This window comes from Candidatus Marinarcus aquaticus, assembly GCF_004116335.1.
Lineage (GTDB): Bacteria > Campylobacterota > Campylobacteria > Campylobacterales > Arcobacteraceae > Marinarcus > Marinarcus aquaticus.
Genome location: NZ_PDKN01000003.1, coordinates 173,015 through 288,053, shown reverse-complemented (window position 1 = coordinate 288,053; position 115,039 = coordinate 173,015). Strand labels below are relative to the sequence as shown.

Annotated in this window: 124 protein-coding genes and 1 other RNA gene (1 of these 125 only partly in view); 50 read left to right on the top strand and 75 right to left on the bottom strand. The window is 36.3% G+C overall.

Annotated elements, in window-relative coordinates; all coding sequences use genetic code 11:
- Positions 1 to 6: 6 nt before the first annotated feature.
- The 6 genes from gyrB to CRV04_RS06340 all read left to right on the top strand — a co-directional run bounded on the left by gyrB (position 7) and on the right by CRV04_RS06340 (position 7,551).
- On the top strand, positions 7 to 2,328 hold the full coding sequence (gene gyrB, locus CRV04_RS06365) for a DNA topoisomerase (ATP-hydrolyzing) subunit B (RefSeq protein ID WP_128995989.1): 2,322 nt from the start codon (positions 7 to 9) through the stop codon (positions 2,326 to 2,328).
- 218 nt (positions 2,329 to 2,546) lie between these two features.
- Entirely contained in the window at positions 2,547 to 3,713 is a 1,167-nt protein-coding gene (locus CRV04_RS06360) for a hypothetical protein (RefSeq protein WP_128995988.1), read from the top strand.
- 106 nt (positions 3,714 to 3,819) lie between these two features.
- Positions 3,820 to 5,553 (top strand): ATP-binding cassette domain-containing protein, encoded by a 1,734-nt coding sequence (locus CRV04_RS06355; protein ID WP_128995987.1) that lies wholly within the window; start codon positions 3,820 to 3,822, stop codon positions 5,551 to 5,553.
- Between the two features lie 187 nt (positions 5,554 to 5,740).
- Positions 5,741 to 6,136: a DUF3010 family protein gene (locus CRV04_RS06350; RefSeq protein ID WP_128995986.1), complete on the top strand. Its 396-nt coding sequence runs from the start codon at positions 5,741 to 5,743 to the stop codon at positions 6,134 to 6,136.
- Between the two features lie 30 nt (positions 6,137 to 6,166).
- The gene (locus CRV04_RS06345) at positions 6,167 to 6,559 is read left to right on the top strand and encodes a VOC family protein (protein ID WP_128995985.1); all 393 of its coding nucleotides are present in this window, start codon (positions 6,167 to 6,169) and stop codon (positions 6,557 to 6,559) included.
- Positions 6,560 to 6,645: 86 nt separating this feature from the next.
- Positions 6,646 to 7,551 (top strand): surface lipoprotein assembly modifier, encoded by a 906-nt coding sequence (locus CRV04_RS06340; protein WP_128995984.1) that lies wholly within the window; start codon positions 6,646 to 6,648, stop codon positions 7,549 to 7,551.
- 17 nt (positions 7,552 to 7,568) lie between these two features.
- Here the strand turns inward: CRV04_RS06340 and CRV04_RS06335 are convergent, their stop codons facing one another.
- The 6 genes from CRV04_RS06335 to CRV04_RS06310 form a co-directional block, all read right to left on the bottom strand.
- On the bottom strand, positions 7,569 to 9,296 hold the full coding sequence (locus CRV04_RS06335) for a sensor histidine kinase (RefSeq protein ID WP_128995983.1): 1,728 nt from the start codon (positions 9,294 to 9,296) through the stop codon (positions 7,569 to 7,571).
- Positions 9,283 to 9,957, bottom strand: coding sequence for a response regulator transcription factor (locus CRV04_RS06330; RefSeq protein ID WP_128995982.1), 675 nt, complete (start codon positions 9,955 to 9,957; stop codon positions 9,283 to 9,285). The genes CRV04_RS06335 and CRV04_RS06330 overlap by 14 nt, the downstream gene beginning before the upstream one ends.
- 123 nt (positions 9,958 to 10,080) lie before the next feature.
- A complete protein-coding gene (locus tag CRV04_RS06325; protein WP_128995981.1) occupies positions 10,081 to 10,929 on the bottom strand; it encodes an NAD(P)-dependent oxidoreductase in 849 nt (282 codons plus the stop codon).
- Between the two features lie 76 nt (positions 10,930 to 11,005).
- The gene (locus tag CRV04_RS06320; RefSeq protein ID WP_128995980.1) at positions 11,006 to 13,105 is read right to left on the bottom strand and encodes a TRAP transporter permease; all 2,100 of its coding nucleotides are present in this window, start codon (positions 13,103 to 13,105) and stop codon (positions 11,006 to 11,008) included.
- A 93-nt stretch (positions 13,106 to 13,198) separates the two neighbouring features.
- Positions 13,199 to 14,173 carry a TAXI family TRAP transporter solute-binding subunit gene (locus CRV04_RS06315; RefSeq protein ID WP_128995979.1) on the bottom strand — a complete coding sequence of 325 codons (975 nt, stop codon included), beginning with the start codon at positions 14,171 to 14,173 and terminating at the stop codon, positions 13,199 to 13,201.
- 146 nt (positions 14,174 to 14,319) lie between these two features.
- Complete coding sequence (locus tag CRV04_RS06310) at positions 14,320 to 15,354, bottom strand: NAD(P)-binding domain-containing protein (RefSeq protein ID WP_128995978.1); 1,035 nt, start codon at positions 15,352 to 15,354, stop codon at positions 14,320 to 14,322.
- Positions 15,355 to 15,530: 176 nt separating this feature from the next.
- Here CRV04_RS06310 and queF point away from each other — a divergent pair, with 176 nt between their 5' ends.
- The 6 genes from queF to CRV04_RS06280 all read left to right on the top strand — a co-directional run bounded on the left by queF (position 15,531) and on the right by CRV04_RS06280 (position 19,191).
- Positions 15,531 to 15,908: a preQ(1) synthase gene (gene queF / locus CRV04_RS06305; protein WP_128995977.1), complete on the top strand. Its 378-nt coding sequence runs from the start codon at positions 15,531 to 15,533 to the stop codon at positions 15,906 to 15,908.
- Between the two features lie 9 nt (positions 15,909 to 15,917).
- Positions 15,918 to 16,538 (top strand): helix-turn-helix domain-containing protein, encoded by a 621-nt coding sequence (locus CRV04_RS06300; protein WP_128995976.1) that lies wholly within the window; start codon positions 15,918 to 15,920, stop codon positions 16,536 to 16,538.
- An 85-nt stretch (positions 16,539 to 16,623) separates the two neighbouring features.
- Complete coding sequence (locus CRV04_RS06295) at positions 16,624 to 17,076, top strand: MarR family winged helix-turn-helix transcriptional regulator (RefSeq protein ID WP_128995975.1); 453 nt, start codon at positions 16,624 to 16,626, stop codon at positions 17,074 to 17,076.
- Positions 17,077 to 17,119: 43 nt separating this feature from the next.
- Positions 17,120 to 17,686: a YceI family protein gene (locus CRV04_RS06290; RefSeq protein ID WP_128995974.1), complete on the top strand. Its 567-nt coding sequence runs from the start codon at positions 17,120 to 17,122 to the stop codon at positions 17,684 to 17,686.
- 29 nt (positions 17,687 to 17,715) lie between these two features.
- Positions 17,716 to 18,474 (top strand): DODA-type extradiol aromatic ring-opening family dioxygenase, encoded by a 759-nt coding sequence (locus CRV04_RS06285; RefSeq protein WP_128995973.1) that lies wholly within the window; start codon positions 17,716 to 17,718, stop codon positions 18,472 to 18,474.
- Between the two features lie 9 nt (positions 18,475 to 18,483).
- Positions 18,484 to 19,191, top strand: a complete 708-nt coding sequence (locus CRV04_RS06280) for a pirin family protein (RefSeq protein ID WP_128995972.1) — start codon at positions 18,484 to 18,486, stop codon at positions 19,189 to 19,191.
- A 36-nt stretch (positions 19,192 to 19,227) separates the two neighbouring features.
- Here CRV04_RS06280 and ffs read toward each other — a convergent pair.
- Positions 19,228 to 19,324: signal recognition particle sRNA small type (ffs, locus tag CRV04_RS06275), an RNA gene on the bottom strand.
- 123 nt (positions 19,325 to 19,447) lie between these two features.
- On the opposite strand from ffs, the gene CRV04_RS06270 reads away from it, so the two are divergent.
- Positions 19,448 to 19,858 carry a YqaA family protein gene (locus CRV04_RS06270; RefSeq protein ID WP_128995971.1) on the top strand — a complete coding sequence of 137 codons (411 nt, stop codon included), beginning with the start codon at positions 19,448 to 19,450 and terminating at the stop codon, positions 19,856 to 19,858.
- Here CRV04_RS06270 and CRV04_RS06265 read toward each other — a convergent pair.
- The 35 genes from CRV04_RS06265 to nifN form a co-directional block, all read right to left on the bottom strand.
- Positions 19,855 to 20,628: a TOBE domain-containing protein gene (locus tag CRV04_RS06265; RefSeq protein ID WP_128995970.1), complete on the bottom strand. Its 774-nt coding sequence runs from the start codon at positions 20,626 to 20,628 to the stop codon at positions 19,855 to 19,857. The genes CRV04_RS06270 and CRV04_RS06265 overlap by 4 nt on opposite strands.
- Positions 20,629 to 20,676: 48 nt before the next feature.
- Positions 20,677 to 21,063 carry a 4Fe-4S dicluster domain-containing protein gene (locus CRV04_RS06260; protein ID WP_128995969.1) on the bottom strand — a complete coding sequence of 129 codons (387 nt, stop codon included), beginning with the start codon at positions 21,061 to 21,063 and terminating at the stop codon, positions 20,677 to 20,679.
- A 42-nt stretch (positions 21,064 to 21,105) separates the two neighbouring features.
- The gene (locus CRV04_RS06255) at positions 21,106 to 21,567 is read right to left on the bottom strand and encodes a GNAT family N-acetyltransferase (protein WP_128995968.1); all 462 of its coding nucleotides are present in this window, start codon (positions 21,565 to 21,567) and stop codon (positions 21,106 to 21,108) included.
- The gene (gene clpX / locus CRV04_RS06250; RefSeq protein WP_128995967.1) at positions 21,551 to 22,804 is read right to left on the bottom strand and encodes an ATP-dependent Clp protease ATP-binding subunit ClpX; all 1,254 of its coding nucleotides are present in this window, start codon (positions 22,802 to 22,804) and stop codon (positions 21,551 to 21,553) included. Before clpX ends, CRV04_RS06255 begins: the two co-directional genes overlap by 17 nt.
- Before the next feature lies 1 nt (position 22,805).
- A complete protein-coding gene (locus CRV04_RS06245) occupies positions 22,806 to 23,621 on the bottom strand; it encodes an SIR2 family protein (protein ID WP_128995966.1) in 816 nt (271 codons plus the stop codon).
- Positions 23,614 to 24,138 carry a hypothetical protein gene (locus tag CRV04_RS06240; protein ID WP_164969131.1) on the bottom strand — a complete coding sequence of 175 codons (525 nt, stop codon included), beginning with the start codon at positions 24,136 to 24,138 and terminating at the stop codon, positions 23,614 to 23,616. Before CRV04_RS06240 ends, CRV04_RS06245 begins: the two co-directional genes overlap by 8 nt.
- A complete protein-coding gene (locus CRV04_RS06235) occupies positions 24,128 to 25,675 on the bottom strand; it encodes a sigma 54-interacting transcriptional regulator (protein WP_128995965.1) in 1,548 nt (515 codons plus the stop codon). The genes CRV04_RS06240 and CRV04_RS06235 overlap by 11 nt, the downstream gene beginning before the upstream one ends.
- Positions 25,676 to 25,756: 81 nt before the next feature.
- On the bottom strand, positions 25,757 to 25,966 hold the full coding sequence (gene nifT / locus CRV04_RS06230) for a putative nitrogen fixation protein NifT (protein ID WP_128995964.1): 210 nt from the start codon (positions 25,964 to 25,966) through the stop codon (positions 25,757 to 25,759).
- An 18-nt stretch (positions 25,967 to 25,984) separates the two neighbouring features.
- Complete coding sequence (locus CRV04_RS06225; RefSeq protein WP_128995963.1) at positions 25,985 to 27,631, bottom strand: L-aspartate oxidase; 1,647 nt, start codon at positions 27,629 to 27,631, stop codon at positions 25,985 to 25,987.
- 1 nt (position 27,632) lies between these two features.
- Positions 27,633 to 28,745, bottom strand: a complete 1,113-nt coding sequence (locus CRV04_RS06220) for an aldo/keto reductase (RefSeq protein WP_128995962.1) — start codon at positions 28,743 to 28,745, stop codon at positions 27,633 to 27,635.
- Positions 28,746 to 28,996: 251 nt separating this feature from the next.
- Entirely contained in the window at positions 28,997 to 29,845 is an 849-nt protein-coding gene (gene modD, locus CRV04_RS06215) for a ModD protein (protein ID WP_128995961.1), read from the bottom strand.
- A gap of 76 nt (positions 29,846 to 29,921) precedes the next feature.
- Positions 29,922 to 30,602: a molybdate ABC transporter permease subunit gene (gene modB, locus CRV04_RS06210; protein ID WP_128995960.1), complete on the bottom strand. Its 681-nt coding sequence runs from the start codon at positions 30,600 to 30,602 to the stop codon at positions 29,922 to 29,924.
- Complete coding sequence (gene modA, locus CRV04_RS06205) at positions 30,603 to 31,310, bottom strand: molybdate ABC transporter substrate-binding protein (RefSeq protein WP_128995959.1); 708 nt, start codon at positions 31,308 to 31,310, stop codon at positions 30,603 to 30,605.
- A gap of 3 nt (positions 31,311 to 31,313) precedes the next feature.
- Positions 31,314 to 32,174 (bottom strand): ABC transporter ATP-binding protein, encoded by an 861-nt coding sequence (locus CRV04_RS06200; RefSeq protein ID WP_128995958.1) that lies wholly within the window; start codon positions 32,172 to 32,174, stop codon positions 31,314 to 31,316.
- Positions 32,171 to 32,872 (bottom strand): molybdate ABC transporter permease subunit, encoded by a 702-nt coding sequence (modB, locus tag CRV04_RS06195; RefSeq protein WP_128995957.1) that lies wholly within the window; start codon positions 32,870 to 32,872, stop codon positions 32,171 to 32,173. Before modB (CRV04_RS06195) ends, CRV04_RS06200 begins: the two co-directional genes overlap by 4 nt.
- Positions 32,865 to 33,263: a TOBE domain-containing protein gene (locus CRV04_RS06190; protein WP_128995956.1), complete on the bottom strand. Its 399-nt coding sequence runs from the start codon at positions 33,261 to 33,263 to the stop codon at positions 32,865 to 32,867. Before CRV04_RS06190 ends, modB (CRV04_RS06195) begins: the two co-directional genes overlap by 8 nt.
- Positions 33,260 to 34,006, bottom strand: a complete 747-nt coding sequence (modA, locus tag CRV04_RS06185; RefSeq protein ID WP_128995955.1) for a molybdate ABC transporter substrate-binding protein — start codon at positions 34,004 to 34,006, stop codon at positions 33,260 to 33,262. The genes CRV04_RS06190 and modA (CRV04_RS06185) overlap by 4 nt, the downstream gene beginning before the upstream one ends.
- A gap of 10 nt (positions 34,007 to 34,016) precedes the next feature.
- Positions 34,017 to 34,436 (bottom strand): TOBE domain-containing protein, encoded by a 420-nt coding sequence (locus CRV04_RS06180; protein ID WP_228126493.1) that lies wholly within the window; start codon positions 34,434 to 34,436, stop codon positions 34,017 to 34,019.
- A 133-nt stretch (positions 34,437 to 34,569) separates the two neighbouring features.
- The gene (gene nifK / locus CRV04_RS06175) at positions 34,570 to 36,117 is read right to left on the bottom strand and encodes a nitrogenase molybdenum-iron protein subunit beta (RefSeq protein ID WP_128995953.1); all 1,548 of its coding nucleotides are present in this window, start codon (positions 36,115 to 36,117) and stop codon (positions 34,570 to 34,572) included.
- A gap of 11 nt (positions 36,118 to 36,128) precedes the next feature.
- A complete protein-coding gene (gene nifD / locus CRV04_RS06170; protein ID WP_128995952.1) occupies positions 36,129 to 37,586 on the bottom strand; it encodes a nitrogenase molybdenum-iron protein alpha chain in 1,458 nt (485 codons plus the stop codon).
- A 30-nt stretch (positions 37,587 to 37,616) separates the two neighbouring features.
- Entirely contained in the window at positions 37,617 to 37,976 is a 360-nt protein-coding gene (locus CRV04_RS06165) for a hypothetical protein (RefSeq protein WP_128995951.1), read from the bottom strand.
- A 39-nt stretch (positions 37,977 to 38,015) separates the two neighbouring features.
- Complete coding sequence (nifH, locus tag CRV04_RS06160; protein WP_128995950.1) at positions 38,016 to 38,930, bottom strand: nitrogenase iron protein; 915 nt, start codon at positions 38,928 to 38,930, stop codon at positions 38,016 to 38,018.
- Positions 38,931 to 39,523: 593 nt separating this feature from the next.
- Complete coding sequence (locus tag CRV04_RS06155) at positions 39,524 to 40,771, bottom strand: RNA polymerase factor sigma-54 (RefSeq protein ID WP_128995949.1); 1,248 nt, start codon at positions 40,769 to 40,771, stop codon at positions 39,524 to 39,526.
- A gap of 53 nt (positions 40,772 to 40,824) precedes the next feature.
- Positions 40,825 to 41,121: a 2Fe-2S iron-sulfur cluster-binding protein gene (locus CRV04_RS06150; protein ID WP_128995948.1), complete on the bottom strand. Its 297-nt coding sequence runs from the start codon at positions 41,119 to 41,121 to the stop codon at positions 40,825 to 40,827.
- A gap of 10 nt (positions 41,122 to 41,131) precedes the next feature.
- Positions 41,132 to 41,485: a hypothetical protein gene (locus CRV04_RS06145; RefSeq protein ID WP_128995947.1), complete on the bottom strand. Its 354-nt coding sequence runs from the start codon at positions 41,483 to 41,485 to the stop codon at positions 41,132 to 41,134.
- A 103-nt stretch (positions 41,486 to 41,588) separates the two neighbouring features.
- Complete coding sequence (locus CRV04_RS06140; RefSeq protein ID WP_128995946.1) at positions 41,589 to 41,984, bottom strand: nitrogen fixation protein NifZ; 396 nt, start codon at positions 41,982 to 41,984, stop codon at positions 41,589 to 41,591.
- On the bottom strand, positions 41,974 to 42,306 hold the full coding sequence (locus CRV04_RS06135) for a nitrogenase-stabilizing/protective protein NifW (protein ID WP_128995945.1): 333 nt from the start codon (positions 42,304 to 42,306) through the stop codon (positions 41,974 to 41,976). Before CRV04_RS06135 ends, CRV04_RS06140 begins: the two co-directional genes overlap by 11 nt.
- 11 nt (positions 42,307 to 42,317) lie before the next feature.
- Positions 42,318 to 42,842 carry a flavodoxin gene (locus CRV04_RS06130; protein WP_128995944.1) on the bottom strand — a complete coding sequence of 175 codons (525 nt, stop codon included), beginning with the start codon at positions 42,840 to 42,842 and terminating at the stop codon, positions 42,318 to 42,320.
- A gap of 20 nt (positions 42,843 to 42,862) precedes the next feature.
- A complete protein-coding gene (locus tag CRV04_RS06125; RefSeq protein ID WP_128995943.1) occupies positions 42,863 to 43,294 on the bottom strand; it encodes a NifX-associated nitrogen fixation protein in 432 nt (143 codons plus the stop codon).
- Positions 43,294 to 43,689 (bottom strand): NifB/NifX family molybdenum-iron cluster-binding protein, encoded by a 396-nt coding sequence (locus CRV04_RS06120; protein ID WP_128995942.1) that lies wholly within the window; start codon positions 43,687 to 43,689, stop codon positions 43,294 to 43,296. Before CRV04_RS06120 ends, CRV04_RS06125 begins: the two co-directional genes overlap by 1 nt.
- Positions 43,690 to 43,756: 67 nt before the next feature.
- Positions 43,757 to 45,001 carry a SagB family peptide dehydrogenase gene (locus CRV04_RS06115; RefSeq protein ID WP_128995941.1) on the bottom strand — a complete coding sequence of 415 codons (1,245 nt, stop codon included), beginning with the start codon at positions 44,999 to 45,001 and terminating at the stop codon, positions 43,757 to 43,759.
- A complete protein-coding gene (locus CRV04_RS06110) occupies positions 44,985 to 45,437 on the bottom strand; it encodes an ankyrin repeat domain-containing protein (protein ID WP_164969130.1) in 453 nt (150 codons plus the stop codon). Before CRV04_RS06110 ends, CRV04_RS06115 begins: the two co-directional genes overlap by 17 nt.
- A complete protein-coding gene (locus CRV04_RS06105; RefSeq protein WP_128995940.1) occupies positions 45,434 to 45,955 on the bottom strand; it encodes a thioredoxin domain-containing protein in 522 nt (173 codons plus the stop codon). The genes CRV04_RS06110 and CRV04_RS06105 overlap by 4 nt, the downstream gene beginning before the upstream one ends.
- Positions 45,955 to 46,332 (bottom strand): hypothetical protein, encoded by a 378-nt coding sequence (locus CRV04_RS06100; RefSeq protein ID WP_128995939.1) that lies wholly within the window; start codon positions 46,330 to 46,332, stop codon positions 45,955 to 45,957. The genes CRV04_RS06105 and CRV04_RS06100 overlap by 1 nt, the downstream gene beginning before the upstream one ends.
- Positions 46,322 to 47,605 carry a nitrogenase iron-molybdenum cofactor biosynthesis protein NifN gene (nifN, locus tag CRV04_RS06095; protein WP_228126492.1) on the bottom strand — a complete coding sequence of 428 codons (1,284 nt, stop codon included), beginning with the start codon at positions 47,603 to 47,605 and terminating at the stop codon, positions 46,322 to 46,324. The genes CRV04_RS06100 and nifN overlap by 11 nt, the downstream gene beginning before the upstream one ends.
- Positions 47,606 to 47,756: 151 nt before the next feature.
- Between nifN and CRV04_RS06090 the strand changes: the two genes are divergently transcribed.
- Both CRV04_RS06090 and CRV04_RS06085 read left to right on the top strand, forming a co-directional pair.
- Positions 47,757 to 49,253, top strand: a complete 1,497-nt coding sequence (locus CRV04_RS06090) for a SulP family inorganic anion transporter (protein WP_128995937.1) — start codon at positions 47,757 to 47,759, stop codon at positions 49,251 to 49,253.
- Positions 49,253 to 50,113: a universal stress protein gene (locus CRV04_RS06085; protein WP_128995936.1), complete on the top strand. Its 861-nt coding sequence runs from the start codon at positions 49,253 to 49,255 to the stop codon at positions 50,111 to 50,113. Before CRV04_RS06090 ends, CRV04_RS06085 begins: the two co-directional genes overlap by 1 nt.
- On the opposite strand, the gene CRV04_RS06080 is transcribed toward CRV04_RS06085, so the two are convergent.
- The 5 genes from CRV04_RS06080 to CRV04_RS06060 all read right to left on the bottom strand — a co-directional run bounded on the left by CRV04_RS06080 (position 50,099) and on the right by CRV04_RS06060 (position 56,751).
- Entirely contained in the window at positions 50,099 to 50,698 is a 600-nt protein-coding gene (locus CRV04_RS06080; RefSeq protein WP_128995935.1) for a hypothetical protein, read from the bottom strand. The two genes, CRV04_RS06085 and CRV04_RS06080, sit on opposite strands and share 15 nt — an antisense overlap.
- Before the next feature lie 112 nt (positions 50,699 to 50,810).
- The gene (locus CRV04_RS06075) at positions 50,811 to 52,280 is read right to left on the bottom strand and encodes a hypothetical protein (protein ID WP_128995934.1); all 1,470 of its coding nucleotides are present in this window, start codon (positions 52,278 to 52,280) and stop codon (positions 50,811 to 50,813) included.
- Between the two features lie 144 nt (positions 52,281 to 52,424).
- Entirely contained in the window at positions 52,425 to 53,771 is a 1,347-nt protein-coding gene (locus tag CRV04_RS06070; RefSeq protein WP_228126491.1) for a nitrogenase component 1, read from the bottom strand.
- A 49-nt stretch (positions 53,772 to 53,820) separates the two neighbouring features.
- The gene (locus CRV04_RS06065) at positions 53,821 to 54,825 is read right to left on the bottom strand and encodes a sensor histidine kinase (protein WP_128995933.1); all 1,005 of its coding nucleotides are present in this window, start codon (positions 54,823 to 54,825) and stop codon (positions 53,821 to 53,823) included.
- Positions 54,826 to 56,751 carry a methyl-accepting chemotaxis protein gene (locus CRV04_RS06060; RefSeq protein WP_128995932.1) on the bottom strand — a complete coding sequence of 642 codons (1,926 nt, stop codon included), beginning with the start codon at positions 56,749 to 56,751 and terminating at the stop codon, positions 54,826 to 54,828.
- Between the two features lie 341 nt (positions 56,752 to 57,092).
- On the opposite strand from CRV04_RS06060, the gene CRV04_RS13060 reads away from it, so the two are divergent.
- From CRV04_RS13060 to CRV04_RS06030, 6 genes are all read left to right on the top strand, one after another.
- Positions 57,093 to 57,257 (top strand): hypothetical protein, encoded by a 165-nt coding sequence (locus CRV04_RS13060; RefSeq protein WP_228126490.1) that lies wholly within the window; start codon positions 57,093 to 57,095, stop codon positions 57,255 to 57,257.
- A 94-nt stretch (positions 57,258 to 57,351) separates the two neighbouring features.
- Complete coding sequence (locus tag CRV04_RS06050; protein ID WP_128995930.1) at positions 57,352 to 57,729, top strand: NifB/NifX family molybdenum-iron cluster-binding protein; 378 nt, start codon at positions 57,352 to 57,354, stop codon at positions 57,727 to 57,729.
- A 9-nt stretch (positions 57,730 to 57,738) separates the two neighbouring features.
- Positions 57,739 to 58,119 (top strand): 4Fe-4S dicluster domain-containing protein, encoded by a 381-nt coding sequence (locus CRV04_RS06045; RefSeq protein WP_128995929.1) that lies wholly within the window; start codon positions 57,739 to 57,741, stop codon positions 58,117 to 58,119.
- A 9-nt stretch (positions 58,120 to 58,128) separates the two neighbouring features.
- Complete coding sequence (locus CRV04_RS06040; RefSeq protein ID WP_128995928.1) at positions 58,129 to 59,100, top strand: NifU family protein; 972 nt, start codon at positions 58,129 to 58,131, stop codon at positions 59,098 to 59,100.
- On the top strand, positions 59,097 to 59,462 hold the full coding sequence (locus CRV04_RS06035) for a NifB/NifX family molybdenum-iron cluster-binding protein (RefSeq protein ID WP_128995927.1): 366 nt from the start codon (positions 59,097 to 59,099) through the stop codon (positions 59,460 to 59,462). The genes CRV04_RS06040 and CRV04_RS06035 overlap by 4 nt, the downstream gene beginning before the upstream one ends.
- The gene (locus CRV04_RS06030; RefSeq protein WP_128995926.1) at positions 59,452 to 60,687 is read left to right on the top strand and encodes an FprA family A-type flavoprotein; all 1,236 of its coding nucleotides are present in this window, start codon (positions 59,452 to 59,454) and stop codon (positions 60,685 to 60,687) included. Before CRV04_RS06035 ends, CRV04_RS06030 begins: the two co-directional genes overlap by 11 nt.
- A gap of 78 nt (positions 60,688 to 60,765) precedes the next feature.
- Here the strand turns inward: CRV04_RS06030 and CRV04_RS06025 are convergent, their stop codons facing one another.
- A complete protein-coding gene (locus tag CRV04_RS06025) occupies positions 60,766 to 60,951 on the bottom strand; it encodes a hypothetical protein (protein WP_128995925.1) in 186 nt (61 codons plus the stop codon).
- 106 nt (positions 60,952 to 61,057) lie between these two features.
- Here CRV04_RS06025 and nifB point away from each other — a divergent pair, with 106 nt between their 5' ends.
- The 8 genes from nifB to CRV04_RS05985 are packed head-to-tail and all read left to right on the top strand — an operon-like array spanning position 61,058 to position 66,547.
- On the top strand, positions 61,058 to 62,494 hold the full coding sequence (gene nifB / locus CRV04_RS06020; RefSeq protein WP_128995924.1) for a nitrogenase cofactor biosynthesis protein NifB: 1,437 nt from the start codon (positions 61,058 to 61,060) through the stop codon (positions 62,492 to 62,494).
- An 8-nt stretch (positions 62,495 to 62,502) separates the two neighbouring features.
- Positions 62,503 to 62,784 (top strand): hypothetical protein, encoded by a 282-nt coding sequence (locus tag CRV04_RS06015; RefSeq protein ID WP_128995923.1) that lies wholly within the window; start codon positions 62,503 to 62,505, stop codon positions 62,782 to 62,784.
- A gap of 52 nt (positions 62,785 to 62,836) precedes the next feature.
- On the top strand, positions 62,837 to 63,952 hold the full coding sequence (gene nifV / locus CRV04_RS06010; protein WP_128995922.1) for a homocitrate synthase: 1,116 nt from the start codon (positions 62,837 to 62,839) through the stop codon (positions 63,950 to 63,952).
- Complete coding sequence (locus tag CRV04_RS06005; protein ID WP_128995921.1) at positions 63,934 to 64,737, top strand: hypothetical protein; 804 nt, start codon at positions 63,934 to 63,936, stop codon at positions 64,735 to 64,737. The genes nifV and CRV04_RS06005 overlap by 19 nt, the downstream gene beginning before the upstream one ends.
- A 20-nt stretch (positions 64,738 to 64,757) precedes the next feature.
- Positions 64,758 to 64,967 carry a CCE_0567 family metalloprotein gene (locus CRV04_RS06000; RefSeq protein WP_128995920.1) on the top strand — a complete coding sequence of 70 codons (210 nt, stop codon included), beginning with the start codon at positions 64,758 to 64,760 and terminating at the stop codon, positions 64,965 to 64,967.
- A 9-nt stretch (positions 64,968 to 64,976) separates the two neighbouring features.
- Positions 64,977 to 65,210 carry a hypothetical protein gene (locus tag CRV04_RS05995; protein WP_128995919.1) on the top strand — a complete coding sequence of 78 codons (234 nt, stop codon included), beginning with the start codon at positions 64,977 to 64,979 and terminating at the stop codon, positions 65,208 to 65,210.
- A 9-nt stretch (positions 65,211 to 65,219) separates the two neighbouring features.
- Positions 65,220 to 66,215: a leucine-rich repeat domain-containing protein gene (locus tag CRV04_RS05990; RefSeq protein WP_128995918.1), complete on the top strand. Its 996-nt coding sequence runs from the start codon at positions 65,220 to 65,222 to the stop codon at positions 66,213 to 66,215.
- An 11-nt stretch (positions 66,216 to 66,226) separates the two neighbouring features.
- Positions 66,227 to 66,547: a nitrogen fixation protein NifQ gene (locus tag CRV04_RS05985; RefSeq protein WP_128995917.1), complete on the top strand. Its 321-nt coding sequence runs from the start codon at positions 66,227 to 66,229 to the stop codon at positions 66,545 to 66,547.
- Between the two features lie 297 nt (positions 66,548 to 66,844).
- Here CRV04_RS05985 and CRV04_RS05980 read toward each other — a convergent pair whose 3' ends face one another.
- Positions 66,845 to 67,744, bottom strand: a complete 900-nt coding sequence (locus tag CRV04_RS05980; protein ID WP_128995916.1) for an RluA family pseudouridine synthase — start codon at positions 67,742 to 67,744, stop codon at positions 66,845 to 66,847.
- Between the two features lie 125 nt (positions 67,745 to 67,869).
- On the opposite strand from CRV04_RS05980, the gene purB reads away from it, so the two are divergent.
- From purB to CRV04_RS05945, 7 genes are all read left to right on the top strand, one after another.
- Positions 67,870 to 69,198, top strand: coding sequence for an adenylosuccinate lyase (gene purB, locus CRV04_RS05975; protein WP_128995915.1), 1,329 nt, complete (start codon positions 67,870 to 67,872; stop codon positions 69,196 to 69,198).
- Positions 69,199 to 69,241: 43 nt separating this feature from the next.
- Positions 69,242 to 71,626 (top strand): ribonucleoside-diphosphate reductase subunit alpha, encoded by a 2,385-nt coding sequence (locus tag CRV04_RS05970; protein ID WP_128995914.1) that lies wholly within the window; start codon positions 69,242 to 69,244, stop codon positions 71,624 to 71,626.
- A 41-nt stretch (positions 71,627 to 71,667) separates the two neighbouring features.
- Positions 71,668 to 72,687 (top strand): ribonucleotide-diphosphate reductase subunit beta, encoded by a 1,020-nt coding sequence (locus CRV04_RS05965; RefSeq protein ID WP_128995913.1) that lies wholly within the window; start codon positions 71,668 to 71,670, stop codon positions 72,685 to 72,687.
- Positions 72,688 to 72,839: 152 nt separating this feature from the next.
- A complete protein-coding gene (locus CRV04_RS05960; protein ID WP_128995912.1) occupies positions 72,840 to 73,748 on the top strand; it encodes a hypothetical protein in 909 nt (302 codons plus the stop codon).
- A 49-nt stretch (positions 73,749 to 73,797) separates the two neighbouring features.
- Entirely contained in the window at positions 73,798 to 74,001 is a 204-nt protein-coding gene (locus CRV04_RS05955) for a hypothetical protein (protein ID WP_128995911.1), read from the top strand.
- 651 nt (positions 74,002 to 74,652) lie between these two features.
- Positions 74,653 to 75,393: an OmpA family protein gene (locus CRV04_RS05950; RefSeq protein WP_128995910.1), complete on the top strand. Its 741-nt coding sequence runs from the start codon at positions 74,653 to 74,655 to the stop codon at positions 75,391 to 75,393.
- Between the two features lie 3 nt (positions 75,394 to 75,396).
- Positions 75,397 to 75,795 (top strand): hypothetical protein, encoded by a 399-nt coding sequence (locus CRV04_RS05945; RefSeq protein ID WP_128995909.1) that lies wholly within the window; start codon positions 75,397 to 75,399, stop codon positions 75,793 to 75,795.
- Here CRV04_RS05945 and CRV04_RS05940 read toward each other — a convergent pair whose 3' ends face one another.
- Positions 75,796 to 76,302, bottom strand: a complete 507-nt coding sequence (locus tag CRV04_RS05940) for a transglycosylase SLT domain-containing protein (protein ID WP_228126489.1) — start codon at positions 76,300 to 76,302, stop codon at positions 75,796 to 75,798.
- 139 nt (positions 76,303 to 76,441) lie between these two features.
- Between CRV04_RS05940 and CRV04_RS05935 the strand changes: the two genes are divergently transcribed.
- Positions 76,442 to 76,723 (top strand): hypothetical protein, encoded by a 282-nt coding sequence (locus CRV04_RS05935; protein ID WP_128995907.1) that lies wholly within the window; start codon positions 76,442 to 76,444, stop codon positions 76,721 to 76,723.
- A 6-nt stretch (positions 76,724 to 76,729) separates the two neighbouring features.
- Here CRV04_RS05935 and CRV04_RS05930 read toward each other — a convergent pair whose 3' ends face one another.
- The 3 genes from CRV04_RS05930 to CRV04_RS05920 are packed head-to-tail and all read right to left on the bottom strand — an operon-like array spanning position 76,730 to position 79,261.
- Complete coding sequence (locus CRV04_RS05930; RefSeq protein WP_128995906.1) at positions 76,730 to 77,170, bottom strand: low molecular weight protein-tyrosine-phosphatase; 441 nt, start codon at positions 77,168 to 77,170, stop codon at positions 76,730 to 76,732.
- Positions 77,167 to 77,886: a carbon-nitrogen hydrolase family protein gene (locus tag CRV04_RS05925; protein WP_128995905.1), complete on the bottom strand. Its 720-nt coding sequence runs from the start codon at positions 77,884 to 77,886 to the stop codon at positions 77,167 to 77,169. Before CRV04_RS05925 ends, CRV04_RS05930 begins: the two co-directional genes overlap by 4 nt.
- Entirely contained in the window at positions 77,861 to 79,261 is a 1,401-nt protein-coding gene (locus tag CRV04_RS05920) for a phosphomannomutase/phosphoglucomutase (protein ID WP_128995904.1), read from the bottom strand. Before CRV04_RS05920 ends, CRV04_RS05925 begins: the two co-directional genes overlap by 26 nt.
- A 62-nt stretch (positions 79,262 to 79,323) precedes the next feature.
- Here CRV04_RS05920 and CRV04_RS05915 point away from each other — a divergent pair, with 62 nt between their 5' ends.
- The gene (locus CRV04_RS05915) at positions 79,324 to 79,995 is read left to right on the top strand and encodes a response regulator transcription factor (RefSeq protein WP_128995903.1); all 672 of its coding nucleotides are present in this window, start codon (positions 79,324 to 79,326) and stop codon (positions 79,993 to 79,995) included.
- Positions 79,955 to 81,295, top strand: coding sequence for a sensor histidine kinase (locus tag CRV04_RS05910; protein ID WP_228126488.1), 1,341 nt, complete (start codon positions 79,955 to 79,957; stop codon positions 81,293 to 81,295). Before CRV04_RS05915 ends, CRV04_RS05910 begins: the two co-directional genes overlap by 41 nt.
- Here CRV04_RS05910 and ccoG read toward each other — a convergent pair.
- The 3 genes from ccoG to CRV04_RS05895 form a co-directional block, all read right to left on the bottom strand.
- Positions 81,288 to 82,571, bottom strand: coding sequence for a cytochrome c oxidase accessory protein CcoG (gene ccoG / locus CRV04_RS05905; RefSeq protein ID WP_128995901.1), 1,284 nt, complete (start codon positions 82,569 to 82,571; stop codon positions 81,288 to 81,290). The two genes, CRV04_RS05910 and ccoG, sit on opposite strands and share 8 nt — an antisense overlap.
- A gap of 61 nt (positions 82,572 to 82,632) precedes the next feature.
- On the bottom strand, positions 82,633 to 83,160 hold the full coding sequence (locus CRV04_RS05900) for a methylated-DNA--[protein]-cysteine S-methyltransferase (protein WP_128995900.1): 528 nt from the start codon (positions 83,158 to 83,160) through the stop codon (positions 82,633 to 82,635).
- Positions 83,160 to 83,480: a putative quinol monooxygenase gene (locus CRV04_RS05895; RefSeq protein WP_128995899.1), complete on the bottom strand. Its 321-nt coding sequence runs from the start codon at positions 83,478 to 83,480 to the stop codon at positions 83,160 to 83,162. Before CRV04_RS05895 ends, CRV04_RS05900 begins: the two co-directional genes overlap by 1 nt.
- A gap of 90 nt (positions 83,481 to 83,570) precedes the next feature.
- Here CRV04_RS05895 and CRV04_RS05890 point away from each other — a divergent pair, with 90 nt between their 5' ends.
- The gene (locus tag CRV04_RS05890; protein ID WP_128995898.1) at positions 83,571 to 84,497 is read left to right on the top strand and encodes a cytochrome-c peroxidase; all 927 of its coding nucleotides are present in this window, start codon (positions 83,571 to 83,573) and stop codon (positions 84,495 to 84,497) included.
- The gene (locus CRV04_RS05885) at positions 84,494 to 86,392 is read left to right on the top strand and encodes a PAS domain-containing sensor histidine kinase (RefSeq protein ID WP_128995897.1); all 1,899 of its coding nucleotides are present in this window, start codon (positions 84,494 to 84,496) and stop codon (positions 86,390 to 86,392) included. Before CRV04_RS05890 ends, CRV04_RS05885 begins: the two co-directional genes overlap by 4 nt.
- A gap of 18 nt (positions 86,393 to 86,410) precedes the next feature.
- Here CRV04_RS05885 and CRV04_RS05880 read toward each other — a convergent pair whose 3' ends face one another.
- A complete protein-coding gene (locus CRV04_RS05880; RefSeq protein ID WP_128995896.1) occupies positions 86,411 to 87,643 on the bottom strand; it encodes a glutamate-5-semialdehyde dehydrogenase in 1,233 nt (410 codons plus the stop codon).
- 153 nt (positions 87,644 to 87,796) lie between these two features.
- On the bottom strand, positions 87,797 to 88,114 hold the full coding sequence (gene trxA / locus CRV04_RS05875; RefSeq protein WP_128995895.1) for a thioredoxin: 318 nt from the start codon (positions 88,112 to 88,114) through the stop codon (positions 87,797 to 87,799).
- A gap of 166 nt (positions 88,115 to 88,280) precedes the next feature.
- Here trxA and CRV04_RS05870 point away from each other — a divergent pair, with 166 nt between their 5' ends.
- The gene (locus CRV04_RS05870) at positions 88,281 to 88,643 is read left to right on the top strand and encodes a winged helix-turn-helix transcriptional regulator (RefSeq protein ID WP_128995894.1); all 363 of its coding nucleotides are present in this window, start codon (positions 88,281 to 88,283) and stop codon (positions 88,641 to 88,643) included.
- On the opposite strand, the gene CRV04_RS05865 is transcribed toward CRV04_RS05870, so the two are convergent.
- A complete protein-coding gene (locus CRV04_RS05865; protein ID WP_128995893.1) occupies positions 88,640 to 89,623 on the bottom strand; it encodes a YhdH/YhfP family quinone oxidoreductase in 984 nt (327 codons plus the stop codon). The two genes, CRV04_RS05870 and CRV04_RS05865, sit on opposite strands and share 4 nt — an antisense overlap.
- A 107-nt stretch (positions 89,624 to 89,730) precedes the next feature.
- Here CRV04_RS05865 and CRV04_RS05860 point away from each other — a divergent pair, with 107 nt between their 5' ends.
- The gene (locus tag CRV04_RS05860) at positions 89,731 to 90,063 is read left to right on the top strand and encodes a winged helix-turn-helix transcriptional regulator (protein ID WP_128995892.1); all 333 of its coding nucleotides are present in this window, start codon (positions 89,731 to 89,733) and stop codon (positions 90,061 to 90,063) included.
- Here CRV04_RS05860 and CRV04_RS05855 read toward each other — a convergent pair.
- From CRV04_RS05855 to CRV04_RS05785, 15 genes are all read right to left on the bottom strand, one after another.
- The gene (locus CRV04_RS05855) at positions 90,060 to 90,245 is read right to left on the bottom strand and encodes a hypothetical protein (protein ID WP_128995891.1); all 186 of its coding nucleotides are present in this window, start codon (positions 90,243 to 90,245) and stop codon (positions 90,060 to 90,062) included. The two genes, CRV04_RS05860 and CRV04_RS05855, sit on opposite strands and share 4 nt — an antisense overlap.
- Position 90,246: 1 nt before the next feature.
- Complete coding sequence (locus CRV04_RS05850; RefSeq protein ID WP_128995890.1) at positions 90,247 to 91,143, bottom strand: NAD(P)H-dependent glycerol-3-phosphate dehydrogenase; 897 nt, start codon at positions 91,141 to 91,143, stop codon at positions 90,247 to 90,249.
- Complete coding sequence (gatB, locus tag CRV04_RS05845) at positions 91,144 to 92,568, bottom strand: Asp-tRNA(Asn)/Glu-tRNA(Gln) amidotransferase subunit GatB (RefSeq protein ID WP_128995889.1); 1,425 nt, start codon at positions 92,566 to 92,568, stop codon at positions 91,144 to 91,146.
- Between the two features lie 17 nt (positions 92,569 to 92,585).
- Positions 92,586 to 93,410 carry a SurA N-terminal domain-containing protein gene (locus CRV04_RS05840; RefSeq protein WP_128995888.1) on the bottom strand — a complete coding sequence of 275 codons (825 nt, stop codon included), beginning with the start codon at positions 93,408 to 93,410 and terminating at the stop codon, positions 92,586 to 92,588.
- An 82-nt stretch (positions 93,411 to 93,492) separates the two neighbouring features.
- Entirely contained in the window at positions 93,493 to 96,321 is a 2,829-nt protein-coding gene (locus CRV04_RS05835) for an FAD-binding and (Fe-S)-binding domain-containing protein (protein ID WP_128995887.1), read from the bottom strand.
- 193 nt (positions 96,322 to 96,514) lie between these two features.
- Positions 96,515 to 97,891, bottom strand: a complete 1,377-nt coding sequence (locus CRV04_RS05830; protein ID WP_128995886.1) for a TRAP transporter large permease — start codon at positions 97,889 to 97,891, stop codon at positions 96,515 to 96,517.
- On the bottom strand, positions 97,888 to 98,499 hold the full coding sequence (locus tag CRV04_RS05825; protein WP_128995885.1) for a TRAP transporter small permease subunit: 612 nt from the start codon (positions 98,497 to 98,499) through the stop codon (positions 97,888 to 97,890). The genes CRV04_RS05830 and CRV04_RS05825 overlap by 4 nt, the downstream gene beginning before the upstream one ends.
- Before the next feature lie 99 nt (positions 98,500 to 98,598).
- A complete protein-coding gene (locus CRV04_RS05820; protein WP_128995884.1) occupies positions 98,599 to 99,672 on the bottom strand; it encodes a TRAP transporter substrate-binding protein in 1,074 nt (357 codons plus the stop codon).
- Positions 99,673 to 99,755: 83 nt separating this feature from the next.
- Positions 99,756 to 100,400, bottom strand: a complete 645-nt coding sequence (locus tag CRV04_RS05815) for a response regulator transcription factor (protein ID WP_128995883.1) — start codon at positions 100,398 to 100,400, stop codon at positions 99,756 to 99,758.
- A gap of 5 nt (positions 100,401 to 100,405) precedes the next feature.
- Positions 100,406 to 102,589, bottom strand: coding sequence for an ABC transporter substrate binding protein (locus CRV04_RS05810; protein ID WP_128995882.1), 2,184 nt, complete (start codon positions 102,587 to 102,589; stop codon positions 100,406 to 100,408).
- A gap of 21 nt (positions 102,590 to 102,610) precedes the next feature.
- Entirely contained in the window at positions 102,611 to 103,192 is a 582-nt protein-coding gene (locus CRV04_RS05805; protein WP_128995881.1) for a LutC/YkgG family protein, read from the bottom strand.
- The gene (locus tag CRV04_RS05800) at positions 103,192 to 104,559 is read right to left on the bottom strand and encodes a lactate utilization protein B (protein WP_128995880.1); all 1,368 of its coding nucleotides are present in this window, start codon (positions 104,557 to 104,559) and stop codon (positions 103,192 to 103,194) included. Before CRV04_RS05800 ends, CRV04_RS05805 begins: the two co-directional genes overlap by 1 nt.
- Positions 104,559 to 105,302, bottom strand: coding sequence for a (Fe-S)-binding protein (locus CRV04_RS05795; protein ID WP_128995879.1), 744 nt, complete (start codon positions 105,300 to 105,302; stop codon positions 104,559 to 104,561). The genes CRV04_RS05800 and CRV04_RS05795 overlap by 1 nt, the downstream gene beginning before the upstream one ends.
- A gap of 109 nt (positions 105,303 to 105,411) precedes the next feature.
- Entirely contained in the window at positions 105,412 to 105,987 is a 576-nt protein-coding gene (locus tag CRV04_RS05790) for a class I SAM-dependent methyltransferase (RefSeq protein WP_128995878.1), read from the bottom strand.
- On the bottom strand, positions 105,987 to 106,424 hold the full coding sequence (locus tag CRV04_RS05785; RefSeq protein ID WP_128995877.1) for a deoxycytidylate deaminase: 438 nt from the start codon (positions 106,422 to 106,424) through the stop codon (positions 105,987 to 105,989). The genes CRV04_RS05790 and CRV04_RS05785 overlap by 1 nt, the downstream gene beginning before the upstream one ends.
- Positions 106,425 to 106,616: 192 nt before the next feature.
- Between CRV04_RS05785 and accB the strand changes: the two genes are divergently transcribed.
- From accB to CRV04_RS05760, 5 genes are all read left to right on the top strand, one after another.
- Positions 106,617 to 107,081 (top strand): acetyl-CoA carboxylase biotin carboxyl carrier protein, encoded by a 465-nt coding sequence (accB, locus tag CRV04_RS05780; protein ID WP_128995876.1) that lies wholly within the window; start codon positions 106,617 to 106,619, stop codon positions 107,079 to 107,081.
- A 2-nt stretch (positions 107,082 to 107,083) separates the two neighbouring features.
- Positions 107,084 to 108,454, top strand: coding sequence for an acetyl-CoA carboxylase biotin carboxylase subunit (locus tag CRV04_RS05775; RefSeq protein ID WP_128995875.1), 1,371 nt, complete (start codon positions 107,084 to 107,086; stop codon positions 108,452 to 108,454).
- Positions 108,455 to 108,675: 221 nt separating this feature from the next.
- Positions 108,676 to 110,130, top strand: a complete 1,455-nt coding sequence (locus CRV04_RS05770; protein ID WP_128995874.1) for a DEAD/DEAH box helicase — start codon at positions 108,676 to 108,678, stop codon at positions 110,128 to 110,130.
- Between the two features lie 99 nt (positions 110,131 to 110,229).
- Complete coding sequence (locus CRV04_RS05765) at positions 110,230 to 110,499, top strand: hypothetical protein (protein WP_128995873.1); 270 nt, start codon at positions 110,230 to 110,232, stop codon at positions 110,497 to 110,499.
- 160 nt (positions 110,500 to 110,659) lie between these two features.
- A complete protein-coding gene (locus CRV04_RS05760; protein WP_228126487.1) occupies positions 110,660 to 112,240 on the top strand; it encodes an inorganic phosphate transporter in 1,581 nt (526 codons plus the stop codon).
- A 5-nt stretch (positions 112,241 to 112,245) separates the two neighbouring features.
- On the opposite strand, the gene CRV04_RS05755 is transcribed toward CRV04_RS05760, so the two are convergent.
- Positions 112,246 to 112,659 carry a response regulator gene (locus CRV04_RS05755; RefSeq protein ID WP_128995872.1) on the bottom strand — a complete coding sequence of 138 codons (414 nt, stop codon included), beginning with the start codon at positions 112,657 to 112,659 and terminating at the stop codon, positions 112,246 to 112,248.
- Here CRV04_RS05755 and CRV04_RS05750 point away from each other — a divergent pair.
- Positions 112,654 to 113,640 (top strand): AEC family transporter, encoded by a 987-nt coding sequence (locus CRV04_RS05750; protein ID WP_128995871.1) that lies wholly within the window; start codon positions 112,654 to 112,656, stop codon positions 113,638 to 113,640. The genes CRV04_RS05755 and CRV04_RS05750 overlap by 6 nt on opposite strands.
- Positions 113,640 to 115,039 carry the 5' portion of an asparagine synthase (glutamine-hydrolyzing) gene (asnB, locus tag CRV04_RS05745; protein WP_128995870.1) on the top strand. It continues 382 nt past the right edge of the window, so only the first 1,400 of its 1,782 coding nucleotides appear in the window; its start codon is at positions 113,640 to 113,642; the stop codon falls past the right edge of the window. Before CRV04_RS05750 ends, asnB begins: the two co-directional genes overlap by 1 nt.

The window sequence follows — 115,039 nt, the reverse complement described above, 5'->3', positions numbered from 1 at the left end:
AATCATATGAGTCAACAAGAATATGGCGCGAGTAATATTAAGGTTTTAAAAGGGCTTGAAGCTGTAAGAAAAAGACCAGGGATGTATATTGGAGATACCAACATCAATGGTTTACACCATATGGTTTACGAAGTTGTAGATAACTCTATTGACGAAGCAATGGCAGGATATTGTAAAAATATTAAAATTACCATGACCAAAGATCATTGGATAAGAGTTGAAGATGACGGTCGAGGTATTCCTGTTGCTGAACACCCAACAGAAAAAATTTCAGCTGCAACGGTTGTACTTACTGTACTTCACGCAGGTGGTAAATTCGATAAAGATACCTATAAAGTATCTGGTGGTCTTCACGGGGTGGGTGTTTCAGTTGTAAATGCTCTGTCAAAAGATCTTAAAATGACCATTTACAGAGAGGGTAAAGTACACTATCAAGAGTTCTCTTGTGGTATTCCTAAATCACCTTTAGAAGTTATTGGTGACAGCCCAAGAAAAACAGGTACAACCATTGAGTTCTTAGCTGATGATTCTATTTTTGAAGTCAATCAATATGATTTTTCTATTTTAGCTAAACGATTCAGAGAAGTAGCATACCTTAACTCATTTATCTCTATTACACTTAAAGATGAAGTTCATGGTGTAGAAGAGGTCTATCATTTTGAAGGTGGTATTCAACAATTCGTTGAAGATTTAAATAAAGATACACCTGTTTCTGATGCCGTTGCATTTAATGATCGAGTGGATGACGTTGAAGTTGATATTGCGGTGATGTATAACGATACCTATACAGAAAAAACACTCTCATTTGTTAACAACATTCGAACCATTGATGGTGGAACACACGAAGCTGGTTTTAAAGCGGGACTTACACGAAGTATTGTGAAGTATTTAAATGCCAATGCCAATGCACGAGAGAAAGATACAAAAATTACGGGGGATGACGTACGAGAAGGTTTGATTGCCGTAATCTCTGTAAAAGTACCTGAACCACAATTTGAAGGACAAACAAAAGGGAAATTGGGTTCATCATACGTTAAACCAATTTGTCAAAAACTGACCAGCGAAAAACTCGATAAATATTTTGAAGAGAATCCAACTCAAGCCAAAGCGATTATGGAAAAGGCTTTAATGGCTGCACGTGGACGAGAAGCGGCTAAAAAAGCGCGAGATTTAACACGTAAAAAAGATGCCATGACCGTAGGAACACTGCCGGGTAAACTCGCAGAGTGTCAAAGTAAAGACCCAGCTATTCGAGAATTGTATCTGGTGGAAGGGGATTCTGCGGGAGGTTCAGCAAAACAAGGGCGTGATAGAGTTTACCAAGCGATTTTACCACTTAAAGGTAAGATTCTAAACGTAGAGAAATCACGATTGGATAAAATTTTAAAATCAGATGAAATCAGAAACATGATTACTGCACTTGGTTGTGGTATTGGTGAAGACTTTGATGGAGAGAAAATTCGATATCATAAAGTTATTATTATGACGGATGCGGATGTTGATGGAAGCCACATTCAAACACTTCTGTTGACATTCTTTTTTAGATTTTTACGGCCAATCATTGAAAAAGGGTATCTTTTTATTGCTCAACCGCCATTGTATCGATACAAAAAAGGTAAAAATGAGACCTATTTAAAAGATGACACGGCTCTGTCTAATTTCTTAATTGAAAATGGTTTAGAGTCATTTGAATTTAAAGGGTTAGGGTACAATGACTTAGTTGATCTGTTTAAAACGGTTTCACGATATCGAGGTATGTTACTGCAACTTGAAAAGCGATATTCACTTATTGAGATGTTAAAACACTTGATTGAAAATTCTGATTTAGTAAAACTGGATTATGCTAAATTGTATGAAGAAGTGAGAACATTTTTAGAAGACAGAGGGTATAACATCTTATCTAAAACCATCACTGAAGAGAAAATTCAACTGTTTGTTCAAACCAAGGAAGGGTTAGAAGAGTTAGTGATTGATGATGAACTGTTTGCATCTCCTTATTTCTCAGAAGCTACCTATATTTACAACAAATTAGTTGAAAGAGATATCTCAATGTTCGAAGGGCGAGACTTGGTTGAAATACTAGAAGATATTGAAAACCTTGCTAAAAAAGGTGCTTATATTCAACGATACAAAGGTCTAGGGGAGATGAACCCAGATCAATTATGGGAAACAACCATGATTCCAGAAGCACGACGATTGTTACGAGTAACAATTGAAGATGCAGAAGCAGCAAGTGATACGTTTACACTCTTTATGGGAGATGAAGTAGAGCCTAGAAGAAATTATATTGAGGAACACGCAAAAGACGTTGAACACTTAGACGTTTAAAATAAAAGTTTATCTTTTATTCATACTCTACGTTAAAGCGTAAAAATTTACTCAGTCACTTACGACTGAGTAAGCTCCTTCCCAAATTTTCCACTCTGTCTTGATTATAAATAAAATATAAACTTTTAAAAAATGAATCATTATCATTTATTTTTTGTGAACTTTTGGTATATTATAAAAATTACTAAATAATCTATAAATTAGGAAGTGAAAGATTTATGGTTAATATTAACAAAACTCTAAAGTATGATGACACTTTAACAGTAGATGATTATAATCAAATTATTAAAGATATTTTTTTAAAATATTTCGATAACGAAGATATCTTTTTACAATTTAAAGAACAACTTAGAACAGAGCTTGTTAATTATGTTAATCATATACTTAATAAAGATGAATCAGAAAAACTATTTGAAAAAATTATAAAATTTTTTAAGGATGCTTTATCTAAAAATCATGATGAAGTAATTCAAGAATTAGCTAGTAGTTTTTTAAGAATTGTCAAAACTGATGAATTGTATATGGGCTATTATATAAATCAACCTAAAAATATTTCAACTTTTACTCCCAGAGATTTCGCAACTTATTATTTTAAAACTATGGATGATATCATTGAAGGTTGTTTTAAACCTAGACTAGAATTGTTCTTTAAAATTTATAAATTTAATTTAGATGGCTCTTTCCCTGATATTTCAAATAAAACATTTGGAGATATAGTAAACTTAATTAATGATTTTGATGAACTAATAAAAGATCCAATATTTAACATACCTATAAGCCAATGGAGAAATATATCAACACATAAAGATTTTACAATAGCTAAAGAGAATATTGTAGTAAATTATGGAAAAAAGAATAATATAAAAACACAATCATTAACTCATGAGCAATTAAAAGAAATTACATTTTGGGTTAATTCTAAATATGGAATTTTAAGACTTGCAGAAGTAATTATTCATTTAAATATAATGGAAGAGATAATTAAAACAGAAAAATACAAAGAACATCAAATTAGTCTCAGAAGTGAACAGTCTTTACTAGGAATAATTCATAATTTACAAATAGTAGGATTTCAATTTCATTCGTTTAATGAAATAGGAAATATTTTTGAATTGAATTTATATATTAAATCAAATAATGATGTTAAAGAATCAATAATTCATGCAACACAAATATTTACACAAATTGCTATTGCTTTAGATAATGATGAGTTTCAAAAAGATATTTTTGGGTTTATACAAATTAATATACTAAATAAAAATGAAAAAACTTTGGCTAGTGCAAAGATAGATATAAAGAGTTGCATAGATTATTCTTTTAGTAAGATTGAGATGGAAGATTTGATTAAAAAAATTGAATTTGAAATAGATACAGGTAAAATATGAAATAAACATAAGGTTTTAATATAATCTTTGAATTTTACTTTACCAATCTATAATCCACCTTACTCTATAATCCCACATTCAAAAAAACCATCCAAAAGAAGAATCCATGATTGAATTAGTCAATATATCAAAAAGTTATCCAACAAGTGTACTGTACAATGAACTCAATTTACGGCTCAATGCCAAAGATAAAGTAGGTTTAGTAGGTCGTAATGGTACAGGAAAATCAACGCTGTTTAAACTCATACTTGGAGAAGAGCATCCAGATGGAGGGGAAATCAAATTTCCAAAGAACTACAGAATTGGGGCATTAAAACAGTATTTTGATTTCACACAAAAGACTTTGATAGATGAAACGGCTCTTGCTTTAAGTGAAGAGGACAAATACGAAATCTATAAAGCAGAGAAGATACTTTTTGGACTTGGGTTTACGATGGAAGATTTAAACAAAGACCCTAAATCTTTCTCAGGTGGTTATCAAATCAGAATCAACCTAGCAAAACTGCTTTTAACTGAACCCAATATGCTACTACTGGATGAGCCTACAAACTACTTGGATATTTTGTCGATTCGATGGTTAAAAGAGTTTTTAAAAGCGTTTCAAGGGGAAGTGATTTTAATCACTCACGACAGAGACTTTATGGACAGTGTTTGTACGCATACGTTAGGAATTGTAAGAAAGAGTGCCTTTATGATTCCAGGTGGTACACGAAAATTCTATGAGCAAATTTTGGCCAATGAAGAGCACCATGAAAAACAAAAAATCGCACAAGAGAAAAAGATAAAAGATCTTGAAGAGTTCATTGCTAAAAACAAAGCTCGAGCGGCAACCGCAACATTGGCGCAATCAAAAGTTAAAATCTTAGAAAAGATGGATATTTTAGAAGACTTGGATTACGATGCCAACCTCAAATTTGATTTTAACTATAAAGAGACGGCTGCAAAATTTTTAGTGGAAGTGAAAGATTTGTCTTTTGGATACACCAAAGACAACATCCTTTTTAAAGACATCACGTTTGCACTTTCTAGTGGTGAAACCATTGGTATTATTGGAAAGAATGGTAAAGGGAAGTCAACTTTGCTTAATACCATTGCAGGGGAACTTGAACCTTTAAGTGGTGATGTGAAATTTCATCCTTCGTGTGAATTTGGTCACTTTGGACAAACCAATATCTCACACCTGAATCAAAACAACACCATCATGGATGAGATTTACAGTGTCAACCACAAACTCCCTGAAGCGGTTATCAGAAGTATTTGTGGTCTTATGATGTTCAGTGGAGATAATGCTAAAAAGAAAATCTCACTTCTTTCAGGGGGAGAAAAATCACGAGTCATGTTGGGTAAAATCATCGCACAAGATGTGAATTTGCTTTTTTTAGATGAGCCTACAAACCACTTGGACATTGATTCAATCGATGCGCTTACAACAGCGATTAAAGCATTCCCAGGTTCATGTATGATTGTAACGCACTCAGAGGAGTTATTGCGAGCAGTTTGTGACAGATTGATTGTATTTACAAACGATGGAGCAGACTATTTTAATGGAACGTATGATGAGTTCTTAGAAAAAATTGGTTGGGAAGAAGATGGTGTTGAGAAAAAGAAAGAGGTTAAACCCAAAAGAACCAAAAAAGAGATTAAAAAGTTAAGAGCAGCTGTAGTAGCTCAAAAGACTGAAACAACAAGACCTGTTAGAAAAGAGATAGAGAAGATTGAGGAGAGTTTGCCCTCTTTAAGTGGAGCAGAAAAATCTCAACAAGAAGAGCGATTACTCGAACTTCAAATTGAACTTGAACAACTCAATGAAGAGTTCCAAGAAAAACTCGACGCCATTTAAACATTTTTAAAACTGTGAAGCCCAGAGCGAATTAAATGCTTATTTAATTCTTGGCTTCGCAAACTTTTCCTCTCTTAATTAAACAAATAAACGCCTACAAGAGAAAAATATCGCAATTTGCAATACAATCCAAGTTAACTCTGATTCTTCACTACAATACGCTTATATTTACAATAAAGGCATAATAATGAAGCGATGTGGAATCGAACTTAAAAGCAATCAAGCAATTTTAGTGGTGATGGATGACAATGAATACATCGATTTAAAGATAAAAAAAATCATCCTCGAAGAGGACGAAGAACAACAAAGTATTCGTGAGTTTTGTAACGACTTTTTACACTTTTTAGAAGACAACCAAATAGAAACAATTTTTATAAAAAAACGAGCGAAGAAAGGCACTTTTGCAGGAGGGGCAGTCACTTTTAAAATGGAAGGCCTCATACAACTTAACCCTAAATGCTCCGTTCAATTGATTTCTCCACAAGCAGTGAGCTCCTTTGAGCGTAAAAACAGTGTGCAGTTTCCACATGAGCTGAAAAAATATCAAGAGCAAGCTTACTTAACTTTGATGGCTTCTTTATAATTAGGTTATAATTAAAAAAAAGGAGCTGATATGTTTAAAGTAAAAACCATAGACCATCTTGTTTTAACTGTAAAAGATATTGACGCCACGGTTAATTTTTATACCAAAGTTTTGGGCATGGAAAAAGAGATTTTTAAAGAAACCCGAGTGGCATTGAAGTTTGGGCATCAAAAAATTAATTTGCATGAACTGGGAAATGAGTTTGAACCCAAAGCACACCATGTCAAAGAGGGTTCGGCTGATTTGTGTTTTATCACTGATGCCAGCATCGTAGAGTATCAAAAACATATTGAAAGCTTGGACTACACGGTTATTGAAGGACCTGTAAAAAGAACAGGGGCTTTAGGAGAGATAAACTCCATTTATCTGCGAGACCCCGATGGAAACCTGATTGAAATATCGAATTATATCTATCAAATTTAACGAGATGCTCAAAAATATATAATTCCCCATATTTCCCCATATTTTTCCTTTATAGTGTTTTTAAGACAAAACAAAAAGGAAAAAGAATGAAAAAGATATTGTTACCATCGTTATTGGTCTGTTCTTTGTTTGCCAGTGAGCAAAACTATATTGAAATTGGAGGGGGATTTGTAAAATCAAAAAATAACTTTTCAATTGAATCAGAAGAAAAAATTTCTGGATTAAAAGATGCCAAAGAGGAAACGACAGGTATAGGACATATAGGATTGTTCTATCAATATGAGATTATTAAAGATTTTAATGTCTTAACACAAATTAATGAAGAGGGCTTTAAACTGGGCTCTTCTTTAAATACCAAAGTGGGTAAATTCAGTTTGGGAATGAAAATACACACTTCTGAAGAGTGGGAAGACCCCTATTTAATCAATGAAAACAGAAAAGAGACCGATGTATATGAGATTGGAGGTTATACATCCTATGCATTTTCAGTTAATGAATACTATCAAAGCTCAATAGCATATCAATACAGTACGGTTTCATATGATAAAGAGAGAGTGATAGAGGATTTAGAAAGAGAGGGTGATCGACATTTAGTGGTGTTTAAAAACAGTTTTAAAACGGAAATTTTTTATAAAGAATCAAAATATATCACCAATATAATGTATGAAAAATATAATGCAGATGGAAAAGCGAGTTCTTATGATAAGTATTCATTGGAGTTTGGCGTCTCTTCACAATTACGACATAATTTAAGTTTATCAATTATAGCCAATGTCGGACAAAAAGAGTATGATGCGTTTAATGTTAAAGTCGATGAAACTGTTGATGTTGATATCTATGGGATCAAAGGAGAGTTTGTTTGGGATGAACCTTTTCACTATGAACACGTATATTTAAGTGTGCGAAATGGTTATCAAAAAGAGAATGCCAATGCCGATTTTTACAATAAAGAGAACACTTATGGTGTTGTAAGCATAGGATATAGATTTTAAGAGGGAACTCTTAAAATCTAATGCATAGGTAGTGTGATTAAAAACTCAACCCCATTTTTTATGTTATGTACTTCCAGTTTGCCTTCCATATTTTTTTCAATAATGATTTTACTCATATAAAGCCCCATTCCTAAACCCTGCTCTTTTGTTGTAAAATAGGGTTCAAAAATCTTTTTTAATAGGTGTTCATCAATACCGCCAGCGTTATCTGCTATCTTAATTAAGAGATTTTTTTCCTTTTTACTGAGCGTTATTGTTATCTTAGGCAAAGTGGTTTTATTTTTTAAAAACTCATCTTTGGCATTATTTAAAAGGTTAAAAATGACTTGTGACAGCTCCCCTTTATAACTCTCCAAATAAATGTTGTTTTTATATTTGAAATGCAGTTTGATATCGCAAGATTTAAAACTCTCATTTAAAAGATTGATGGTTTCATGTATGGTTGCGACAACATTAAATCTCTCTTTTTGTTTGGTTACCTTAAAAAAGTTTCTAAAATCATCAATGGTATGTGACATAAAATGAATTTGATGATTTGCTTCATCCGTTTTCTTTTGCAAATATTTTTTATCCAAATTATCAGTTTCATAGGCTGCTTTTAAATTCATAATGATATAAGACAGATGTGTTAAAGGTTGTCTCCATTGATGAGCAATATTGCCTATCATTTCACCCATTGAAGCAAGTTTACTTTGGTTGATTAATATGGTTTCTTGTTGCTGTTTTTCTATCTCTATTTGTTGTATTTTAAAACCAAGGGCAAAAGAGAAGATTAAAGACTCCAATGGAATACCTATGTGCAGAAGATAGAGTTGGGAATTGTCAGTAAAGCTTGTTTCTGTAAAAAAGACAAAAATAAATAAACTTAACCATCCTACAATGTAAGATATTGCAGGTTTATATCCTTTGCTTAATACTTTAATTGCAGAAAAAAGCAAAATTAAAATAATTATATAAGAGGGAATATATCTAAATAACAAACAAACATTAAATATAAGTAAAGATATTAGATCAATAATAGGTAAGCATAAAACAAATATCAAAAATTTATGTATCGTAGGAGTAAGTTTTTTAGTATTTAAAAACTCCATATTAAATAAAATTGATAATATTGCTGTTATTGAGGATAAAATATCCATTAAAAAAGATACATTATATCCATGTTTATAAATTTGTATATTCATAGAATTTATAATTAATATTAGTATTAAAGAGATTTGTAAAAGGGAGTAAAATAAAAATGCTTTTTCTTTATTGTATAAGAAAAAAATAAAATTATATAAAAATGCACAAAAGATGATACCGTAAGTGATTCCAAAGAGTGTTTTTTCATACTTCATAATATACTCATACTCAAATGCGTTAAAAGTCTCAAGCTGTAAAAAGGGCACACGATTGTTATAATTAAAGTGCAACAACAGTGTATCGTTCATGTCTTTATGCAGTTTGATGATGGGATAACTGTTTGTGATGGTGTAATTGACATTTGAAGATACCAAATCCTTGATATTGCAATCCACTCTTAAATAGTAATGAGTATGTTCTAAAGCCTCTTTATTGAGGCTGACTTTGACGATTAATTGAGTATGTTTTTGTTTAAAGAAATCTTTATGAAGTTTATCCAGGGATTGAAATGTCTTACCATTGGTTGAAACATACACATCTTTGAGTAATTCATTCGTTGTTTGTGCCTGTAGATATAAAGAGAAAAGCAGTGTAAACAGCAGATATTTAAATATTGACATGAATTTGGTAACCGATGCCTGAAATATTTTTAATGGCTTGTTTGGATATTTTTTTTCTCAATTCTTTGACGATGGATCTCATTGCATCATCGCTCATAAAACCATCCCATACATAATGATTAAGCTCCTCGTAAGGTACAGTGCGTTTATGATTTTTAATTAAGATATCTAAAAAAAGCATCTCTTTTTTAGTTAATGCAACTTGTTCTTTATTACAAAAAAGTGTCTTATTGAACGTATCATAAATAAATGTTTTGCCGATATTGAAAATATTATTATCTTCAATAAGATCCTCCACACATGATTTAAGAACGGGCAGAAGTTTGTCCGCCGTAATGGGTTTGACTAAATATTTTACCAAACCCAATTCAACGGCATCGAGTAAATAGGGGGTTTCTAAAAATGCAGTGGCCAAAATAATTTTTGTCTTTTTATCGTGAGTTCGTATTTTTTTGATCATCTCCATGCCATTTAATTTGGGCATTTTTATATCCGTAATGATGATATCGGGTTTGTATTTTTTGTATTTTTCAATGCCGTCTATACCATCAATGGCGCGATAAACATGATTGCAATAAAAACTTAAATATTCGACAGCGTTCTCTCGTATGAGACGCTCATCATCAATGTATAAAATTTTGAGATTTTTTAATCCATTCATTCTTTTACCTTTTTTATCAATGATATATGAATAATATGTTGAAAATATGGGATTGTTAAAAAAAGATGAGAACAGAGTTGTTTTAAAAAGTTGAGAGCTATAACACACTCTTTGGAGAGTATGTTATTTAAAAAGCTGATATACAGATGAAAAATCCTCTTCACCTTTTCCGTCCATTTTCATTTTTGAAAAGAGCTCTTTAGGTACGGCTGCAGTGTATAATGGTCGTTTTAAAGAGTAAGCCAAATCTTGTAAGCAATGCAAGTCTTTATTAATTGCGTCATTAGAAAAATGCGCTGAGAAATCTTCATCAATAAGTTTTTGAGTCTTTGCTTTAAGAACAAGCGATTGTCCACCACCCACACCCAAAATCTCCAGCAGTTTGGCTTTGTCAATATTACACGCTTCTCCCAACGCCGTACACTCTGCAATGGTTGCCATAAATGAACCCAAGCACAGGTTGTTAATGAGTTTCATTTTTGAAGCACTTGATGGTTCTTTTAAAAAGAAAATCTCTTTACCAATTTTTTCTAATAGAGGTTTGCATGCATTAAAGACCTCCTCTTTTCCTGCAGTAACAATGGTCACTAAACCTTGAAGCGCAGGAGCAACACTTCCAAAAACAGGAGACTCTAAATAATCGCCCCCTTTATCATTAACCGCATAATGGAAATTTAACACTGTTTCATAATGATTGGTGGTTAAATCAATGATGGTTTTACTTTTTAAATTGGCACTTAAAATTCCATTTTCCATGCTTAAAATCTCATTGACGGCCAATGAATCAAACAGACACATAAACACGGTCTCACACTCTTCAATGAGTGCTTTTGGTGAGGATGCAATTGTGTAAGGCAAATCTTTGATTTTATCTTTGTTACGGTTGTAAACAATCACCTCTTCCCCCATTTCTGTGAGACGTTGAGTGATGGCTTTTCCTAAATTACCTAATCCTATAAATCCTATAGCCATAAAAAATCCTTTATAAAAATATGAAGTTTAATAGAGTGTTTTGTCTCTAAAAAAGCAATAAAGAGGGAAGACCTCTTTATGCTGTTACAGTTTGTCGACGTTTTTGAATGATATAAAGCAGTCCAAAGACACCAAGACCAATGATATATGAGAGATAATGAATTGGAAGGTGCAGGAAATCTTCCATGATTTTTGGTAAGAACATAAATGGTACCACAATTAAAAATGCAAACCGTTCGATGATGTTGGTTTTAACTATAAAATATCCTTGTGTAAAACAAGAAAACGCGGCCATACCTACAAATGCACCTAAGAATATCATTGCAATTTCAAGTGGGTTGGTAATCCAAATCCACCCTTTAGGATCGGCAGGATTAAGCGCATCCACCCCTGAAATTAAAAGCAACTCGGGGTTAAAGAAGAACATGAACGGTAAAATAGCGGTTCGAATGTCATATTTAAATCCTTGAATACCGGTTTTAATTGGGTCTGCTTTTGCAATTCCCGCAGCTGCATACGCGGCCAGTCCAACGGGTGGCGTGTCATCTGCTAGAATACCAAAGTAGAACACAAACAAGTGTGCAGCAATAGCTGGGATTAAAAAGCCATTGTCTTGTGCTAAAATCAGAATAACGGGTGCTGTTAATGACGCCATGACAATATAGTTGGCTGTCGTTGGAAGTCCCATACCCAATACCAAGGATACTAAAGCCGCCAATCCTAAAATCAAGAAGATGTTACCATCAGAGAGCGTTTCAATGACTTCAAGAAGTACTTGTCCCAGACCCGTTAATGTAATGGAACCCACAACAATACCAGCAAGTGCCGTAGCAATAGCAATTGGAACCATGTTTTTAGCCCCTGCACTCATTCCTGCAAGAATATCCACAAAACCACTCAACCAAATATCTCGTGTGAGTTTCTCTTTGGCTAAGAAGGCTCGAAATGGGTGTTGTACTACCATGAGAAGCATCAAAAGCATGATGGCATTAAACGCGGCACTCGCGGCACTCTCTCTTAAAACCATCAAGGTGTACATCAAGAAAAATATCGGTACCAAATAGTGTGCCCCACTCATAAAGGTTTCCCATTTAGAAGGGATGTCCTCTTTTTCCATTCCTTTAAGTCCCAGTTTCAATGCCTCTAAATGCACGATATATAAAAGTGCAAAATAAGAAACAAACGCAGGAATAAATGCGGCATAAATAACATCGGTATACGCCAATCCTAAAAACTCAGCAATAATAAACGCTGCCGCACCCATAACAGGAGGCATCAACTGACCATTCGTGGAAGCTGCAACTTCAACTGCTCCTGCTTGTTCAGGTCGGAAACCGGTACGTTTCATGAGTGGAATGGTAAAGGTTCCTGTGGTTACTGTATTGGCAATAGAACTTCCTGACATGATTCCTGTAAACCCAGAAGCCACAACACTCGCTTTAGCTGGACCCCCTCTGAATCGTCCCAACATGGCAAATGCCAGATTAATAAAGTATTGCCCTGCCCCTGCTTTATCTAAAAGAGATCCAAACAGTACGAATAAAAATACGAAACTTGTACTTACGCCTAAGGGTACACCAAAAATTCCTTCAGTGGTTAAGAACATGTGACCAGCAAGTTTATTCAGACTGGCACCCTTATGAATAATGAGTTCAGGCATATATGGTCCCAACATATCATAGGCTAAAAAGATAATCGCAATGATTGAAAGAGCCATACCCAATACTCTTCGTCCCGTTTCAATAAGGATAATCACACCAATGATGGCTATGACAATATCCATTTGAATATAATCTCCAGGACGTTGTGCTAAATCGGTATAATTGACAGCTAAATATGAAGCACAGTAGACTCCAATGGCTGCAAGGGTGTATCCAAACCAGCGGATTTTTTCTAAAAAATAAGGTTTTTTAAACATGGGGAAAATAAAGAATGTCAATGCAATCCCAAAGGAGAGGTGAATCGAACGGGCAATGGTTGAGTTGATGGGTTCAACGACAATATAGAGTTGGAAAAAGGACCATAAAACCGCAATAATAGAGATCATCCAAAACTCATAATGTTGTGGGCCAAAGACCCTTTGCCCTTCCAAGTCATTGCTCAGGTTTTCGGCTTCCTGTATCTCTTCGTTTTCTAAATCTTTTAGTGTATGCGCTTTCTCTTTGTAAATACTCATAGAACTACCTTCATCTAATTTGTATATTTAAATTAATAAAAACTATTAATTTAAATATACAAAGGGTGACAAAGACCTTTTTAGGTCTTTGTACTATTTAATCAATCCCGCTTCTTTGAAGTATTTTTTTGCACCTTCGTGTAAAGGAGCACTTAAACCATCAAGAAGTGACTCTTTTGTAATGTTTGCATATGCAGGGTGAAGTTGTTTAAACTCATCAAAGTTCTCTAAGATGGCTTTAACGACTGTATAAACGGCTTTATCATCCACATCTGTACTTGTAACCAATACCGCTTTAACCCCAAATGTTGGAGTGTCAGTGTCATTTCCTTTATATAATCCACCGGCAATATTTGCTTGTGCAAAATATGGGTTCTTTTTAACAAATGCATCAACCGCTTTTCCTTGAATTGGAGTAATTTTTACATCTACTGAGTTAGAAGCATCTGTGATGTTTGCATTGGGGTGACCAATCATATAGAAGTAACCATCGATTTTGTCATCTCTTAATGCATCGGGCATCTCTGCTGCTTTAAGTGCACCAGCAAATGCTAAGTCATCTTTTTTAATACCAACGGCTTTAAACAGTGCCAATGCAGTTGCTTCGTTACCACTACCTGGATTACCCAAGTTGATTCTTTTGCCTTTAACATCCATGATACTGTTGATATTGGCATCTTTTCTTGTAACTAATGCAAGTAGTTCAGGATAAATTGCCATTACAGAACGTAATTTTTCAATTTTATTCCCTTCAAATTTTCCAATACCATTGTATGATTGGTACACAACATCACTTTGAACAGTACCAAAATCTAATTCACCATTTTTAATGGTATTTACATTGTAAACAGACCCACCCGTTGATTCAACTGAACATCGAATATTGGTCTCTTTTTTCATTTTATTAACTTGACGGCAAATTGCTCCACCTGTTGGGTAGTATGTACCCGTCACTCCACCTGTACCGATGGTAATAAATTGTGCAGAAAATGCAGGAATACTCAGAGCACCTACTAAAGCAACGGTTGCCAGTGATTTACTCTTTGATAAAAGGCTGATCTTTTTCATTATTTTTTCTCCTTTGTGATTATTTTTACACTTTATTAGTATACTAAGTTAAACCATAAAAAAAATAAAATAGACATATTAATTGAATAGAAAATGATAAATATGAGCTGGAAATGTAAAGAGTTAACCTCTTTACATTTCTAAAATCAGAGTGGTTTGAAGCTTGGATTTTTTTCGAAAAAGGCTTCAACTTTATCTGTATGTGCGTAGATTCGTCCACTTCGTCGCATGAAAGAGTTCACAATATGATACCCATGATTCAGTGCTGCAGCGATGGAACCTCCTGTATTAAATGCAATGTCTCCCGCAACATACATACAGTGTACACTGGTTCGATAATGCTCGTCATAAATAGGGTTGCCCGTTTCATCGAGATCCATCCCACATTTTTTAAGAAAATCAATGGGCGTGGTTCCTCCAATGGCAAAAATCAATCGGTCATAAATGGTGTAGTAACCGTCATTAAAATTGACTTTGATTTTTCCATGTTCATTCTCTACAGATTCAATGTCTGTGTTCATTCGTAATCGAAGTTTCTCTTGACCGTTGTACTGTTTTAAAATGGTCTCATTTTCAGGATTGAGCCGTGAAAAAGTGGGTTTTCTGTAAACAAGAGTGACGTTATTGTCTTCGTCTGCCAATTCATAAGCATACTCTGCAGCTGAGTTTCCACCACCAACAACTAAAATTTTTTCTCCTGTAGAACACTTGTCAAGGTTAAAATTAACAAACTCTTGAATCGATGGAGGGATTTTATAGCTTGGTTTATTGGGTTTGCCCATTTTTCCAATAGCAATAACAACGGCTGTGGCTTTAAAACTTTGAGTTGCTGTGGTGATGACAAAACAGTCTTCATCCTCTTTTCTTATAATGTTTTCAACTTCGGTGTTAAATGCCGTGTCAATTTTATCTTCATCTAAAAGCTGGTCAAAGAAATCCAGCGTCGTCTCTTTCGTACCATCCATAAAAGGGATGTTTCCTTCTATTTGTACGCTTTGACCTTTCCAATCTTTATCCACTCGTTTATTGTCTTTATAAAATTTTCGAATGGTACTGGAGTGGTTGTCTGCTTTATCAATCAATAAGATGTTTTCAATTCCGTGAACTGCAGCTTCAATGGCCGTTGCAATTCCACCCGGTCCGCCCCCTATAATAGCGAAATCATATTTGTCTGTTGTCACTTTTTTCTCCTTGGGTGTGAAATTTGGAAACGCATTATACAATATTTAACATTGAAACCCAACTTATATGGAAAATGTAAGGTTAGCCTGCCATATTTGTAAGAATAATTTAGGTAAAATGGTACTTCCTAGCAATAACAAAATATATTTAAAATAAACTAAAAGGTAAATAATCAATGAAATATGGTGAAAAAGAGATTGTAGAGTTTGACATCAATAAAGAAGAGAATTTTTGGCCAAATCAGCACGAAAAAAGCTACACAATCAATATTGAACTTCCAGAATTTATGGCAAAATGTCCACGAAGTGGGTATCCTGATTTTGCAACCATTAAAATAGAGTACATCCCAAACAAATTAGTTGTGGAATTAAAAGCCTTGAAACTCTATATCAACTCATTTATGAACAGAGAAATTTCACATGAAAACTCTGCAAATGAGATTTTTGACACGCTTTATAATAAACTTGAACCAAAGTGGATGAAAGTGATTGCGGACTTTAAACCAAGAGGAAATGTCCACACGGTTATTGAAATTGATTCAAGTAAGATGTAGGGTTTCAGTTTGGAGAGATTGGTCACAACGAGTGAAGCAGCACAACTTTTAGGCTTGTCTTTACAAGGGGTACATTACCGTATTAAGAATGGACAACTCAAATCACTTAAACAAGGAGGGAAAACCTTTGTGTACGTGACGGAGTTCATGCACAATGCGCAAAATGAACAATCCAATCCAAAACAGGCTGAGCCTACTGCTCAACAAGCTCCCTCTTTTAATCAAGAGGTGATTACAGAGGTCGTTAAAGCCAAAGATGAACAAATCTCGATACTCAAACAAAGCATTGCGTTTTTAAAAGAGCAGTACCAAAATGAGGTCAGACGTTTAGAGAAGAACCAAAAGCGTATCATCAAAGTCTTTAATTCTGAAATCAAACTCTTGCAAAGTGCGTTTAATGAGATGCGTTCAATCTATAAACCGCAACTGCAACAAGAACTCAAATCACAAGAAGAGAAGTATATCTCTATCAATGATTTCACACTCTATTTAAAGCAACACGATAAAAGTGATGCGGATATTAAAAAAATCATCGTAACAAGATTGCGTTTAAAAGACCCGAGATTTATCTATAACAAACGTACAAAGAAGGTCTTTATACACAATACAGATTTCTCAGACTTGCTTTGATTTTCTCTGAATTTTAAAAATTTTTTAAAAACCCTTGACAAATAATACTAATTAGTATTATAATTGCACTCATAAAGAGGTGAATATGAGAAGAGAAGATGTAAAAAGTTATGGTTTTAAAGCAGACAATGCGATGCGCACATGGATGCAAATCTACCGTGCATACAATAAAATCAGAGCAAAAGAGTCTGTCTATATTCAATCTTTTGGTTTAACCATGAACCAGTTCCAAGTTTTGGAAGTGTTGTACCACAGAGGAGATTTGAATATTGGCTCAATTACTAAATTAACAATGAGCACTCCAGGCAACATCACCGTAGTGGTTAAAAATTTAAAACGTGATGGGTTTATCGATTCGCTTCAAGATGTGAACGATAAAAGAGCTTCAATTCTCTCTATCACCCAAAAAGGTCGAGAGGTGATTGAAAAGTTGTTTCCACAACATGCCAAAAACTTTGAAGAGTATTTCAAAGAGTTAGATGAAAATGAGTTGGAAACATTATATACTCTATTATATAAGTTACAGAAATCACAGTAGCTTTTTTTTAGATTTGTATTACTAATTAGTATTAAGGAAGATTATGAAAGTTTTTAAATTAGGTTTATTATCAGTTTTTGTTGCAGGGTCACTCTTTGCAGGTACATATAACATAGATGCAAGTCATTCACACGTGGGTTTTAAAATAAAACACATGATGATTTCAAATGTAAAAGGTCAATTTGATACATTTACTGGAAACATAGAGTACGATGAGAACTCAAATAGTGTAAAAGCAATTAAGGGTCAAGTTGAAACCGCATCCATTAATACGTCAGATGAAAAAAGAGATGAACATTTACGAGCACAAGATTTATTAGATGTGCAAAAATATCCAGAAATCAGCTACACACTTAATAAAGTAGAGGGTGATAAAGCGTATGGAACTTTGAGTATGAAAGGTGTGAGTAAAGAGATTGTCATGGAGCTTGAAAATAATGGGGTGATAAAAGATCCATGGGGAAATCAAAGAGTTGGTTTGGCACTCAATGGTAAAATCAACCGAAAAGATTTTGGTATTACTTGGAATAAAGTATTAGAAGCGGGTGGTGTTGCCGTTGGTGAAGAAGTCAAATTAGAGATTGAATTAGAAGGTGTTTTAGCGAAGTAATTTTTTGCTTGCAGATGAAAGGAGTTTAAATGTTTCCCACACTGTTTATATCACATGGTGCACCCAATACCATTCTTAAAGCAGGAGAGACTAAAAAAAATCTGCGTTCATTTGCAAGTACATTGGATAAGCCAAAGTACATCGTGGTGATATCATCTCATTGGGTGAGTTCATGCATTGAGATGATTTACCCAAAAACAAACACCTTGATGTATGACTTTTACGGTTTTGAAAAAGAGTTGTATGAGTTTACTTATGATATTGCAAGTGATGAAGCAACGTCAAAACATCTTTTAAACAGACTGGAGGCACTGAATATCCAAGTCAATCCTTTACGACAAAGTTTTGACCATGGGGTTTGGACGGCATTAAGCATGATGTATGAGACATTGGATATCCCAGTGATTCAACTGAGCTTGCCTGCGTATTTCAGTGCGCAAGAGTACTTTGAGTTTGGAGAAGCCTTGAAAGTTTTAAAAGATGAAGCACTGTTGGTTTTCAGTGGTTCAATCACTCATAATTTATACGATATTGACCCTACAAATAGTCATACTCCCAAATACGCTACACTCTTTAACGAACAGATAAAAGAGGCGCTTGAAATGGGTGAGTATAAAAAGATTTTAGAGTATGAAAAATTGCCTTATTTTAAAAAAAATCACCACACAAGTGAACACTTCACGCCACTGTTGATTGCTTTGGGTGCAAGTCAAAATCAAAAAGCAACCTCTTTTAACAGTGAGTTTGTCTATGGTAATATATCCATGGAGAGTTACTCTTTTCAATAAGGAGATACAATGTTAACAAAAATTCCAAAAGAACAGATGTTTTTAGCCAATGAAGGTTGGCTAGAGAGTCGTTTTCATTTCAGTTTTGCACAATATCATGACAGACACAATATGAATTTTGGAGTACTAAGAGTACTCAATGATGATATTGTCCATCCCAACAGTGGTTTTGGCATGCATCCACATAAAGATATGGAGATTATTTCATATATCATTGATGGTGAAATCACCCATGAAGATTCTATGGGAAATAAAGAGACCCTTCATCCAGGCGAAGTGCAATACATGAGTGCAGGAACAGGTGTATTACACAGTGAGTATAATCATGGCAAAAGTGATTTACGACTGCTTCAAATTTGGATATTGCCTCCCGCTAAAGGTTTAGAACCTCTGTATGGATCATACAAGTTCAATGAAGCTGAGAAAAAGAACAAATTACTGCATATGGTCTCTTCTTTAGAAGGTAATGCACCTGTAAAATTACATCAAGATGTGAATATTTTTGTGAGTCAGTTAGAGGCACATAAGGAGTTGGAGTTGAATATTAAAAAAAATCGACAACTCTATATGGTACAAATTAAAGGGGAAACCTCTTTTAATGACAAAGTTTTAACACAATCGGATGCTTTAAAAGTACAAGATACCGAGTTTTTAAAGATAAAAGCATTAAAAAATTCAGAATTTTTATGTATCGAGATGGCACAGTCATTGCATTAAGGCATAAAAAAAGAGTGCTTGAAAAAATCAAAGCACTCTTCTTCAGGTACCCAAACACACCAAAAATAGAGGTGCCTTGCTGTGTTCCCACCCTGGGGCGTTGTCTCTAAGAATGATTGTAAGGGGCTAAAGAAGAGCATTCAAAATACCAATGTACTCTCAATGTTCCTCTTTAAGAGGTAAAATTCTATCGAAAAAATCTTAAATTCTATATAAACGCATAAATTACTTCATGCCAATTTGGTTATAATGCCTCATGGTTTATATCACACTCTTTTTTAGTGCACTTATTTCTGCCACACTGTTTCCATTGGGAAGTGAAGCTTTACTGATTTATGATGTTCAACAGGGGCATGCAATAACACTCTTGCTCATTGTTGCCACAGCAGGAAACACTTTAGGCTCCTGTATTAATTATTGGTTGGGTTTAAAAGGGGAAGACTACTTAGAGCACAAAGGTTACATCAAAAAAGCAACTCTTCAAAAGTATCAAAACTTTTTTTATAAATATGGAGGTTACTCTTTACTGCTTTCATGGATGCCCATTATTGGTGATCCATTGACCTTTATAGCAGGCGTATTAAAATACCCTTTTAAATGGTTCTTTCTTTTAGTATTGATTGCAAAGTTTGTACGTTATGCACTCTTGGTCTATGCCATTGTTTAAATAATGGTGATATTAAAGGCTTTAAACGAAGCGTACAGAGTGTCAGCTATTTTTATATCAAGTTTTTTATAGCTTGATGTGGTGATTTTAGAGTAGATGATATCTTTGGCTCCACAATCAATTGTAATGGTTGCACTGATGCCATCATCACTGATGTTTATCACTTTTCCTTCTAAAACATTTCTTGCACTGTTATTGTTGATATCTTTTGTTAAAGTGATATTGTTGGTTTCAATTAAGAAGTTCACTTCATCATTGATTTCTAAACTCTTTCCCATGACAAATTTTTTACTCTCAACAGAGGTCAAGATTTGATTGCATGCTAATTTAATGGAGAGTTCATAGGTTTCATTCACATTTTTTTTATCACAAATAATACCTGAGAGTCTGCAAAACACTGGCTCTTCAAATTGTTCATCCAGTAAGTTTGCATTGAATGAGTCACTGAGTGTTTCAAAGTAGTTTCGATACAAAGATGAAACTTCTTGGTAAGCTTTTATAAGTTCTTTTGCGTAAGCGGTAATGACAGTACCCCCACCGCCTTTACCACCGGTTACTTTTGTCACCAAAGGTTTATTGGAAAGTTTATTCATAATATCCACGCTGTCCCATGCAGCTTTATAGCTCATCTTCATCTCTTTTGCGGCTTTAGAGATTGAACCATAAATCTGAATATTCTGAAGAAGCTCAATACGCCCCTTCCCAATAAAACCTCGGTTATCTTTCTTTATCCAAATACTGCCATCGACATCGAATATATTCTTTTTCATAAGCGTAATATATCTTATAATACAACGATTGTCAAGTCAGACATTGAATTAAAAATCGCTGACGTTGGCACCACTCTCTCGCTCTTCCATAGATACTTCAGCGATGAATTTTTGCTCTTTAACACTTGGTAACATTAAACCTTTTTTCTTGTGCTCTCGGATTTTATAAATACCTTCTTCGTTTTTAGACGCATAGTAATCATTAAAATCGCTTGTATAAGGCATATCCCAAACAATGGCACCTTCCGTTGGACAGGCTTCTGCACATCTTGGTGTATCGGCGTGATCCACACACTCAACACATGATTCTGGTTTTACATAGAAAATATCATCAAATGGATTCTTTTCATTTCCCTCTTCTAAAATTGCTGCTACTGGGCACTCACTTGCACATGCTTCACAACTGATGCACTCATCTGTAATTCTAACTGCCATATTAAATCCTTTTTATAAAAATATAAAAAGAGTATGCAAAATTTATTCCGTTTGCAAATACCATGCCGTTAAATTACTCTTAACAAACTCTTTTTTGCTGTAGAACTCTTGGGCGTTTTCATTGAAGTTATCACATACCAATTGTAGGCGTTTAAAACCTTTGTCGTGTGCTTGTTGTTTCATGTAGTGTAAGAGGTGACTTCCTACGCCCATGTGTTTGTAGTTTTCATCCACTACAAAGTCCTCTATTAAGCCTGATTTGGCGCCAATGGCAGTAGAGATAACGGTTTGCATGGTGAGCATTGCAATGAGCTCTTCTTCAAAGAAACCCACAGCAACAACGCAGTGTTCATCCTCTATGAGCATCTTTAATGCACGAGCGTGTTTGTCATAATCAAAAGTAAAATCTTTTTCAATGGCAAAAAGTTGTTTAAGCAAAACAACCAAAGCAGGAATATCTTCTGTTTGGGCCTCTTTTATGTGCAGGTTATTTTTTAATATCATTGTACGCTATCTCTTTAGAAGTAGCTTTTTTAGCCCCTTTCTTTTTATAGGTGAGTTCAACCTCTTTTTCTTCTTTAATATACTCTTTTGTAATGGTACAGCTCTCTAAATCATTTTTGGATGGAATCTCATATTGAATTGGTAACATGAGTTTTTCAATGATGCCTCGAAGTCCTCTGGCTCCCACATCTTTTTCATAAGCAATGGTGGCAATTTCTTCAAGTGCTTCATCGTTAAATGAAAGTTCTACTCCATCCAATTCAAACAACACTTCATACTGTTTTGTAATGGCATTTTTAGGCTCTTGAAGCACTTTAATCAAATCCTCTTTAGAGAGTTTATCCAACTCAGCAATGACGGGGATTCGTCCAATGAACTCTGGAATTAAACCAAAAGAGATCAACTCTTTGGCTTCAATGGGTTTGTTCTCTTTTTTTTGCTCATCAGCATTTAAAAATCCCATTTTGGCACTTTTCTCTTTCTCTTTATCTTTGCGTAAGCCCACAAAAGCGCCACCACAGATAAACAGAACATGCGTGGTATCAAAAAGCACCGTCTCCGCACTGGAGTTTTTTCGGCTCCCTTTGACTGGAACATACACATCTGCACCCTCTAAGATTTTTAATAGACCTTGTTGAACTCCTTCACCACTTACATCACGTCCACTGGTGGCACTTTCACTTTTGTTTGCAATTTTGTCAATTTCATCAATATAAACAATGCCACGTTTTGCTTTTTCAATATCAAAATCTGCTGCAGCAAGCAATCGTGAAAGAATAGACTCCACATCTTCTCCCACATAACCAGCTTCGGTTAATGCTGTTGCATCGGCAATAGCAAATGGCACATCCATGATTTTTGCTAAGGATTTAGCAAGCAGTGTTTTCCCAGAACCCGTAGGCCCAATAAGCATGATGTTTGATTTTTCCAATTCAATGTTTCTGTGAATGGGTTTATCAATACGTTTATAGTGGTTATATAAAGCAACGGCCAAGACTTTTTTCGCTTCATCTTGTCCTATGACATAATCATCTAAGTGCTCTTTGATTTTAACAGGAACACTTAAACCTTTTTGAAAATCTTGCTTCGCTTCTTGAAGCACCTCTTTATCTAAAACAGAAGCACACATGGTGATACATTCATCACAAATATGTGCTTTCTCACTGCTGAAGATTTTTTTAACCTCTTGTATCTCTTTTCCACAAAAATCGCATTGGTTTGTTGTTTCTTTACTCATATTATTTTATAAATTCATCGACGTCTTGTTTAATATTCGTGATATTATGTGTCGTAATGAATTTATCCTCTTTTTTAGTTAATTCATCTTTATTGATTAAGCTGTAGCCACCTTTTAAGCCAATGGTAATCTCATTTGCCACCATTCTAAATGTATCGCGGGAGAAATCCACGCCCATAAAAATATACTCTTTATCTTTTCGATACTCTTTTAAGATGTTTGGCATGGCATATCCACCCATGGCTTCAGTAAGCCAATCCACAAAGTCTGCATCTGAAACAATGAAATTCATCTCAGGCTTGGTTGATCCCATAGGTTTAAACAAAATTGGGGCATCTGTTTTTAAAGCCTCTTTCTCTATTTTTGTATACTCTTTACTTGAAGGGTCAAACTTATAGATAATAAATCGGTCATAATCTGCAGTAATTCTTGAAATTCCCGTAATTAAACAGTGAACATCTTCTTCATATACTTTTTGTAAAGAGTCATCCATAGTGGTATCAATAACGTAAGGAGGTTTAAACTCTTTTAACCATTGATAAACCGCTGGCAGTTCATACTCTTTTGAAGAGAAGATGTGATTGGTCATTTGAATAATAAACTCTCGACCTTTTCTTTGTTCTAAACTCATGGCAGCACGTGAGTACTCATACATGAGTCGTTCACTCATCGCTCGGCCATTGTTTAAAGCCAAAATCATTGAGTCACTGTCAAATGGAATTTGTGTGCCATCTGTCGCTTTTGTGTTTGTAAAAACTCCCATTCCTAAAAAAGGAATACAAGTACCGTCTTTAATCTTCTGTAATACTTCATCCATGACAACCAACTCCTGTATAAGATTGGTACACCTTGTTTAACTCGACTCGGATACGTTCCATATCAAAGCTGTTGTGTAAGTTTTGAGGCATATCGATATGATAGATAGCGCCATCTTTCCCAATTAAGAAAAGCGCTTTTGTTAATCTGTTTTCTAAAGAGCCACTTACAATTTTTGTTCCATACATGTTCCCATAGTCTTCATTGCGGTCATATGCCACAATCAATTTTTTGAAAGTGTGCTTAATTTCAAGAGGTGAATCAAACAAAATGTAGGTGAAAATTTCCACTTGAGCATCGTTCATAAAGGTATCAAATGCAATAATCTCCTCTTTAAAATCCTCGAAATTTGGAAACGACATAATGATTTGAATGCTTCTATTAGGGCTTGCTTTTTGAATGATGAGTACATTGCCTTTATCATCGTGTGCTTCAATGTCTTCAGCCATGTAACCAATATCGATGAATTCATCAATGAGCTCAAAAGTTTCGTTGTTGTATGTGATGTTAGATGCCATATTTTTTAATTTTGTACCCTATTTGTCTTAAAGAGATTCCCAACTCTTTAGCTGCATGTGATTGATTGTTGTTGTTGTTATCCAACGCGTTTTCAATCGCATCTTTCTCCAACTCTTCTAATGTCTTTGATGCCAAGTTATTTGAAGTGTTGCTTTTTTTCGATGCTTTGGTTGCTTGTGTGTCATGCAATGCAGGTAAAAGCAGTCTCATGTCGCTTTCACTGATACCATCTTCATTCCCCATAAGTACGATTCTCTCCAGCGTATTTTCCAACTCTCGAACGTTTCCTGGCCATGGATATTGACACAACGCATCCATCGCTTCTTCAGTGATGGTTACTCTTTTTTTATGATTCTTAATGGCACGTTCTAAGAAGAAGTTTACCAGTTGTTTAATGTCATCCCCACGCTCTCTTAACGGCGGTAAATCAATTGGAATAACATTTAAACGATAGTATAAATCCTCTCTGAAATCACCATCTTCAACCATTTTTTCTAAGTTTCGATTGGTTGCTGCAATCAATCGAACATTGACCTTGATGGTTTTACTCCCACCGACACGTTCGAACTCTCGCTCTTGTAAAACCCGCAACAATTTCACTTGCGCAGAAGCAGAAATATCTCCAATCTCATCTAAGAAAAGAGTTCCTCCGTCAGCGAGTTCAAATCTTCCTTTTCTGGTCTCTTTAGCGTCGGTAAACGCACCTTTTTCGTGTCCAAACAGTTCACTTTCCAATAGCGTATCAGTAATAGCTGCACAATTGAGTTTAATAAATGGTTCATCTTTTCTTTTACTTCGTTTGTGAATGGCAGCTGCTACCAACTCTTTCCCTGTCCCGGTTTCTCCTCTTACAAGTACGGTGACATCGCTTTGAGCAATTCGTTGAATTACTTGGAAAACTTGCTGCATTTTTGGACTGTCCCCTATTATATCTCCAAAGTTATGCACTTTTGAATCCCACTCCATTTTATAATACAGTTTCAACTCTTTGAGTCGTTCTTTCTCTTTTTTATTCATTTGATATGAATAAATGGTTTGCGCAAAAATAGAACTGACAATGGTTAAGATCCTTACGGTATCTTCAAAGCCAATCTCAGTTGTTTTTGTCAGACTTGCACCCAATACTCCAATGGTTTTAGTATCAACCACCAAAGGCACGGCCACATACGATTGTCCGTTAAAATCTCGTTTTCCTGATTTGTTTAGAAATAGGGTGTCACTATGAATATTTTCCACAACGATGGGTTCTTTCTCTTGGGCCGCCATTCCCGTTACCCCTTCCCCAATTTTATACGTTGCTAAGTCTCGTTGGATTTTACTTAATTCAACGGACGCAAATACTTTGAGTTCATCATCCTCTAAGATATGAACCACACAATTCTCTAAATTCAGAGTATTTTTTAAAACTTTGATACATTTTTCTAATGATGTGTCTAAATTATAGTGGTTTGAAATAATTGAAGCTATTTCGTACAGTGTAGTTAATTCTTTAGTTGTTAAACAGGTCTGACATGCTGCTTTATCCATTAATGGCATCTCTTCTCCTTATGGCTAAAAAACTATTATAATACAAAATCAACAAAATTAGTCAACAATATTGTATAAAAAATATTCATTTTAATCAGAAATCTTTTTACAAACTTCCTCTTTTGGCAGTTGTTTTGATCCGGGTTGAATCCACCATGTCTCACCATTTGAAAGTTCCACTTCTCCACCCCAGTTTTCTGGTGTATCAAACTCTAAAGACTCAATTGTCTCTTCCATATCTTTTTTTGCTACATAAAAATAAAGAACACCATCGTTCTCTCTTAACATTACTTTTGCCATTGTTTCTCCTTGTTTAAATTAAGTTTTATTGGTCAATGTTCGTTTTAAAAAATCAATCCATTTTGACGCTTGGAATTGAGTTTTAAAGTAACCTTTTTGAATCTCAGTAACCAAGATGTGTTTGTTCATCTCTTTGTTTATATCGGGGAAATCATCCCTAAAGTGTGCACCACGACTCTCTTTTCTTTTTTGTGCTGAAAGAATAATGGCTTCAGAAATTTCCAAGGCATTACGCAGTTCTAAAATAGAGGTCAACTCGACATTATTGCGTCGCTCTTTGTTAATACAGTGCAGACTGTATGATTCCCGTCGCAAATATTTGATGTAATCAAAGGCTTGAATGAGCGATTTTCGGTTTCGTATGATGCCTACTTTGTCAAACAGACAATTCCCCATAGAAATACGTATGGCGTTGAAATTTTTTGAGGTATCTGAATCAAAGATTTTATCAATGGTTTTAATGTCTTTAATGACAATATTGTAATCAATAGGCAAATAGTGACGGTCTTGAGCATGAGAGGCTGCTTTTTTACCTGCAAGTTCTCCAAATACTACTCCTTCTAGCAAAGAATTTCCACCCAATCGGTTCGCACCATGTACCCCATTTGATGCCATCTCTCCACATACAAAAAGACCTTTTATGCTTGTAGAGACCATATTGGTTTCTACTCCACCCATGCTGTAGTGAGCAACGGGTTTGATTTCAAGCAATTCAGATGAAAGATCCACTCCCGCTTGATTCATTGCTGCATTATAAAGACCTGGCAAGCGTGATTGAATCTTTTCAAGGCTTAAGTGTCGAAGGTCGATATAGACTTTACGCCCTTTTTGTTGTTGCTTTAATATCGCTTTGGCAATCTTATCTCGAGTATCAAGTTCATTGATAAATCGTTCCCCATCACTGTTGATAAGGTATCCCCCTTCAGCGCGAGCGGCTTCTGTGACCAAATAGTTGGTTTTGGCAAACCCCGTTGGGTGAAACTGGACAAATTCCATGTTGGATAGACTCAAACCTGCTCGTAAACAAACAGCGAGTAGATCCCCTGTGTAGTCTTGCGCATTGGTTGAGTTTCCTCTGAAAATCCCAGCATATCCACCTCCTGCAAGCACCACAGACTTTGCAGGATAGATTAAAACTGAAGAGTCCAATTTTCTCAGACAAATCACTCCACTGACATTGTTTTTATACTTTGCCAAGTTTAAAACAAAATTGTTCACTAAAAACTCTACCCCAATCTCTCGTGCTTTTTTTATCAATGCTTGGGTGATGGCTCCCCCTGTTTTATCTCCTACAAAACAGGTTCGTTTGCTGCTTGCTCCACCAAAACTACGTTGAAGAATAGTGCCTTGAATATCTTTATCAAAGTTTACCCCATACTCTTCAAGTTTTTCTATGATGGTTGAGGCTCGATTACACATATAGTTGATGGCTTTTTTATTCCCTAACCCTTTTGAAGATTGAAAGGTATCATTAATATGGGCATTAATCTCTTTGGTATTTTTTTTATCAAGTACAGCATTGATACCCCCGCTGGCCATAGAAGAGTTGGATTTAAAGAGGTTGCTTTTTGTGATTATCGCAACTTTATTCTGTTCTGTTTTTGCTTCAATTGCAGCCATCAGCCCAGCAATACCTGACCCAACGACGATAACGTCATATATCATGTTATACCCTATAGATTAAATCATAGTTTGCTCTTGGCGTTGATTTAATTTTTGTGATTTCAAGATTTGCTTTGATGTGTACGGGTACTTTTGAGGCAAAGAGTGAGCTTATGATACCGGGCGTTGAACGTACAAATTGCAGTGCGAGTTGAATATCATTGCTCAATGTCATTGAAGGATCCAATAAATAACCCGTTTCGGGTTTAAATGATTTTTTAAACAGGTTCATTTGAAGTAAAGAGGAACTGGAAATTACTCCCATACCTAATCGGTGTGCTGCTTGAAGCAGGGTACACTCTTCACTGTTTACTGTTTGTGTAGGAAGTGTATAAATAGAAGTTTTTCCCATGTTAAATGGGGTTTGAATATACTTAAATCGGTGGTTCTTCCCACCTACTTTTTTGGCAATGTTGACCAAATCTTCTAAGTTAATCAACTCTTTGTTATTTTTAGGGTTAATAAAGGCATTCCAGACTGCAACTCCATAATATTTCAACATCCCTTTATCGGCCATTTTTTCAAATCGTTTGAAGATGCTTTCAATTTTTTTAAGGAATGTATCGTACCCCAACTTGATGAGTTGCATCTCGGGGTTGTGCAAATAATAGATATCAAAACAATCAACTCCCATGTTCTTTAAAGAGTTTTGACAGGACCACTCTAAATAATCAGGGGTCATACAGTGTTGGTCAAGTTCAATGTCCTCTTTTAAAGCCAATTTTGGTTTTAAAATATGCTCTTCAATCCAAGTATATGGGTTTTCAGGAAAAGGAAAATCCAGTTGTATGAATCCCCCTTTTGAGCAAATAATCAACTCTTCTCTTTTGACTGTCCCCTCGGCATAGAGCTCTTTTAAAGCTTCACCAATCTCTTTTTCACTTTGACCATAGCGATAGTTACTGGCTGTATCAATGAAGTTAATGCCATTTTTTATGGCCGTTTTAACCCCTTCTATATAATGAAATACGTAATTCTCTTCTTTATAAGGTTCTTTATTAAATGTTCCAATCCCCAGTTTAGAAAAAATCAAATCGTTATGCTTGATATAAAAGTCTTTATAATTTGAAAATTGTTTAGCATAATGGTAAGTTGCTTCAGGTGTTGCTACATTCATGATCTCTTCTTCTCCAAAACAAAAGAGTAGGGAAAACCTACTCTTTCATCATATATTTTAAAGGCAAGTATTTATATGCAAAAACTATTCCATAATCTATTTTATAGCTGTTATCGAGATTTTTTGTATCGGTAGTTTGTGTACAGAATAATAAAAAGAATGTAAATGGCCAGCACACTGGCAATGATGATTTCTTCAACCAATTGTATACTCCTTATAAAAGGACATGCAACTGGTATTCCTAAGAAGTATTACTCTTTAAGTTGAAACTTGGCTCCTAGGTTCGCCATACCTGCTTGATACACCCAACTTGTTACAATACCATCCACGCCTGCTTGAACATAACGCTCTACGTTGTTTATATTAATGCCCCCTGCTGCAAGGATTTTTACCTGAGGGAAGTTTTCATTTTTGTAAGTTACGATTTTGGTGATATCTTCAAAAGAGAGTTTATCCAGTTGCAAAACATCTGCACCATATTGCATCAGAGCAATGGCATCTTCTGTGGTTTCACTTTCAACCACGATTTTCTTCTCTACAATATTGTTTTTAAGCTCTTGTACAAAAGAGTAAAAAGCAGTGTTAGAGTCATAAATAACTCGATGCGCATCAAAAAAGAGTATGGTTTCACTTAATCCCAAACGGTGAGGCATTGCTCCTCCCATCATCGCTGCTTTGATACAGAACTTTTTAGCAAAAGGGAATGTTTTGCGAGTGGTGAGAAGTTCACAGTGTGGATTGATGGCTTTGATTTTTTCATTCATCAAAGAAGCATGCGTTGCAATTTTACAACTGTACTCTAAAAGAATTTGTGTCAATCGATAGGCTTGATGTACTTGGGCATACTCTCCTTCGTAACTCAGTAGAACCTCTTGCTGTTTGGCTTTGGTTTGACTGGGCTTAAGAGAGAGTATTTTGCAATTGAAATGTTCAGCTATCTTTGCGGCCTCTTCACTGCACGCAACCACAATATCTTCCCGTGTATAGATCTCCATTCGTGCTTGGGTGTGATTACATTTTTGTAATGAGGTGGTTAAATCGAAGTACGGAATATCTTCATTGATATATGCTTGCAGTTCTTGAGTAGTTAAGTTGAACATTGTCAATCCATTGTTAAATTTTTATGCCACTAATATAGCACTTGAAGCTTTAAAAAGCGCATAAGCCTTAAACCTTCTAAACCAGTGGTTTTCTTTTTTCAAACCAGTGAAGGGCAATAAAAAAAAGAAGAGAAATCGTTACTAAGATGGCACTTAGAAGCATTGCTAAGTCAAACTCTCCATCAAACACAGCATTATAAATAGCCAACGAAACCGTGTCCGTTTTACCAATGATATTCCCACCTAACATCAACGTAATACCCACTTCTCCTAATGCCCGAGCTGTAGCAATAAGAAGGGCAACCATCAAGGCATTTTTAATTGTGGGTAAAACAATACATACAAAGGTGTAGAGCTTGGATTTTCCACTTAAATACGACGCCTCTTTGATGGCTTTGGGAAATTGATCAATGGCAGCTTGAAGTGGTTTGACCATCAAAGGAATACCTGCAATAAAAGCAGCAATCACGATGCCTGTAAAGCTGAAGATGATTTCCATATTAAAGGTTTGTAAAAACTCTCCAATGAGACTTTTTTTGCCCAATAAAAGAAGCAGAAAAAATCCCACTGCAATGGGAGGAAAAACCAAAGGAAGCGTGACCAGTGTGTCAAGTAACCATCGAAAAGGCAACTTTTTTTTTGACAATAAATAGGCCAAAGGCGTTCCTAAAAACAAAAAAAGAAGGGTTGTAACCATGATGGTTTTAAAGCTTAACCATAAGGGGTTTGTAATTTGCTCTAAAACGATGGTGTGCATCTACAGTCCAAATGACTTAAAGATGGCTTGTGCTTCATCTTGTTGCAAAAATGCTGCAAATGATTGGCACTGTTCATCACAACTGTCTAATTCAGCTGCAATGATTTCAATGGGTAGATGGCTTTTAGGATTCACTTCTATGTAACCACCAATTTTATCTCTGTTTTCAAGTGCAGAAGTGAGGTTTACAATGCCTGCATCCACTTCATTGGCAATAACATAGGTCATCACTTGAGGTACAGTTGCAACAATATAGAGCTTCTCTTTGACTTGCTCATAGATCTTTTCATTTTTTAAAAAAGCCTCACCCGCAATGCCATAAATCGCTTTTTTAGGTTGTGGCATGGCAATTTTTTCTATGTTTTCATCCAAAAGGCTTTGTGTATTTGTGATCGCTTGAGCATCTTTAGGATAGACAATAACAACTCTTCCTTCACCTACTTTATATTGTTTGATAATATCAAGGCCACTTTTATTCAGTAAGAAATTTTTATCTCCAATAATCAGTGCGATGTCACTTTGTTTGGCTTGAGCAGAGACTTGTCTCATATTTCCAAAAAAACCATCGATTGAAGGACCTTTCTTTTCATACGCTTCAATCACTTTTAAAACCACTTTTTTATACCCTGCACCCGCAGCTATTTTTAAATTTTTTGCTTGAACAGCAGCAAATAAACAAACAAAAAGAAGAAAACTTCGTACTAACATGAGTTAATCCTTATTTTGAGTAATCATTGGAGCAAAAGCTTTGGTGCTGACCGTAACACTCTGACCTATTTGAAGGGTTTGAGCTTCATTTGAACTGATGATGACCTCCACGATTTGTTGTCCAATAGCCACAATAGCTACATGAATTACATCCATTTTTTTAATATCTAAAAGCTCCCCTTCAAATGAGAACTTAGCGCTCCCTTGTGTTTTTAATAACACATCTTTGGCATGACCATCTTTAATCACTTCCCCTTGATTGAGCATAATCACCCGATTGCTTAATCGGTAGATTTCACTGGGATCATGGCTGACCATAATCGTAGTGGTTTTAAACTCCTTATGTAGATTTAAAATCTCACTTTGCAGTTTGGTGCGCATGGAGGGATCAAGAGCTGAAAGGGGTTCATCCATCAATAGAAGTTTGGGACGGTTCATCAAGGCTCGACACAGACTCACTCTTTGTTTTTGTCCACCACTTAAGCTGTGAGGATAACGACGGGAGAGTTCGGCTAAATCAGTCATTTCAAGCAGATGTTGTGCCAAATCTCTGTCTTTTTGTACATACAGTAAGTTATCCAAAACCGTCATGTTAGGAAAAAGGGCATAGTCTTGAAACACAAAACCAATTTTACGTTTTTGTACAGGCAGTGTGTAGTTATCTTTTAACCAAGTTTCATCATCAATGGTGATGTTCCCTTGTGCTTCTTCAAGCCCTGCTAAAATTCGTAAAAGAGTGGTTTTCCCACTTCCACTCACACCAGCAAGAGCAATGAAGTCTCCACTTTTTATTTGTAGGTTAACATCAAGGTTCATTACCCCATTTGAACCGTGCAGTTCTTTATTTATATCTATTTTTATCATTTGTGAATCCCACCAAATTTTCTGTTTTGTTTATGGTTAAAAATATAGACGCTTAATAATACGATGAAACTCAAAATCACCATAAGAGCACTGTAGACATGAGCTGCTTTATAATCCATGATTTCTACAAACTCATAAATAGCCACAGAGGCCACTTTGGTTTCACCTGGAATACTTCCACCCACCATTAATACCACACCAAACTCTCCTACAGTGTGAGCAAAGGTGACGATGATGGCAGTCATCAATGAAGGCTTGATGTTAGGCAAGGCCACTTTTATAAGCGTTTGCATTTTGCTTTTTCCACTGATGTAACTGGCTTCAAGCATGTTTTTGTTGATGCTTTCAAATCCACTTTGTAAAGGTTGCACCATAAAAGGCAAGCTGTAAAAACAACTCGCAATCACAAGCCCAGTGAAGTTAAAAACCAGTTTAAACCCCAGTAAATCTTCAAAGAAGGCTCCCAATGGAGAGTTATGTGAAAGTGCCCAAAGAATATAAAACCCTAAAACTGAAGGGGGCAAAACAATTGGGAGCGCTGTGATGGCTTCATACACAGGTTTTAATTTTGATTTGGTTTGTGATAAGTACCAACTTAAAGGCATGGCTATGACAAACAAAATCAAAGTGGTAAGACCTGCCAGTTTAAAGGAGAGTAAAAAAGGTTCAAACTCCATTGCTTGTAAAATTTCAATCATGGTATACGTCCAATATAGAGAGATCACTTGCTTTTATAAGCAGAGTAATTTCATCATTGAGTTGTAGGTTCATACGTTTTGCAGAATCAGCAGTGATAATGCTTTGTAAAGGTATACTAAAAATCTCTGTGGAAATGGTGCATAAAAGCTCTCCCATTTCTATTTTAGAGATTGTTGTAATGAGTTGATTTGAGTAACTGAGCATTCCACTTAACTCTTTTGCCACAGCAATATGAGTGGGTTTTACACTTAAAACAACTTTTTGACCAACAGTGATGTTAGATAGGTCCAAACTCATCATTTTGAGTTTGGTGGTTTGAAACTCAAACTCGACAATATTGAGGTTATCAATAGTGTCGATTCGAGTAACGTTTGCTACGATTTGATTCATGGTACTAAATATCCAAATGCATTAAAGATTTTTTTCGCATCTTCACTTAACATAAAGTCATAAAAAGCTTTGACCTCTTTATTGTCTGATGCGTTGCTAAGTATAACAATACCTTGATTAATCGGTGTGTAAAGTGATGGCTCAACATCGGTCCAATTCACACCCTCTTTATAAGCTGACATTTTAGGACTGTACAAAGATGATTTTGCAATGAATCCAATATCCGTTGCTGTTAAAGCATAGGTTACTGTTTGTGAGATGGATTCGGCATATACATATTTACTTTGTACATTATCAAATATGTTTGCATTTTTCATCGCTTCTACAGCTGCTTTACCATATGGTGCAGTTTTAGGGTTTGCTATAGCAATTTTACTTACACTTGAATCGTTTGCAAGCATGATCCCTTTAGAAAGATCCAACTTTTTCGCACTTAAAATGGCCAAACTTCCTTGGGCATAAATCACAGGTTCTGTGCTGGCCAGTTTTTCACTGTAGAGTGCTTCTGGGTATTTCATGTTTGCTGCCATAAAGATATGGTAAGGTGCTCCATTTTTAATTTGAGCAGTTAATTTTCCACTACTACCTAAAGTTACAGCCACTTCTGTGTCGGGATTGGTCTCATTAAACTTTGCAATCAAATCATTGATGGCATAACTCACGTTTGCTGCAACAGCAATATTAATCTTATCTGCAAATACAGAACCACTTAAAAGTAAAATAGCCAATACTAATTTTTTCATGTTTTTCTCCTTATTTTGCGATCATGACGTCGCTGGCTTTTATAATGGCACTCACACTGGAGCCCATTTTTATCTGTAAAGCTTTCATCGAGTTGGCAGTAATGACTGCAACAATGGTGTCATTGTTTCCAATATTGATATGTAATTGTGCATTGACTTCACCAATGGCCATGTTTTCAACCACACCTTGGAACTTATTTCTAGCACTGATATTCAAAGTGATATCCGTAGTAACAAGCACACTGCTGGATTTAAAAAAGGTGACAACTTCATCATCAAGTTTTAAATCCAAATCTCTGACAGCCTCATTGGTTATAACTGAAACAAGGGTATAGCCACTGTTCAGTTTGATGTACAGTTCTGAATTGACTTTTCCTTTTTGGATTAAATCAATTTTTCCTGTGAGCTGATTTCTAGCACTTATCTTCATAGTCTCCCCCATTGTTATATAATATAATATATAACGCTTATGAAAAAAAAACTTTCGCACTCATTATATATTTAAATATATAACGATTAGTTTAAAAAAACCAGAGGTTGTCCTCTGGTTCTCAAAAGGATGATTATCTAACTGCGTCAAAGAAGTAGTCAGTTTCACCAATATGTTTGGTTTCTTCATCTAACTGATCTAAAATTCCGTTTGTAATCCATGTTAATAAGTTGATTCCACCTTCATATCCACTCATAGAGTATCTGTGTAAGTGGTGTCTATCAAAAATTGGAAAACCAATTCTGATTAATGGGATTTTAGTATCTCTGTAAAGCTCTTTTCCATAAACGTTACCAATCATGAAATCTACAGGTTCAGTAAATAACAGTGATCGTAAGTGCCATAAGTCTTTACCAGCCCAAATGTTACACTCGTCAGCTCTGTTTGATTTAGCTAATACTGCTTTCATATCATCTTCCCAACCTTTTCTTGGCGCATTGTGGCAAAGAACGTGAGTAGGGATTCCACCCATTTCAACGATGAAAGATACAAGACCTAATAAGAAGTCAGGATCTCCCCAGATTGCGAATTTCTTACCGTGCATATATGGGTAAGAGTCTTGCATAGCATCAACAAGTTTAGCTCTTTGTGTTTTTAATTCAGCAGGCACTTCTTTACCTGTTAATTCAGATAATTTCATAACGAATTCATCTGTACCGCTTAAACCAATTGGATTACACGTTTCATAACCTTGTTTCCATTTGTTTTTAATCGTTTTTGCTGTTGCTACTGTTGAATACTTTTGTAATGAGATTGTTGTTTTCGCATTGATAGCTGTTTTAGCGTCTGCTAATGGCGTACCACCTGCATATAATTTATACTCACCAGCACCCGTATCCCATTGCTCTTCATGGTCACCTAACATTACAATTTTGTCAGAGAACATTTTAGCGATGTTTTTAACTTCTTTTAATGACCCTAAATATGGTTCAAAACCAGGAATGATGTTGATTCTTTCAGCATCTTCTACTCTTTCACTTCGAGCAGGGTTTAATTGCTCCAATGTTGCTTTCATCATGTTGTCGTAACCCGTAATGTGTGACCCAACAAATGATGGAGTGTGTGCATAAGTGATTTCAGTATTATCCAATTCACCTTCTGCTTCTTCTCTTGCACCAATAACGAATGCATTTAAGTCATCCCCGATAACTTCTGCCATACAAGTTGTTGAAACAGAAATCATTTCAGGTTTGTAAAGTGCATTACAATTTCGTATACCATCTTTCATATTTGACAAACCACCAAATACCGCTGCAGATTCAGACATTGAGTCAGAAACACATGGTGTTGGTTCTTTAAAGTGTCTAGTGAAGTATGATCTGAAGTATGCAACACATCCGTGGCTTCCATGAACGTAAGGCATTGTGTTTTCAAACCCAAGACCAACCATAATAGCACCTAATGGTTGACACGCTTTCGCTGGATTTACAGTGATCGCTTCTCTTGCTAAGTTTTTTTCTCGATACTCCCAAGATTTTGTCCATTCTTGAACTTCATCCACTTTCTTAGGATCAATAGCACCCATTGAACCTTCGAATTGTTTTTTTCTTTGTAAAACCTCTTGATATTCAGGTTTTAAGAACAGTTTTTGTCCGTTTACTATGTTTTCTACGTCTTGCATCCTACTTCTCCTTACGCTTCTTTATCCCATGGAGCTGTAGTATGATCCCAAACTGGAGAGTTCATAGCTAAATCCATATCTCTTGCAAAAATAGCAAAAGCATCATACCCATGGTATGGACCACTGTAATCCCAAGAGTGCATTTGTCTAAATGGAAGACCCATTTTTTGGAATACATATTTCTCTTTAACACCAGCAGCAACTAAGTCAGGTCTGAGTTTTTTAACAAACTCTTCTAACTCGTACTCATTTGCATCATCGTAAATAAGAGTTGATCGAGAGATGTCCTCTTTTGTTCTTTTATAGTCATCTCCGTGAGCGAACTCATAACCAGTACCGATAACTTCCATTCCTAAATCTTCGTAAGCTCCAATAACGTGTCTTGGTCTTAAACCACCCACATAAAGCATTACTTTTTTCCCCTCTAATAAAGGTCTGTATTTAGCAATAACCGCATCTGTCATAGCTGTATATTTAGCAATAACTTCTTCTGCTTTTTTTTGAATAGATTCATCAAAAAACGAAGCAATTTTTCTGATAGACTCAGTCGTTTTGCTTGGTCCAAAGAAGTTATACTCCATCCAAGGAATACCGAACTCTTGTTCCATGTGTCGTGAAATATAGTTCATTGATCGGTAGCAGTGTAATAAGTTAAGTTTTGCTTTTGGAGCAATCGCTAACTCTTTATACGTCGCATCCCCAGACCATTGAGCAATTACTCTAAGACCCATCTCTTCAAGGATAATTCTTGTTGACCATGCATCTCCACCGATGTTATAATCCCCAATAATTGCAACGTCATAATCTGTACCTTCGAAATCTTTTCTAAAAGAAGTGTCAGGCATAACGTGGTCTCTGATCATGTCATTTGCAATGTGGTGACCAAGAGATTGAGAAACCCCTCTGAACCCTTCACATGAAACAGCAATCGTTTGATGACCCGTCTCTTTTTTATGTACTTTGGCTACGGCTTGGATATCATCCCCAATAAGTCCAATTGGACACTCAGATTGGATTGAAATACCATTGTTTAATGGGAATAATTCATCAATCTCTTCAAGCGCTTTTTTAAGTTTTTTATCTCCACCAAATACGATATCTTTTTCGTTGAAGTCAGTTGAAAAGTTCATTGTAACGAATGTATCAACACCAGTTGTACCGATGTAGTAATTTCTTCGTCCTCCTCTTGAGTATTGACCACAACCAATTGGTCCATGAGAGATATGAATCATATCTTTGATTGGTCCCCAAACAACCCCTTTAGATCCAGCATATGCACAACCTCTTTGAGACATAACACCTGGAACAGTTTGTTTGTTACTTCTTGTTTTATCACAAGCACCTTTAACACCTTCGGGTGAATCAACACCTAAGTGTTTTGCTCTGTTTTTTGCAGCTTTTGCTGGGTACCCTGCTAGTACTTCATCAATCGCTTGCTTTTGTAGACTCTCTAATGTTTCTGGTCCCATAGTTTCTCCTTACTTGGAAGTCAGAGTAGCTTACGCTACTTTAACTCTGTATAGATTCATATCATCTAATTTTTTACATAATTCAGCAGTTTTTCCACCATCAACACTTTTAGAGATTTCTGAGATTTGGTATTTATTTGTATAATAAACCATTTTGAAACCATCTTTTTCTGCACATTCAGTGTTCTCATAGTAATCAACCAATGCAGTGTGAGCGAAAGAACCCTCTTCAACTGTGATCTCTTCTAACTTAACACCTTCTCTTGTTTCAGAAGTTAATGTAACAGTTTTACCTGTCGCATCAATTCCATCTTTAACTTTTTCAATAACCTTATCAAAACTTACATCATTACCCATATCAGCTGGGAAGTGGTATCCACATACAAACATATTCTTCTCCTTCTTTTTTTATGTTTTATTTAAATCTAATTACGCGTCTTCAGCTTTTTTACCGATTGCGTCTTCTTCAACTTCTTCTTCTAAACCAAATTCCATTAATAAGTTTTCAAGATCATCCATCTCTAATGGAGCAGGAATAACTTTTAAGTCATTTTCGATGATTTTTCGAGCCAACTCTTTATATTCCATTGCTTGGTCTGAAGTTGGAGCAAATTCAACAACTGTCATTCTTCGTAACTCAGCTCTTTGAACGTGGTTTGATCTTGGAACAAAGTGAATCATTTGAGTACCGATTTGAGTTGCTAAGTTTTTAGCAAGGTCATACTCTCTGTCTGTCATACGTGCATTACAAATTAAACCAGCAAGTCTAACTCCACCCGTATTTGCATATTTTAAAATACCTTTAGAAATGTTGTTTGCCGCATACATTGCCATCATCTCACCTGACATTACAATGTAAATCTCTTGTGCTTTACCTTCTCGAATTGGCATAGCAAATCCACCACATACAACGTCCCCAAGTACGTCATAAGAAACGAAATCTAATTCGTCATCATAAGCACCTTCTTCTTCTAAGAAGTTAATTGCTGTAATAACCCCTCGACCTGCACAACCAACACCTGGCTCAGGACCACCAGACTCAGTACACATAATGAAACCATCAGTGATTTCAGTGTTATCTGGGTGGAATTCATCTGCACCTGGTTTACATACATCTTCTAACTCTAAATCTTCAACTGTTCCAGCTTCAGAAGCCAATTGCATAATTGTAGATTGGGCTTTTTCGTGTAAGATAAGTCTTGTTGAATCCGCTTTAGGGTCACAACCAACGATAAGGATTTTTTTCCCGTAGTAGTGACACATTGCTGCTAATGTATTTTGAGATGTAGTTGATTTACCAATCCCACCTTTTCCGTAAAACGCTATTTGTCTTAAATCTGACATATAATCTCCTTTTGATTTTAATTACGTAATAGTAAAATGCACTTAGTGTTCCACAACGAAAATTTTTTAGAAATTTTTTTCATTTTTTTTACAAAGCTCCATTTTATGGGATAAATTCCTTGAAATCTTTTTTCATTGCTTAAAATAAGATAAAATTTGTCTTGATTTCATTTATGTAAAGTAGTGGATAATTTTGTCATTTTTACCATTTTTTTTCTCTTTTTGGTTAAACTGGTTTGTACAAATATGAGCGAATGACAGAGCAAAATTGTACAAAGGAGCAATTTTTACTCAGTCACTTACCTAAATAAGCTCCCTTATATAAATTACTAACGCGAAAAGTTTCCTTGTGCATTTAGCACAAGAGACTTTTCTTCCCTTGATTTATTTTGTATCTTTAATTTTACTCCTTAGTTATACATATATATAATGTATATTAAAATTTTAAAATCAATTTCAAATATTTTCAATACATAAAATTCATATTTTGTATCAGTTCAAGGCAAGAAGATTTTTTTATCGTAGGAGTTTACTGGTGTAAATGAGTATGGTAAAAAATTATGATAACGAAGAAATGGTATAAAAGAGGGATTTTATAAGTTTTCTACTTTGTAGAGTTTCTTTCGCTCTTTAGATGAAGGAATTGATAAGAGTTTCCGATACTTCGTAATCGTACGTCGTACCATTTTCAGACTGTACTTTTCCTCCACCATATCTAACAGTTGTTGGTCAGTGAGTGGATCCTCTTTGCTCTCATACTCCACTAATGATTTGAGGTAGTTTTTAATTTGTGAAGAAGACAAGTCCTTATTTGCAACGGCGTTACTGAAAAAGTGTTTGAGTGGGAAAATGCCCAAACTGCACTCAATATATTTATTTGCCACTGCTCGAGAAATTGTTGACTCAGCAAACCCAAGCTCTTCAGCTATTTCTTGCATAGAAAAGGGTTTAAGTTCACCCCCAACAAAGAAACTCACTTGTTTTTCCACAATAATCAAGATGATTTTATACAGCGTTGATTTTCTCAAACTCAGTAAATTCACCAAGTCTTTGGCCTCTTTGATTTTCTCTTTGATGCCTTCGTTTTTTGTATTAAAAGGATCTCTGACCACAATATCAGGATAATACGCATGATTGATGCGGATATTAATATCTTCGCCCACTTCCACAAAAAAGTCGGGTATTACTTGCACGTTGGTATTGATATAATCAATAGCAGGTGGGTTGTTAAAATATTTGATGATATTTTTTGCATCCTCAAAACGGTGGTGCGCTGCATACTTATCTAAGTGCGCAATATCTTTAATGATACGTTTTAAAAAGTTGTATAACTCATCGTCTACGTCCATATCAAGTGCATCGAGTTGAAACAGAAACGACTCACTTAAATCTTTAGCACCAATGCCACTGGGTTCAAGTTGGCTGAATCGTTGTCGAATACTTTCGACATACTCTTTATAGACACTGCAGGTAATGGCAATTTGCTCAATATCACCTTCAAAATAACCGTGATCGTTGATATCGCATAGAATCTCCATGGCCACCTTTTGTGAATTAGGTGTGGGGAAAATAGGTGCGGCTATTTGTTCGCTGATTTTATCATTTAATGATGTTGAGTAAGTTGCCAATGATTCAATAAACTCACCACTAGCTCCACCTGAAGTGTAGTTGTTGTAAAACTCTTTTGGACGTTTGATCTCTAAAAAAGGGTTCTCGTAAGAGATATTTTTTAGGTGTTTCTCTAGGTCTTGCAAAGAAGTTTGTAGCATTGGAAGCCACAATTTAAGTGAAAGATTTAAGTTTTGCTTTTGCGCAACCGAGGTTGTAAGTTTTTGTGCCATAATTAAATTATGCCCAAATTCAATAGAATTTGAGCATGTCCATTGTATATTTTTTAGTACTTAATTCGTACAATACCGTTAGGTTTAACAATTTTCATTTGACATGAAAGTCGTGTTTTATCTGTACACGTTCCAGCGCAAGTCTCTTTGATGACTTTTTTCTCTTTTTCGTTGATTTCAGAAAGGAACTCCATCCCTTGTTCAATTTCAACTACACACGTACCACACTCACCATCTCTGCATCCAAATGGTAATGCAGAACCTGAAGCTTCTACTACGTCTTGAATTGTACTACCTGGTTGTACATTAATTGCTAAAAAATCGTTTACGATCTCTACTCTAGTTGTCATTTTCTTCTCCTTATTTTTTGGTTAGCTTATACGGTTTGACTAAAATATCACCTTTGATTAACATCATGGGTGCTACACGAACCTTTGGACTAATTGTGAATTGTTGGCATTGTTCAGCCTCTTGTGCACTGATTGCACCAAGTGAAACTAAAACATCCAGCTCTTCGTCTTCCATATAACTTGTAGGTTCTTCATCTGCAAGATTTTCAACATAGATTAAACATTGAGAATAATCGTTGTTATCTGCGTTAAAAGGGATAGGAACACTTTTCTCTTTTGCAAGTCGAACAATTGGTTCACCTGTTTTTGCAGTATAAACACCATCAGTATTGACATCAAAATGCATGAAAATAACTTTTGCCATCTTCTTCTCCTTTAGTTTTGGGTTGGGTTAAGCCGTAACTTTTGCCAAGCCATACGAAAAGATTCGATTGTAATCCTTTCGTTTGACTTGGCAAAATACCCTACTACTTTTTGTAGTTTTTCTCTCTGTGTTGTCTCATAAACTCAAGCTCTTCTTGGACTTCATCATGAAAGTCCTCCATCGCTTCAAGTTCATGTTCTCGGCATCCTACAATCTCTACAGGTACATTCTCTACACCAAAAAAGTGCACTTCATATACTCTGATGACTTGTAAGAACTCACCAATAGAGCGAATGTATCCCACAGAACCTTTTGGCATCATCAATGTACCAATCTTCTCATGAGGATAGGTACCATCATTGACAATGTCTTCAAGTAGTTTTACTTTTTGTCCCACTCCAAACTTTGGTTTCTCTTCGTCTTTTCCTGATCGTGTTGCTGTTACACTGTCATGAAGCAGTGTATTGGGATCGACGATATCTTTATGATTAACACCCACAACTTCCTCCTGTTGGACTAGGTGAACATGATGAACAACCGTTTAATTTACCCGTTTCATACATGTTCCACACGTCTGCTGCACTTGGAGCGTGTCCATTGACGTAATCACCATAAACTCTTAAAAGTGAAAATTTTAAAAACTCCATTACTTTGTCTTCGCCCTCAATGTTGGCTAAACCTTTTCGTATCAATGTTCCATACTCTTTCATCATATGAAACCGCTTCACATTAACCAATGCTTGGTCAAACTCAATATCAAAAAAATTAAAGTAGTCTTCTGCATCTGTTAATTCGTAAAAATCTTCCACTTTTGTACTCATCATCTATCCTTTTATAGACTGAGGTCCTTTTTAAGGACATCAATCCATTGTTCTATTCGTTCTTCGGTTTTATCCTCTTCATTGTGGTTATCAATAGGTAATCCACAAAATTGACCATCTTTTACAGCCAATGAAAATTCATAAGAGTAACCGTCTGTTGGCATAAAGCCAACCACATTTGCACCCGCTTTTTTAAAAGTGTCGTGCAGTTTTCCTAATGCTGAACAGAAGTGCTCACCATGTTTAACACTGTCACCTGCTCCAAAAAGAGCCACTGTTTTTCCTGAGAAATCAAACCCTTCGTCTTCAATCTCTAATTGAGGGTCAACCCATGAGTGATGAACATCCCCTTGACCCCAAGTGGAGCTACCAATAAACAAAATATCATACTCCATTAATTGCTCTTCAACATCATCAAAATCCTCTTCCATATTGATGATATCATCTTCCTCGATACTAAATGCGTCTGCTAAAGCTTCCGCAACAACCATAGAAGTACCCCCTGCAGTACCACAAAAAATTCCCATTTTTGCCATATCTTCTCTCCTTAGATCTCTTATAAATTTTTGTATTTTTCGTAAATATCACACGCTTTAGTTAAAAGCTTCTCACCCTCATCTTTGAGTTTATCTAACTCTCTAAAAGAGAAACGGTGAGCATCTTTAAACGATTTTGTACATAACACAATATTGCCGGTATAGACAACCACACGTCCAAAACCTTCGTGGCTCATCTCCATAACAACTGAACACATGACACCGGTGATTTTTTCAAACGCCAGTGCGACTGCTTGGTAGATGAGTCGAATGTCTTGGATTTGCATCTCGTCTATATCGGCAATAATGGGTATGTTTTTTAAATCCTCTTTGGATTTCACATATTTTTCAATGAGTAAATCTTCATCCGATTTATTTACCCAAGTACCAAATTGGTCTAGGGCTCTTATTTGCCCAATGAGTGTATCTACGTAGAGTTTTCTATGATCCATTACGCAGCCTTTTTTTCAATGATTTTTTTAATAAATGGTGGAGGATTGCTTCCTAACATTGTTTTAAGTTTTTCTAACTCTTCATCGATGGGAACAATCTCTTTGTATTTGATAGGAAAAATTCCTGAATTAATGATTTTCGCAGCAGCGACTGCACCAATGTTGGTAAAATATACAATATCAATATCTTTTAAAAGTTCCACGGTTTTATCCGTATCTTTTTCGGGAACCTTTAGGATTTCACATACTGTGATGTTATCTTTACTTACATCATACACAGCAAACTGTGTTGCACTACCAAAGTGAGAATCAATGTTCTGCATATCTGTTGTAGCAAACGCAATTTTTAATGCACCTTCTTGTGAACCGTTGGTTGTAATTTTAATGCTGCTCATTTTTTTATCCTAATGTGAGTTTCTAAAATCTTTATATGCAAAAGGTGTTCCACAAAAAAATCGTTTTTTATTTTCCAATGCAAATCAGGTATAAAATATTATTGGATGTTTGTAGAAATGTTTGACACTCTTCGTCAAAATAGGCCCCCACACCACTGCATTGTAAACCTAAGGCACTGCATTTAAGATAAATACTGTGAGCCAAATATGCAGATAAAATCGTACTTTTTGCATACGCACTCTTTTTTGAAGTGGTGAAAAAAAGTGTGGCAGCACTCTTTGCTCCCAAAGCTTGATAAAGTGCTAACTCTTGTGCTTTTTGTCTAAAATCCCCCTCTTTTAAGCACGATACATTTTTGTATAAACCCAAAGGCAACTCTTCTATATTGTTATTGATATAGAAAATTTCAATTCCCAATGATGTAGACAACTCAAAGAGTTCAGTGCAAATGGTTTTAAAATCATTGAATGAAAGTGACTCATTTTTAAAAGCACGACATGAACGTCGTGTATCAATGACTTGTTGATTGATGAGTGAACAAAGTGAAGGCAAAGCTAATGAAAAAGGGGCTTCTTTATTATAATGAGTAAAAAAATCATCTGCAAAAGGGTGCGGCAAGTAGTAATCACACGCTGGAACAAACGGCAACGCTTCTCTGAGTGGTTTGATATTGGCCTCTTGCCCTAAATCAATACTCAATGCTGCCACAAAATACTCTTTGTTCTGAAATCTAAAGAGGGCGTTTAATTTTTCTTTATCAAAGTTTGTGCTCAAAGTGGGGTGGATACCCGATAAGTTGCACGCCGTATTGACAGCACCTATTTGATGACCACTGTCTAAAAGCAAGTATCGAATGGAACGATCTTCATATTTCCAAACGGTTCTAAAAGGCACACAACTGATTAAAAAGATAAATTGTTGGGCCGTTGTAAACTCTTCAAAGTAAACCTCTAAACCATCATTGCTTAACTCATGAATGAGGGTAAGAGCGTTTTGTAATGGTTCATAGTGGTAAACCCCCGAGAGCAGACCTTTGACTTTTCGTATTTGAATATAGATTTCACAAGGGTATAACCCTCCTGCACTTGGGGTGGTTCGAAGGTTAACGTGCTCTTTACCATACTGTTTTGTAAAGGTAGCTTGAGCGAAGTTTTTAATAAACGACAACGTTTCATACTCATCAAGGTTAAATCGTCTGTAAAAATGAGGGTAGATTTTTTGACTGCTTGGTTGAGTCGTGTAGTCTATAAATTGAGGTTCGCTGTAATATTTCTTAAGAGTGATATTGGTTTTTTCATGAAAAGTTTGCATGTTTTAATAATGCAACGATTTTGGGAGTTACTGCCAAATCAATCGCTTTAAATCCGTCTTGGTTTTCAAGTTGCGTTTGTGCACCGTGTTTTAAAAGAATTTGAACGAACTCCTCTTTCCCTGTACACGCACTGTACATTAAAACCGTTACGCCGCTTTGATTTTGTGAGTCAATGTCAATGCCCGCTTCAACCAAAGCATTAAAACATTTATACGAATCTCCAAAACAGGCATTCCATAAAGCCGTGTTCCCATCTTCATTTTTGATATTCAAATCCACACCCAAATGAATAAGCTCTTTTACAATCTCAATATTGCCTTCTCGTGCAGCTTGCATCAGTGCGGTATTTCCATACTCTCCTGAAGCATTGATATCACAAAGGTCGTAGTTATTGCGTTTGAACCACACTTGTGTTTTTATTCCAAATGGTTTCATGCACCCATCCAATTTTCGTGTGTATGCCCTTTTATTTTTTGATTGATAATCTCATCTAGGGCGTGTTGAAATGCAGATACATCAAAACTGTTTTCACCATTTTCTAAAATATCAATGTAGGTAATTTCACCCTCTTTATCGATAATAAATAGGGACTTTGCGATGAGTTGATTCTCCATATTGACTCCAAATTTATTGGCAAAGTCTTGAAAGTCAACGCAGATACAGGCCTCATCAAAATCAAACTCTCGCGTGATGGATTGTGCCTCTTTAAGGCTTGACGAGGTGATGACATAGGCTAATATTTTATGTGAGTATTTTTGTAAAATATCTTGTAACGCTTGGGTAAAACCACCTATGTGGGGTAACGTAATCATGACTTGAATTTTAGGTGCCATCATGCCAATGACCTTGGTTTCATTTGAGAGCATTTTTGCTCGCACTGCAGGAGCCTCTGATCCTACAGTACGCTCTTTTTTACTTAACGTATAGGTTCTGTTTTGGTAGCTGATTTGCATTACACAATTTCCTCATGTGTGATTTGACAGTTTTTATCAATAATAATCAGAGCTTTTTTCATACAGTGTTCATCAAAGGCAATTTTATAGGTTTGTGCAAATGTTTTAAAATCGGATGAAATCATAGATGCATCGAGTTGACACTCCTCAATCATGTTTTCAATCGCATCAAAAGAGCTGTTGGTGATGATAAAACACTCTGTTAAATCTTGCATCTCAAAAATAGTGTTGTGCAGTTCGTCATTAAATGTTGTGATATCGGGTATGGTCATAATGACTTGCACTTTCTCTTTGGGAATACCTATCAATCGACTTGATGCATTGAACATCTTTAGTGTGGTCATCGGTACTAAGGGTTGTTTTAAATTAATGCTCATGTTGTGCTCCATGGGTATGTTCTTGAATTAAGTTGGCCAATTCAAACAACAAATAAGTGCTTCCTTCATATAAAACATCATTTTTAAGTTGGTTTCCTACCCCTTCGTAATCAGGAAAGCCTCTTAACATCAACGCTTTTTTATGTTGTCTGCACAATCTTTCACCGTGAAAATTGCTGATTAAGACATCTGATTTTTGTAAAAAATGCTTTACATCTTCAAAATCACCGACAAGTAAATTTTCACACTCAACATTATCTAATACGTCGGTCTTATATGTGGTTACAATTGCTTTAATATTTGCTCCCGCTTCTACAATCGTAGATGCCACACTCAATGCTTGATCGGGTTCAAGCGCAATGACTACTTGGGCACTGCCAATGGCAAAGTGCGTATCGAGCATGGCATCTTGAAGACGTTTTCTCCATCGCACAATCGCTGGATGTGGCGTGGTGATGTTTTTTATTTCACACAAAGCTTTAAAGAGTTTGTCGCTGTTTTCAAGTCCCGATAAACAATCAAAATGAAGATGTTGCATCTGTTCATTTTTCTCTTTGAGTTTGTTGCCTGCTTTTTGTACGCTTCGCCCAATTGAGATAACGATTTGGGCATCTCCTAAGTTTTCAATCTCTTCAACCGAGATTCCTCCAGAACTGAGTGCTCCTTGTTTTAATCCCAAGTGACCATCCAATGATTCGCTTAAATCAGGCAGTGCTAAAACTTCATAACCAAAAAGTGAAATGGTCTCTTTGAGTTTTTCTACTTCGATGGGTTTTAAATTGACATTAGGGATGATGACTGCTTTATGTGAGTTGATGTTTGTACAATTTTGTACAAGTTGCTCAATAATGGCTTCAATACTTTTAGCAAAACCGCTCTCAATGGAACCTTCAAAGTCAGGAGTATTGACATAACAAATCTTTTGGATATCTTGAACAAGCATTGATGCACCCTTGATATCGTCCCCTTTAGTCTCGGTAAGTCCAGTCGTAAACAGTCCTACTAAATCGGGTTTTACTTTTTTTGTAATGTTTTTTATACTTTCACTAATAGAGTAATCTCCCCCGTCAATAACCGCAGTAATATCATTGACTGCGGTGGTTTGTACCGCAATGGGATCATTAAAATGGCGTGTAAAAAATACTTTAGAAAATGATGCGCACCCTTGTGCACCGTGCATGAGTGGCATACAGTTTTTAATACCTAAAAAACAGAGCATGGCCCCCATTGGTTGCGATAGTTTGATTGGATTTAATTGAAGTGGCTTTGTCATCATTACTTCCCTCTTCGAGTAAAATATATGACTTTATATACAAATTCCGTTCCACAGAGAAGTAAAGTAAGAAAGATTTTTAATAAAATTTAAGGTTAAGTTAAATTAAAGATAAAAGATATTAGTATCGCCCTTTTTTAAAGGATTGAGTTTGATACAAAAATATTTCAAAAAAGAGGAGTGGTTCTCGAATATAAGAGGCGATGTGTTATCTGGACTGGTCGTTGCCCTTGCCCTTATTCCTGAAGCCATTGCTTTTTCTATTATTGCTGGAGTTGACCCTAAAATAGGTCTGTATGCCTCTTTTTCAATGGCTGTAGTGATTGCCTTTATGGGTGGGCGACCCGGGATGATCAGTGCCGCAACAGGTGCGATGGCACTTTTGATGGTGACTTTGGTAAAAGAGCATGGTCTGCAATACTTGCTCGCAGCAACACTGCTTACGGGAGTATTGCAAATGATTGCTGGTTATTTTAAATTGGGTTCATTTATGAGTTTTGTTCCAAGAGCGGTTGTGGTAGGTTTTGTAAATGCATTGGCTATTTTGATTTTCTCTGCACAACTGCCTGAACTGACTAATGTCACATGGCATGTATATGCCTTAACGGCTTTTGGTTTGGCCATTATTTATCTGTTTCCATATGTGCCAAAGGTGGGTTCCCTTTTACCTTCCCCTTTAGTGACCATCATTGTCATTACTTTGATTACCGTTTTTATGGACATTGATGTACGAACCGTTGGAGACATGGGGCAACTACCTGATACATTGCCTGTATTCTTACTTCCAGATATTCCGTGGAATTTAGAGACCTTGATGATTGTGCTGCCTTACTCTATCTCACTCGCGATGGTAGGGCTTTTAGAGTCATTGATGACAGCGACGATTGTGGATGATTTAACCGATACAAAAAGTGATAAAAACCGAGAGTGTACAGGACAAGGGGTGGCAAACGTTGCCACTGGTTTCTTAGGTGGTATGGCGGGTTGTGCGATGATTGGACAATCGGTAATCAACGTAAAATCTGGAGGACGAACGCGTCTTTCTACCCTCATTGCGGGTTCATTTTTACTTATCATGGTGGTCTTTTTAAGTGATATTATCTCTGTTATTCCAATGGCCGCATTGGTGGCTGTGATGATCATGGTATCCATTGGTACCTTTGATTGGAGCTCTATTGTGAAACTCAAAACCTTGCCTATTTCAACCAATGTAGTCATGTTAGCAACCGTGGGTGTGGTTGTATGGACACACAACTTGGCGTTGGGTGTATTTGTAGGGATTCTTTTAGCCTCACTCTTTTTTGCCAACAAAATCTCACATTTTATGTACTGTACCACCCACTTTGAAGAGGCATCTAATACAAAAACCTATACAATAGTTGGACAAGTATTTTTTAACAGTGCTGACAAATTTGTAGAGTTTTTTGATTTTAAAGAGGTGGTTGACAAAGTTGTCATTGATTTAACACGAGCTCACTTTTGGGATATCTCTGCGGTGTATGCGTTGGACAAAGTGGTTATTAAATTCAGACGTGAAGGGTGCGATGTGGAACTGATTGGTCAAAATGAGGCGAGTAAAACAATCATTGACCGATTTGGTATTCATGATGACCCTAAAGAGATTGAAAAAGTCATGGGAGGTCACTGATGCAAGAGAGCAGAGTTTTAGTCTGTGTAGACGGGTCGAAGTATTCAAAGTCTGCGTGTGAATATGGAATATTCATCGCTCAATCCTTAGCGTTGCCGCTGGTACTTTTAAATGTGATAGAGCACTCTCATATCTCTAAAAAAGTGGACCTTTCTGGAAATATTGGTTTGGGTTCTAAAGACACACTTTTAAATGAGCTCTCTCTTGAAGAGGCCAAAGAGAGTAAAGCCATGATTGCCAAAGGACGAACCGTTTTACAAGAGCTCTCTGCTTATGCTGTAGAAAAAGGTGTGAGCAAAGTGCACACACTTCAACGGCATGGAACACTTGAAGAGACGCTAGAAGAGTTGGCCAATGAGACGCGTATTGCTATTATTGGTCTTAAAGGCGAAGATTCTCAAAATGAGGAACTCTCTATTGGAAAACATGTTGAGACCATCATTCGGATGCTCAATATTCCTATTTTATTAGTGAACAATGATTTTCAACCGATCAACTCTATTTTAATGGCATACGATGGTTCTGATTTTGCCAATAAAGCGATAGATGTAGCAGCTAAAAATCCTATTTTAAAAACAGCCACACGACACATTGTAAATGTGAATAAAGAGAGAGAGATCTCAAAGCGTCTTTTAAATGAAGCCAAAAATATTTTTGAGAAATCAAACATTCAAGTTCAAACGGTCTCTTTACAAGCTGAAGACAGTGTGAAAGCATTGTTGGAGTATGAAGAAACAAACAATTTAGATATTATTGCCATGGGAGCGTACAGTCATAACCGTTTACGCAGTGTTATTTTTGGAAGTTTTACATCCAAGATGTTACAACAATCAAAAAAACCTCTTTTACTGTTTCGGTAAAAGTTGAATGGTATAGTTCTCGTCGACCGTATAAGGAATCTGGTTGTTTTGAAGCAGTTCAGTGATATGAATAAGCTCTTCAACAATTAACGATTCTGCGTACGACTCTTTGGGAACAATTTTTTGAGAATCTTTGTTATATAAAAAGTGATTATAGGTCGATTTGATCAAATCATCTAAAATCTGAATGATGTTATTAAACTTGTGCATGTAGTTACAAATCATATTGTCATAGTTTTTAATTGTATGAGTGAGCTCTTTTAAATTCAAAGGTTTAAAGATACGTTTTCGTTTAAGAGTATGCATACAAAATTCACAACCTTGCAAAGCACTGCACTCTAAATTATTGCTCATCGTAATGATTCTTTGGTTAGGAGATGTCTGTGCAATAAACTGCAACAACTCTTTTCCTACTTCTTGTGTAAAATCAACCACCACAATGTGATACTCCTCATTGACGTACATTTCCTTGGCTTCGTTTAATACATTGGTTGCATCAAATGAGAACCCATCAAGTACGGTTTTTAGGATGTTAAGGTCATTGCAATCGTTTTGATTATAGTAGAAAAACAGTATTTTTTTCATCACCCTTCTTTTATGCAAGTTTTAAAAAGCGGGTGATTATATCACAAAAAAGTGAATATTCAAATAAAATAACTTTTTTTTGTGATTTTTGTACTCTGTTGTTTCTTTTATACTAAAAAGAGTGCATTAAAGCATTCTTCATGTGTTGATATTCCGCCATAAAATCACTGTAGGTTTTAATCAGGTGTTTACTGTATGTATCTGATGATTGGGTGTTTCCTTTTCGTGTTGCTGTTTCAATGGTATGGATAATGGAATCTAAATTTAAAACTTTTAAAGAGCTTGCTTGTCTCTTTGATAAGCTGTTTGTCTCTGTCGTATCACTCTTTTTTTCATTGATTTCAATGTCGTTTGCATTAAGCAACAAACCATTGATGACAATGGCGTCCATCTCTTTATTGTCAAGACTTTCTAAGTTCTCTTTTATGGCTAAAGCACTCCAAATGGCTACTTTGGGATCATTGATGGATTGAATCTTATTGTAAATGGCTTCATTGATGGTCTCATCTTTTAAGAAAGTGACCGTTTCAAGTTGTGCTTTAAAAGCGAGCAAATTATCGACTTCATTTTTTGAAAGTTCAGAAATGTTTTCTAAAGAGTCTTCCGTGATTTGTTTCAATACTTCATAATTCTCTTTAATCTCATCAAAAGCAAGGTGTCGCAATTGTGCAATAGAATAATTATTGTAATCGGTTTTTTCATCTTTTACCTCGGCAGGTTGATTGACTTCGTTGGTCTCTTTATTGGCACTGCTTTTGTTGGTTGAAGCATCCATATCTGACTTTTTAACATCATAAAGGCTGAATCTTTTGCCTGCAATAGTGATCTCTTCACCTGAGATATAAAAGCCATTGGAAAATCCTTCACCATCACCTTTAATGACACCATTAACCTCTATGAACTCTATTGCATCTTTGACCGATTGCACAATTTGTTTAAGGTCTGTCCCTTGTATGCTGTTGGCCATACCTTGAAAGAAACCATCTTCATCATTAAAATCCGTAGGAAGAGTCTCTTCATAATAGATTTGACTGTTATCTTCATATTTTGAGTAAATAGCACGATTAATCTCATCGTTTTCAAAATAATTGACTATTTTAAATTTATCATTGAAATTAAGCAAATCCATGAGTTCTGTGTTTTCAGGTGTTGTGACACCAAATTTTTTATCAAGCATTTCATCTGTGATTTTGTCTTTATTTAAAAAAGAAAAAGAGTTATCCATATATTTTAATTGGTCAATCGAACCTGCTCGTATCTCAAAGTCTTTGCTTGCAAGAAGCTTTTTTTGATGGTTTTGAAATGATTCTGAGTTGAATTGTTGTTTGGCTTCAAGCATTCGCATATCTAAAATACGTTGTATCTCATCATAGTTCTCTTTTACTTCATCATAAGAGAGTTCACTTAACTCTTTTGCACTGTATGTGGCATAGTCTCCTTCGACTTTTTGCGTAAAGGCAGTGTTTTTTAGTTCATTTTCTTCATAGACTTTAAATGTTTCACGAGTTGGAGAGTTGGCATTTTTTTTGGATAAACTGGAATAAATCTGATTCAGAGAGTTCGTACTTGTTGAGATGGTCATACTTTATCCTTTTTACTATAGTATAAAGTATAACTCTCCTTTTCTTAAGGTTAGATAATATAATTAGAAGGAAAAGTGTTGTTTTTGTAATTTATTCAAAAATAATTGGTGCAGAACCCCTGTTACAAAGAGCATACAAAAGAGTTATTTTGCCCAAGGTTCAGGGGTACCCACGACTTTAAAGACTTTGTTGTTGACACTGTTACAAACATCTTTGGCTAAATTGACCAATCCTGTATACGCTCCATAACTCACCTTTTTCTCTTGATTTACATCCACAAAAGCCACTTTTTTCTTAATGGCCGTATACAAACTTCGCCCTCCTGCAAGCAGAATGTCCACATTGTGTTCATCAATGAGTTTGGCTTGTTCGCTTCCTGGGTCAGTCATTAAAATATCCACATATTTTGCCGCTATCTCTTTATCTTCTAACGTCGCTTTTCGCACACTGGTTGCCACCACTTCAAGCCCAATATCTTGAAGTGCAGAAGCAATGGACCACGATTTGTTTCCACCGGTGTTTAAGATGGCTTTTTTCCCTTCAAGGATTTTTCTGTAGGGAATAAGTGCCTCTTCAAGTTTGGCCTCTTCTTGTGCAATCACCTCTTTGGCTTTTTGTATTAATTTTTCATCTCCAAAGGCATTCACAATACTTAAAATGGCATTGGTCGTATCTCTTTTACCATAAAATGAGACAGAGATATACGGGATTTGATACTGCTCTTGCATTTTTCTTGTTAATGAAATCAGTGACTTTGCACATACAATGACATTGAGTTTGGCTGTATGTGCCATTTGAATATCTTCCAATCGTCCATCTCCAGCAAGTGTGGAGACCACTTTGATACCAATCTTTTCTAATATAGGTGTGTATTGCCACATATCACCTGTGACGTTATACTCTCCAATTAAGTTAATGCCATAAGGGTGAATCTCTTTGGGTTCTTTGGTACCAATGACTTGGTGAAGAACAGACTCAGCTCCAAGTCGAGACCCTAAGTTTTTCCCACCCACAAATCCAGGAGAGTGAATGACTATAATAGGAATACCGTGTTGCTCTTGCATTCGTGCACACACGTTATCCATGTCATCTCCAATCATGGCAGTCACACAGGTCTCATAAACAAAAATACCTTTGGGGTTTTTATGTTCAACTAAATAGGTGATAGCATTTTCAAGTTTTTGGTTTCCACCAAAAATAATATCGTTGGTCGTAACATCGGTACAATATCCGGTGATGGTATTGTTTTCACCTTCAAATGAGGTCAATGTTGCACGTGTTTCCCATGATGCTCCAATACAAGTGGCAGGTGAATGTACCAAATGGACCACATCGGCATAAGGGAAAAGTGCAATTTGAGCCCCTTCAAAGGCACATCCACCACTTGTGGCCCCAGGTTTGGGTTTATCGCATGAAGATTTTTTGGTTTTATTATGTGAGCAGGCGCTCTCGTTTAATAATTCTCGTATGAGTTTTTTATTGACCATCATGAACTCTTTGTGTTGGTGTATATCACAAAGATATGCAAAAGCTATTCCTCTACTTTGAAGCGTGTGGAAAAGTAATCATAAAACAAGCGCCCATGTGAGTTTTGGATTGGTATTGAAACTTTTTATTTTCTACAGTGATGGTGCCTTGAAAATGTTTTGAGATGATTTGTTCAGACATATAAAGACCAATACCTGTACCTCTGGTTTGATGTTTGGTAGTAAAATAGGGTTCAAAAACCTTTTGTATATGCTCTTTTTTTATTCCTTGTGCATTGTCCCAAACATATAAGGTGTTGTACACTTCATCACAATGTGTCTGAAGTTGGATGATTTTTTCTTTTAAGTTTTTATTGTGTTCATTTTGGAACTGTTCTCGAGCATTGTTAATCAAATTAATGATCACTTGCATCAACTCATTTTCAATGCCATAAATATCAAATTCATGGATATCTTGAAGAATCTTAATATTATGATTGCACAGTTGGGAACCCACAATTTTCAAAGAGTCCTGCACGGCTTTCGTGACTGAAAAATACTTTTTGGCCACATTGGGATTATAGAAATTTCTAAAATCATCAATCGTTTGTGATAAATAATTGGCATTGACAATGATGCTTTCAATGCTCTGTTTTTCTAAAGAAACATCACATTGTCCCAACTCTTTTTGAAGTTTAATACCCGTTGCAGCAGTGGTAATGACACTTAAAGGTTGTCGCCATTGATGAGCAATATTGCTTAAAAGTTCACCCACGGTTGCCAGCTTTGATTGTTGAAATAAAATAAAATCATTTTTTCGGTTAAGTGCACTCTCTTTTCTCAGTTGCATTTTGTATGAAAGAATCACTTTTTTTAAATATTGCGTGACAAAAAAAGAGAAAATAAAAGCCAATACTACCGTGCTTATACCAAAAAAGATAAACTCATTTTCATACTGCTTATAAAAAGTAAAGTTGTTCCAATATAAAAAAAAGGCTGCTAAAGTGTAAAAAACAACAATGGCAGCCAATGGAGCATACTTTATAAGCAAAAGAAAATGGGACTCATTTTTTTTCATTTAAAAATTTTCCCAATTTTGTTCATCGTTTTGAGTGATCTCTTCGGCCTCTAAAATCACTTGTGGTTCATCGCTTAAAGCTTTTATTGCTGAAGTGATATCGATGTTCTCTTTCCCATTGAACTCTTTTTGATTGGCGTTATGCACCACCACATTAGAGATTTTTAGTGTATTGGTTGCAATATCTTTGGTTTTATTGGCAATATTGGCATTGAGTTGGGTTTGTTGATCCAATTCTGCAACGGCATCATTGATTTGTTCAATACCCAGTAACTGCTCTTTTGAGGTGCCCTCTACTCCTTTAATTAAATCCAAGGTTTTGACAATGTTTTCACTGAGATTATGGTAACCCAAAATCATATCGTTGGCAATATTTTTACCGTGATTGGCTTTATCTGTCGCATTTTGCACCAATGCTTTAATCTCTTTAGCAGCTTCGGCACTTCGTGCTGCAAGGTTACGCACTTCTTGTGCAACCACGGCAAACCCTTTTCCTGCTTCACCCGCAGTGGCTGCTTCAACTGCTGCGTTAAGTGACAGAATATTGGTTTGAAATGCAATTTGATCAATCACACTGATGGCTTCATTAATAGCCGTAACTTGTTCATTGATATCATCCATTGCAACGGTGGTTTCATTGGCAAGGTTCTCACCTTTGGTTGCGGATGTTTGTACATCATTGGCAAAGTTAGACATTTGAATGATGTTTTGCGTATTATTTGAAATGTTACTGGTAATCTCTTCTAAGGCGGCGGCGGTTTCTTCAAGTGATGCGGCCGCTTGATTGGATGAACTGCTTAATGACTCAACATTTTGGAGTAACTCATTGGCACTGTTTTGTAAAATCAGACCATTTTTCTTATTTTCAAGCAACATATCATTAATAATATCCGCCAATTGATTCAGTCCTTGTGATGTTTTCCCCGTTGGATTGGGAACACGATGTCTGAAATCCAATTGAGCAAAAATAGTCAACGCATCTTGGATTTTATTCATGTCTCCACAAATGTTTTCTGCCATGATGTCAAGCATTTGATTAAAGATGACTTTGAGTTCATGAAGGTTTTTGTTGTGAGTGTCTTGTTCAATTTTTTTATACAAGTACCCTGCTTTAACCTCTTCTACAATACTTTTAACATCTTCAATGAGTATGGCATCCTCTTTAATCGCTTTTTGTGTGGAGAGAATATTTTTATTCACTTCTTCGGCCATATGTGAAAACTCATCGTTGCCTTGGTCATTTAAAAGCGTGATGTCATTGGTTTTTTTATTCACATAATCGAAAAAAGCGATTAACCCTTCTTTAAATGAAGTTAATGATTTAACAATGTGTGTGGATAACATCAAAGTAAAAAGAATAAAAGATAGTAGAGCCAGTATGGTAACGGTGATTAATATATTGTCTAAACTTTTTTGTGCTTCATCTTTTAGAACAATGGCACTTTCATTGATTTTATTGAGTGTTTTTTCGGAAGCAACACCAATGACTACCATTTTTTTAATCATAGAAGTAATGGTGTCGTTTTCACTGAGGACACCATTTTGTACACTCTTTATCTTTAATGGTGCAAAATCATTAAAATATTGAAGGTATGTTGTCAAATTACGTAACAGCTCATCACATAAATCTCGATTTTCTTGAACCGTTAATCCCTGTTTAAAGCGTTCAATCTTTGAAAGTATCGCATTAAATTTTTGATTTACAGAGGTTGCTTTTTGTTCACTTGGTGAGCGTAAGAATTGGTAGATTTCAATACGACCATCTTGAATTTGTTGTATGAACAAATTAGTTTGAACGGCTGCTTCGCTTCGTGTGGCACTGAGTGAACTGTAGTGCACATACGTAAAAGCACACAGTGACATGATCACCACGAAAATTAATGGAAAAAGGGAAAGTTTCTTTTTCATTGAGAGAGAATTCAACATTATAGACTCCTTTATAGTTGAATGTATATACAACAATTTTATGTCAATCTTGTGTCAATTTGGTGTCAAGAAAAGAAAGAGAATATTCTATTAATTATAGAGGATAAGGATATGCTACGAACTTTAAATAAATAGAATATAGTGCTATGAACTCGACATTTATAACCTATAGATAATTACTCTATAGGTAATTGTCATTAAATTGTAACTCATATAATATTAACTGAAACTTAACCTATAGGATACTAACCATGTTTACTTCAAATATTGATGAAGAAGAGATTCAGAAAATGTATAAAATCATTTCCTGTAATGTAAAAAAATATCGACTAAAAAAGAAGATGAGCCAGCTAGAATTGGCACTTACAATAGGACAACGTGGTAATGCTTTTTTTAATTATGCAGAAAACAATACGAACAATAAACACTTTAATTTTGAACATTTGTATAAAATTGCAAAAGCGTTGCAAATCTCTTTTACTGATTTATTTGAAGGCATAGAGTAGCTTCTTTTTTTATTTTTTATGTACAAGTAGTGTATTTTTCTAATGGAACACTTTTTGCATAAATTTCTTTATATAAAAGCATAAAGGATAAAAAATGATTGCAATACCATTGGATACACAAGAGTCAACAGTGATTTCACAACTGTATGGAAACGCACCGTTTTTTGCATTATTGGACATGCAAAGTGGAGAGTTCACAGTTGTTAAAAACGGAGGTTTAGGTGATGGTGAAGATACCGCAAACTTTGTGATTGATACAGGTGTGAATGGAACCATTTTTTATCATATGGGAGAAGGGTTGTATAAACGACTCAATGCCAAAGATGTGAAAGTGTACAGTTGTTCAAAAGTAGAAGTGACTTTAGAAGAGGTCTACCGAGGGTTGTTAGAAGACAATTTTAAAGCAGTGACTGACAGCAATGTAAAAACATTGTTAGACCCAGGCAGCTGTACGTGTGAGAAAAATAAATAAGGAGTTCATATGTCCGTTATGATTACCCAAGAGTGTATCAACTGTGATGCCTGTGTGGAAGAGTGTCCAGCTACAGCTATTGTCAGTGCTGATGATTCTCCTTTAGACGACCCAGAGTATACCTATGTGAAACCTGAAAAGTGTATTGAGTGTGTGGATTGTTCTGTGCCAAAATGTTTTGACGTGTGTCCAACGCCAGGTGCCATTGTATGGGATATGCCATTTACTGAAGCGTTTGATGACTACTATGTCAATGGTCACGAAGAGGGACTGTATAAATTACGTGTTCACAAGAAAAAAGGTCTATTTTCGCCTGCCAATCAACCTCGACCATTCAGAGAAGTCATTACGCAAGAGCAACGTGATGCACATGCGCCATTGGATTTTTAGGATATAAAGATGCAAAAAGAGTTAGAGTATTACCTCTCTTTAGAGTATCCGTATGAATGTTATGCGGGTGAGAATGAAGTGGGTGATGCGTATTTGGTGGAGTTTACTGATTTTGATATTAAAGCTGCCAGCGAAGATTATGATGAGGCCGTAGAGTTGGCACATGAATATTTAGCGAAACATATTAAAGAGCAACTTGAACAAAATAAAGCATTACCTAATCCAGGTGAAGGAGTTCGTTTCATGAGACACAGAGAAGCATTGAATGCGTATAAACAAAAAGATTTTATCACAGCTAAAAATATTTGGGAAACAGAAGCTGGTCTAAAAAATGACCAAGCCATGACCAATTTGGGTTTGATGTATTTAAAAGGGGAAGGGGTCGAAAAAGATTTCAATCAAGCAAAAGATTGGTTTGAAAAAGCGAGTTCTTATGACAACGACTCTGCTAATTTTAACCTTGCTTTGATGTACCAATCAAAAATTGGTGTACAAGAGGATATTGCTAAAGCCAAAGAGTATTTCAGACGAGCCATTGCTAAAGATCATACCCAGGCAGCATTTCGACTTGCTTTGATTCTTCTTCAAGACAGAAACAATGAAGAGGATGTAAAAGAGGGATTTTATTGCATGCTAAAAGCGGCAAAAGGGGGTCATGCGATGGCTTCTATTCAACTGTCTGGACTTGACCGAGAGTTGGTTGAAGTGTGTGAACTCAATCAAGCCTTTCGCGCAAAAAGTTATGAGGATCAATTAAGTGCCATCAATGATGCGCTTGACAGATTCATTCGACCCATGCTTATAAAAGATGGAGGAAACATTTTATTGATTGATTACATCAACGAACCAGAAATCGAGATTCGTTTGGCATATCAAGGTGCCTGTGCAGGGTGCTCTATGGCAAGTACGGGTACATATGAGATGATTAAAAATACCTTGGAACAAGTCATTGATTCACGATTTAGGTTATACATACTATGAAAATTGCATTCGCTTCACAAGACAATATTCATGTTAATCAACACTTTGGTTGGTGTAAAGAGTTCTATATCTATGAAATCAAAGGCAGTGAGTTCAGCTTTATAAAAAGCGTGGATTCGTCGATTGAGATTGAAGATGAAATTGAAAAACTCACTTACAAAATTGAGTGTTGTGAAGAGTGCGATATTTTATACGTACAACAAATTGGTCCCAAAGCTTCTCGAATGGTGCAAGCATCTGGGATTTTCCCCATGCAAGCGAGCAAAGAGGGTGAAACAATTGAAGACGTACTCAAGCAGTTTATAAAAATGAAAGATAATCCACCCATTTGGATGAGAAGGTTACTTGTCAATGAACAATAGCAGTGAAGAACTTATTGAATTGGCCAAAGATGTCTACTTTATTGGAGTGTTTGACCCTGAGATTCGCACCTTTGATATCATCATGAAAACAGCCAATGGAAGTTCATATAATGCGTATTTAATTAAAACAAATGAGGGTGTCATTATTGTAGATACCGTGAAACTGGAATTTCAAGATGAGTTTTTCAAAAAAGTAGAAGCGCTTTGCAGTTATGATGAGATTAAATATGTGGTTTCTCACCACTTAGAACCCGACCACGCAGGTGCGATTCCTGAGTTAATCAAGCGAGCACCACAAGCAAAAGTATTGATTTCTCCCCAAGCCACAGCGATGTTAAAATCACTCACACAAAGTGAAACAATCGATTTTGAAACCGTGTGGACCAATAAAAGCATCACCTTGGGCAATAAGACTTTGAAGTTTTTAACCACGCCTTACTTACACTGGCCAGAGACCATGAGCTCTTATTTGGTTGAAGATAAAATTCTCTTTTCGGGCGATGTGTTTGGAAGCCATTACTGTGATAAACGTCTTTTTGAAGATGTGGTGGGAGACTTTTCTTATGCCTTTAAATACTACTATGACCATATCATGCGACCTTTTAAATCGTATGTGTTAAATGCGTTGAAGTTATATGAAAAGTTTGAGATTAAAACCATCGCAACCCTGCATGGACCCATTTTAAATCAAAATCCACAAAAATACATCGATTTGTATCGACAATACAGTCAAAACAAACGCGATGAAGAGACAAAAGTGTTATCAATTTTTTATCTGACCAGTTATAAAAACACTCGAAACATGGCAGAAGCGATTTATGAAGGGTGTGAACGCATGGAAGGCATTGTTGCCAATGTGTATGATTTGGCTTCTTTGGATGAACAAAACATGATTCAACTTTTAGATGAGAGTGATGGGATTTTAGTGGGCACACCTACTATTAACGGGGATGCACCCAAACCAGTGTGGGATCTGCTTTCATGTATGATGTACTTAGAAAAACGGGGAAAAGTGGCGCAAGCGTTTGGCTCTTATGGGTGGAGTGGAGAAGCGATTGATATGATCATTGATAGAATGAAGTTTCTCAATTTCAAAGTGCCTCCCATGGAACTTCTGAAAATCAAACTCATACCCACACAAGAAGAGTTACAACAATGTAAATCTTTTGGGGTAGAATTTTGTGAGATTTTAAAAGGTAAGATGATTGAAATGACTATGAATTAATGAGCGATGAGTATAAAACAGTTTACTTTGACTAAAACTAAAACACCACAAACTCGCTGTACTCATCGCTGATTAATTTTACGTTAATTCACAAAATTGTGAAGATTTATAGACCACATCTTTAAGTTCATTCAACTTTTGAATGATTTGCTCTTGGTAATGCGCATCCAAACTGTATCGGCTCTCAATAAAATCATAGATGTTATCAATGTTTGAATTGATCTCTTTGATAAGCTCTGCTTTGATTTTTTCCTGTATATCCATTGTATATCCTTATATTGTATACAAAAGCGTATGCATTTTTTATTCCCATTTCGTGTAGGGAACACTATGTGCATTACTTATAGCAGAAAGTAAAAAAGGAGTTACTATGAGTTGTTCATGTACATCAAGTAGCACACAAGAGAATATACAACAAGAAGTTATGGATAAGATTAATAACCATCCATGTTATAGCGAGGGAGCTCACCAACACTATGCACGAATTCACGTTGCCGTTGCCCCTGCATGTAATATCCAATGTAATTATTGTAATAGAAAATTTGACTGTTCCAATGAGAGTCGACCGGGGGTTACTTCGTCAAAATTACAACCCATTGAAGCGGTTAAAAAAGTGCTGTATGTGGGCGGTGAAATCCAACAACTATCTGTTGTAGGAATTGCTGGTCCAGGAGATGCTTTAGCCAACCCTAAAAAGACATTTGAAACATTTAAAATGCTTCAAGAAAAAGCACCTGATTTAAAACTGTGTTTATCAACCAATGGTTTGAGACTTCCAGAGTTCATTGACGAAATTGAAAAATATAATGTTGATCATGTCACTGTTACAATCAATACCGTGGACCCTACAGGTGAAGTGGGTGCACAAATCTATCCTTGGATACACTGGAACCATAAGAAAGTCTTTGGGGCCGAAGGTGCTAAAATCTTGCTTGAACAACAACTCAAAGGGATTCAAATGCTCACTGAAAGAGGAATCTTAGTCAAAGCAAACTCTGTATTGATTCCAGGCGTCAATGAAGCAGATTTACCTAATGTAGCGAAGAAACTTAAAGAGATGAACGTATTTTTACACAACATTATGCCACTGTTATCTAAACCAGAATTTGGAACATATTACGGTTTAAATGGACAAAGAAGTGCCTCTGACCAAGAGGTAATGGCAGCACAAGAAGCCTGTGGTATGGATATGAAATTAATGTCTCACTGTAGACAGTGTCGAGCCGATGCGGTAGGACTTATCGGTGAAGACCGAGGTGATGAGTTTACAAAAGAGGCGTTTGTAGATATGTCATGGGATGAGCTTGAAAGTAAATATGACATCAAAGCCAGAGAGCAAAAACACCAAGTCATCGAGAACTGGCGGGCTGCACTGGAAGTTGCAAACGAAAAAGTAAAAATTGAACAAGCATCCAAAGAGCAATTAAGCTCAAACGGTGAGACAAAATTGATTGCGGTTACCAGTGCGGGTGAAGGGACTGTGAATTTACACTTTGGTAATGCCACGGAGTTCCTAATCTATGAAGCGGGAGATAAAGCCATCAAGTTTGTAATGCACCGAAAAGTAGAGAATGCTTACTGTAAAGGACCAGAAGATTGTGATGGTTCCTACCCTATTGAAGAGATTAAAGAGACACTTAAAGATTGTGATATTTTATTAACTGAGAAAATTGGTGGATGTCCAATGGATGAGTTAAAAGAGATTAATCTGATTTGTGATGATTCGTACGCATTTAAACCAATTGAGAAATCAGTTCACGATGCCGCGAAGAAATACTTCTTTGAAAAAGAGAATGAGTTAGGATAATCCTGACCATGAAACCAAATCCTACGGTTTTACTGCTTAAAGGAAATGGACCTATCAGCATCAACAACGAGTTGTTGGAACTCTATCCTGCAACGACGTGTCACGGTGCCATAGGCTTTCCTTTAAAAAGCCTTCGTGCAGACAATGTCTGTATTGTAAACGATTTAGAGCACTTTTGGGTAGTTGAAAAAGAGATTTTAGACAAGCCTATTTGTTTCGTTTACGCTTATGAGCCTTTGAGTGAAGAGGACTTACAGAAGATACATACACCCAGTTTACGCTACATCTGATAGCGGAACACTTTTTGCATATACTTAGTATATATTTTAGAAAGGTCACGTCATGTTTCTGATCAATGACACAACGCTACGAGATGGCGAACAAGCGCCTTATGTAGCTTTTAATACTCAAGAGAAACTTGAAATCGCACAGCTGTTATATGAAGCGGGTGCTCACGAACTAGAAGTGGGAATCCCTGCCATGGGTAAAAAAGAGCAAGAGGATTTAAAAGAGATTTTAAACCTAAACTTGCCCATACAAATCATGAGCTGGAACCGAGCAACATTGACAGATTTAGAAGCTTCACTGAAGTGTGGGCTCAAAGCCGTTGACCTCTCTATCCCTGTTTCAGATATTTTAATCGATGTAAAATTTAAAGGGGACAAAACACGTCTTCTTAATCAGCTTGAACAAACCGTAACGCAAGCTAAAAAAGAGAACCTTTTTGTCTGTATTGGTGGAGAAGACTCTTCACGAGCAGATTTAGGGTTTTTAAAAGAGGTGATGACCCTAGGTAAAGAATTGGGTGCCAATCGTTTCCGATATTGTGATACCGTTGGGATTTTAACGCCACATAAAACCTATGAAAACATCAAAGCTTTAAGCAGTGAAAATCTCTTGGACATTGAGATGCATACGCACAACGACTTTGGTATGGCTACAGCCAATGCCATTGCTGGTTTTGAAGCGGGTGCAACAAGTGCCAACACCACTGTGATTGGTTTGGGTGAGAGAGCAGGAAATGCTTCCTTTGAACAAGTGTTGATGACCATTAACCGTTTGATGAATCAAAGCAGTGATATCAACATCAAAGCACTCAAAGCCTTAATACGAAAAGTGAGTCGAGCGTCAAACCGACGTTTAGATACGAGTTTGCCCATTATTGGTAAAAACATCTTTGCTCACGAGTCGGGTATTCATGTGAATGGTATGATGAAATCAAAATCATCGTATGAGCCATTTACACCTAAAGAGGTGGGACTTAAAAGAGACTTTCCTATTGGAAAACACTCAGGAAGTTCAACTTTAATGTACCACTTAGAGAGTTTGGGAATTACCCCTAATAAAGAGGTAGTACAACAACTGCTTCCAAAAGTTCGAGATATTGTGACCAACCGAAAAAAAGTGTTGAATGCAGTGGAATTGAAAGAGTTATACTTATGTTCATTGGGTATTTAAGAAAAGATTACGAAGATGCGTTAGAGTCTCTTTCTAAGAGCAACACCTTACTGGACATTGATTTGTTGAAACACACGTATCATGCCTATCCTGAGTACTGCTTTGCGGCGTATGAAGGTGGTGAGATTGTGGGTGTTATCAGTGGGTACCGTTTTGAGAAGTCTATTTTTGTTAATGTCTTTGAGGTCAATGAGAGTTATGAGGACATTTATGAAAGGTTGCTTCGACTCTTTATTACTAACTGCAACGGTTTGGATGTGGTACTTTTGATTGAGACAAAACGGTATCAGAAGCTTAAAGGGTTTGATTTTAAAACGCACAGTGATTTTGTACGATTTATGTACTCAGGGGAAGCTGTGGCATTTAACTTTTCAAATACCCATGCCAAACAAGTGGCGGCTTCAAACTATGATGAAGTCTCTAAAGAGATTGATAAATCGGTTTTTTCTGAGGACAGACACGAGTACATTGGAAAAGATTTGGTCTTCTCTAATTCGTTGAAGTTAGGGACACAAAGTGGGTTTTTACACTCATATGTGGTGAACAAAAAGTACATCAAAATCTCACCTTGGCTGATGAAAAATGAAGCCTTTTTAGATGCAGAGAAGCTGCTTCGAGCAGTTTTGTATTATCGTGGGCTTAAAAAGATTTATGCCTATGCTCCAATGGTTAAAGAGATCATTGATTTGTACGACAGTTATAAATTTAAAAAAGAGGAGAGTTTTAAATTGGTCTATTTAAACAATATGCCCGAGATAAAACTTGAAAATCTCTACGCCATTTAATTTAAACAAAGGAGAAAAAAATGTCATTAACCGAAGAACAAAAAGAGAAGAAAAAAGAGTTAGCAAAATACAAACGAAAAGTTGTTGAACTTGCAGGTGAAGTGCACGACATTGTTGAAGATACCATTTGGACAGATTATAACAGACTGCCTGAACTCAGTGAACAGATTAATGTCGCGATGAAAGACGTGAACGACTTTTTAGACGCGCACCCATATTTACAAAAATAGCGAATGTACATGGAAGAGTTAAAAAATAAACAGATTTGCGAATGTGGTGAAAAGAGTATTCAAGACGCCATTGAGATATTTCAAAATACCACTCTTCCATATAAAAAAGCAAAAAAATTGGTCACAGGTTGTAATAAAACTTGTTGCAGACGTGCTTTGATGGCGCTGTATAATATGGTGGACTTTGGGGCAATTGATTATGAAGAGATTGCTTTTTTAATTGATGAAACCAACAACAGGTAAAGGATGAGTATGCAAGAACAGTACGAACATTTTGCTAAATGGGTCATATCGCAAGGATTGCAAGACACCGTCTCAATCCATCCTGATGATGTTAAGATTATGACGCATTTGGATTTAACGCGTAAGAAATTGACAGAACTGCCTGAGAGTATTGCCTGTTTAGAGAACTTGCATGTCTTGAAACTTTCAAATAACCGTTTAACAAAACTGCCTGAAAGTATTGGCAAACTCAAACATTTGCGAAACTTACAGTGTGAAAACAATCTTATTGAAGTGTTGCCCAAAAGCATTGGAAAACTTTCCAAATTGATGATTTTGAATTTGAGTGTGAATAAGTTGACCTCTTTGCCTGAAGAGTTTTATGAATTAAGAAACTTGACCCGTTTGACGATGGCTGCAAATCATTTAAGTGAACTCTCTACAAAGTTAGAGAACCTCTCAAAGTTGCTCTTTTTATCACTGGATACCAATGAGTTTGAGATGTTGCCCGATGCCTTTTCAAGCATGAAATCGTTGTATTATTTGAATCTGTCGTTTAACCACCTCAAAAGTTTGCCCAAGTCCATTTCAAACATTGAAGAGCTGGAGACGCTACTTTTAGAGGGAAATGAACTCAAAGACCTGCCGTCACTGGAGTCCCATGATATGTTGATGAAACTTGATTTAAGCGATAACTCATTGAGTTCATTGGATTTTGATGTGAGTGCGTTAGAAGACTTAAAGATTTTGATTTTGGATAACAACTTTTTGACGTTTTTGCCCGATGAAGTTTGTAATTTAGAGCAATTAAGTTATTTGAGTGTGAGTTCAAACAGTTTGATTAAACTGCCTGAAAACATTGGAAATCTCAAACATCTGCACGAGTTGGATATTGAAGACAACAATATCAAACGCTTCCCTGACTCCATTTGTGAGTTAAGCGAACTTAAAAATCTCTATATGGATCAAAACAATGGTTTAAAAAAGCCAGAGTGTTTGGACGTAGAGTTTTGTGATCTTGATTAAGGAGGTGATTTATGAGAGATTTAGCGTTGATGGAAAAAGATGTATTGGAGCTGTTGCAACAACATGCCAATGATGACTACGCCAAAAATGAGTTGGCACCTTTGATTGCAAAAACCTCTTTAGAGATGGGACACCTCTACTCTGATTTAGGCTTTGAGAGTCGTGAATACATGGGTCAATTCATGAAACAACACTTTACGAGTTTGGCCAATATCAAACCCGATGATGTACGTTGGAAGAAATATTTGTACGACTGCATTGGAAAAACAGCACCTGCCTGTGCCACCTGTGGTGATATCAGCAACTGTTTTCACTGTACTTTGGCTTCATAAAAACTTAAAAAAATCAACTCTTTTATAAAGACCTTTTTTATTTAAGGCGTTTTTATTATTATATACCTACACTATAGACCCTCCTTAATAATTTTAAGGAGTTAAAATGAATACAATTAAAAAAAGATTTAGTGAATCAAAAAGCGAATTTATAACAATCGCATTATTAGAGTTAGCGATTATTGCTGGCTCAATTATATTAGTTTTAAGGTAAATATATGAAAAGTTCAATGCAGTGCGACGTCAGCGACGTCGCGTATCAGAGTTTAGTTTTTATTAATCAAAGACAAGGAGGGTCTATTTTGTCTTGAAATGGTGAAGTATGTCATCATTTTTAGAGTATATTTTATACACTGCCCCTTTATAAGTGAACTCTAAGTAGTTTGCATGCAGCCACAGACGGTGACTCTTAGTCACTTCTTGGCGTTTTTCTTCTGAAAGCGTTTTATTCAAATACCCTTCGGCATACTCATCTTCCACCCCATAAATAGGATCTCCCAAAATACGATGCCCCACAGAGTACAGATGCACTCTGATTTGATGTTGTCGACCTGTTATGGGTATGGCTTCTACTAACGTAAGATTTTTCTCTTTATTATATTGTATGGGTTTGATGATGGTTAAAGACTCTTTGCCCTCTTCACCTGCTTTCATACGCACCCCAATTCGTTTACCTTCACGCTCTAAAGAAGAATCAATATGAAGCTCTTGCGTGATTTCTCCTTGGACAATGGCCAAATAGGATTTGTTGTATTTTTTTTCTTCAAACATCGTTTTAAGTGTTTTGACACTTTTTAAATTTCGTCCTACTAAAACAAGCCCAGAAGTCTCTGCATCAATACGATGAATCAAGTTGGCTTTTTGTCCAAAATGGAACCTCACTTCATCTAAAAGTGAATAAGGTGTCTTTTTTGAAATGGGGTGAACCATTAAATTGGTGGGTTTATCAAACAGGGCAAACTCTTCAAAAGTAAGCAGGGGTTTAAGCCCTTGTGTATGCCCCTCAAACTCGGCGACATATAGGTGCTCTTCGGTGATAATTTCAGACATCATATAAGAGTTCATGTCCTCTTTAAATATTCGACCTCGATTGATTAACCTTTGCGCTGTTTTGGGCTCTAGATCGAGGTTTTGCATTAAAAATATTTGAATTTTTTTATCTTTTTGTGTTGCATACTTTTTTAAAACAAAGGGCAATAGTATTTCCTAAATTTATTTCAAATTTGGCCAAAAGTTAAACAAAATCTTTGGCTAATTAAGTTACCATATCATACTAAAAAATATTAAAAATATCGATAAAAATGGGATAAGGGACGAGATAGATGGTAGAACGGTACGCAAGAGAAGAGATGAGCTCAAAATGGACTCAACATGCACGTTATGCAGCATGGCTTGAGGTAGAAAAAGCAGCAGTTAAAGCTTGGAATAAACTGGGATTGATTCCCGATGATGATTGTGAAAAGATCGTTAAAAATGCAACGTTCTCAGTCGAAAGAATTGAAGAGATTGAAGCGGTTACGAAGCATGACTTAATCGCATTTAACACAAGTGTAAGTGAGAGTTTAGGTGATGAATCACGATGGTTCCACTACGGAATGACCTCTTCAGATGCAGTTGACACAGGCGTTGCACTTCAAATGAGAGACTCTTTGGAGATTATCATTGATGATGTTAAGATGTTAATGGAATCAATCAAAAAAAGAGCACAAGAGCACAAATTGACTTTGATGGTGGGACGAAGCCACGGTATTCACGGGGAGCCTATCACATTTGGTCTGACACTTGCAGTATGGTATGACGAAGTAGCACGACACCTTAAAAACCTTGAAGAGACCATGGATGTTATTTGCGTGGGACAAATCTCAGGAGCAATGGGGAACTTTGCACATGCACCTTTAGAGCTTGAAGAGTACGCCATGGCAGAATTGGGACTGAAACCAGAGCCGTGTTCAAACCAAGTCGTGCACAGAGACCGATATGCAAGGTTAGCTACAGCTTTGGCGCTGCTTGCTTCTTCTGTTGAGAAGTTTGCGGTACAAGTAAGACACCTTCAAAGAACGGAAGTATACGAAGCAGAAGAGTATTTTGCAAAAGGGCAAAAAGGTTCTTCTGCAATGCCTCACAAACGAAATCCTATTCTTACAGAAAATATCACGGGTCTGGCACGAATGATCCGAGCGTATGCAACTCCAGCAATGGAAAATGTGGCACTGTGGCATGAAAGAGACATCTCACATAGTTCTACTGAGAGATTTTGGCTTCCTGATGCATTTATTACTACGGATTTCATGCTTCACAGAATGAACAACGTGATAGCAAACCTGACAGTTATGCCAGAGAACATGATGAAAAATCTGAACTTAACAGGAGGATTGGTATTTTCACAACGAGTATTATTGGAACTTCCAAAAGCGGGTGTAAGTCGAGAAGATGCGTACAAAATTGTTCAAAGAAACGCAATGAAAGTTTGGGAAGGCTTACAACAAGGTAAACCAACCACAAACGAAAAAGGTGAGTCTTTATATTTACAATACCTATTAGGTGATGATGAGTTACGAAGTAAACTCTCTGAGGAGCAAATCCGAGAGTGCTTTAACTACGAATACTATACAAAAAATGTAGACGCAATTTTCAATAGAGTTTTTAAATAAATAATAAATAGATAATAAAATATTGTAAAGTGGGTATAAGAACATGGCAATTATGATTCAAAAACGAAACGGACGAAAAGAGGTTTTAGATATTACCAAAATCCAAAAGATGACAGTCGCTGCAACGATGGATTTAGACGGAGTATCTCAAAGTGAACTCGAACTGGATGCACAAATCAAATTCATTGATGGAATGAGCAGTGCGGATATTCAAGATGCGTTAATTAAAACAGCAGTTGAAAAAATTGATATAGATGTTCCTAACTGGACATTTGTAGCAGCACGACTCTTTGTGTTTGACTTATACCACAAAGTAGGACGATGCACGGGTGGTATTAAAGGTGAAGCCTATTGCCACTTAAAAGAGTATATTCAAACGGCACAAGATGCAGGACGAATGATTCCAGGATTGGAACAAGGGTATGATTTAGAAGATTTAAATAACCACATTGACCCAACACGAGACTTTCAGTTTAACTATTTGGGAATTAAAACACTTTACGATCGATATTTAATCAAAGATAAAAAAGCACAACCCATTGAGCTGCCACAACATATGTTTATGGGTATTGCAATGTTCTTAGCACAAAATGAAAAGAACAAACAGATGCGAGCCAAAGAGTTCTACGACGTGGTATCGAAGTTTGAGGTGATGTTAGCTACACCAACGCTTTCAAATGCACGAACCAACCGACACCAGTTAAGTTCTTGTTATATTGGTAGTTCTCCTGATAACATCGAAGGTATCTTTGATGGGTATAAAGAGATGGCACTGTTGTCTAAATATGGTGGTGGTATTGGTTGGGACTGGAACCAAATCAGAAGCCTTGGTGGGGTGATTGATGACCATAAAAGTGCAGCGGGTGGTACGGTACCATTTCTTAAAATCACCAACGATATCGCCATTGCTGTTGACCAATTGGGGACACGAAAAGGGGCCATTGCTGTCTATTTAGAGCCTTGGCACATGGACGTGGTTGACTTTGTTGACTTGAAGAAAAACTCAGGGGAAGAGCGACGAAGAGCGCACGACTTGTTCCCTGCATTGTGGATTCCTGATATTTTCATGCAACGAGTCATGGAAGATGGTATTTGGACACTTTTTGACCCATACGAAGTAAGAGACTTGTCAGAACTTCACGGAGAAGCGTTTGAAAAACGATTCTTAGAGTATGAACAAGATGAAAACATCACCAAAGAGCGCATCAAAGCCAAAGATTTATGGAAAAAAATCTTAACCTCATATTTTGAAGTGGGAAGCCCATTTTTATGCTTTAAAGATAACGCCAACCGAGCGAACCCAAATGCACACTCAGGACACATCCGAAGTTCAAACCTGTGTACAGAGATTTTCCAAAACACCAATCCAAACTACTACAAAATACAGTTTGAATTTGAAGATGGAAGCATCGCAACGTATGATGAACACGAGATGATTACAGTAGACTCGGGGATTACTAAAAAAGCAAACAAAGTAACCGCACTTGACTCTATTGGTGGTAAACAAATTTTTATCGTAGAAAAAGAGCGAACCGATGGCGACACGGCTGTGTGTAACTTGGCCTCCATTAACTTAAGTAAAATCAACACCGATGAAGACATCCGAAGAGTGGTACCTACTGCCATTCGAATGTTGGACAACGTCATTGACTTAAACTTCTATCCTTTACGAAAAGTAAAAGCAACCAATTTAAAAACACGAGCGATTGGTCTTGGTGTTATGGGTGAGTCACAAATGGTGGCAGAACACCAACTGGTTTGGGGAAGCAATGACCACCTTAAAAAGATTGATGCCATCATGGAAGCGGTTTCGTATAACGCCATTGAATCAAGCTCAAACTTAGCACTTGAAAAAGGGAAATACCCTACATTTGATGGTTCAAACTGGTCTAAAGGAATTATGCCACACGACCATGCACCACAAGCTGCCAACGCGATTGTAGATAAAGACCTGTTTGATTCAGGCTATAATTGGGATGAGTTACGAGCAAAAGTTCAAAAAGATGGTATGAGAAATGGATACTTAATGGCGATTGCCCCAACGAGTTCAATCTCTATTTTAGTAGGAACAACACAAGCCATTGAGCCTGTGTATAAAAGAAAATGGTTTGAGGAGAACCTCTCAGGACTCATTCCTGTGGTTGTCCCTAACCTTAGCCCTGATACGTGGGCATCATACACACCTGCGTATGAAGTGGATCAACTCGATATCATCAAAGCAGCCGCAGTTAGACAAAAATGGATTGACCAAGGGCAAAGTACCAATATCTTTATGAGTTTGGACAAAGCAAGTGGTCGATACTTACATGAAATCTATACATTAGCATGGAAACTTGGGTTAAAATCGACCTATTACCTACGAAGTCAATCTCCAGAAGCTGCCAATGACGTAGAAGACAGAAGTTTAGAGTGTGCAGGTTGTCAATAAGAAAGAGCATTTAAAATAATAGAATATTAGGATAGAGACACATGGATAGAAAAACGATATATAACCCCGATTCAAAAGAGAACTTAAACCAAAGAAGAATCTTTGGAGGAAACCCAGATGGTATGATTAACTTTACGCGACTTAAATATGAGTGGGCGTTAAAGTTATGGGATACAATGGAAGCCAATACATGGTTCCCTAAAGAGGTTCAAATGACAGGGGATGCAAAAGATTACAAATATCTTACGCCTGCAGAAAAACGAATGTATGACTTGGTATTAAGCCAGTTGATTTTTATGGATTCACTCCAAACCAACAACTTAATGGACAATATCAATCCTTACATCACTGCTCCTGAAGTCAATGCGTGCCTTTCTCGACAATCGTATGAAGAAGCAAACCACTCTAAGTCGTATGCCGTTATGGTGGAGTCTATTTCAGATAATACCGATGAAATTTATGATAAATGGAAAAGCGATGTAAAACTGCGAGAAAAAAACAACTACATTGCTGAGGTGTATAGAAATCTAGCAGGAAATGTGGATGACAGAAAAGTCGTGTTAGCGATGTTTGCCAACCAAATCTTAGAAGGATTATACTTCTACGCTGGCTTTGCAGCGATGTATGCGTTAGGAAAATCAGGCAAAATGTTGGGTACGTCTCAAATGATTCGATTTATCCAACGAGATGAAGTAACACACCTTTTATTGTTTCAAAACATGATTAACTCTACACGAAAAGAGCGACCAGAGTTGTTCACACCTGAGTTAAAAGAGACCGTTATTGGGATGATGAGAAAAGCGGTTGACTTAGAGGCCTCTTGGGGTGCATACATCACACAAGGGCAAATCCTAGGGTTCACCGATGCTATCATTCGACAATATATTGAGTACCTAGCAGACCGACGATTAGAAGCTGTGGGGTATGAGCCAATTTATGGAGTGAAACACCCTATTCCTTGGGTTGATGGGTATGCAAGTTTTAATGACCAGAGAACGAATTTCTTTGAGGGGAACGTCGTCAACTACTCTAAGGGTTCAATCGACTTCGACGACTTCTAAAAAGAGATTTTCTACACTCTCTTTTTGCCAATCTCAGCGTTGGCATTTTAAATTTATTGAGTCACTTACTTCAAGTAAGCTCCTCAATAAATTCTCACACCGCCTTGACCTTAACAAAAATAGACTGCATTAAATCTCTTTTAGGAGTATCTATGTATAGTGATAAGTTTAAACAAACAATAATTAGAGAATGGAAAGAACTAGGTTTTACACATTTTAGAGAAACAATATGGACATCAGTATTACAACAAGTACACTTAGTAAGAATTCGACGTTTTTTTAAAGAAAATGATATTAAAAATGTAGATATATCAATAGTAATACCATCAAAAAATGAAACACCAAATTTAAAATGGACAAACTATTATGAAACATCTGGACAATGTATAAGTACATTAAGAGAATGTTTTATTCCTGCAAATAGCAATAATATAAAGCTTACTTTTTGTTATAAGAGTGAAGAGGAAGAAAAAGAAAATGAGATACAAACATTAAATGTTGTAAATACGCTTAGGTTGGTATTTGGCGTTACTATTGCAAGAAAATTACTTTTTATAAGACATTACTCAACTGATAATAACGAACCAATCATGCATTCAGATAAAGCTTTTTCCTCTAGTTTTGATATTCAAGAACTAAATATGTTCAACAATCCAGATATTGAAGGTTTAAAAGTATTGAAAATTCCAGAAGAAGCTAATGTTTTATTAGAAAGTGCATTTACTCAAACATTCCCAAGAGAACGTTTTATTCTATTGTGGATAGCTTTTGAAGTAATAATAAACGTATTTTATAAAAATGAAAATAATGGGAAAAAACGTGAGAAATATTTTAAAAATGAAATAAAATCAGATATTATAAATGAAGAAGTTAAACGTCTATTTTCAGTGAGATGTGAAATGTTCAAAGAAGGGAAAGTAAAATCAGATAAGGAAATAGAATCTGCAGGGTGGTCTCTTTATTCCGCTATTCAACTTTGTATTATGGGTGATTGTATGCAAAGAGATGCATTTATAAAGGGTTATGAAAATACTATATCTAATAAGAAGATAAAAAACTAATTTTTAAACTTTCTTTATTTTTAATTTTCCCTGATATACAATGTATATTATGGAAATTGGAAACAGCCCTTTTTACTGTCCGTATGACTTTTCATACGACCCTACCGCTCGTACAAATGCGCAACAACATTCTTCAGCCAGCAACCAAGGTGTGCAGCTCGCTATTCGTGGTCTTGAAAAAAACGGATCTCCAATGAAACTAACATTGGAAGTAAAAATCCCACTGAACTTACTGCATGATAAAAAAACATAAGGATGTAAATTTTTTGTAAAAAAAATGAATTAATTGAAAATAGTCTTGTAGATTTAAAAAAAAAGAGTAAACTTTAAACTGATATTACGCAATTTAAATCAATCAGTTGTGAGTCGCTTAACAGTTTTTTTAACAGATAAAAGGATGGAAGATGGCCGAATTATCGAGTATGGAACAGATTAAATTTTATGCGTTGTGCATCTCGACCTATACAGCAGGTGCAATGTTGTCGTATGTTCTTACGACGGCTTAAATTAAGAGGTCGTTAAGAACGGCCTTCTCTCTTTGTATTCTTTTTTGTAATTAAATTGTTTCCCTTTTGAAACTAAAATGCAACCGCCTCTTTTTATAATTTTATTATATCAAAAGAAAGGATTTGCGATGACACTGACTGACCACATCAAGTTTTACGCATTGTGTATCGGGGTATACACAGTTGGTTCTTTAATCTCTTATTCGCTTGTAATATATTAAAGGTCGTCTTTCGACCTTTTGGCAGTTACAGCGAAAAAACTCTCTTTAAATAGTGATTTTTTTTAAATTCGCTGAAATTATCACTTAATTTATACTTTCACTTAATTTTATTTATTATATAATGGTTAATTAAATTATTTTTAAGCCGATTTAAAAAATTATTAAAAAAGAAGAAGAATGAGTTTATCGACTAAAATTACATTATTAATTCTATTACTGCTTGCCCTAATGGCAACGTGTGTGTATACTCATATCGACGACTTTGAACCTAAAACGGCAACACCTTTAACTTTAAATGAAGAGATGATTGTTCCAACTGAAGAAAATGAAGTCAATTTGGAAGAACAAACCATCAAAGAAAAAAGCGATAATATTGAACAACTTGAAGAGAGTGATGAGCAAAAAGTTGAAGAAAAAATAGAAAAAACACCTGTCACAGAAGTGCAAAAAGAAGAAGAAACAACACCGCCTCTCAAAGTCACTGCTGAAGTGCAAATACCTAAACAAGAACCTGTTAAAGCTGAGGTAAAAGAAGAAGTGCCTCAAACCAATAAAGCCGTACAAGATGAAATCAATTCAATTATTGAACAAAGTGGTATCATTTTTAAACGAATGAGCTATAATGTAACGCCAAAAAGTATGGAAACCATTGAAGCTGTTGGCGTGATACTTAAAAAGTATCCATTGCTTCATTTTGAAGTAGCAGGACACACAGATGCAAAAGGGGATGAAAGCTTCAACCAATTTGTCTCTGAACAACGTGCACAAAGTGTGATGAAGATATTGATTGATTTGGGTGTTGAACCTGAGCGTTTAACCGCAAAAGGGTATGGTGAAACCATGCCAATTGTACCCAATGATCCACAAGGATACTCTTTGGTGAACCGCAGAGTTGAAATAAATATAGTAGAGGAATAGATTGTGATTGAGATTGCTTCAAAAATTATTTTATGTTTGGTTATCGCATCCGCTTTAGGATTTCTGATTGGATTTTTAATAGGACGAGCATCAAGGCAACAACCTCAAAAAACATGCACCTATAAAGCGTCTCATGACTTTAAAGTACACGGTAATATCTACAATCGACCAATTATCTTAAGTAAACCTCGACCAACAGGTAAAGATGACTTGCTCTTAATTGAAGGCATTGATGAAAAAACCGAAGAGGCCCTTAACCAGTTGGGTATTTTCCACTTTGATCAGTTGGCAAAATGGAGCAAAAAGAATTGTCAGTGGGTCAATGAGTACCTTGAACTTGAAGGACGTATTTTAGAAGAGAAATGGGTCGAACAAGCTCAAGAAATCGTTAAGAAAAAATAATCAGCTCTCAATGAGTTGTTTGACCTTTTTTAACTCATTGATAATGACTTTAATATCTTTTGAATATCGCATTGCACGTGAACTGTCGTAGTTAAATCCTGCATTATAACTGGCCCATATTTTAAACCAATTATCTCCATGAATACCTTTCCAGTAGACCAACTCTGCAATGGCATTGCTGGTGGCAAACTTAAAATCATTGATCAACATCATCGCTAATCTGTTACGATTAAAGGTGGAGTTTTTAACTTGGTGTCGTCTGATAACAGTATTGATATTGGCTTGGTATAATCCATAATCAAAACTGTCCACATTGACTTTATATCGTCCTAGTGAGGACTCTTTGACCGCAATGGCCATCAGTGAATATGAAAGATCATACTGCTGTCCGTATCGTTTTATTTGCTTCAGTAGTTTAATGTCATCGTTGGTTAAGTCACTCGCTTTAAAATCAGCTGCAAATAGGTTGAGTGACAATAATAACATAATTGATAGTATTGTTTTCAATAAAATTCCTTAAAAATTTTGGGCGGAATTTTACTATAAAAAACTAGTATTGTCAAATACTTTGCTATAAAAACATAGTATTAATGTGATTTTTAGGATAATTAATTATAATAACCTATCGTTATTTTGGGAAGAGTGAGTGGATAAAAAAGAGTTTAAAAAAATTATAAAAACAGCAGGATTTCCTTCTCAAGGAAAATTTGCAGAGCTCATAGGAATTAAAGCAAACACATTTACAACCTATAAAAAAATACCTGACCACGTAGCACGAATTGCAAAGCTTTCACTGTTGGCACGTGATAATGGCGTAAGCATGGAAGAGATACAAGCCCACCTTCAACTGGAGTGTCAAGACAATGTCTCTTGTCCTGATTCTTTTGAGAAAGAAGAGTGCTCAAGTTACCCTAAAACTCAAGCATAAAAAAGGCTAAACCCTTTCGTTTAAAAGCTGAGTTACACAGCTCTCTATCATATCAAATACTTTGTCAAACCCTTCAAAACCATCAAAGAAGTATGGATCAGGAACATCTTCACCGTTGTAACCAAAATCTCCCAGTTTCAATGGATTTTTACACCCCAATGCTTTTAAATTAGCCACATTGCTGTCATCTAACCCAACAACCACATCAAACGCACTGAAGTCCTCTTTTGTAACTTGTCGTGCTTTATATGAAGAGATATCTAACCCTCGTTGATGTGCCACTTTAATTGAGTTTTCACATGGGGCCTCCCCGATATGCCAATCCCCTGTTCCCGCACTTTCAATAAATAAACCCAGATTATTCTTCCGTGCATACTCTTTGGCAACTGCTTCAGCCAAAGGGGAACGACAAATATTTCCTAAACAGACAAATATGATGCTTTTCATACGTTAATTCCTACAAACAATTTTTCTCTCATCTTTTGAAGCGCTTCTAAGTTCGCTTCATGCATGATACACTCACTGGTATCATCTCTGAAGGTTTCACCAAAAGGAGTCACTATCCCAGAGCCTTTGGCACACTCTTCATTGGCACTGTCACTGGCAATGACAAAACATTGGTTGGCAATGGCCAAGGCTTTATACAGCGTCTCAAAGTTATCTTTTCTTTGTGCACCCCATAATGCAGGTACCAAGATGATATCGGCACCTTTGAGTTGTTGCCATAACTCAATAAAACGCAGTTCAAAACAGATAAGCACTCCGATTTTTAAACCATTGAACTCAAAGAGTTTTACAGCATCGGTTTTCCCTGCTTTAAAGTAGTCATCTTCATTATTGACTGTAAAGAGTTGCGCTTTGTGTTGGGTATGGATGATTTCCCCTTTATCAAAGAGAAAAAAGGTGTTAAAGAAGTCATTGCCCTCTTTGGTGGTCATGGTCAGACTAATCGTTTTATCCAAGCTTTGTTTTTTTAAAGATTCTGTGGCTTGTGTGGTAAAATCAGCTGCGCTTTGAAGGTCATTGTAGGCATATCCTGTGAGGCAAAGCTCACTGGAGAGTACCAAAGATTTCTTTGGTACTTCTTGTATAATTCTTTCTAAGTTCTTAAGATTATCTTGAAAGTTATCACTGGTTTTAATTTGCAGTGTTGCTAAGTTCATCTTGTGCACTTTGAATAAGGTCATTCAGTTGTGTTTCATACAGTTTCGCCAACTCTTGTGAAGTGGATTCAAAACGAGTAACCAACACAGGCGTAGTATTACTTGCTCGAACCAATCCCCAACCGTTTTCAAAAATAACTCGAACTCCATCCACATCAATGATGTCCAGAATTTTTGGGAAATCACTTGGTGGTGTTTGCAGTTTCTCTTTGATTTTATCCATGAGTGCAAACTTCTCCTCTTCCGTGGTGTGTACTTTAATCTCTTCTGTGGAGAATACTTGAGGTAGGTTATCAATCTCTTTATCAATGTCCATACCATTTTGAATGAGTTCTAAAAGTCTGAATGTGGCATACACAGCATCGTCGTATCCAAAATATCGGTCATTAAAGAAGATGTGTCCTGAAACTTCTGCTGCCATATCGGCATTGAGCTCTTTGAGTTTGACTTTTAAATTACTGTGACCGGTTTTATACATCACAGCCGTTCCTGCTTCATTGATTTTATCGTACATGATTTGGGTACATTTTACTTCCCCAATAATCACAGGGTTGTTCATGGTTTTTGCAAACAATAGTGCCATGATGTCCCCTTTTACATTGTTTCTCTTGGTTAAAAAGGCAATTCTGTCTGCATCCCCATCATATGCAAAAGCGTACTCGTACTCCCCTTTGAGTGCTTCCATGACATCTTTTAGGTTTTTCTCTTCACTTGGGTCGGGATGGTGGTTTGGGAAAGTTCCATCAGGTGTGGTATAAAGTGCATCGTAGTTAAGCTCTAATTGGTCTAAAATAGCTGTAAGTACAGTATCAGCAACCCCATTTCCACAATCGATGATAAACTTTTCTTTCATTCCTTTTAAGTGATCAAACTCTTTGACCATGTAATTGATGTAGGCTGTTTTAACATCAATCTCTTCGTATGCTTCATTATCTTCAATGCTCAATGCAGTGTTTTGAATGATCTCATCGCCCATGCTGTAGATGTCTTCTCCAAAGAAAGGGTTGTTCTCGATGGTGATTTTAAATCCATTGTATTCGCTTGGGTTGTGACTGCCTGTAATCATCACAGAAGCATTGGGTCGTTTTCCATAGTACTTTTGAAATGAAGCAAAGTAGTTTACACCCGTTGCAACCATGCCCATACCAAGTACTTGGCACCCTGCTTTGTTGAAACCAGAAGTTAAATAACCAAAGAGTTCAGGAGAGTGTGTTCGTGCATCGAAACCAACAACTACAACAGGATTTTTTTCTTTTGAACGTTGGATGGTTTGTTGCCCTAAATGGTATCCTATGAGTTTTACACTTTGTTCATTGAGTTCATCTCCAACGATGCCTCGAATATCATACTCTCTGAAAATTGATTTTTTTATCACTTCGTGCCCTTATTGCTTTAAATTGCATGATTATACCAATAACATTATGATAAAATAGTTATATGGAACGTAAAGAAATGAAAATACTTTTAGTGGAAGACGATGAAATTGCACGTGAAAATGCAGTGGAGTATCTGAACACACTTTTTAACACTGTTTTTGAAGCCAAAGATGGTTTAGAAGCATTGAAGCTCTATAATCAAGAGCATCCAGATATTATTATCAGTGATATTCAAATGCCCAAATTTAATGGCTTGGAGTTCATTGAACAAATCCGAAAAAAAGACAGAACCACTCAAATAATCATCACCTCAGCATTCAGTACCAAAGAGTATTTGCTTCGAGCTGTGGAACTGCAGTTGGTGAAATATTTAATCAAACCTGTCAGTGAAGAAGCACTCAATGATGCCATACAACACTGTTTTGAAAACAGACTTTCACAACAAAGCAATATTGTACCACTTAAAGAGGGGTATACTTTTGATACCTATAATCAAACCCTCTTTTGCCATCAAGAGCAAATCAAACTGCGTACTAAAGAGATTCTACTCTTGGACTTATTGCTTAAAAATGCCCAACGTTTTGTTACTTACAGTGAGATAGAACAAGTGGTTTGGCAAGAAGAGAGCATGAGCAAAGATGCTCTTAAAACGCTCATACGGGATATTAAAGCAAAATTGCCTAAAGAGTCCATTGTCAATCTTTCAGGAACAGGGTATAAAATCAATGTATGATATGAATGTCGTACTTTTTTATGGAGCTACTTTTGGTATTGTGGCAATGACTATTTTATACACCTTTATACGTTATGTCTACTCCAAAGAGTGGATCTATTTGATTTACTCCATCATGCAAATTTTTTCACTGCTGTTTATTGTGGCGTACAGTCAACTCTTCTTTCAAAATCTTTTTATAGAGGATGTCTCGATTACTTTTGCTTCGTTGTTTGCGTTTGCATTTGCCATAGGTTTTTATCAAGGAGAGTTTATTCCCAAAATAGAGAACCAAAAAGAGCTTTTTATCTATACGGTGATTTTAATTGCCCTACTTTTAACGGCATTTTATCACTATATGTTGTTTGAATATTTGCCGTATACGGTGATTTATTTTGTACTGTTTGTTTCGGTGGCCTTTAACTTTAAACAAGAGATTAAGCCCACACTGATTTATGTCTTGGGCTGGTCACTGTTTTGCCTCTTTTTATACTTCACTGATTTTAAACAAAGTTATGTGCAAGAGGGATTTTTAGATATTGTACTGGTCGCTTTTGCGATTGAAGCGGTGTTGTTTACGTTGAGTATTGCGTATACGTATCGTGCACTGCATTTTGAAAACCAACAGTATCAAGCCCGATTGGTTCATCAAACCAGATTGGCTCAAAGTGGGCAGATGATAGGGAATATTACCCACCAATGGCGACAACCTCTGAATAATATTTCCTATATTTTAATCAATCTTAAAAAGGCATTTTCTCAAAACAGACTCACGCAAGCGTATTGGGAGAAAAAAGTGCAACAAGTGCAGGATCAATTAAATTTTATGTCCACCACCATTGATGACTTTAATGCCTTTTATACCCCCAATAAAGAAAAAGAGAGTTTTTTTGTGCATACAGTGATACAACAAGCTTTGCGTATCGTTGATTCAGAGTTTAAGCAAAAAGGGATTGAAACACAAATAAGTGTGCAAAATACATCCATAAAGATTGTAGGAGCATCCAATGAATTGGCACAAGTACTGGTCATACTTTTAAGCAATGCTAAAGATGCGTTGATGGATGTTGAACACCCTAAAGTTGTTATACGACTTAAAAGTAGCCCTTCAGAAGTTTTCATAGAAGTAGAGGACAATGGAAGCGGTATTAAACAATTTGATAAGATTTTTCAACCTTACTTCAGCACCAAAGAAGAGGGGCTTGGAATTGGCTTAAGTATGGTGAAAACAATCGTTGAAGAGAGTTTTCAAGGAAAAGTGAATGCTTCAAACAGTGCCCAAGGTGCACTGTTTTGTTTGAAGTTTGAAAAGGCTATTTAATCAATGAATCTCGTGGATAGATAAAGGCCACTTTTTTATTAAGTACCACTTTTTGTGGCTCTTGTTGTGCAAACACCGATACATTCAGTGTCAATGGGGTATCTTTACTGTTAGAGTAGGACATGGGTTTGGTTGTTTCAATGGTCACTACTTTTTTCACTCGTTGGTTGGGTTGTAGCGTAAATGGTTTGAAGCGTTTGGCTTCAAAGAACTCATTTTTGACATGGATATCATACGTATAGGCTCTGTCTTGTGTGTTTTGAATGGTAAAGACGTAGTTATTTCGTACAAGTTTATCCTCTATTTTATACAAATTGGTCGTACGGTTCACATTCACAAGCAGATACTCTTTTTGTGCACTGAAAAAGAGAATAAATCCAATACACGCTGCAATACTTACTGCATACATGATGTTTCGAACAGAGAAGTGATTGGTTGGTTTGTTGTGTACCATTTGGTTACTGCTGCTCCATTGTATCAATGAGCTTTTCCCCTCTTTTGCCATAACACCAGTACATGCATCGGCACACTCTAAACAGTTGATACACTCAACTTGTAAACCCTTTTTAATATCAATATGCGTGGGGCAGATTTTTACACATGCATCGCATGAAGTGCACTCTGTGGCACCTCTTTTTTCATCATAAATCACATGCACGGTGTTGTCATCATACAGTACGGATTGTACTCGTGAATAGGGACAGAAATAGACACAAAAATCCTCTTTGGTTAAGACGACAGTGTAAAAAAGAAAAACAGCCACTGTGATGGTAAAAAGAATTAAAAAAAGGTGTTCCATTGGATTTTGTAAATAAACAAAAAAGTCTTCAGGGGGCACAAAATACCACATAAAGTTACTGGCAATAAACAGAAGAAGCAAAAAGAACAATCCCATGGCTAAAAGTTTTTTTGCTTGGTTTCCGTACGACTCGTAATCAATCTCTTTTTGTTTGTTTTTAATGCGTCGAAGTTTAAAGAGTTTGCTCTCCACAAGATCTCTAAAAAGAACTCTAAAGATGGTTTGAGGACAGGCCCATCCACACCAAATACGTCCACCCATAGTGGTGGATAAAAAGATACCAATAAAAAGTATGATCAGCAAAAATGGCATCAAATAAAGCTCTTGAATCGCAAAAGCAAAACCTAAAAAGTGAAATTGCATCTTATCAAATGAAAGAAGCAACATATGGTTACCATTGATGGTGATAAAAGGCAATACCATACAAAACAGTGTGATGGCTGTATAAGTAAGGTATCGTTTTTTTGTGTAGGTCATGACGACTCCTTAAATGTTTTAAGCAGTCTAAATAAAAATGGTGGGCAAAAAGTAGTATGCCCTACTTTTTTTCTAAATTGAGTAAAAAAGCTTTTTTCTCAACACCGCTTGCGTATCCACCCATTTCAGAGTTTTCTCGTATGACACGGTGACAAGGCACAATAATAGCAATCATGTTTTGGGCATTGGCATTGGCAACTGCACGATGAGCAGTTGGGTGTTGCATTTTTTGAGCTTGCTGTTTGTACGAGATGGTTGAGCCATAAGGAATTTCAAGCAGTGCTCTCCATGCTCGAACTTGAAAAGAGGTGCCCACCAATTGTAAAGGAATATCAAAACATTCTCTTTTATGTTCAAAATATTCGTTTAACTCTTTTTGCAGTCGTTCAAACAACGCATTATTTGAAGGAATCACGGTGGCATTAAACATCTGCTTAATGTGTTCGAGTTTGGCATCAATGTGATATTTGTCCAAAAAACAAAGCATGCACAAGCCTTTTTGTGTGCTCGCTGCAAACATTTCACCTAAAGGTGTATGAATGGTTGTGGTATGAACAATGTTTTGTTGTATGCCTTTATGCGCACGCATTATTCATCACTGTACGTACAGACATTAAATGCTTCAACCAAACCATTTTCATCTATACACTCTTTTTGAAAAAAAGTCGTGATGTATTCTTTGGCACAATGCGCTTCAAAATCCTCTTTACTGGCCCAAATTTCATTAAAAACAATTGGGAAAGATTCTCCTTGTGCATTGGGGTGTGAAATGTGTTTGGTCACAAGATATTGAATACAACCATCTTCTCTTTGTGTTTGTGGTTCTAAAGCTTGCAATGTTCTAAAAAGCTCATTAAACTTTCCCTTTTTGGGTTTAAAGCTGGCAATACAGTAAATTTTTTTTGACACTTCTATCCTTTACAGTTTTAATGCAGCTATTTTAACAATAAAAAGTCACTAAATTTCATAAAATCAGTGAAAATGGGGTAAAATATCTTTATGAAACAGATCTTTTTTATATTGCTTTTAATCAGTTCATTGTTGAGTAAAGAGTTGATTTTACCTGTGGAAGAGAGTCCTAAAGTGGACATTAAAAAGGCACTTTTAGGTAAAAAACTCTTCTTTGATACACGTTTGAGTCAAGATAATTCTATCTCTTGTGCTTCTTGTCATGATCTTTCAAAAGGGGGAGATGATAATCGTCAATTCTCATTGGGCATTCATGACCAAATAGGGGAACTCAATGCACCTACGGTATTTAACTCCAAATATAATTTTGTGCAGTTTTGGGATGGACGAGCCAGAAACTTAAAAGAGCAAGCCATACAACCCATCCATAACCCAATTGAGATGGGTTCTTCCATGCCTGAAGTGGTTAAAAAACTCTCCCAAGATGAGAAGTATCAAAAACTCTTTTTGGAAGTGTATGCTGGTCCCATCACTCAAGAACATATCCTTGATGCCATTGTGGAGTTTGAAAATGCTTTGATTACACCTAATGCCCCATTTGATCTCTATTTAAAAGGCGATAAAACAGCGTTAACCCAAGAGGAGAAAGAGGGCTTTGAACTCTTTAAATCGTTTGGGTGTATCTCTTGTCATAATGGGCGAAATTTAGGAGGCAACCTTTTTCAAAAAGTGGGCGTGATTAAACCGGTGGAGCAGTATAAAGATAAATATCTGGGTCGATACAACGTGACACAAAAAGAGGAAGACAAATACTACTATAAAGTGCCTACTTTAAGAAACGTCGAAAAAACAGCTCCCTATTTACACAGTGGCAGTTATACAACTTTAAAAGAGACAGTATCGTTTATGATGAACCATCAATTAGGTATTCAACCCGATGATGAGACGTTGTCAAAAATTGAAGCATTCTTAAAAACCTTAACGGGTAATCGACCTCAAATATTGGAGATGGATTGAAACGTTCTTTGGTCATTTCACTGCTTTTTTCTCTTCTTATTGGGATGTTGATTTATAACACCAACAATGCCAATAAAAAGATTGAAAACTTCTTTTTACTGCATAAGAAGATTTCGCGTATTATCTCATTGAACAAAAACTTCGATATTTTTGTCTCTTCTAAAATCAACTACAACAACTTTGATTATATACAAAACAATATTGAACAAGTTCGAAAGGATATCATTTATATTCAAAACAGTGAGTTGTTTAAACAAATCAACAATGATGTGATACAACAAAGTTTTGAAGATATTGCAGTGAGCATGGAGAAAAAGATTGACATACTCAATCGTATTGTTTCAAGAAGTGCAGTGTTGAATAACTCTTATCGATATATTCAAAAACTCAATAAAGAGATTCACAATAAAGAGGTGCTTTCAATTTACAGTGATATCCTCTCTTTGGAGTATAACCCTGAGATTGATATTCAAAAATTGACGTTACATGTACAAAATTTACAAACATCCAATCAAAATGAGGTGATTTTTAAAGCCCATGCCAATATTATTTTAGGTTATTATAACAATTTTACAACGCTTAAAGAGGAGACCAGTCGACAAAATCTCTCTGAAAAACTGAATAGTTTTGAAGGATTATTTACTAAATATGTCAACAATATCATGCATCAACTCAAAGGGGTGATTTGGTTGCTTATTTCTATGCTTTTTTTAGCACTGCTGGCTTTTTTATATTACACCTATTTGATGTTGAAAAAACAGTTGGAGTTAAATCGATTTAAAAAAGCAGTACAAAGCAGTGATAACATTGTGGTCATCACGGATAGAAACCACCATATTAAGTATGTCAATGAAGCGTTTGAGAGAGTGACGGGTTATACCAAAGAGGAGGTTTTGGGTAAAAAACCCTCTATTTTGAAATCGCACCAAAAATCGGATCTTTTTTATGATAACTTGCACAAAACCATTGAACAAGGTTCAACATGGAAAGGGGAGTTTATCAATCGCAGCAAAAATGGTCAAATCACATATGAGAAGGCTTCAATTACCCCTATTTTAAATGAAAAAGGAGAGATTGAGGAGTTTTTAGCCATTAAGTTGGATGTGACCAAAGAGAAAGAGACACAACGCTTGTTAAAAGAGAAAGAGGAACTGCTCTCTGAACAATCCAAAATGTTTGCCATGAGAGAGATGTTGGACAGTATCGCCCACCAATGGAGACAACCACTTTCGACCATTTCAACTGCTGCCAGTGGTATTAAACTCAATAAAGAGTTCAACACGTTAAGTGATGAAAAGTTCAATGAACTCACCGATGTGATTGTAGAAAATACAGCAAGTTTATCTAAAACCATTGATGGATTTAAAAACTATTTTAATACTAAAAATGAAAAAACCATCTTTTATTTGCATGACAGTGTGCAAAAAGTGTTGGATTTACTCAGTTATAAGTTGGACAATCAACACGTTGAAGTGGTACGAAAAATTGATGAGAGTTTAAAACTGGAAGGTTTAGAGAACGAACTGATTGAATCTTTTATGAATATCATTAAAAACACGCAAGAGGCTTTTGAAGAGAATAAAATTGAACAAAAATATATCTTTATTCATATTAAAAAAGAAGAGGGTGCGGTATACATCTCTATTAAAGACAATGCTTTAGGTATCAAAGATGAGGTCATTGAGCACGTTTTTGAGCCCTATTTTACGACCAAACATCAAAAGAGTGGTACGGGGCTTGGACTTTATATGGTGTATGAAATCATCACCAAACATTTCCAAGGGATTGTTAATATTAAAAATGTGAAATATACGTATAATAAGAAGAAGTATAAAGGGGCAAAAATCACGATGATCATCCCTTTAAAACATCTCGAAGAGAGAGTGATTTTGTAAGATAAAAGAGAAAACTCTTTATCTTACTTGTCCTGAACCCAATACTTTGAATTTGTAAGTGGTCAGATCATTAATGCCCATTGGCCCTCGTGCATGCAGTTTATTAGTCGAAATTCCCACTTCTGCTCCCAATCCAAATGCACCTCCATCGGTGAATCGTGTACTTGCATTGGCATACACGCATGCCGCATCAACATTGTTTAAGAAATACTCTACGGCTGTATAGTTTTCACTGATAATGGCTTCGGAGTGTCCTGAACCATACTTTGCAATATGCTCTACAGCTTCTTTAATGGTGTTGACCACTTTGATGTTCAGAATATTGGCCAAATACTCCGTGTCATAATCTTCATGCGTTGCACACTCAATTTCTATATATTTTCGTGTCTCTTCACACCCTTTGAGGTGAGTGTTTTGCTCAATAAAGGCTTCATGCAGTGCTGGAAGCATGAGTGCTGCCACATCTTTATGTACAATGAGAGTTTCCATGGCATTACACACTCCTGGTCGTTGACATTTTGCATTAAGAGCAATATCAATGGCCATTTTGGCATCGGCATTTTTGTCAATATAGGTGTGGCAAAGACCTTTGTCGTGTTTGACTACGGGTACTGAAGAGTTTTCACAAATATATTTAATGAGTGCCTCACCCCCTCTTGGGATAATCAAATCAACCAGTTTGTCTTGCTTAATTAGTTTGGCTACACTCTCTCTGTTTGAGTATGGTAAAAGTGAAATGGCTTGTTCTGGCAGTTTGTTTTTGGTTAACACATTTCGTAAGACATTAGCAATGGCCTTATTTGAATGTTCAGCCTCTTTCCCTCCTTTTAAAACACACACGTTTCCACTTTTAAAGCAAAGTGCTGCTGTGTCACTGGTGACGTTTGGTCGGCTTTCGTAAATGATACCAATGACCCCAATTGGTATAGAGACTTTCTGGATATTCAGACCATTTTCTGTCACCCACCCTTCTAACGTTCGTCCCACTGGGTCTTTAAGGGCAGCTATCTCTTTTATGGCTTGTGCCATGCCTTGTACACGTTCACCTGTTAAAAGAAGACGGTCCATAAGTGCTTCACTTAAGCCGTTCTCTTTTCCTGCTTGCATGTCTTTATCGTTTTGTGTAATGATGTAATCACAATGCTCTATTAAAGCATCGGCCATCTCATTTAATACTCGGTTTTTAACCTCTCCACTGAGTGTTGCAATCTCACGACTGACTTTTTTTGATTCTTCTAAGAATTGTTGCATTGAGTTTCCTGTTATAAACTGTAATAATCTGTTATGTGGTTATTTTATCTAAATCTTACTGATTTAAAAAAATACTAAAGACGTAAAGAGAAGTGGATGCAGTTGTGAAGTTACAAAAAGACTTTAGTCAAAGTCTTTTTGCGTATGTTGGGATTATAGTAATGATTGTAGTTTTTCAGCTAAAGCTTGTTTAGAGCTTGCGCCAATCATTGTATCAACAACTTCACCATCTTTCATGAATAAAATTGTTGGAATAGATCGTACACCGTATTTAACAGCTAAATCTTGTTCCTCATCAGTATTCACTTTACAAATGTTTGCTTTCCCCTCGAAATCTGCCGCTAATTCATCAATTACCGGTGCTAACATTCTACAAGGCCCACACCAAGGTGCCCAGAAGTCTACTAAAGAGATTCCACTGTTTACAGTAGCATCAAAATTATCTGCTTTTAATTCAATATATTTTCCCATAAGTTTGTCCTTTATTATTGGCTATTTTTTATTACTTGCAATAATATCTCAATAGAGTACTTTTGTCAAGTATGTACTTAAAAGTGATATAGGAACTAAAAGGTTCCTATAATCTTTCTTTAATCACAGTTATCATAGTATACGCAAATTTTTCTTAAGGATTTTTATGGAATTAAAAGAGTACAACTGTTTTTTTCAATTAGCTACAGATATTATCGGAGGAAAGTGGAAAGGCTACGTGTTATGGTCTTTAAAAAACGGTGTTAAAAGAAATGGAGAGTTGCGTCGTATGATTCCTTCTATTTCTCAAAAGATGCTCACTCAGCAACTTCGTGAGCTTGAAGAAGCAGGCGTGGTTCAACGCAGAGTTTACCCCATTATTCCACCCAAAGTGGAGTACTGTTTAAGTGAAGATGGAGAGAAATTGATCCCTATATTAGAGTCATTGCATGACTGGGGCAAAGAGTATGCCCTCAGTCATCAAATCGATATTGTTAAACGAAAAGATTTAAACTGCAATTTGGATTAGTCTATTTTAACCAAATATCGTCCAACGGCTTTTCCTGCAAGCAGTTGTTCATACGCCTCTTTGACTTGATCCAAGTTTATTTCTGTGGTCAAGGCTTCAAGAGTGTTGATTTTAAACTCATGAGAGAGTTTTTCCCAAGCGGCAGCTTTTTTCTCTAAAGTGCACTCCACGGAATCAATCCCAATGAGTCGCACACCTCGTAAAATAAAAGGGAAAACATTGGTATGTAGTTCAAACGAACTTGTCAAACCACAACACGTTGCAACCCCATCGTATTTGATGGCTTTAAGTGCTTCAGCAAGAATATTGCCACCGACGGTGTCTATAACACCTGCAAAACGTTCAGAAACCATTGGCTTTTTATTCTCTACATCAAAATCTTGTCGTAAAATAACCTCATGGGCACCCAACTCATTTAAAAATGGAATTTTGTCTGCTTTTCCAGAAATGGCAACCACTTTAAACCCCAGTTTCTTTAAAATACTCACAGCAATACTTCCCACACCGCCTGTAGCTCCTGTAACAAGGATTTCACCATCCTCAGGTTCCACACCATTGTGTATAAGTTCATTGACTGAAAGTGCGGCTGTAAGTCCAGCTGTCCCATAAACCATCAACTCTTTTAAAGAGATGCCTTCAGGTTTACTCACTACCCATGATGCTGGCACTTTGACATATTCACTGTGACCACCATTGGTGTTCATTCCTAAATCATAACCTGTAACGAGTACTTCATCCCCTTTTTTAAATAGCGGACTTTGGCTCTCTTCAATCACACCTGCTACATCAATTCCTGTAACATGAGGAAATATACGGGTTACTCCTGGATTTCCTATTGAACTTAAGGCATCTTTATAGTTTAAAGATGAGTATTGAGCTTTTATAAGTACCTCTTTCTCTTCTATGGTTGGAATTTTAATCTCTTCAATTGAACTGTTGAATTTTTTATCTTCAGATTTTTGAACAACAAATGCTTTCATGTTGGCTCCTCTTGTTTTTATTTACAACTTTAGCTAAAATAGTATATAAAAGCAAGAACATACTAAAAAGATAGGTACTATCTAAAAGTATACTATAAGGAGTTACCGTGACTTCAAAACCTAAAAACAGTTATGAAAAATGTCCCGTAGAGACAGCATTGGACGTGTTAGCAGGAAAATGGAAAATACTTATTGTCTGGTATTTACGCAGTGAAACCAAACGTTTCAGTGAATTACAAAAGCTTTTACCGCATACCACTCAAAAAATGTTGATACAAAAATTACGAGAGTTAGAAAGAGATGACATTGTACACAGAGAGGTGTATCCAGTGGTTCCTCCGAAGGTGGAGTACTCATTAACTTCGTATGGCCAGACGTTGAAACCCATCATTAAATCACTATATCTATGGGGTGAAGCGCACAAAATGCGAAAAGGTTAATCCTTTTTTTTCTTTTTTGTTAAGAAGAGATCTTTTAAAATTAAAAGAACACACACAATCCAAAAGAGATTGAAGTAGAGATTTTTCTCAAACCCCATTAAGTAGAGTATGGGCAATCCAAAAAAATAGGGATATTTAACAAAATAGAAGAAGATAATGAGCGTACCATAAAGCTTTTTCATATCAGTTGTTTAAAAAGTCTCGAAGACTGATTTTAGGGCATTTACCTTCTAAAATAAGCTTCACTTCTGTGGCAATCGGGGTATAGATATCATGTGTTTTAGTCAGTTCACTGATGGCTTCACAGGTTTTTACCCCTTCAGCTACTTCGCCTAACTCTTCTAAAATCGTCTCCAATGCTTTACCTTGTGCCAAGCCAAGTCCTACTCTGTAGTTTCGACTCATGGTACTGCTGGCAGTTAAAAACAGATCCCCTGCTCCACTTAAGCCAATAAAGGTCTCTTTTTGTGCGCCAAAGTATTCCCCAAAACGGTGCATCTCTACTAATCCTCGAGCTATGAGTGAAGCTCGAGCATTGTTCCCAAGTTTCAGACCATCACAAATCCCTGAAGCAATTGCTAGGACGTTTTTATAAGCCCCTGCTACTTCTGCACCAATGACATCTTCACTGAAATAGGTTTTGATAAAATCAGGGAAGAATGGTGCAAATTGATGATACAAAGACTCATTGGATGTGTTAATCACAAGAGCCGTTGGAAGACCTTGGATAACTTCAGCCGCAAATGTAGGTCCTGAGATAAAACCAATGTTATCTTCAGGCACAAACTCAGAGTAGATTTCATTTAAAAATTGCCCGCTGGTGGCTTCAATCCCTTTTGATGCCACTAAAATTTTTTGATGATTAAACGTAAAGTGCTCTTGGAGCCAGTTTCGTATTTGTTGAGCAGGGATAGCAATGATAAGATAATCACATGCTAATGCCGTTTTTAAATCAGTAAAGTTTTTAATATCACGAGGGCTTCGTGATGTGATATAGACTTCATGCTTTTGGCTGAGTGCAAAATGGAGTGCTTGACCCCATTTCCCTGCACCAATGACCGCAATAGAAGGTTGTTTCATTTATGAAAGTCTTTGTTCGAGAAGTTCATTTACTTTAGCAGGGTTGGCACTTCCTTTACTGGCTTTCATTGTTTGTCCCACAAAGAAACCAAAGAGTTTCTCTTTTCCTGACTTGTATTCAGATACTTTATCTTCATTGGCTGCTAAAATACCATCGATGATTTCTAAAATAGCACCATCATCTGAAACCTGTTTTAATCCCAGTTTCTCAATCACTGCATCAACATCTGTTTGGGAATTTTGCATCAATTCATCCAGCACCTCTTTGGCTGCTTTTCCTGAAATCGTACCATCTTCAATTCGTTGAACCACGGTTGCTAAAGTTCTTGCTTGTACAGGAGAGTCTTGAAGTGATGTTCCATCCAGTCGTCCTAAAAGCTCAACGGTTAACCAAGTAACGGCATTTTTACCGCTGATTTTTGTTGAAAGCATCTCTTCAAAGTAGTGTGCCATCTCAACTGAACTGGTGATAACACTGGCATCATACTCTTTGATTTCATACTCTTTTACAAATCGCTCTTTCTTCTCATCTGGAAGTTCAGGGATTTGTGAATATGTTTCAATCATCTCATCGGTGATAATCAGTGGCAATAGGTCTGGGTCTGGGAAATATCGGTAGTCTGCTGCATCCTCTTTCCCTCTCATAGAACGTGTTTCACCTTTTTCAGGGTCAAACAGACGAGTCTCTTGTACCACTTCCTCTTCATAAACACCATCTTCCCACGCTTCGATTTGTCGATTTACTTCATACAAAATCGCTTTTTCAATGAATTTAAATGAGTTCATGTTTTTGATTTCACATCGGGTATAGAGCTTCTCATCCCCTTTTGGTCGAATCGAGACGTTCACGTCACATCTGAAAGAACCCTCTTGCATATTGGCATCACTGATACCTAAATATCGTACAATCGAGTGCAGTTTTTTAAGATATAAAATCGCTTCAGTGGCACTTCTCATATCAGGTTCTGATACGATTTCAAGAAGCGGTGTTCCTGCTCGGTTTAAGTCCACATGTGAAACATCACCTGCATGGATATTTTTCCCTGCATCGTTCTCTAAGTGAGCACGAGTCACCCCAATGGTTTTTGAAGTTCCATCTTCAAAATCAATCACCAATTCACCCAGTCCTACCACAGGAACTTCAAACTGTGAGATTTGGTATCCATTGGGTAAATCTGGGTAAAAATAGTTTTTTCGATTAAAAATAGATTTTTTATTGATTTGTGATTTCAGTGCCGTTCCAAGCATGATGGCTTTATGCACGGCCTCTTTATTGAGTACGGGCAGTGCTCCAGGTAGTCCCAAACAAGTTGGGCACACGTTGGTGTTGGGTGCCTCTCCAAAACTGGTTGCACATGAGCAAAACAGTTTACTCTTGGTGTTGAGTTGTACGTGAACTTCAAGACCAATAATTACTTCAAACATCTCTTCTCTTCCTTTTATTATCTGACCACTTTGATATCAGCTGTTAATTTTAATTTTTCGAAATACTCTTTTAAGAACTTCTGTTCTCGTTGACCCATCACAATATTAAATATTTTACCTTGTACCTCTTGGAAACTTTGAGTTGCTTCACCCTCTTTTTTAGCTACAAAAAGCGTCACATAGTGTTGATTTGCAGTAAAAATAGGACTGAATGAGTTTGTTTTTGTATTGTTCAGTAAAAACTTGATTTGTCCATTGAGGCTGTTGTGATGTAGGGTTAAATCTTTTATTTTAATCTCATTGGATGTGAGCATTGGATTTTTAGAAATCTGAATTAAGGCATCTCTGTTTTTAGAACTGTACTCTTTCACATGGAAAGTTGAAGCTGTTTTAAACTCTCCTTGATGGTTGTCATAGTAAAGTTGTAAGTCTTCAGTGGTTGCCACTTTGATGTTACCACGTACCAGTTTTTGTACCAGTTTTTCTTGTAAGATTCTTTTTTTAGTCTCCTCTTCAAACGCTTCATAATCACTGTATTTTTGTTTTACAATCGATTTGAACGTATAAAGATCCATTCCGTTTTGAGCAGCCAATTTTTCTAAGTAGGCATTCACGTCTAAAACAGACGCAGTGATGTTGTGTTTTTCTAACTCTTGTTGATACAGTAGTTCATCAATGATCATACTCACAGCTTGTTTTTTTGTTGCACCTGTTTGCGTCATCTTTTTATCAATGTCATACAGTGTGACTGCATCATTGTTGACCGTTAAAGCAACTCCATCAATTAATCCGGCATTTAAAATACCCATGCATAAGAAAATAGAAATCAAAAGTCTCTTCATGTTCACCCTTTTTTATAAAGCAAATATTTTATCATAAATATCATAAAACGTTGTTTTATAAAAGGGTGACGCTTTGAAACTCCTATTTAGAACATTGGTTTAACAAGTAAAAAATCGAGTTGTAATTCAGACCACTTTCATTGCTTAAACCAATTTCACACGTTTTGCTTGTGGAAAAAGCCAGTTTGACGCCATTTGGAATGGCATCATTAAGGTGTCGCAGTGCGGATTGATTGAGTTCTGGATAGTTAAATCCTCTATCTCCTGCAAACCCACAGCACTTCACATCTTCAGGTACAATCACCTCATCACTTAAGAGGTTTGCTAAAGCAATGAACTGCTCATGTAAACCCATTTTTCGTGAACTGCACGTGGTGTGTATGACAATGGGTTCATTCACTTTTTCAATACTTAAATGAGGCACCAAATGTTCCAGTGAGAAGGCAATGGGTTCATAGAGTTTAATGTTACTTTTAAAACTCTCGATCATCTTTTTTGTACAAGGACTGGTATCACATAAAACAGGATACTCTCCTTGATTGGTTGCTATTTGTAGTGCTTTTTCTAGTTCATCGGATTTCTCTTTGGCTTGTTTATGAAACCCTTTTGATGAAAAGGGCATACCACAACATAGGCTTTCAAGTTTTTCAGGAAAGATGACTTCATACCCTGCTTTGGTTAAGAGTTCTAACGTGGTATCAAAAAGTGTGTTTTGTTCACTGTCATCTTTAGATTGCCCCATACTTCGGTTGATGCACGAGCTGAAATAGACCACTTTTTTAGTTGATGAACGCAGTTTCACACTGTTTTTATTCACCCGATTGGCTTTTGGAAGCGTTGGACTCCACAGTGGAATGCTGTTTCCTGACCACTCTCTCAAACGTTGAGTAAAAGAACTCATGGTTGATGTACCTAAAAGTGTGTGCACCATATTGGCACTTTTCAGACCAAATCGCACCGCATTAAGCGTGACACTGAAATTGTTTGAAATCACAGACGCCAGTCGCTCTTGTTTGGGAGTGATTTGCTCGTGTCGGTAGTGTTTGGTTAAACTTCCTGTATCAATTCCAACAGGACAAACCGTTGAACACAGACTGCACGTGGCACAGGTCTCTATACCATCATATTGATACGCCTCTTTAAGCAAAGTAGCACTTAGAATGTCTTGCTCTTCATCGTGTAAACGACTGATTTCTCTTGAAGCCACAATTCGGTGTCGAGGGGTAAAAGTAAGGACATTGGAGGGACAATAGGGTTCACAAAACCCACACTCAATACACTTATCCACCAATGGATTAGTCGCAGGTAGGGGTTTGAGATTTTTAAGGTGTGCCTCTTTGTCATCATTGATGATAACTCCCGGATTGAGAATATTATATGGATCAAAGAGTGCTTTGATATCTTTCATGAGTTTATAGGCTTGTTCACCCCACTCTAACTCCACAAACGCTGCCATGTTTCGTCCTGTACCATGTTCTGCTTTTAAACTTCCTTTATACTCCACAGCTACAAGTTGTGTAACGTCATTCATAAAAGCATCATAACGTTCAACTTCCTCCTTTGTTGAGAAATCTTGTGTGAATACAAAGTGCAAGTTCCCTTCTAAGGCATGTCCAAAAATCAACGCTTCATGGTAACCATGCTTTTTAAATAGCTCTTGTAGTTTCAAAGTTCCCGCTGCTAAATCTTCAATGGCAAAGGCAACATCTTCAATGATAACGGTGGTCCCCGTCTCTCTAACTGCACCTACAGCTGGGAAGAGTCCTTTTCTGATTTTCCAAAAGAGTTTATACTCATTTTCTTTATCGGTAAAAGCAACTTTGCGTACGGTTTTAAAACTGCTTAAGAGTTCTGTGATGGCTTTGGTCTGCTCTTTGAGTTTGCTTTTGGTTTTCGCTCGCGTCTCTATTAAAAGAGCGGTGACGTGTTCATCAAACTCTTTTAAATATTCTGGCATTCCTTCTTGGTCTTGTACAGATTTAAGTGCTTTAGAATCCATCAATTCAACAGCATCCACTTGAACTTCTGTAGAGAGTTTGAGTTTAGCGACGGCATCACACGCTTCATGAGTATTAGTAAAAAAGACTAAAGCACTGGCTTTATTAGGGTGGTCATCGACCGTTTTATACGTAATCTCTTTGATAAATCCAAGGGTTCCTTCACTTCCAATGATGAGGTGTTGCAAGATGTCAAAAACATCATCAAAATCAACCAAGGCATTTAAGCTGTAGCCACAGGTGTTTTTGATTTTGAACTTTTGGGTAATCTTCTTTTTAAGAGCGTTATTCGCTTTAACTTCGTTGGCATATTGCTCCAATGATACACAAAAAGTTTGGTGTTTATCTCTAAAGAGTTCCTTACTTCGAATATCTGCTGTGTCTAAAAGCGTACCATCATAAAAGATGATTTGCATGGACTCTACGGTTTTGTATGAGTTTTGTGCTACACCACAACACATTCCTGAAGCATTATTTGCAGCAATTCCACCAATCATGGCTGCATCTATACTTGCAGGATCGGGACCAATTTTCTTTTTAAAAGGAGCCAATGCTTTATTGGCAGCAGCTCCTGTGATGGAAGGCTCTAACGTGATACTGCTTCGGTCTTTTGAAATAGAAAACCCTTTCCAATCTCGGGAAGTCACAATTAAAATAGAGTCACTGATGGCTTGACCAGAAAGAGAAGTTCCTGCAGCTCTAAAGGTGACGCTCAGTTTTAAATAGGTGGCAAGTTTGAGTATCTCTTGAACATGAAAAGCGTGTTGGGCTTTGATGACAATTTTGGGAATTAAGCGATAAAAAGATGCATCAGTCCCATAAGCAAGAGTGTGTAACTTATCAGTAAATATATACTTCTTAGGTATTTTTTGGATGATCTCTTCATAAAATTTTTGATATTTTCCTTCTAACATGTTTTATCCTTTGGTTTTTTAATGGCGATGAAACAGTCAGTGGTTACTCTCTTCTAGGAACCGTATAAATGCGTTGTTGAGGATTGTCAATAAAAAAGGTGTTTTTATCACATTGTTTAAAAACAATGTTCACAATCAGCGTTCGTACGTTATATAGTTGCATGTGAGTCCTTATAGAGTAAAGGAAAATCCTCTACTCTAAAATAGGTGTGATCCCAAACAGTTCAGGATAGACTGCTAGGATACCTAACACAATGATTTGAATGGCAATAAAGGGTAATACCCCTTTATAAACTTGAATGGTTTGTACCGATGGAGGTGCTACCCCTTTTAAATAGAACAGACTGAATCCAAATGGTGGTGTTAAGAATGAAGTCTGTAAGTTCATTGCAATCAAAATTGCAAACCACACTGGATTAATTCCCAGATGTTCTGCAATAGGGACTAAAATTGGAACAATGATGTATGAAATTTCAACGAAATCAATGAAGAATCCTAAAATAAGAATGGCTAACATCGTAAAGATAATAAATCCCCATTTTTCATCCCCCGGTAAATTCGTCATAAAGTCATGAACAATGTCTTCGCCACCTGTGTATGAGAATACCATTGAGAATGCCGTTGCACCAATTAAGATACCAAATACCATTGAGGTGATTTTAACCGATTCTAAGGCGGCTTCTTTGACCATTTGAATTGAAAATGATCGATACATCAATGCCAATCCCAAGGCCCCCAAACATCCTACTGCTGAAGACTCTGTTGGTGTTGCAACCCCTGCAAAAATTGAACCTAATACTAAAATAATCAATGATAATGAAGGAATAATGGCAATCAAAGCATCTCTGACTTGTTTGGATTTGTTTCCTCTTGCTGGGTCTGCTGGAATTGCAGGTGCCATATCTTTTTTAACAAAAGCGATGATTAAAATAAAAATAATATATGCGGCAACCAACAGAAGCCCTGGCCATACGGCTGCAGAGAAAAGGTCACCAACAGGTACTTGGAATACATCTCCTAAAATAATCAATACAATAGAAGGAGGAATGATTTGCCCCAAGGTTCCAGAGGCACAAATCGTACCTGTGGCAAGTTCGGTGTTATATTTATATTTTAACATCACAGGCAGTGAAATAACCCCCATGGCGACCACAGATGCTCCAACAACTCCCGTAGAAGCTGCTAAAAGTGAACCAACCAAAACCGTTGAAATGGCAACACCACCTCGAACCTCACCAAACAAGAATCCCATAGATTCTAAAAGCTTTTCAGCCAAACCTGTTTTTTGTAAAACAATTCCCATGAAAATAAACATGGGAATGGCCATTAAAATAGTGTTTTGTTGAATTGAGTAGATTCTAAATGGCATGTAATCAAACATGGCAATACCTTCAGTAATCCCTTCGGCAAGCCCAGCTAAAAAACTTGTGTCAAAACCACCATAACTGTAAATTTCTACAATTCCTGCAATGAGACCAAAAAAGACAGACACTGCTGCAAATGTAAATGCAACGGGAAAACCAATGAGAAGCATAAAAAGAGCTGTAAAGAACATTACAATACCAATCATTTTTGCTCTCCTTTCTCGTTGTCAATATCTACAACGTGGTGTTTATGTTCATTGAGTTCATTTTTAAAGCTCTCAATCTCCCCTTTTAAATTGTATTCATCTAAATTATGAAGCCCTTTAAAGACATTAAGGTTTTTAATAAAAAATCCAATGGAGGTAATGATTAAAAGAAAAAATGATAGTGGAATCAGTGCTTTGACAATCCATCGATACGGCAGGCCACCTGGGTCACCACTCATCTCATTGGATAAGTATGCTTCATGTGCATTGTTGATTGAACTAAATCCCACAAGTAAAGCAATAGGAAAGATAAAAGCAACCACACCGACCATGTTGATAAGTGCTTTTCTTTTTGGTGTAAATTGATCATAAATCAAATCGACTCGAACGTGTCCATCCTCTTTAAGAGTGTATGAAATTCCCAGTAAAATAATCACTGAGAAGAGGTGCCACTCCATCTCTTGCATGGCAATTGAGCCACTTCTGAAAAAGTATCGCATGATAACATCATAAGATACATTTAAAATCATTAAAACCATTGCAAATGCTGTAATGGTTCCAATTAGGTTAGCGAATTTATCAAATCCGCGTTCCAGTTTTAATAGCATTAAAAATCCTTTAAATCCCTTAATAAGTCAACTGAACATAAATCATATGCTCAGTTGGGTTATTTGTCCCAATCCCTAAAAGGGATTGTAGACTATTTTTTATAAGTTGTCTTTTAAATAGAGGTAATCTGACATTTCTGTCCAAACTCTGGCTTTCTTTTGATACGCTGCTTGTGAATCTAAAACCTCTTTTAATAGTGGATGACCTTGAGCCATCTCTGTTAAAAGTTCTGCATTTGCTTTTTTCATTGCATCCATGATTGATTTTGGGAATGTTTTAATTTTAATATTTGGATATTCCGTTGCAATCTCAGACCATGCTTGCGCACTCATGTCATAGTTTTGGATATACATGTCATATGATGAAAGTTTCATGGCGGTTACTAAAATCTCTTGTAAGTCAGCAGGTAATTTTTTAAATGCACGTTCATTGACTAAGAATTGTAACTCTGTTGCTGGTTCATGCCATCCTGTATAATAATAAGGAGCAATTTTATGAAATCCCATTTTGATGTCCATTCCAGGCCCAACCCATTCAAGTGCATCAATGGTTCCTCTCTCTAAAGAGGTATACAGTTCACCTGGAGCAATGTTCGTTACGGTTAATCCTAATTTTGCCATAACTTCACCCGCAAATCCAGGAATTCTCATCTTAAGACCTTTGAGGTCATCTAACGTTTTAATCTCTTTTCTGAACCATCCACCCATTTGGTTACCTGTGTTTCCACCAGGGAATGAAAGAACTTTGTGTTTCGCATAGGCTTTTTGCATTAATTCCATTCCACCACCATAGTAGAACCAAGCATATTGCTCAGGAGCTGTCATACCAAATGGCATGGTGGTAAACGGTAGCAGGTCAATATCTTTACCTTTCCAATAATATGATGCAGAGTGCCCCATCTCATATTGACCACCTTTAACCATATCTAAAATACCTAAAGCGGCTTTATGTTTATTCGATGCGTCTACTTCAATGATAAGTCGTCCATCAGACATTTTTTTAACCATTTCCGCCATTTTCTTTGGTGAATCGATAAATGGTGAGAGTGTTGGTCCCCAAGTTGTCGCTAAACTCCACTTGTAAACTCGCTCTTTTGCCATTGCAGCTGTACTTAAACCAGCAATCAATGCTGCAGCCACTGTAAGCTTAGTTGCTTTTAATAACATGTTCATGTAAACTCCTTTGTTAGTTTCAAATTAAATTGTAACTATACAAAATGAAAACGGTATGATATTTTTGTTCTATTATGTAATTTTTATGTCGTTTTAAATATATAACCGGTATCTACAATGGTTTGAATATACTCTTTAGGCAGCAGTTTTCTAAGGCGTCGTATCAAAGAACGTATCGATTCCAAAGAAGCCATACTGCCTTCCCAGACATAGTTTTGAATATTATCAAAGGTGACTAAACGATTTTTGTGTGATAAAAAAAGATTTAATAAAAGGCGCTCTTTTTTAGTCAAGCGTTGCTCTTGTTGGTTACAGGAGATAATACTGGATTTAAAATCAAAGTAGCATTGTGTGTCAAAATAGATGATATCATTACTGATGTTACAGAGTTTGTCAATTTTGATTTCGAGTTCATCAATAAAAAAAGGTTTTTTTAAATAGTCGTTACAGCCGAAATCATACGCCTCTTTAATAATGTCCAGTTCAACAGATGCACTGATGATAATGACAGGCACATCATTGTAAAACTCACGAATACGTTTAAGCAAATTCACGCCATCTAAGTTGGGAACATTGATGTCCAAAATAAAACAGTTATAGCCTTCATCAATGTTGTTATACGCATGCATGCCATCTGTAAAGGCATCGACGCTGTAGCCTTTGAGGTTGAGTCGTTTGGTGATCGTTTCGTTAAGTTTTTGGTTGTCTTCTAAAAGCAGCAGTTTCATACTATTTACTCTCTGTATTGATTGGGCATTTTAATGGTAAATACCACTTGATGGTTGTCGTTTTTGACGCGAATTTTTCCTTGCATTTTATCTTCAATGATGACTTTTGCCATATAAAGCCCAAACCCTGTTCCTTGCTTTTTAGTTGTAAAGTAAGGGTCAAAGATATTTCCAATAATATTGGCAGGAATTTCTCCTGCATTATCTGCAATCTCAATGATATTATAGTGGTTGGTACTGTATATTTTTATTGTAATATTTTTTTTCTCATTGGCACCCAAACCAAGCTCCATGATTTTGTTTTTTGCATTATTGATGATGTTTAATAACACCTGTTTAAACTCATTTTCGTAACCATAAATCAAAAGATCTTCATTTTTATTCACATATTCAATATGGAGATGGATGTTGGAGTAGAAAATCTGTTTGCCAATGATTTCAAAAATCTCATTGAGACATTTTTCAATTGAAAAAAGTTGTTTTTTGGTTGAGGGTTTTAAAAAGTTTCTAAAATCACTTAAAGTTTTTGACATGTATTGAATTTGCACCATGGAGTCATGCACAAAGGCATTCATCTGCTCACTTTTAAGCTCATTGAGTTGATGTGAAAGTGCAATGTCTTGCACTTGTGCAGAGAGTTCTACCAAGGGTTCATTCCATTGGTGTGCAATGGCAGCGACCATGTCTCCCATTTCAGCAAGTTTACTTTGTTGAATTAAAAACTGCTTTTGTTGAACTCGTTCAGTGATATCATCCATGATACACACAATTCCCCCCACACTGCCATCAATACTCTCATAGGCGGCTTTATTGAGAATAAAGTAACGCATTCGGTCATTAAAATGCAACGTCAGCTCAGAAGTTTTAATTCCAAAGGTTTTTAATAATTCTTTATCCACTTGTACATTTTTAGCAGCAATCTCTTCAGGGAAAAAATCGAACGCGGTTTTGCCTACAACTTCTTCTTTAGGGGTGTTAAAAAGCTTTGAAAAACTGAGATTGCAACCTAAAAGTTTTCCGTCGGTATTTTTATAGTAAATGGGATTGGGTAGGGTGTCTAAAAGCACTTTGTCAAATTTGATTCGATTGGAGAGGTCTTTTTCAAGCTTTTTTCGTCGTTGAATATTGGCACGCATGATCAATACAATGATAAAAAGAATAAGAATAATCAACAGAGTTAACACCACAAAGTTACGATGTTGTTTATAGATGGTTATAGGTTCATTGATGACTTTATACTCATCAAGTGATTGTGAAATATCAATACCAAATCGTTTGAGTTCATGGTAATCAAAAATATATCGGTTGGGCGATTTTTGTAAAATAGGAATGTCATTGATATTGTTATTGTCCAATACTTCAATTGCCATTTGTGCAACGGCTTCTCCTTGGGCTTTGGCTGAAGTTACCAAGCCTCCAATCACCCCCATGTTTAAGTAAAAATCCCACAATCCATAAATGGGTACGTCACTGATGCTTTTGATGTGTTTGAGGCTCTGTTTATAGGTGAAAAACTCTCCCGTTTTATCTTTAAACAGTAACACAAAGAGTAAAACGGTGTCTTGACTCTCTTTAGAGACTTTGTTTTTAAGTTGATTCATGTCCATGTCATCAAGATATTCAATCGTGAACTTTTTAGAGTACTCTTTTATGAGCGGTTGCAAATCTTTTTTAATCCCCAACCCCGTTTTGGAGTGATCATTGATGATGATGAGTTTTTTTAAATGGGGATGCAATTGTGAAATAAGCTTAAAATTTCCTTTTAAATCAACCTGTTCTACTACTCCTGATACCTTGTTTAAGTTCGATATCATTTCTCTGTTGAAGTTGTTGATACCGCAAAAAAGTATCGGAGTATTGGGGAAAAGTTCCTCTTGGTGTTGGTTTAAAAAATCTAAGGCATTGTTATCACTGGCAAGAATCAAATCAAAACGTCGGTTTTCAAACTGCTGTTTAAAGAGGCTTAATAACGTGGAATAATAAAGTGGGGTATCGATTTTTTTGGTGTCCATATATACCGTTGAGATATTGATGTCTTTTCTGTGCTCTAATTTTTCTTCAATGGCATTGGAAATATCATCGCTCCACTTGTATCCTTTGTGGTACGAGTGAAGTAAAAGCACCTCTTTTTGTGTGGCAGCAAAGAGGTGTAGCGTTAAAAAGAGCAGTAAACAATATAAGCGAAACAATCCTCTTTCCTTTGAGGGATTCTAAATAAAAATGACGTAACCTGATTTAGGCCCATGCGCTCCAATGACTAAAGATTGCTCGATATCAGCAGTTTTTGATGGTCCTGAAACAAAGCATCCGTACCCTGCGTTATCAAAATCGATACGTTCATACGCCTCATGCATATTATTTAAAATCTCATTTTTAGGAACTATTATAACAATATTCTGTGCAATAAAGTATAAAGCACGGTGTCGATTGTCTGAATTTTTAATCCACACTGCACCATTCTCGGCTATTGCAAACTCCCCTTTCACAACGGCCAAATCCAAATCTTTGAGTTCATGAGGTGTCATTTTTTCATTGGCTTGAACATTGCCTAAGGTACACTCTTTCACATTTGAAGCGATCAACTTGGCCTCAGGATAGAGAGATTGAATCGTCTCATCTAAGCTTTCTGGCGTTGCTTGTATCGCTTTTCCTCCCACACTTTGTATGACTTCATTGTAGTGTTGGAATTTATTGTCAAACGTAATACCAAAGCTTTCAATATTGGGAAGGGGAATCTCTTGAATGATATTATTCTCTTTGATGGCATTTAAAATATCTGATTTTCTTGACATTATGACTCCTTATGATTTTGTTTATACAACTCTTTAAATGAGTGTTTTGGCATGTGAGGCATCTCTCTGTATTTCCCCCATACATTTTTTTTGTTGTAAATTAACGCATCAGGAAGCAGTGGTACGACTCTTCGTGCTACTTTTCCTGCAAAGTTAAAAAGAGACGGGTGTTTCATTAACCATGCTGTCATTTTCATGGCAATTGCTTTTTTGGAGTCAATTAACCCAGCTTCTCCTAAATCTTGTCGATGTGCATAGAGTTGTTTATGCAAGTCAATTTTACTGGGGCATACATTGGTGCATGACGCACACAAAGTACACGCAAATGGGAGTGTATTGTGTTCTTTGGGGTTTCTAAATGCTCCTAAATTGGAACCAATAGGACCAGGAATGACGTACCCATATGAGTGACCACCACTTCTTCTGTACACAGGACATGTATTCATGCAGGCTCCACATCGAATACAGTTCAATGATTGTTGATATGTCTCACTTTGTAAAAAGGGTGTTCGTTTGTTATCGACAATGACAATGTGCATTTCACCTCCTTCAATGGGTTGGTGAAAGTGTGAAGTGTAAGTGGTAATAGGTTGCCCGGTTGCACTTCGTGCCAAAAGTCGTGTAAAGACACTTAAATCTTCCAATCGTGGAATTACTTTTTCAATTCCCATACACGCAATGTGCAGTTTAGGTAAACTGGCACCCATATCGGCATTTCCTTCATTGGTGCATACAACCACGCCACCTGTTTGAGCGATGGCAAAGTTCACCCCTGTAATGCCTGCATCAGCACTTAAAAACTCTTCTCGTAAGTGTTCTCTTGCAGCACGCGTTAAGTAAGTAGGATCACTGTTGCCTTTTTCGGTTTTTAAAAAGGTGTGAAATGTATCTGAGACATCCTCTTTTTTAAGGTGAATAGCAGGCAAAACGATGTGTGAAGGGGGCTCTTTTCTTAGTTGAACAATACGCTCACCCAAATCAGTATCAATCACTTTTAACCCACGCTCTTCTAAATAAGGGTTGAGATGGCACTCTTCTGTGAGCATTGACTTTGATTTGACTACTTTTTTAACGTTGTTTTCTCGTAAAATATTATAGACAATCTCATTGTGTTCATAGGCATCTTTCGCCCAGTGTATGTGAATGCCTTTGGCTAAAGCGTTCTTTTCAAACTCTTCTAAGTAGGTGTCTAATTTGCTCATGGTATGTGTTTTAATATCACTGGCATACGCACGCAACTTCTCCCACTCTGGAAGCGTTCTTGAAGCTAAGTCACGTTTTTGTCGAACAAACCATAGGGCTTTGTCGTGCCAATGCATTCTTTCATCATTGGCTACAAATTTTGCTGCTTGTTTTGGATGATTCATCAGATACGCTCCCCTGCTAGAATTTGTGTGATGTGCATCACTTTAAGAGGTTGTTTCTCTTTGTTGATTAACCCTTCCATGTGCATCAAACAGGACATATCTGCTCCGGTCATGACTTCGGCATTGTGTCTTATGTGATCAGCAATTCTGTCTTTGCCCATGGCTGCAGAAATTGCATCTTCCGTTACTGCAAACGTACCTCCAAAACCACAACACTCATCGTCTCGGTCTAACTCAACAATCTCAATATCATCTACTTTAGCAAGCAATGCTTTAAGTTTGGAATAACAAGGAAGGTGTAACTCGCTGCAACTGGCGAGTTTCAACTCTCGGTGTCCATGGCAAGAGTTGTGAACGCCTACTTTGTAAGGAAAAGATACATTAAAAGAATCAACTTTTATGATGTCATGTAAAAATTCACAGATTTCATAAATAGAAGTTTTGACTTTTTCATAATCACTGTTGTCATCAAAAAACTCTGCATAATGCTCTTTAACCATTGCAACACAAGAACCACTGGGTGCCACAATGTAATCAAAATCTTTAAAGGTATTGACAAAATGGTACGCCAACTCTTTGACATCTTTGGCGCAACCTGAGTTGGCCATGGGTTGACCGCAACAGGTTTGTTGCATGGGGTATGATACATTTAAATTAAGATTTTCTAAGACTTTTAGTGTTGCCATACATGCTTGTGGATAAAGTTCATTCATATAGCAAGGAATAAAAAGACCTATCTTCATTGTAAAATCCTTTTCATGAGCAACTCTAAAGCTATGAACACATTGATTTTTTGAGTTACCCTTATTTAATATGAAAATAGTACACAATCAATATGATATTGTTATGATATTACGATTTTTTTAAAAAGATTGATAGATCATTTTGTAAGTAGTTCTCTTCAAGGAAATAATCACCATTGAGCTCTTTGCAAAACTCAATGACATTGTGAGGATCAATATGGTTGAAGCTGTCCTTTTTTAAAAAGTTAAAAATAAAGCCTTTTTGGCTCTGATGATAACACTGTTCAATGAATTTAAAAAAAAGGCGTTTAGGTAAAAGGTTCATGGCCCCACTGCACATATAATAATCAGCAACGGGTAAGTTATCTTTTAAAATATCTTTGACATAAAATGTTGTTTTTGGGAAACGGTGTTGAGAGATTTGAATCATCTGTGCCTCACAATCAATGCCACAATACTCTTTTGGCAGGAGTTCTCTTTTTTGTAAAAAGTTATAAAACTCTCCAAATCCACATCCCGCATCAATAATATGAGAGTTTCGGAGCTCCTCTTTTTCAAGAAAATTACACAATACTTCAAAGCGTTTGTACTGTGAGAATTGAGTACTCCAGTGTACCCCTTGCGCACTGACTCCAAACTCTTTGATGGATTTTGAATAGAATTTTTTATTGTTGATTTTAAACATTACTCTTTAATTTGTTCAATGACAACGCCATTATCTTTAATAAATTGTGAAATCACTTCAGAGTTGTTCTTTTCATAGGGTTTGTCATAAACAATGCGTTTAATACCTGAAGCAATTAAGTTTTTTGAACACTCACTGCATGGTTCAAGAGTGACGTAAATGGTGGCATCTTCAATGCTGATACCCTTTCTTGCAGCCCAAATAATTGCATTCATCTCGGCATGAATTTCATAGGTTTTTGACCATTCATGATGTTCAGGGGTATATTCACCTTTCCAATGTGCACTGCAATTGGTAAAACCCGTTGGGGTTCCATTGTATCCTGTTGAGAGAATTCGACCCTCTTTTACAATCACGGCACCCACTTGTTTTGAGACACATTTTGAGGCACTGGCTATTTCGTGAGCTATATTTATGAATGCTTTATCGCTGATCATTTGCTTCCTTTTCTTGGCGTACAAAGTTTTAAAAAATGGACGAAATTCATTCAAAAGCTCTCAATTTTATGCTAATAATGTACAAAAAATGTCGTATTTTAATAAAAATGAGCAAAATTGATTAAGACGAGCTTTATTGAATTCTAATAATTTTTCTTGTATTATATCAAAAAATTTCGGAAAAGGTTAGGAATGGATTTTAAAGAGATAAAAGAGTTAATTAAACTTTTTGACAAAAGTGAATTAAGTAAACTAAAAGTAAAAGAGGGTGAGTTTGAAGTCTCTATGGGTAAAGGACTTGAAGGTGTAGTAACAGTTGCACAATCAGCTCCATCTGCAGTAGCAGCTCCAGTGGCATCAGCACCAGTAGCACCTGTAGCAGCTCCTACACCTGCAGCAGAAGCAGCACCAGTAAGTGGAGATACAATCAATGCACCAATGATAGGTACATATTATGAAGCACCGTCTCCGGACTCTGCACCATTTGTAAAAGTGGGTGATACAGTCAAAGCAGGTCAAACACTTTGTATTTTAGAAGCAATGAAAATCATGAATGAGGTAGAGGCAGAGTACGATTGCAAAATTTTAAAAATATTGGTTGATGATGGTGAACCAGTAGAGTACGATATGCCATTATTTGCTGTTGAAAAGATTTAATCATGGCAGAAATCAAAAAGATTTTAATCGCTAATAGAGGTGAAATTGTACAACGTGCTATTAGAACGATTAGAGAGATGGGTAAAAAATCTGTTGCAGTTTACTCAGCAGGTGATAAAAACGCATCGTATCTGAAGCACGCAGATGAAGCTGTATGTATTGGTGGCGCAAAATCAACAGAGTCATACTTAAGTATCCCTGCAATTATTACTGCAGCTGAGATGACGGGGTGTGATGCGATTTTCCCTGGATATGGTTTCTTATCTGAAAACCAAGATTTTGTTGAAATCTGTCGATTGCACAATATTAAATTCATTGGTCCATCCGTGGATGTAATGGAAAAGATGGCCGACAAATCAAAAGCAAAAGAGGAGATGATCAGAGCAGGTGTTCCTGTTGTTCCTGGTTCGGATGGTGCGGTACACTCTTTAGAAGATGCAAAAAAAGTTGCAAAAGAGATTGGGTATCCTATCATGGCCAAAGCTGCTGCAGGTGGTGGTGGTCGAGGTATGCGACTGATTGAGTCTGAAGATAAATTTGAACAACTCTTTACAGCCGCTTCAAGTGAAGCCTTAGCAGCATTTGGTGATGGTACCATGTATTTAGAGCGATTCATCAATAACCCAAGACACATTGAAGTTCAAGTTATTGGTGATTCTCATGGAAATGCGATTCACGTAGGTGAAAGAGATTGTTCACTTCAAAGACGGCATCAAAAAGTGATTGAAGAATCACCTGCTATTTTATTAAATGATGAGACCCGAGCGCATTTACATGATGTAGCAGTAAAAGCAACAAAATACTTAAACTATGAAGGTGCAGGAACATTTGAGTTCTTAGCAGATGATAAACAAAACATCTATTTCATGGAGATGAATACTCGACTTCAAGTAGAACACCCTGTTTCGGAAATGGTTTCAGGACTTGATATTATTGAGTGGATGATTAAAGTCGCTGAAGGTGAAGAGTTACCAAAACAAGAGAACATCAAATTCAGAGGTCATGCCATTGAGTGTAGAATTACAGCAGAAGATCCTAACACTTTCTTGCCTTGCCCAGGTAAAATCACACAATGGATGGTTCCGGGAGGACGAAATGTACGTGTAGATTCACACATCTATACAACATACGTGGTACCTCCATACTATGACTCAATGATTGGGAAACTGATTGTTTGGGGACGTGATCGAAACAAAGCCATTGAGATTATGAAACGTGCGCTTAATGAGTTTGAAGTTGAAGGCATTAAAACAACCATTCCGTTCCATATTAAAATGATGGAAAACAAAGATTTTATCAACAATAACTACGACACAAAATATCTTGAGGGTTATAAGAAACTCGAAGACTTAGAGACAGAAAAAGGCAATTAGCCTTTTTCTTAAAGCTTACCTTTATTTGCTTTGGCTATAATTCGCCAAAATATACACAATTATATGCTTTCGTTTGTGCGAATCAAACTTCAAAAACTGTTTAGATACAACAAAACACTTCCGTTTATATTGGTAATGCAATTTTGTTACTACTACTTGGTCATATATAGGTGTATTTTTTAATCAGCTCTGATATACAGAGAATACACAAAAGGTAAAAAATGACATTTCAAGAATTTAATTTCAAAGCAAAACTGCAACAAGCGATTGATGAAGCAGGTTTTAAAGAACCAAGCCCTATTCAACAAGACGCGATTCCTGTAGTATTGAAAGGGAAAGATATTGTAGGACAAGCACATACAGGTACAGGGAAAACCGCTGCATTTGGCTTACCAATTTTAAACAACTTAACGTGTGATGGCAGTGTTGAAGCTGTTGTAATCGTACCAACCAGAGAGCTTGCAATGCAAGTTTCAGATGAAATTTTCAGATTTGGAAAGTTTCTGAACATTAAAACAGCCACTGTTTATGGTGGACAATCATACTCACGACAACTTAAGCACATTGATAATGCCAGTGTTATTGTTGCAACGCCAGGACGATTTTTAGACCTTCTAAAAGGGGAAAAAATTGATATTAAACCACAATATGTGATTTTAGATGAAGCCGATGAGATGTTGGATATGGGATTTTTAGATGATATCAAAGAGATTTTCACGTTCATGCCAAAAGAGCGTCAAACACTTCTTTTCTCTGCAACGATGCCAACGGCAATTAAAAAGTTAGCACAATCAATTTTAAAAGAACCAGAGTTTATCACAATTACACAAAGTGAAGTAACGAACAATAAAATCACACAAACATTTTATGTGGTCGATGAGCATGAAAGAGACGATGCTTTGATTCGTCTGTATGACTTTAAAAATCCAGAAAAATCAATCATCTTTTGTCGAACAAAAAAAGAAGTAGACAGACTCTCTACATTTTTAGTATCTCAAGGGTACAGTGCTAAAGGACTTCATGGTGATATGGAGCAACGACAAAGAGAAGAAGCCATCAATGCATTTAAAAAAGGTCGATTAGAGATATTAATTGCAACAGACGTTGCGGCTCGTGGACTGGACGTAAATGACGTTACTCACGTATTCAACTACCACTTACCATTTGACAGTGAATCTTACGTACATAGAATTGGACGAACAGGACGAGCAGGAAAAGAGGGGAAGGCCATCTCGATTGTAACACCTCATGAGTTCAGAATGATTCAAAAAATCCAAAAAGCAACGGGTGGAAAATTGGAAGCAAAAGTGATTCCAAACATTAAAAGCGTAAAAGAGAAAAAAGTGAACTCTTTGGTTCAAAAAATCAGAGATCAAGAGGTTCATGACAGTGTGTATGCTCTTTTAGAAGACTTAAAAGAGGAGTTTGATATCTCTACCATTGCATTTAAACTTGCATCAATGTTATCAAACGATACGTTCGTTAAAGGGAATAACTACATCGGTAAGTCAGAAAATGATATTCAACGATTATATGAGCGAGTTCTAAGTGACCGAGATGATGATCGAAATAACAGAAGAGGGCGTGGAGGACGAGGTGGTTATACCAGAAACCGAAGAAACTCTAACAGCAGAAATGCAAACAGTTCACGTTCACGAAGACCAAGAAGAGGGTAAACCCCTCTTCTTTATACTAAAGAAACCATCCTTTTATATATTTTAGTAATATTTTATAGAGTTTTTTGTATGATTTGATAACTCTAATAAGGAAACTCTATGACTTTTATTGATTTTAAGAAACTGCTGCTTGATGCAGAGATAACCCTCCCAAAATTTGCAAACTTAATAAAAGTGAATGAAAAGAATATTCAAGCCTATAAAAAGAAAGAAGAAGTTCCTAATGCAATCGCTGTGATTGCTCAATGCTTTGCTACAATGCAAGAGCATAACATCGACTACAAAGAACTCATCAAAAACTTAGAACTGCAAAAAAAAGAGAAAAAAGGTGCAGGCTTTTCTAAAAAGAAGAAAAAAGAGGATAAATAGCACATAAATTTTCAAATTTCTGAGTCATAAAATATAGAGAAAAAAAATAAATACACTACATTATCCATAAAAACTTTAAGCTTTTTTAAAGGTTTACTAAATATTTTCCCACTATAATACTGCCAAATTTGAGTAACAAAAGAATTACAAAAGGGAAAGTGTGGATATTAATACCATTGATAAGATGAACAGAGCGACAGATCAGTCGCTTCCAGGGTTTGCAAAGTTGTCGTTGGCACTGCTTTTTATTGCCGTTGTATTTATTTACAGTTACGCTTCACACGGTGGAGTTGAAAACAATACATTTTTAATCATTGGTGCTGTTTTTGGTGCATATATGGCCATGAACATTGGTGCAAATGATGTGGCCAATAACGTGGGACCTGCTGTGGGGTCTCAAGCCATGACGATGATGTGGGCAATTGTGATTGCCGCAGTGTTTGAAGCAGGTGGTGCATTTATTGCTGGTGGAGAAGTTGTAAAAACAATTAAAAAAGGGATTATTGATCCAGGTTTAATCACCAATCCTGATATCTTTATTTGGGCCATGACAGCAGCGCTTCTTTCTGCAGCATTGTGGTTGAATTTTGCAACTTCCGTGGGTGCTCCTGTATCAACAACACACTCAATTGTAGGTGGTGTCATGGGAGCAGGAATTGCCGCGGCTGGTTTCTCAATCGTATCATGGGGAACCATGGGTAAAATTGCTGCATCTTGGGTGATTTCACCTGTTCTTGGAGGTATCATCGCTGCAGGGTTTCTCTATTTTATAAAACGCAATATCATATTCAAAAAAGATATGATTGAAGCTGCAAAGAAATTTGTTCCTTATTTAATTGCAGTGATGACATGGGCATTTTCAACCTATTTGATTTTAAAAGGGATCAAACACCTTGTAAAGGTCAACTTTTTAACCGCTTCTATCATTGGTTTGCTCATTGCTATTACCGCTTACTTTCTTATCAAACCAATGGTCAATAAAGCTTCAAATAAAATTAAAAACTCTCGAGAAGATGTCAACTCTTTATTTACTATTCCTTTGATTTTTGCTGCAGCATTGCTTTCATTTGCTCATGGAGCCAATGATGTGGCGAATGCAATTGGGCCATTGGCGGCAATTAATGATGCAGTGATGAGCCATGGTATCTCATCCAAAGTAGGGATTCCAGTATGGGTTATGGCAGTAGGTGCTATTGGTATTGCTATTGGACTTGCATTGTATGGACCAAAACTGATAAAAACTGTGGGAAGTGAAATCACGGAACTTGACCAAGTTCGAGCTTTCTCTATTGCTATGGCAGCAGCCATTACGGTTATCTTAGCATCTCAACTGGGATTGCCTGTCTCTTCTACACACATTGCGGTTGGGGGTGTATTTGGGGTTGGATTTTTGCGAGAATATTTAGATTCAAGTGAAAGCATGTATATCAGTAAAGCCAGAAAACGGTTTAAAAAAGATAAAAAAGTACTTGAAGCGTATGAAGAAGAGCTGGTTACATTAGAAGGTTTAGAGAAAAAATCTAAAGCAAATTACCAAAGAATTGTGGAACTTTATAAACTTATTGAAGATAAAGTTGAAGAGGTCAGAGAAGACAAACGAAACTTTAAGGCAGCCAAACGTGTGAAGTATGTCAAACGAGATGCCGTGAAAAAAATCATTGCCGCATGGATTGTAACCGTACCTGCTGCAGCTTGCCTTTCAGCAGCAGTATTCTTTATGATTAAAGGGATTATGAGTTAAGAAGATCAGATAAAATCTTCCAACTCCCCTTTAAGGGCTTTATTCACATTAATCACCAAATCTTTCACTTGAATGGGTTTTCTCAAATAGTGTGCAAAATTATCTTTTAACTCTTGAAAACTGTAATCCTCAATATTATACGCACTCAACGCAATGATGGGTGAATTTTTGTTGCTTTTTTCTTGAATTTTACGAATAATTTTTGCCATTTGAATACCAGAGATTTCAGGCATATTTATATCGGTGATGATGGCATCCACTTGATTGAGGTGTTCGTTATAGACATATACCCCATCTTTCCCATCTTTGGCAACAAATACCTCTTTAAATATCTTTTTGAGTAAATCTTGTGTGTGTTCACGTAGAAAGTCATCGTCCTCTACGTACAGAATTGATACGTTTTTTAAATCTTTATGCATGCAAATAATATATCCTATATTTTATTATTCTATGATAAAATAACACTCTTTAAAGGACATAATATCGAAGCACTTATCTCAGTAGCCACCATCTATTTTTTTATTGTTATTGGCTTTATTGTCAAACGAACATTTAAAGAGCGTATTGACCAAACAAGCTTTATACTGCTTAATCTCTATTTTTTACAACCTATACTGATTTTCTGGGGTTTAACACGAGCTCCACTTAACTTTGAATTTGTCATTGTGCCTGTTTTGTATTTTGTCATTATTTTTATCTGTTTGGGTTTGATGTTACTCGTTTATAAATCGATATTTTCTGACAGCAAAGATCAATCGGTTTTCTTGGCTTCTTCACTTGTTGGAAACACAGGGAATTTAGGAATTCCTCTGGGTATTGCTCTGTTTGGCGTTGCCAGTGTACCTTATACGAGTATTTTAAACATTGCCAATGTCTTTTTTATCTATATTTTCAGCGTCTATTTTTTTGCAAAAGAGCAGTTCTCATTTGCTCAAGCATTTAAATCGATTTTTAAAATCCCAGCCATTTGGTTTTCCGTCATTGCCGTTGCATTTAACTATTACCAACTGCCTATTAATGAACACTTTAATAGAGTTCTTGAGATGGGTTCATACACGGCCATTGTGATGCAACTTATTATTTTTGGTATTTATTTGAGTGAAATCAAAGTCAAAACAACCAACTGGAAACTTTCAGGACACATTACCATTGTAAAACAATTGGTATTGCCTATTGTTGGATTGGGTGTGGTGTTAATGACCAACTTAGATGGCTATGTGGCATCTATATTACTCATGGAACTCATGGTACCTTTAGCAGTAAACAACGTAAATTTAGCAGCTTTGTATAACTGCAGACCACATGATGTAACAACGGCCATACTTATTACCTCCATTGCCTTTATTGCTTTGATTTACTTCTATTTAGAAGTGATTCAATACTTTTTTGGAGCACACTGATGTGTGGTATCGTTGGGTGTAACTTTCAAAGCGCTGCGCCATTTGAAAAGGTGGTTGAGCAACTGCATCGCAGAGGTCCAGATTTCTCTTCGTTTAAACAAGTGGAGCAAAACTTCTTTGGGCATACGCGTTTAAGTATCATTGATTTAAATGAAGAAGCCAATCAACCCATGATATTTGATGACATCATTATCGTATTTAATGGAGAGATTTATAACTATAAAGAACTTACTAAAGAGGAACAACTTCACTGTCAAACCGCTTCAGATACAGAAGTGATTATAAGGCTCTATCAAAAGTATCAAGAGGATTTTTTAAACAAACTTAATGGGATGTTTGCTTTTTGTATTTATGATATTAAACAACAAAAGTATTTTTGTGCCAGAGACCGATACGGAAAGAAACCGCTGTTTTATTGCTTTAAAGAAGGGAAATTTATCTTTTCAAGCATGATAAAACCAATCATTACACTTTTAGGAACCACACCTAAACTCAACAAAGTAGCACTGAGCCAATACTTGCAATACTTTGTTCCCATTGAGGACAATACCTTTTTTTCAGATATTAAAAAGCTTGAAGCGGGCAGTTTTATGGTGCTTGAAAAAGGGGAGTTAAAGAGCAAAAAGTATTATAAAATCAATACATATAAAAAAACAAAAAGCGAACCACAAGCACTTAAAGATATAGAAGAGCTGCTTTTTAAAAGTGTGGAAGCACGATTGACGTCGGATGTAGAAGTGGGAAGTCTGCTCAGTGGTGGAATCGACTCATCCCTGATTTCTGCTTTGTATACAAACATCAGTGGACGAAAAATCAACACCTTTAGTGTGGGATACAGTGATTATAAAGCCTACAGTGAATTGCCGTATGCACAAATCACTGCTAAACATATTGGCTCCAATCATCATGCGCTTGAAATCTCACAAAAAGAGTTTATAGAGAGTTTTGATACCGTGATGAACCATCTTGAAGAGCCTCATGCAGACAGTGCGGCTGTCCCTTTATACTTATTGACAAAAGAGATTCATAAAACGGGCATTAAAACGGTACTAAGTGGAGAAGGCAGTGATGAACTCTTTTTAGGGTATGACAATTATGCCAAGTTTTTAAAATATTATGCGTTTGAAAAGAGTTTAAGCAGTGAACAAAGTGCTTTTATGGACTCTATTATCACAGCTCTTCAAAACAACACCAAAGAGAGTGAATATTTAAGACGCGTGATTAAACAAAAGAATCTTTATAACTCTTTTGGGGAGATTTTTACCGATATTCAAAAGAAACGACTGTTTAAAAAAGTACCTCACTACAAAAGTGAAAAAGCAAAAAAAGACCCTGTAGATTGGATGAGTTACATTGATTTAAAGATTTGGTTGGGACAAGGGCTGCTCTCTAAAGTCGA

Excerpts from the sequence above, each read along its gene's own strand:
- gyrB (WP_128995989.1), top strand. The coding sequence starts at position 7 with ATGAGTCAACAAGAATATGGCGCGAGTAATATTAAGGTTTTAAAAGGG.
- CRV04_RS06360 (WP_128995988.1), top strand. The coding sequence starts at position 2,547 with ATGGTTAATATTAACAAAACTCTAAAGTATGATGACACTTTAACAGTA.
- CRV04_RS06355 (WP_128995987.1), top strand. The coding sequence starts at position 3,820 with ATGATTGAATTAGTCAATATATCAAAAAGTTATCCAACAAGTGTACTG.
- CRV04_RS06350 (WP_128995986.1), top strand. The coding sequence starts at position 5,741 with ATGAAGCGATGTGGAATCGAACTTAAAAGCAATCAAGCAATTTTAGTG.
- CRV04_RS06345 (WP_128995985.1), top strand. The coding sequence starts at position 6,167 with ATGTTTAAAGTAAAAACCATAGACCATCTTGTTTTAACTGTAAAAGAT.
- CRV04_RS06340 (WP_128995984.1), top strand. The coding sequence starts at position 6,646 with ATGAAAAAGATATTGTTACCATCGTTATTGGTCTGTTCTTTGTTTGCC.
- CRV04_RS06335 (WP_128995983.1), bottom strand. The coding sequence starts at position 9,296 with ATGTCAATATTTAAATATCTGCTGTTTACACTGCTTTTCTCTTTATAT.
- CRV04_RS06330 (WP_128995982.1), bottom strand. The coding sequence starts at position 9,957 with ATGAATGGATTAAAAAATCTCAAAATTTTATACATTGATGATGAGCGT.
- CRV04_RS06325 (WP_128995981.1), bottom strand. The coding sequence starts at position 10,929 with ATGGCTATAGGATTTATAGGATTAGGTAATTTAGGAAAAGCCATCACT.
- CRV04_RS06320 (WP_128995980.1), bottom strand. The coding sequence starts at position 13,105 with ATGAGTATTTACAAAGAGAAAGCGCATACACTAAAAGATTTAGAAAAC.
- CRV04_RS06315 (WP_128995979.1), bottom strand. The coding sequence starts at position 14,173 with ATGAAAAAGATCAGCCTTTTATCAAAGAGTAAATCACTGGCAACCGTT.
- queF (WP_128995977.1), top strand. The coding sequence starts at position 15,531 with ATGAAATATGGTGAAAAAGAGATTGTAGAGTTTGACATCAATAAAGAA.
- CRV04_RS06295 (WP_128995975.1), top strand. The coding sequence starts at position 16,624 with ATGAGAAGAGAAGATGTAAAAAGTTATGGTTTTAAAGCAGACAATGCG.
- CRV04_RS06290 (WP_128995974.1), top strand. The coding sequence starts at position 17,120 with ATGAAAGTTTTTAAATTAGGTTTATTATCAGTTTTTGTTGCAGGGTCA.
- CRV04_RS06285 (WP_128995973.1), top strand. The coding sequence starts at position 17,716 with ATGTTTCCCACACTGTTTATATCACATGGTGCACCCAATACCATTCTT.
- CRV04_RS06280 (WP_128995972.1), top strand. The coding sequence starts at position 18,484 with ATGTTAACAAAAATTCCAAAAGAACAGATGTTTTTAGCCAATGAAGGT.
- CRV04_RS06270 (WP_128995971.1), top strand. The coding sequence starts at position 19,448 with ATGGTTTATATCACACTCTTTTTTAGTGCACTTATTTCTGCCACACTG.
- CRV04_RS06265 (WP_128995970.1), bottom strand. The coding sequence starts at position 20,628 with ATGAAAAAGAATATATTCGATGTCGATGGCAGTATTTGGATAAAGAAA.
- CRV04_RS06260 (WP_128995969.1), bottom strand. The coding sequence starts at position 21,063 with ATGGCAGTTAGAATTACAGATGAGTGCATCAGTTGTGAAGCATGTGCA.
- CRV04_RS06255 (WP_128995968.1), bottom strand. The coding sequence starts at position 21,567 with ATGATATTAAAAAATAACCTGCACATAAAAGAGGCCCAAACAGAAGAT.
- clpX (WP_128995967.1), bottom strand. The coding sequence starts at position 22,804 with ATGAGTAAAGAAACAACAAACCAATGCGATTTTTGTGGAAAAGAGATA.
- CRV04_RS06245 (WP_128995966.1), bottom strand. The coding sequence starts at position 23,621 with ATGGATGAAGTATTACAGAAGATTAAAGACGGTACTTGTATTCCTTTT.
- CRV04_RS06240 (WP_164969131.1), bottom strand. The coding sequence starts at position 24,138 with ATGGCATCTAACATCACATACAACAACGAAACTTTTGAGCTCATTGAT.
- CRV04_RS06235 (WP_128995965.1), bottom strand. The coding sequence starts at position 25,675 with ATGCCATTAATGGATAAAGCAGCATGTCAGACCTGTTTAACAACTAAA.
- nifT (WP_128995964.1), bottom strand. The coding sequence starts at position 25,966 with ATGGCAAAAGTAATGTTAAGAGAGAACGATGGTGTTCTTTATTTTTAT.
- CRV04_RS06225 (WP_128995963.1), bottom strand. The coding sequence starts at position 27,631 with ATGATATATGACGTTATCGTCGTTGGGTCAGGTATTGCTGGGCTGATG.
- CRV04_RS06220 (WP_128995962.1), bottom strand. The coding sequence starts at position 28,745 with ATGAATGTAGCAACACCTGAAGCAACTTACCATTATGCTAAACAATTT.
- modD (WP_128995961.1), bottom strand. The coding sequence starts at position 29,845 with ATGTTCAACTTAACTACTCAAGAACTGCAAGCATATATCAATGAAGAT.
- modB (WP_128995960.1), bottom strand. The coding sequence starts at position 30,602 with ATGCACACCATCGTTTTAGAGCAAATTACAAACCCCTTATGGTTAAGC.
- modA (WP_128995959.1), bottom strand. The coding sequence starts at position 31,310 with ATGTTAGTACGAAGTTTTCTTCTTTTTGTTTGTTTATTTGCTGCTGTT.
- CRV04_RS06200 (WP_128995958.1), bottom strand. The coding sequence starts at position 32,174 with ATGATAAAAATAGATATAAATAAAGAACTGCACGGTTCAAATGGGGTA.
- modB (WP_128995957.1), bottom strand. The coding sequence starts at position 32,872 with ATGATTGAAATTTTACAAGCAATGGAGTTTGAACCTTTTTTACTCTCC.
- CRV04_RS06190 (WP_128995956.1), bottom strand. The coding sequence starts at position 33,263 with ATGAATCAAATCGTAGCAAACGTTACTCGAATCGACACTATTGATAAC.
- modA (WP_128995955.1), bottom strand. The coding sequence starts at position 34,006 with ATGAAAAAATTAGTATTGGCTATTTTACTTTTAAGTGGTTCTGTATTT.
- CRV04_RS06180 (WP_228126493.1), bottom strand. The coding sequence starts at position 34,436 with ATGAAGATAAGTGCTAGAAATCAGCTCACAGGAAAAATTGATTTAATC.
- nifK (WP_128995953.1), bottom strand. The coding sequence starts at position 36,117 with ATGCAAGACGTAGAAAACATAGTAAACGGACAAAAACTGTTCTTAAAA.
- nifD (WP_128995952.1), bottom strand. The coding sequence starts at position 37,586 with ATGGGACCAGAAACATTAGAGAGTCTACAAAAGCAAGCGATTGATGAA.
- CRV04_RS06165 (WP_128995951.1), bottom strand. The coding sequence starts at position 37,976 with ATGTTTGTATGTGGATACCACTTCCCAGCTGATATGGGTAATGATGTA.
- nifH (WP_128995950.1), bottom strand. The coding sequence starts at position 38,930 with ATGTCAGATTTAAGACAAATAGCGTTTTACGGAAAAGGTGGGATTGGT.
- CRV04_RS06155 (WP_128995949.1), bottom strand. The coding sequence starts at position 40,771 with ATGGCACAAAAACTTACAACCTCGGTTGCGCAAAAGCAAAACTTAAAT.
- CRV04_RS06150 (WP_128995948.1), bottom strand. The coding sequence starts at position 41,121 with ATGACAACTAGAGTAGAGATCGTAAACGATTTTTTAGCAATTAATGTA.
- CRV04_RS06145 (WP_128995947.1), bottom strand. The coding sequence starts at position 41,485 with ATGGCAAAAGTTATTTTCATGCATTTTGATGTCAATACTGATGGTGTT.
- CRV04_RS06135 (WP_128995945.1), bottom strand. The coding sequence starts at position 42,306 with ATGAGTACAAAAGTGGAAGATTTTTACGAATTAACAGATGCAGAAGAC.
- CRV04_RS06130 (WP_128995944.1), bottom strand. The coding sequence starts at position 42,842 with ATGGCAAAAATGGGAATTTTTTGTGGTACTGCAGGGGGTACTTCTATG.
- CRV04_RS06125 (WP_128995943.1), bottom strand. The coding sequence starts at position 43,294 with ATGGATCATAGAAAACTCTACGTAGATACACTCATTGGGCAAATAAGA.
- CRV04_RS06120 (WP_128995942.1), bottom strand. The coding sequence starts at position 43,689 with ATGAGCAGCATTAAAATTACAACCAACGGTTCACAAGAAGGTGCATTA.
- CRV04_RS06115 (WP_128995941.1), bottom strand. The coding sequence starts at position 45,001 with ATGCAAACTTTTCATGAAAAAACCAATATCACTCTTAAGAAATATTAC.
- CRV04_RS06110 (WP_164969130.1), bottom strand. The coding sequence starts at position 45,437 with ATGAAACCATTTGGAATAAAAACACAAGTGTGGTTCAAACGCAATAAC.
- CRV04_RS06105 (WP_128995940.1), bottom strand. The coding sequence starts at position 45,955 with ATGCAAATCAGCTACCAAAACAGAACCTATACGTTAAGTAAAAAAGAG.
- CRV04_RS06100 (WP_128995939.1), bottom strand. The coding sequence starts at position 46,332 with ATGAGCATTAATTTAAAACAACCCTTAGTACCGATGACCACACTAAAG.
- nifN (WP_228126492.1), bottom strand. The coding sequence starts at position 47,605 with ATGACAAAGCCACTTCAATTAAATCCAATCAAACTATCGCAACCAATG.
- CRV04_RS06085 (WP_128995936.1), top strand. The coding sequence starts at position 49,253 with ATGCAAGAGAGCAGAGTTTTAGTCTGTGTAGACGGGTCGAAGTATTCA.
- CRV04_RS06080 (WP_128995935.1), bottom strand. The coding sequence starts at position 50,698 with ATGAAAAAAATACTGTTTTTCTACTATAATCAAAACGATTGCAATGAC.
- CRV04_RS06075 (WP_128995934.1), bottom strand. The coding sequence starts at position 52,280 with ATGACCATCTCAACAAGTACGAACTCTCTGAATCAGATTTATTCCAGT.
- CRV04_RS06070 (WP_228126491.1), bottom strand. The coding sequence starts at position 53,771 with ATGATGGTCAATAAAAAACTCATACGAGAATTATTAAACGAGAGCGCC.
- CRV04_RS06065 (WP_128995933.1), bottom strand. The coding sequence starts at position 54,825 with ATGAAAAAAAATGAGTCCCATTTTCTTTTGCTTATAAAGTATGCTCCA.
- CRV04_RS06060 (WP_128995932.1), bottom strand. The coding sequence starts at position 56,751 with ATGTTGAATTCTCTCTCAATGAAAAAGAAACTTTCCCTTTTTCCATTA.
- CRV04_RS13060 (WP_228126490.1), top strand. The coding sequence starts at position 57,093 with ATGAGCCAGCTAGAATTGGCACTTACAATAGGACAACGTGGTAATGCT.
- CRV04_RS06050 (WP_128995930.1), top strand. The coding sequence starts at position 57,352 with ATGATTGCAATACCATTGGATACACAAGAGTCAACAGTGATTTCACAA.
- CRV04_RS06045 (WP_128995929.1), top strand. The coding sequence starts at position 57,739 with ATGTCCGTTATGATTACCCAAGAGTGTATCAACTGTGATGCCTGTGTG.
- CRV04_RS06040 (WP_128995928.1), top strand. The coding sequence starts at position 58,129 with ATGCAAAAAGAGTTAGAGTATTACCTCTCTTTAGAGTATCCGTATGAA.
- CRV04_RS06035 (WP_128995927.1), top strand. The coding sequence starts at position 59,097 with ATGAAAATTGCATTCGCTTCACAAGACAATATTCATGTTAATCAACAC.
- CRV04_RS06030 (WP_128995926.1), top strand. The coding sequence starts at position 59,452 with ATGAACAATAGCAGTGAAGAACTTATTGAATTGGCCAAAGATGTCTAC.
- CRV04_RS06025 (WP_128995925.1), bottom strand. The coding sequence starts at position 60,951 with ATGGATATACAGGAAAAAATCAAAGCAGAGCTTATCAAAGAGATCAAT.
- nifB (WP_128995924.1), top strand. The coding sequence starts at position 61,058 with ATGAGTTGTTCATGTACATCAAGTAGCACACAAGAGAATATACAACAA.
- CRV04_RS06015 (WP_128995923.1), top strand. The coding sequence starts at position 62,503 with ATGAAACCAAATCCTACGGTTTTACTGCTTAAAGGAAATGGACCTATC.
- nifV (WP_128995922.1), top strand. The coding sequence starts at position 62,837 with ATGTTTCTGATCAATGACACAACGCTACGAGATGGCGAACAAGCGCCT.
- CRV04_RS06005 (WP_128995921.1), top strand. The coding sequence starts at position 63,934 with ATGTTCATTGGGTATTTAAGAAAAGATTACGAAGATGCGTTAGAGTCT.
- CRV04_RS06000 (WP_128995920.1), top strand. The coding sequence starts at position 64,758 with ATGTCATTAACCGAAGAACAAAAAGAGAAGAAAAAAGAGTTAGCAAAA.
- CRV04_RS05995 (WP_128995919.1), top strand. The coding sequence starts at position 64,977 with ATGGAAGAGTTAAAAAATAAACAGATTTGCGAATGTGGTGAAAAGAGT.
- CRV04_RS05990 (WP_128995918.1), top strand. The coding sequence starts at position 65,220 with ATGCAAGAACAGTACGAACATTTTGCTAAATGGGTCATATCGCAAGGA.
- CRV04_RS05985 (WP_128995917.1), top strand. The coding sequence starts at position 66,227 with ATGAGAGATTTAGCGTTGATGGAAAAAGATGTATTGGAGCTGTTGCAA.
- purB (WP_128995915.1), top strand. The coding sequence starts at position 67,870 with ATGGTAGAACGGTACGCAAGAGAAGAGATGAGCTCAAAATGGACTCAA.
- CRV04_RS05970 (WP_128995914.1), top strand. The coding sequence starts at position 69,242 with ATGGCAATTATGATTCAAAAACGAAACGGACGAAAAGAGGTTTTAGAT.
- CRV04_RS05965 (WP_128995913.1), top strand. The coding sequence starts at position 71,668 with ATGGATAGAAAAACGATATATAACCCCGATTCAAAAGAGAACTTAAAC.
- CRV04_RS05960 (WP_128995912.1), top strand. The coding sequence starts at position 72,840 with ATGTATAGTGATAAGTTTAAACAAACAATAATTAGAGAATGGAAAGAA.
- CRV04_RS05955 (WP_128995911.1), top strand. The coding sequence starts at position 73,798 with ATGGAAATTGGAAACAGCCCTTTTTACTGTCCGTATGACTTTTCATAC.
- CRV04_RS05950 (WP_128995910.1), top strand. The coding sequence starts at position 74,653 with ATGAGTTTATCGACTAAAATTACATTATTAATTCTATTACTGCTTGCC.
- CRV04_RS05930 (WP_128995906.1), bottom strand. The coding sequence starts at position 77,170 with ATGAAAAGCATCATATTTGTCTGTTTAGGAAATATTTGTCGTTCCCCT.
- CRV04_RS05925 (WP_128995905.1), bottom strand. The coding sequence starts at position 77,886 with ATGAACTTAGCAACACTGCAAATTAAAACCAGTGATAACTTTCAAGAT.
- CRV04_RS05915 (WP_128995903.1), top strand. The coding sequence starts at position 79,324 with ATGGAACGTAAAGAAATGAAAATACTTTTAGTGGAAGACGATGAAATT.
- ccoG (WP_128995901.1), bottom strand. The coding sequence starts at position 82,571 with ATGACCTACACAAAAAAACGATACCTTACTTATACAGCCATCACACTG.
- CRV04_RS05900 (WP_128995900.1), bottom strand. The coding sequence starts at position 83,160 with ATGCGTGCGCATAAAGGCATACAACAAAACATTGTTCATACCACAACC.
- CRV04_RS05890 (WP_128995898.1), top strand. The coding sequence starts at position 83,571 with ATGAAACAGATCTTTTTTATATTGCTTTTAATCAGTTCATTGTTGAGT.
- CRV04_RS05880 (WP_128995896.1), bottom strand. The coding sequence starts at position 87,643 with ATGCAACAATTCTTAGAAGAATCAAAAAAAGTCAGTCGTGAGATTGCA.
- trxA (WP_128995895.1), bottom strand. The coding sequence starts at position 88,114 with ATGGGAAAATATATTGAATTAAAAGCAGATAATTTTGATGCTACTGTA.
- CRV04_RS05870 (WP_128995894.1), top strand. The coding sequence starts at position 88,281 with ATGGAATTAAAAGAGTACAACTGTTTTTTTCAATTAGCTACAGATATT.
- CRV04_RS05865 (WP_128995893.1), bottom strand. The coding sequence starts at position 89,623 with ATGAAAGCATTTGTTGTTCAAAAATCTGAAGATAAAAAATTCAACAGT.
- CRV04_RS05855 (WP_128995891.1), bottom strand. The coding sequence starts at position 90,245 with ATGAAAAAGCTTTATGGTACGCTCATTATCTTCTTCTATTTTGTTAAA.
- CRV04_RS05850 (WP_128995890.1), bottom strand. The coding sequence starts at position 91,143 with ATGAAACAACCTTCTATTGCGGTCATTGGTGCAGGGAAATGGGGTCAA.
- gatB (WP_128995889.1), bottom strand. The coding sequence starts at position 92,568 with ATGTTTGAAGTAATTATTGGTCTTGAAGTTCACGTACAACTCAACACC.
- CRV04_RS05840 (WP_128995888.1), bottom strand. The coding sequence starts at position 93,410 with ATGAAGAGACTTTTGATTTCTATTTTCTTATGCATGGGTATTTTAAAT.
- CRV04_RS05835 (WP_128995887.1), bottom strand. The coding sequence starts at position 96,321 with ATGTTAGAAGGAAAATATCAAAAATTTTATGAAGAGATCATCCAAAAA.
- CRV04_RS05830 (WP_128995886.1), bottom strand. The coding sequence starts at position 97,891 with ATGATTGGTATTGTAATGTTCTTTACAGCTCTTTTTATGCTTCTCATT.
- CRV04_RS05825 (WP_128995885.1), bottom strand. The coding sequence starts at position 98,499 with ATGCTATTAAAACTGGAACGCGGATTTGATAAATTCGCTAACCTAATT.
- CRV04_RS05820 (WP_128995884.1), bottom strand. The coding sequence starts at position 99,672 with ATGAACATGTTATTAAAAGCAACTAAGCTTACAGTGGCTGCAGCATTG.
- CRV04_RS05815 (WP_128995883.1), bottom strand. The coding sequence starts at position 100,400 with ATGAAACTGCTGCTTTTAGAAGACAACCAAAAACTTAACGAAACGATC.
- CRV04_RS05805 (WP_128995881.1), bottom strand. The coding sequence starts at position 103,192 with ATGTCAAGAAAATCAGATATTTTAAATGCCATCAAAGAGAATAATATC.
- CRV04_RS05800 (WP_128995880.1), bottom strand. The coding sequence starts at position 104,559 with ATGAATCATCCAAAACAAGCAGCAAAATTTGTAGCCAATGATGAAAGA.
- CRV04_RS05795 (WP_128995879.1), bottom strand. The coding sequence starts at position 105,302 with ATGAAGATAGGTCTTTTTATTCCTTGCTATATGAATGAACTTTATCCA.
- CRV04_RS05790 (WP_128995878.1), bottom strand. The coding sequence starts at position 105,987 with ATGTTTAAAATCAACAATAAAAAATTCTATTCAAAATCCATCAAAGAG.
- CRV04_RS05785 (WP_128995877.1), bottom strand. The coding sequence starts at position 106,424 with ATGATCAGCGATAAAGCATTCATAAATATAGCTCACGAAATAGCCAGT.
- accB (WP_128995876.1), top strand. The coding sequence starts at position 106,617 with ATGGATTTTAAAGAGATAAAAGAGTTAATTAAACTTTTTGACAAAAGT.
- CRV04_RS05775 (WP_128995875.1), top strand. The coding sequence starts at position 107,084 with ATGGCAGAAATCAAAAAGATTTTAATCGCTAATAGAGGTGAAATTGTA.
- CRV04_RS05770 (WP_128995874.1), top strand. The coding sequence starts at position 108,676 with ATGACATTTCAAGAATTTAATTTCAAAGCAAAACTGCAACAAGCGATT.
- CRV04_RS05765 (WP_128995873.1), top strand. The coding sequence starts at position 110,230 with ATGACTTTTATTGATTTTAAGAAACTGCTGCTTGATGCAGAGATAACC.
- CRV04_RS05750 (WP_128995871.1), top strand. The coding sequence starts at position 112,654 with ATGCATGCAAATAATATATCCTATATTTTATTATTCTATGATAAAATA.
- CRV04_RS05755 (WP_128995872.1), bottom strand. The coding sequence starts at position 112,659 with ATGCATAAAGATTTAAAAAACGTATCAATTCTGTACGTAGAGGACGAT.